The 115343-nt window shown below is 44.5% G+C and carries 84 protein-coding genes and 1 tRNA gene (1 of these 85 running past the window's edge); 43 read left to right on the top strand and 42 right to left on the bottom strand.

The window, feature by feature from the left end; all coding sequences use genetic code 11:
* Positions 1 to 251: 251 nt before the first annotated feature.
* Positions 252 to 722, bottom strand: coding sequence for a PDDEXK nuclease domain-containing protein (locus tag ABDW33_RS22500; RefSeq protein ID WP_343692353.1), 471 nt, complete (start codon positions 720 to 722; stop codon positions 252 to 254).
* A gap of 315 nt (positions 723 to 1037) precedes the next feature.
* Positions 1038 to 1715: a PDDEXK nuclease domain-containing protein gene (locus ABDW33_RS22505; protein WP_343692354.1), complete on the bottom strand. Its 678-nt coding sequence runs from the start codon at positions 1713 to 1715 to the stop codon at positions 1038 to 1040.
* 159 nt (positions 1716 to 1874) lie between these two features.
* Between ABDW33_RS22505 and ABDW33_RS22510 the strand changes: the two genes are divergently transcribed.
* From ABDW33_RS22510 to ABDW33_RS22525, 4 genes are all read left to right on the top strand, one after another.
* The gene (locus ABDW33_RS22510) at positions 1875 to 2627 is read left to right on the top strand and encodes a hypothetical protein (RefSeq protein WP_343692355.1); all 753 of its coding nucleotides are present in this window, start codon (positions 1875 to 1877) and stop codon (positions 2625 to 2627) included.
* Positions 2628 to 2635: 8 nt separating this feature from the next.
* Positions 2636 to 4081 (top strand): family 43 glycosylhydrolase, encoded by a 1446-nt coding sequence (locus ABDW33_RS22515; RefSeq protein ID WP_343692356.1) that lies wholly within the window; start codon positions 2636 to 2638, stop codon positions 4079 to 4081.
* 488 nt (positions 4082 to 4569) lie between these two features.
* Positions 4570 to 5130: a Crp/Fnr family transcriptional regulator gene (locus ABDW33_RS22520; RefSeq protein ID WP_343692357.1), complete on the top strand. Its 561-nt coding sequence runs from the start codon at positions 4570 to 4572 to the stop codon at positions 5128 to 5130.
* A 304-nt stretch (positions 5131 to 5434) separates the two neighbouring features.
* Complete coding sequence (locus ABDW33_RS22525) at positions 5435 to 5746, top strand: antibiotic biosynthesis monooxygenase (protein ID WP_343692358.1); 312 nt, start codon at positions 5435 to 5437, stop codon at positions 5744 to 5746.
* A 164-nt stretch (positions 5747 to 5910) separates the two neighbouring features.
* On the opposite strand, the gene ABDW33_RS22530 is transcribed toward ABDW33_RS22525, so the two are convergent.
* Entirely contained in the window at positions 5911 to 8337 is a 2427-nt protein-coding gene (locus tag ABDW33_RS22530) for a M4 family metallopeptidase (RefSeq protein ID WP_343692359.1), read from the bottom strand.
* A 685-nt stretch (positions 8338 to 9022) separates the two neighbouring features.
* Entirely contained in the window at positions 9023 to 9331 is a 309-nt protein-coding gene (locus tag ABDW33_RS22535) for an RNA-binding protein (RefSeq protein ID WP_149695632.1), read from the bottom strand.
* A 654-nt stretch (positions 9332 to 9985) separates the two neighbouring features.
* Between ABDW33_RS22535 and ABDW33_RS22540 the strand changes: the two genes are divergently transcribed.
* The 5 genes from ABDW33_RS22540 (at position 9986) to ABDW33_RS22560 (ending at position 14274) form a co-directional block, all read left to right on the top strand.
* On the top strand, positions 9986 to 10624 hold the full coding sequence (locus tag ABDW33_RS22540) for a DUF2652 domain-containing protein (protein ID WP_343692360.1): 639 nt from the start codon (positions 9986 to 9988) through the stop codon (positions 10622 to 10624).
* Between the two features lie 236 nt (positions 10625 to 10860).
* Positions 10861 to 11670, top strand: a complete 810-nt coding sequence (locus tag ABDW33_RS22545) for a helix-turn-helix domain-containing protein (protein ID WP_343692361.1) — start codon at positions 10861 to 10863, stop codon at positions 11668 to 11670.
* 709 nt (positions 11671 to 12379) lie between these two features.
* Positions 12380 to 13252, top strand: coding sequence for an SDR family oxidoreductase (locus tag ABDW33_RS22550; protein ID WP_343692362.1), 873 nt, complete (start codon positions 12380 to 12382; stop codon positions 13250 to 13252).
* A gap of 38 nt (positions 13253 to 13290) precedes the next feature.
* Positions 13291 to 13815 carry an SRPBCC family protein gene (locus ABDW33_RS22555; protein ID WP_343692363.1) on the top strand — a complete coding sequence of 175 codons (525 nt, stop codon included), beginning with the start codon at positions 13291 to 13293 and terminating at the stop codon, positions 13813 to 13815.
* A gap of 3 nt (positions 13816 to 13818) precedes the next feature.
* On the top strand, positions 13819 to 14274 hold the full coding sequence (locus tag ABDW33_RS22560; RefSeq protein WP_343692364.1) for a hypothetical protein: 456 nt from the start codon (positions 13819 to 13821) through the stop codon (positions 14272 to 14274).
* Positions 14275 to 14326: 52 nt separating this feature from the next.
* Here ABDW33_RS22560 and ABDW33_RS22565 read toward each other — a convergent pair whose 3' ends face one another.
* The 4 genes from ABDW33_RS22565 to ABDW33_RS22580 all read right to left on the bottom strand — a co-directional run bounded on the left by ABDW33_RS22565 (position 14327) and on the right by ABDW33_RS22580 (position 16607).
* Complete coding sequence (locus ABDW33_RS22565) at positions 14327 to 15250, bottom strand: HipA domain-containing protein (protein ID WP_343692365.1); 924 nt, start codon at positions 15248 to 15250, stop codon at positions 14327 to 14329.
* Between the two features lies 1 nt (position 15251).
* Positions 15252 to 15581 (bottom strand): HipA N-terminal domain-containing protein, encoded by a 330-nt coding sequence (locus ABDW33_RS22570; protein WP_343692366.1) that lies wholly within the window; start codon positions 15579 to 15581, stop codon positions 15252 to 15254.
* Positions 15574 to 15783, bottom strand: coding sequence for a helix-turn-helix transcriptional regulator (locus ABDW33_RS22575; RefSeq protein WP_343692367.1), 210 nt, complete (start codon positions 15781 to 15783; stop codon positions 15574 to 15576). Before ABDW33_RS22575 ends, ABDW33_RS22570 begins: the two co-directional genes overlap by 8 nt.
* Positions 15784 to 16127: 344 nt before the next feature.
* Positions 16128 to 16607, bottom strand: a complete 480-nt coding sequence (locus ABDW33_RS22580) for a hypothetical protein (RefSeq protein ID WP_343692368.1) — start codon at positions 16605 to 16607, stop codon at positions 16128 to 16130.
* Positions 16608 to 17019: 412 nt separating this feature from the next.
* Here ABDW33_RS22580 and ABDW33_RS22585 point away from each other — a divergent pair, with 412 nt between their 5' ends.
* Positions 17020 to 17799 carry a transglutaminase family protein gene (locus ABDW33_RS22585; protein WP_343692369.1) on the top strand — a complete coding sequence of 260 codons (780 nt, stop codon included), beginning with the start codon at positions 17020 to 17022 and terminating at the stop codon, positions 17797 to 17799.
* A 462-nt stretch (positions 17800 to 18261) separates the two neighbouring features.
* Here ABDW33_RS22585 and ABDW33_RS22590 read toward each other — a convergent pair whose 3' ends face one another.
* From ABDW33_RS22590 to ABDW33_RS22600, 3 genes are all read right to left on the bottom strand, one after another.
* Positions 18262 to 19122 carry an NAD-dependent epimerase/dehydratase family protein gene (locus ABDW33_RS22590; RefSeq protein WP_343692370.1) on the bottom strand — a complete coding sequence of 287 codons (861 nt, stop codon included), beginning with the start codon at positions 19120 to 19122 and terminating at the stop codon, positions 18262 to 18264.
* Positions 19123 to 19205: 83 nt separating this feature from the next.
* Positions 19206 to 20072 carry a helix-turn-helix domain-containing protein gene (locus ABDW33_RS22595; protein WP_343692371.1) on the bottom strand — a complete coding sequence of 289 codons (867 nt, stop codon included), beginning with the start codon at positions 20070 to 20072 and terminating at the stop codon, positions 19206 to 19208.
* A gap of 230 nt (positions 20073 to 20302) precedes the next feature.
* Complete coding sequence (locus tag ABDW33_RS22600) at positions 20303 to 21556, bottom strand: S41 family peptidase (RefSeq protein ID WP_343692372.1); 1254 nt, start codon at positions 21554 to 21556, stop codon at positions 20303 to 20305.
* A gap of 72 nt (positions 21557 to 21628) precedes the next feature.
* On the opposite strand from ABDW33_RS22600, the gene ABDW33_RS22605 reads away from it, so the two are divergent.
* The 3 genes from ABDW33_RS22605 to ABDW33_RS22615 all read left to right on the top strand — a co-directional run bounded on the left by ABDW33_RS22605 (position 21629) and on the right by ABDW33_RS22615 (position 25255).
* Complete coding sequence (locus tag ABDW33_RS22605; protein WP_343692373.1) at positions 21629 to 22441, top strand: helix-turn-helix transcriptional regulator; 813 nt, start codon at positions 21629 to 21631, stop codon at positions 22439 to 22441.
* A 345-nt stretch (positions 22442 to 22786) separates the two neighbouring features.
* On the top strand, positions 22787 to 24790 hold the full coding sequence (locus ABDW33_RS22610; protein WP_343692374.1) for a T9SS type A sorting domain-containing protein: 2004 nt from the start codon (positions 22787 to 22789) through the stop codon (positions 24788 to 24790).
* A 393-nt stretch (positions 24791 to 25183) separates the two neighbouring features.
* Positions 25184 to 25255 (top strand) — tRNA-Met (locus ABDW33_RS22615).
* A 164-nt stretch (positions 25256 to 25419) separates the two neighbouring features.
* On the opposite strand, the gene ABDW33_RS22620 is transcribed toward ABDW33_RS22615, so the two are convergent.
* The 11 genes from ABDW33_RS22620 to ABDW33_RS22670 form a co-directional block, all read right to left on the bottom strand.
* The gene (locus ABDW33_RS22620) at positions 25420 to 26196 is read right to left on the bottom strand and encodes a DUF475 domain-containing protein (protein ID WP_343692375.1); all 777 of its coding nucleotides are present in this window, start codon (positions 26194 to 26196) and stop codon (positions 25420 to 25422) included.
* Between the two features lie 17 nt (positions 26197 to 26213).
* Positions 26214 to 26801 (bottom strand): OmpA family protein, encoded by a 588-nt coding sequence (locus ABDW33_RS22625; RefSeq protein WP_343692376.1) that lies wholly within the window; start codon positions 26799 to 26801, stop codon positions 26214 to 26216.
* Positions 26802 to 26811: 10 nt separating this feature from the next.
* Positions 26812 to 27465 carry a TerD family protein gene (locus ABDW33_RS22630; protein ID WP_343692377.1) on the bottom strand — a complete coding sequence of 218 codons (654 nt, stop codon included), beginning with the start codon at positions 27463 to 27465 and terminating at the stop codon, positions 26812 to 26814.
* A gap of 12 nt (positions 27466 to 27477) precedes the next feature.
* The gene (locus ABDW33_RS22635) at positions 27478 to 28044 is read right to left on the bottom strand and encodes a TerD family protein (RefSeq protein WP_343692378.1); all 567 of its coding nucleotides are present in this window, start codon (positions 28042 to 28044) and stop codon (positions 27478 to 27480) included.
* A 3-nt stretch (positions 28045 to 28047) separates the two neighbouring features.
* Complete coding sequence (locus ABDW33_RS22640; protein WP_343692379.1) at positions 28048 to 29337, bottom strand: hypothetical protein; 1290 nt, start codon at positions 29335 to 29337, stop codon at positions 28048 to 28050.
* Positions 29338 to 29339: 2 nt separating this feature from the next.
* A complete protein-coding gene (locus ABDW33_RS22645) occupies positions 29340 to 33161 on the bottom strand; it encodes a hypothetical protein (RefSeq protein ID WP_343692380.1) in 3822 nt (1273 codons plus the stop codon).
* A 7-nt stretch (positions 33162 to 33168) separates the two neighbouring features.
* Positions 33169 to 34791 (bottom strand): hypothetical protein, encoded by a 1623-nt coding sequence (locus ABDW33_RS22650; RefSeq protein ID WP_343692381.1) that lies wholly within the window; start codon positions 34789 to 34791, stop codon positions 33169 to 33171.
* A gap of 12 nt (positions 34792 to 34803) precedes the next feature.
* Positions 34804 to 35142, bottom strand: a complete 339-nt coding sequence (locus ABDW33_RS22655; RefSeq protein WP_343692382.1) for a hypothetical protein — start codon at positions 35140 to 35142, stop codon at positions 34804 to 34806.
* Between the two features lie 7 nt (positions 35143 to 35149).
* A complete protein-coding gene (locus ABDW33_RS22660; RefSeq protein ID WP_343692383.1) occupies positions 35150 to 36580 on the bottom strand; it encodes a hypothetical protein in 1431 nt (476 codons plus the stop codon).
* Between the two features lie 207 nt (positions 36581 to 36787).
* Positions 36788 to 37651, bottom strand: coding sequence for an SDR family oxidoreductase (locus ABDW33_RS22665; RefSeq protein WP_343692384.1), 864 nt, complete (start codon positions 37649 to 37651; stop codon positions 36788 to 36790).
* Between the two features lie 77 nt (positions 37652 to 37728).
* A complete protein-coding gene (locus tag ABDW33_RS22670) occupies positions 37729 to 38307 on the bottom strand; it encodes a cyclic nucleotide-binding domain-containing protein (protein WP_343692385.1) in 579 nt (192 codons plus the stop codon).
* 282 nt (positions 38308 to 38589) lie between these two features.
* Between ABDW33_RS22670 and ABDW33_RS22675 the strand changes: the two genes are divergently transcribed.
* The 11 genes from ABDW33_RS22675 (at position 38590) to ABDW33_RS22725 (ending at position 49822) form a co-directional block, all read left to right on the top strand.
* A complete protein-coding gene (locus tag ABDW33_RS22675; protein ID WP_343692386.1) occupies positions 38590 to 39489 on the top strand; it encodes an NAD(P)H-binding protein in 900 nt (299 codons plus the stop codon).
* 38 nt (positions 39490 to 39527) lie between these two features.
* Positions 39528 to 40445 (top strand): helix-turn-helix domain-containing protein, encoded by a 918-nt coding sequence (locus ABDW33_RS22680; protein ID WP_343692387.1) that lies wholly within the window; start codon positions 39528 to 39530, stop codon positions 40443 to 40445.
* Position 40446: 1 nt separating this feature from the next.
* On the top strand, positions 40447 to 41010 hold the full coding sequence (locus ABDW33_RS22685) for a Crp/Fnr family transcriptional regulator (protein ID WP_343692388.1): 564 nt from the start codon (positions 40447 to 40449) through the stop codon (positions 41008 to 41010).
* A 63-nt stretch (positions 41011 to 41073) separates the two neighbouring features.
* The gene (locus ABDW33_RS22690) at positions 41074 to 41580 is read left to right on the top strand and encodes a YceI family protein (RefSeq protein ID WP_343692389.1); all 507 of its coding nucleotides are present in this window, start codon (positions 41074 to 41076) and stop codon (positions 41578 to 41580) included.
* Between the two features lie 24 nt (positions 41581 to 41604).
* Positions 41605 to 41922 carry a hypothetical protein gene (locus ABDW33_RS22695; protein ID WP_343692390.1) on the top strand — a complete coding sequence of 106 codons (318 nt, stop codon included), beginning with the start codon at positions 41605 to 41607 and terminating at the stop codon, positions 41920 to 41922.
* The gene (locus ABDW33_RS22700) at positions 41915 to 42850 is read left to right on the top strand and encodes a retropepsin-like aspartic protease (protein WP_343692391.1); all 936 of its coding nucleotides are present in this window, start codon (positions 41915 to 41917) and stop codon (positions 42848 to 42850) included. Before ABDW33_RS22695 ends, ABDW33_RS22700 begins: the two co-directional genes overlap by 8 nt.
* A gap of 84 nt (positions 42851 to 42934) precedes the next feature.
* Positions 42935 to 43384, top strand: coding sequence for a DUF4268 domain-containing protein (locus ABDW33_RS22705; protein ID WP_343692392.1), 450 nt, complete (start codon positions 42935 to 42937; stop codon positions 43382 to 43384).
* Between the two features lie 114 nt (positions 43385 to 43498).
* Complete coding sequence (locus ABDW33_RS22710; RefSeq protein ID WP_343692393.1) at positions 43499 to 46291, top strand: outer membrane beta-barrel family protein; 2793 nt, start codon at positions 43499 to 43501, stop codon at positions 46289 to 46291.
* A complete protein-coding gene (locus ABDW33_RS22715; RefSeq protein ID WP_343692394.1) occupies positions 46288 to 47049 on the top strand; it encodes a GLPGLI family protein in 762 nt (253 codons plus the stop codon). Before ABDW33_RS22710 ends, ABDW33_RS22715 begins: the two co-directional genes overlap by 4 nt.
* A gap of 198 nt (positions 47050 to 47247) precedes the next feature.
* Entirely contained in the window at positions 47248 to 47739 is a 492-nt protein-coding gene (locus ABDW33_RS22720; RefSeq protein ID WP_343692395.1) for a hypothetical protein, read from the top strand.
* A 304-nt stretch (positions 47740 to 48043) separates the two neighbouring features.
* Complete coding sequence (locus ABDW33_RS22725) at positions 48044 to 49822, top strand: hypothetical protein (RefSeq protein ID WP_343692396.1); 1779 nt, start codon at positions 48044 to 48046, stop codon at positions 49820 to 49822.
* A gap of 108 nt (positions 49823 to 49930) precedes the next feature.
* Here the strand turns inward: ABDW33_RS22725 and ABDW33_RS22730 are convergent, their stop codons facing one another.
* On the bottom strand, positions 49931 to 50455 hold the full coding sequence (locus ABDW33_RS22730) for a hypothetical protein (protein ID WP_343692397.1): 525 nt from the start codon (positions 50453 to 50455) through the stop codon (positions 49931 to 49933).
* Between the two features lie 465 nt (positions 50456 to 50920).
* On the opposite strand from ABDW33_RS22730, the gene ABDW33_RS22735 reads away from it, so the two are divergent.
* From ABDW33_RS22735 to ABDW33_RS22745, 3 genes are all read left to right on the top strand, one after another.
* Positions 50921 to 52834, top strand: a complete 1914-nt coding sequence (locus ABDW33_RS22735) for an SPFH domain-containing protein (protein WP_343692398.1) — start codon at positions 50921 to 50923, stop codon at positions 52832 to 52834.
* Positions 52835 to 53024: 190 nt separating this feature from the next.
* Positions 53025 to 54458 carry a serine hydrolase gene (locus tag ABDW33_RS22740; RefSeq protein WP_343692399.1) on the top strand — a complete coding sequence of 478 codons (1434 nt, stop codon included), beginning with the start codon at positions 53025 to 53027 and terminating at the stop codon, positions 54456 to 54458.
* Between the two features lie 171 nt (positions 54459 to 54629).
* Complete coding sequence (locus tag ABDW33_RS22745) at positions 54630 to 56975, top strand: glycoside hydrolase family 3 N-terminal domain-containing protein (RefSeq protein WP_343692400.1); 2346 nt, start codon at positions 54630 to 54632, stop codon at positions 56973 to 56975.
* Positions 56976 to 57046: 71 nt separating this feature from the next.
* Here ABDW33_RS22745 and ABDW33_RS22750 read toward each other — a convergent pair whose 3' ends face one another.
* Positions 57047 to 58297 (bottom strand): response regulator, encoded by a 1251-nt coding sequence (locus ABDW33_RS22750; RefSeq protein ID WP_343692401.1) that lies wholly within the window; start codon positions 58295 to 58297, stop codon positions 57047 to 57049.
* Between the two features lie 61 nt (positions 58298 to 58358).
* Positions 58359 to 64451 carry a HAMP domain-containing protein gene (locus tag ABDW33_RS22755; protein ID WP_343692402.1) on the bottom strand — a complete coding sequence of 2031 codons (6093 nt, stop codon included), beginning with the start codon at positions 64449 to 64451 and terminating at the stop codon, positions 58359 to 58361.
* Positions 64452 to 64617: 166 nt separating this feature from the next.
* Between ABDW33_RS22755 and ABDW33_RS22760 the strand changes: the two genes are divergently transcribed.
* From ABDW33_RS22760 to ABDW33_RS22780, 5 genes are read left to right on the top strand one after another with little or no spacing between them, the layout of a single operon-like run.
* The gene (locus tag ABDW33_RS22760) at positions 64618 to 65034 is read left to right on the top strand and encodes a response regulator (RefSeq protein ID WP_343692403.1); all 417 of its coding nucleotides are present in this window, start codon (positions 64618 to 64620) and stop codon (positions 65032 to 65034) included.
* A 54-nt stretch (positions 65035 to 65088) separates the two neighbouring features.
* Positions 65089 to 70305, top strand: a complete 5217-nt coding sequence (locus ABDW33_RS22765) for a CHAT domain-containing protein (RefSeq protein ID WP_343692404.1) — start codon at positions 65089 to 65091, stop codon at positions 70303 to 70305.
* Between the two features lie 21 nt (positions 70306 to 70326).
* Positions 70327 to 74313 carry a DEAD/DEAH box helicase gene (locus ABDW33_RS22770; protein ID WP_343692405.1) on the top strand — a complete coding sequence of 1329 codons (3987 nt, stop codon included), beginning with the start codon at positions 70327 to 70329 and terminating at the stop codon, positions 74311 to 74313.
* Between the two features lie 31 nt (positions 74314 to 74344).
* Positions 74345 to 77149, top strand: a complete 2805-nt coding sequence (locus tag ABDW33_RS22775; protein WP_343692406.1) for a PAS domain S-box protein — start codon at positions 74345 to 74347, stop codon at positions 77147 to 77149.
* Positions 77150 to 77173: 24 nt separating this feature from the next.
* Entirely contained in the window at positions 77174 to 77920 is a 747-nt protein-coding gene (locus tag ABDW33_RS22780; RefSeq protein WP_343692407.1) for a tetratricopeptide repeat protein, read from the top strand.
* 79 nt (positions 77921 to 77999) lie between these two features.
* Here ABDW33_RS22780 and ABDW33_RS22785 read toward each other — a convergent pair whose 3' ends face one another.
* The 5 genes from ABDW33_RS22785 to ABDW33_RS22805 form a co-directional block, all read right to left on the bottom strand.
* Complete coding sequence (locus tag ABDW33_RS22785) at positions 78000 to 78866, bottom strand: polysaccharide lyase (protein ID WP_343692408.1); 867 nt, start codon at positions 78864 to 78866, stop codon at positions 78000 to 78002.
* A 117-nt stretch (positions 78867 to 78983) separates the two neighbouring features.
* Positions 78984 to 81572 (bottom strand): T9SS type A sorting domain-containing protein, encoded by a 2589-nt coding sequence (locus tag ABDW33_RS22790; protein ID WP_343692409.1) that lies wholly within the window; start codon positions 81570 to 81572, stop codon positions 78984 to 78986.
* 144 nt (positions 81573 to 81716) lie between these two features.
* Positions 81717 to 83147 (bottom strand): NAD(P)/FAD-dependent oxidoreductase, encoded by a 1431-nt coding sequence (locus ABDW33_RS22795; RefSeq protein WP_343692410.1) that lies wholly within the window; start codon positions 83145 to 83147, stop codon positions 81717 to 81719.
* Between the two features lie 373 nt (positions 83148 to 83520).
* Positions 83521 to 83772: a hypothetical protein gene (locus tag ABDW33_RS22800; RefSeq protein ID WP_343692411.1), complete on the bottom strand. Its 252-nt coding sequence runs from the start codon at positions 83770 to 83772 to the stop codon at positions 83521 to 83523.
* Between the two features lie 106 nt (positions 83773 to 83878).
* Positions 83879 to 84022, bottom strand: a complete 144-nt coding sequence (locus tag ABDW33_RS22805) for a hypothetical protein (RefSeq protein WP_343692412.1) — start codon at positions 84020 to 84022, stop codon at positions 83879 to 83881.
* Positions 84023 to 84116: 94 nt separating this feature from the next.
* Here ABDW33_RS22805 and ABDW33_RS22810 point away from each other — a divergent pair, with 94 nt between their 5' ends.
* The 3 genes from ABDW33_RS22810 to ABDW33_RS22820 all read left to right on the top strand — a co-directional run bounded on the left by ABDW33_RS22810 (position 84117) and on the right by ABDW33_RS22820 (position 86755).
* Complete coding sequence (locus ABDW33_RS22810; protein ID WP_343692413.1) at positions 84117 to 84260, top strand: hypothetical protein; 144 nt, start codon at positions 84117 to 84119, stop codon at positions 84258 to 84260.
* Between the two features lie 280 nt (positions 84261 to 84540).
* Positions 84541 to 86040, top strand: a complete 1500-nt coding sequence (locus tag ABDW33_RS22815) for a HAMP domain-containing sensor histidine kinase (protein ID WP_343692414.1) — start codon at positions 84541 to 84543, stop codon at positions 86038 to 86040.
* Positions 86041 to 86053: 13 nt separating this feature from the next.
* Positions 86054 to 86755, top strand: coding sequence for a response regulator transcription factor (locus ABDW33_RS22820; protein ID WP_343692415.1), 702 nt, complete (start codon positions 86054 to 86056; stop codon positions 86753 to 86755).
* On the opposite strand, the gene ABDW33_RS22825 is transcribed toward ABDW33_RS22820, so the two are convergent.
* The 8 genes from ABDW33_RS22825 to ABDW33_RS22860 all read right to left on the bottom strand — a co-directional run bounded on the left by ABDW33_RS22825 (position 86742) and on the right by ABDW33_RS22860 (position 97640).
* Entirely contained in the window at positions 86742 to 87608 is an 867-nt protein-coding gene (locus ABDW33_RS22825) for a cupin-like domain-containing protein (RefSeq protein ID WP_343692416.1), read from the bottom strand. The genes ABDW33_RS22820 and ABDW33_RS22825 overlap by 14 nt on opposite strands.
* Positions 87609 to 87626: 18 nt before the next feature.
* Entirely contained in the window at positions 87627 to 87824 is a 198-nt protein-coding gene (locus ABDW33_RS22830) for a hypothetical protein (RefSeq protein WP_343692417.1), read from the bottom strand.
* A gap of 708 nt (positions 87825 to 88532) precedes the next feature.
* On the bottom strand, positions 88533 to 89555 hold the full coding sequence (locus ABDW33_RS22835) for a glycoside hydrolase family 43 protein (RefSeq protein WP_343692418.1): 1023 nt from the start codon (positions 89553 to 89555) through the stop codon (positions 88533 to 88535).
* 66 nt (positions 89556 to 89621) lie between these two features.
* A complete protein-coding gene (locus tag ABDW33_RS22840; RefSeq protein ID WP_343692419.1) occupies positions 89622 to 90338 on the bottom strand; it encodes a DUF3823 domain-containing protein in 717 nt (238 codons plus the stop codon).
* 10 nt (positions 90339 to 90348) lie between these two features.
* Positions 90349 to 92241: a RagB/SusD family nutrient uptake outer membrane protein gene (locus ABDW33_RS22845; RefSeq protein WP_343692420.1), complete on the bottom strand. Its 1893-nt coding sequence runs from the start codon at positions 92239 to 92241 to the stop codon at positions 90349 to 90351.
* A 20-nt stretch (positions 92242 to 92261) separates the two neighbouring features.
* Positions 92262 to 95660, bottom strand: coding sequence for a TonB-dependent receptor (locus ABDW33_RS22850; RefSeq protein ID WP_343692421.1), 3399 nt, complete (start codon positions 95658 to 95660; stop codon positions 92262 to 92264).
* Between the two features lie 292 nt (positions 95661 to 95952).
* Positions 95953 to 97017 carry a FecR family protein gene (locus ABDW33_RS22855; protein ID WP_343692422.1) on the bottom strand — a complete coding sequence of 355 codons (1065 nt, stop codon included), beginning with the start codon at positions 97015 to 97017 and terminating at the stop codon, positions 95953 to 95955.
* Positions 97018 to 97091: 74 nt separating this feature from the next.
* Entirely contained in the window at positions 97092 to 97640 is a 549-nt protein-coding gene (locus tag ABDW33_RS22860; RefSeq protein ID WP_343692423.1) for a sigma-70 family RNA polymerase sigma factor, read from the bottom strand.
* Between the two features lie 592 nt (positions 97641 to 98232).
* Between ABDW33_RS22860 and ABDW33_RS22865 the strand changes: the two genes are divergently transcribed.
* Positions 98233 to 99204, top strand: coding sequence for a YafY family protein (locus ABDW33_RS22865; protein WP_343692424.1), 972 nt, complete (start codon positions 98233 to 98235; stop codon positions 99202 to 99204).
* A 69-nt stretch (positions 99205 to 99273) separates the two neighbouring features.
* The gene (locus ABDW33_RS22870; RefSeq protein WP_343692425.1) at positions 99274 to 99891 is read left to right on the top strand and encodes a GyrI-like domain-containing protein; all 618 of its coding nucleotides are present in this window, start codon (positions 99274 to 99276) and stop codon (positions 99889 to 99891) included.
* Positions 99892 to 99903: 12 nt separating this feature from the next.
* Here the strand turns inward: ABDW33_RS22870 and rnc are convergent, their stop codons facing one another.
* The 3 genes from rnc to ABDW33_RS22885 are packed head-to-tail and all read right to left on the bottom strand — an operon-like array spanning position 99904 to position 102145.
* The gene (gene rnc, locus ABDW33_RS22875; RefSeq protein WP_343692426.1) at positions 99904 to 100626 is read right to left on the bottom strand and encodes a ribonuclease III; all 723 of its coding nucleotides are present in this window, start codon (positions 100624 to 100626) and stop codon (positions 99904 to 99906) included.
* A 4-nt stretch (positions 100627 to 100630) separates the two neighbouring features.
* Complete coding sequence (gene fabF / locus ABDW33_RS22880) at positions 100631 to 101884, bottom strand: beta-ketoacyl-ACP synthase II (RefSeq protein ID WP_183289665.1); 1254 nt, start codon at positions 101882 to 101884, stop codon at positions 100631 to 100633.
* A gap of 24 nt (positions 101885 to 101908) precedes the next feature.
* The gene (locus tag ABDW33_RS22885) at positions 101909 to 102145 is read right to left on the bottom strand and encodes an acyl carrier protein (RefSeq protein ID WP_012788038.1); all 237 of its coding nucleotides are present in this window, start codon (positions 102143 to 102145) and stop codon (positions 101909 to 101911) included.
* A 363-nt stretch (positions 102146 to 102508) separates the two neighbouring features.
* Here ABDW33_RS22885 and ABDW33_RS22890 point away from each other — a divergent pair, with 363 nt between their 5' ends.
* Genes ABDW33_RS22890 through ABDW33_RS22900 form a run of 3 tightly spaced genes read left to right on the top strand, consistent with a single transcriptional unit; the run spans position 102509 to position 108085 of the window.
* Positions 102509 to 103591, top strand: a complete 1083-nt coding sequence (locus ABDW33_RS22890; RefSeq protein ID WP_343692427.1) for an efflux RND transporter periplasmic adaptor subunit — start codon at positions 102509 to 102511, stop codon at positions 103589 to 103591.
* A 12-nt stretch (positions 103592 to 103603) separates the two neighbouring features.
* The gene (locus ABDW33_RS22895; protein ID WP_343692428.1) at positions 103604 to 106732 is read left to right on the top strand and encodes an efflux RND transporter permease subunit; all 3129 of its coding nucleotides are present in this window, start codon (positions 103604 to 103606) and stop codon (positions 106730 to 106732) included.
* Between the two features lie 39 nt (positions 106733 to 106771).
* Complete coding sequence (locus tag ABDW33_RS22900) at positions 106772 to 108085, top strand: TolC family protein (protein ID WP_343692429.1); 1314 nt, start codon at positions 106772 to 106774, stop codon at positions 108083 to 108085.
* Between the two features lie 114 nt (positions 108086 to 108199).
* Here ABDW33_RS22900 and ABDW33_RS22905 read toward each other — a convergent pair whose 3' ends face one another.
* Positions 108200 to 108967 carry a hypothetical protein gene (locus ABDW33_RS22905; RefSeq protein WP_343692430.1) on the bottom strand — a complete coding sequence of 256 codons (768 nt, stop codon included), beginning with the start codon at positions 108965 to 108967 and terminating at the stop codon, positions 108200 to 108202.
* Positions 108968 to 109103: 136 nt separating this feature from the next.
* Here ABDW33_RS22905 and prs point away from each other — a divergent pair, with 136 nt between their 5' ends.
* The 3 genes from prs to ABDW33_RS22920 form a co-directional block, all read left to right on the top strand.
* Positions 109104 to 110030 (top strand): ribose-phosphate diphosphokinase, encoded by a 927-nt coding sequence (gene prs / locus ABDW33_RS22910; protein WP_343692431.1) that lies wholly within the window; start codon positions 109104 to 109106, stop codon positions 110028 to 110030.
* 396 nt (positions 110031 to 110426) lie between these two features.
* Positions 110427 to 114188, top strand: a complete 3762-nt coding sequence (locus ABDW33_RS22915) for a SusC/RagA family TonB-linked outer membrane protein (RefSeq protein WP_343692432.1) — start codon at positions 110427 to 110429, stop codon at positions 114186 to 114188.
* Between the two features lie 13 nt (positions 114189 to 114201).
* Positions 114202 to 115343: the 5' portion of a SusD/RagB family nutrient-binding outer membrane lipoprotein gene (locus tag ABDW33_RS22920; protein WP_343692433.1), read on the top strand. The gene runs 319 nt beyond the window's last position; the window shows 1142 of its 1461 coding nt (coding positions 1-1142); the start codon lies at positions 114202 to 114204; the stop codon falls past the right edge of the window.

Here is a 115343-nt window from a genome sequence, read left to right on the forward strand (position 1 = left end):
AAAATCGGGAGCTATTTGAAAAACTTTCCTTCTCAAAACGATTACCCAAAAATCAATATAGGGCGACCCTTAAAATGCTATATAACTCAAAAAAATGAGAGGGTGCCTCATTTACTTATGAGACACCCTCTTGCACAATTTGATCTTTTTGCCCCAGAATCTTAATATTCTATCTGGGAAAAGGTTTTGTTGGTTTGAAACTACCAAGATAATCTCGTTAAACAACCATCAACCAAAACATCAATATCTGGTTAACTTAGTTTTCTTTGTTCATCTTCAATAATCATTTTCAGTTCATCTTCACTAGGTAGATTAATTAGATATTTAGATACAAACATCTGCTGTGGTAAACCAGAAGTAGCATATTTCACCAGATTCTCATTTTTATTTGCGCAGAGAATAATCCCTACAGGCGGATTATCATCCTCCTGCATTTCATTATCTTTATAATAGTTTAGATATACGTTCATCTGACCAGCATCTGCATGTGTAAATTCACCAATCTTTAAATCAAGCAGAACATGGCACTTTAATATGCGATGGTAGAATACCAAGTCTATTCGATAATGAGTATTATCAAATGTTATCCGTCTTTGTCTGGCTTCAAAACAAAATCCTCTACCTAATTCTAAAAGAAAACTCTGTAAATGATTAATGATAGCTTGCTCAAGGTCTGTCTCCGTGTATATTGCTTTTTCCTCTAATCCCAAGAACTCAAGCATATAAGCATTACGAAATACTTACTATCAAGCTCATATCTTATCCTTTCTTCTTCAATCAATTGCTTTAGCTCATTTTCGTCAGGAAGATATAATCGATACTTACTAGCAAACAACTTTTGATTTTCTGCCAATACAGAATATTTTATGATAGTCTCGTCCTTTTCTGTACACAAAATAATACCAATCGTAGGGCTATCATCATCGCTCTTTTTCAAATCATCATACATTCTTACGTACATATCCATCTGATCAATGGCTTCATGAGTAAGTTTATGTGTTTTTAATTCGAGTAATACGAAACACTTCAAATAATAATTATAAAAACCAGATCAATGTAAAAATCAGAAGTATCAGTAACGATATGCTGTTGGCGGCCACAAATGCAAAGCCCTTTCCTAACTCCATTAAAAATTGCTGCAGATGATTTATTAGTGCTGATTCTATTTTAGTTTCCGATTGTTCTTTATCCAGCGGTAAACCTAAAAACTCAAAAAGGTATGGGTCTTTAATAAAATGCGCAGCCTCCTTTGATTCATCTTCAGGAAGTTTAAGCATTCGTCCTAAATATTGACTATCAACGTTACGTTGTAATGTACGGCTATTCCAATTTCCGTCAATAGCGTGACCAACCAGCAGCACCCTAAGAGACTGATTATCAACCCGGCTTATAATCCGATAATGAGTCCAACTCAATTCAGGACGCACCGCGTCCCAAATCTGAAATGCCAGAAAAAAATTCCGCATATTCCTTAAGTTACTCTCATCAAAACCTTTTCCAAACTCTAAGGTAAGTTTAGTAGCAAGGCTTTTCAGAACTGCTCGCCCATATGCCGCCCTATTCTTACCATTTTGCTCATCCTCAATAATGAGCTTACCTATTTCCCAATACGTTTTTAACAATATCGTATTGGTACTCCTATAAACTGTTTTCCTTGCATGGGCTATTACCTTAGCAATACGCCTTTCCAGAAATTCAAATTTACCGGAAAGCAAACAGACTCAGGATCAAAGATTCCAAACACTGGTTGACGCAAAAAAAGAAAGAAAACACTTCTTTTACCTGGCATTAGGAGGTTTACAAAGCAATCTTTTTTTAAGGATCTGTAATGATAATAATTGTATTTTAGACATTAGTTATACCCTGTTTGACATATGATAAGATTTAACCCTAAATTATGCTTGACGGCGATCGGCATGATCATACTGCTGGTATCCGGCGCACATGCGCAAACTGCCCCTCCTACCTGGCCTCCACGTGGCCTGAGAAGAGACTCCATCACAGAGCATGATAGCATACGCAGTATCACGCCATTCTTTAAACCTGCAACGACGGCCCAAAAAACACCCGATGTCGACGGCTTTATCCAGCGTTGGTTGCTACTGGAGCCGATCAATAAGTCAATACAAAGCAATATTGTATTTACGGTTGACTACCTGAAGAAAGCATTTGACACCAGTTATTTCCCGGACCAGTTCACCGTTATTCCTAAAGATGGGGAAAAGGTAAAGGTGGGCGAGCAGGAACTGGCATGGCACGCCCTGGAAAGCCCGACGTTCAATGTGAAATTATTCCGTTTCGCCTATGGTCTTCACAAGCAAAGCTACTCGGTTCTGTTTTGGGCGGTAACCATAGTGAACAGTCCGAGCGAAATGAAAAATGTAAGGTTAGCCGTAGGGTCCAACGGCGGGTCAATGTGGTGGCTGAACGGAAAACAGGCAGTGATACTTGATGGCGACAGGCGTATGGTAATGGATGATGGCGCTTCTGCGCGCCTGACACTTAATAAGGGGAAAAATATACTACGCGCGGCGGTGATCAACGGCCCGGGATTAAGCGACTTTTGCGTTCGCTTTCTGGATGAGAACGGAGCGCCGATAAAGAACCTTACCATCACCACAAATTAATAGTAAATATGAAGACCAAAATAGTAAGCGTTATAGCTGCGCTTTCGATATATACCGGCGGGTCAGCCGTTGCGCAAATTGGCAAGCCATTTATACATGATCCGTCTACCATCGCACAATCGGATGGGAAATATTACACCTTTGGTACGGGTGGTGGCGGCCTGATATCCGATGATGGCTGGACATGGAACGACGGCGCCGTGCGCCCGGGGGGCGGCGCCGCACCTGATATATTAAAAATTGGCGACCGTTATCTTGTTGTGTATGGTGCGACCGGGGGTGGACTGTTCGGGGGGCACAATGGAAAGATATTGACCATGTGGAATAAAACACTTGACCCAAAGTCACCCGATTTCAAATATTCGGACCCTATAGTCGTTGCTTCATCCAATGGCATCGAAGATAATGATGCGATCGATCCCAGCCTTCTTCTCGATCCGGCCACTGGAAAGCTATGGTTAACTTACGGTACTTATTTTGGATACATCCGCCTGGTAGAACTTGATCCCAAAACAGGTAAGCGGGTAGAGGGCAATAAGGCCTTGGATATCGCCATTGATTGTGAAGCCACAGACCTGATCTACCGCGATGGATGGTACTACCTGTTAGGAACACATGGTACTTGTTGTGACGGGCCAAACTCCACGTATAATATTGTTGTCGGGCGCTCCAAAAAAGTGACCGGCCCTTATATTGATAATATCGGCAGGGAGATGTTAAAGGGCGGTGGTAAACTGGTGGTGGCGGCCGGCGAGAGGCTTATCGGCCCCGGTCATTTCGGGCGTACGGTTTTGGGAGATGGAATTGAAAAAATGTCCTGCCATTATGAAGCCGACCTGGACCAGGGTGGCCGAAGTGTGCTTGGCATCCGCCCCTTGCTGTGGAAAAACGGATGGCCGGTTGCGGGTGATAACCTCAAAGAAGGAACGTACGAAATAGCATCTGAAAGACGGGGATATGCCCTACAAATAGACGTTGATTTTACCCGGATGGCAGGTGTAGCGCGCGGCTTTAACCGCAACAACAATGAGCCGGTAAAACCTATTCCCTCTCAGGAGCTGGCGGACGTAATAAAGAATTGGCCAACCGGGAACATTGGTGTAACAATAGGCGACTATATGTTTCGCCCGCATCAGAAATGGACCATTACAGCCGTTCCCGGCGTGGGCGGCTACCTCGGGGGACCTTATTATAAAATAACGATAGCAGGAACAGGTAGAGCATTAGCGGCTACCGCAGACGCAGAAGTGATAACAGTACCTGAATTTACCGGCGCGCCCGAGCAATTATGGATGATAGATCAATTGACCGATGGAACATACCGTATTATGCCTAAAGTAGTTCCCAACTCGAAAGAGCAGTTAGCACTGGTATCCTTTGGGGACAGTTCACCGACATTAGCTAAGTTTGATATGAAGAGCGATAACTGTAAATGGGATCTCAGGACGCATTAATAGTGTTCACTTAAAATGATTACAGCCATCCACACATCGCATGCGGCATTGGTTAAATTTAACAAACCTGATTAGAAATCCACTGTGGGCGTCTGCAAGTGTTGGGGCTGGGGAGATTAGCGCTATTTCATCTAAATCTTTTTAGAAGCCTTAGCCGTTCTTAGGATTTGTTCTCCTGCAGGATGCCACATATTGATATATTTTGTTTTGGAATGAAGTGATCCTAGTCTCGAGTTAGGCTTTCCGTACTCGTGTCAGTACTGCCATAATCCGATTGGAGAATAAGCATCCCCTTTCAATAGCATTTCACCTTTCCAATGAACTTGACCTTTTTCATAACTATTCATACGAAACGGCTGAATAGTACTTCTCCGAAAAGCAATGGTTGTTCGTCTCGTTTGATCGAAGTAACTATAGCTTTTAGATGCGTAACTACGCTTTTTACCAAATGGTAAATTTTGCACTATGGAGTATTATAACTTTGCACTATGGAGCGATTTATTGAATACATATTGCAGTTTGGCAATTTAAATAAACAGCAAATTGATTTGATTAAGAGCAAAGCGACTGAAAAAGAACTGCGAAAGGACGAATATTTTGTTGAAGCAGGTAAGCAGTTCAATAGTGCTGTTTTTATTTTAGAAGGCATCTTGCGTATTTGCTATTATGACAAGAAAGGCGATGAAATTACTAAGTATTTTATTGAAGAAAATCGCTTGTTTTCAAATCCGTACAAAGGCGAACCAATGACGGAATATATTCACGCTGCTACAGATTGTAAACTTATAATCTTTTCACAGCAGGATTGGGCCGAGTTGGCCAATACAATCGTAGGCTGGAATGATATTAAAAATATGATATTTCAAAAAGTCTTAGTTGAAAAATTAGACCGGCGAAGTTCATTGGTTTCAGAAGATGCAACAACTCGTTACCTGACCTTTTTGGAAAAATTCCCAACAGTTGTTAATCGTGTTCCGCTGTCCTATATCGCGTCTTACCTGGGGATTACACAACAATCATTAAGCCGGATTAGAAAAAATATCCGTTAAAATTACTTTTTACCAAATGGTAAACGATTCCATTTGATACAAGGCTACTTTGCAATATTAATTTTTTAAACAGCACAAAATGAAATCCGTATTAATCACAGGATCCAATAAAGGTATTGGATTTGAAGTTGCGTGGCAATCCGCGAAAAAAGGAGTGTACGTTTACTTAGCCGCTCGAAACTTAGAAAGAGGTTGACAAGGATAGAACCTGCCTGTGAATACCCTTGCGTTATAATTAAGCTGATCAATAATAGCTTCTAATAACGCATTACTTATACAATGATCATTTATTAAAAACACAAAAATGAATAATTATGTTACTGTGCTTTGGGAAGCACAAGCAAAAGTAGGAATGGAAGCTGAAATGAAATCTTTTATAACAGGTGTAATCACTTCATCTCGTTACGATGCTGGATGTATAGACTATGAAGCGCACGAAGTGGAGGGACAGGCGGGGAAATTTATTATCATCGAACGATGGGAAAGTATGGATGCGCTGCAAGGACATTTAAATAGCACCCGTTCGCAAGAAAAAGGCCCTCAATTATTAAAAATGATGGAAGGGTCTATAGAAAATGGCATTCGCTTTTTGAAACCTTTCCGGCCTGTCAATTAACATGGAAAGAACTGCATCATCAAACGTATCAGGAATTAGGTATCGTTAAATTGTAGGCTCCAGGTAGCTTCTCATAAGGGTGCGCATTTCTCCTTCTCCGTACCGAAACGCAGTTAAAATATCAAAGCCTCCAGATATGTAATCTGAAGGCTTTTTTTACAGTATTATTGCTGACCAATAACCAGTGGTTGTCTTTCTTTCGTTTTATCGTATTCTATTTCTAAATAATAGATACCTGTTCTCAATCCACTTACATTAAGCTGTGCATTATTTACGTTCGCGTATTTACGCCTTCTTAAAAGATTTCCGTTCTGATCGTAAATATTTACATTGGTAATTTGCGGTGTTATTTTCTGCACCTGCGCTGTTGAAGGTTGTATATTCACGGTATTTGACGCGGGATTAGGTGATACTACAAAAGCCAGAGAACGCGGGCAACTGCTGTAAACTGTTACACCATCATGTATTGTCTCACCACAGGCATTTGTAGCTGTAATATTGACACCACCACCACCGTATACACTTACATAAGAAGATGAGGAGCCGGAGCTATATATATTGATCTGGCTGTTGGTTGTGGGTGAGCTGGTCCAACTCCAATTGCTAAGCGGCATATTGGGACTGGTATTGACCATCCATCCCTGCCATGCACCGTTACATGGTCCGCTCTGGCTATAAGTAATATTCATCTTAGATATTGTAGTAACAGCCATTGACGCGAAAATACAGTTTGGTAAACTGGCAGTAAGCGTGAAATTACCGGAGCCGGTCTTCGTTAAGATTACAGTATTACCGGAAGCATTGACGGAAACATACCCTGCAGGTGTGACAGTCCAGGTAACTGTTTGGCCGGCTGGTACACCGCTTACTGTATAAGTAGCCGATGAGCAGAAGGCTGAGGTACCGGAAATTACCAGGTTGGCATTAGGTGGTGCAGCACCTACACCTACAGCATACCAGGCGTCGGTAACTGCCTTGACCTGGCAACTACCGGCACCATATAATTCGATCGCGGCATTGATGGTTGCAGTCCGAGCATCGTTATACTGGCTGTTTGGCTGGAGCTTACCGGTAGATTCTGCGTTCCATACAATATCGGCAGCAATGTCTATTCCCTGCGCTGTTACGGAGTAACTATTCCCCAGATCATTGGTTCCACTTCCTCCCTGACTCAGCCGGTAGAACCAGTGACTGAGCACTGTACTGTTCTGATGAGGTTCATTATTATAGTCCCAGTAGGTACCGTGATAGGTATCGGGATAAGATAGTGAATTGGGATCACTCATAGAGCGAAGGCAGGGTTGTCCGTTCTTCATGATTTCGTCTCCTATCAGCCAGGGTTGTTTAAAAGGTGTAGCATAATTCTCTACTACAGCACCCCATATATCGCTGAGGCCCTCATTCAACGCCCCGGTTTCGGTGTAACCTGGGACAAGAGCAGCGGTTGCCTGGCAGATGCCATGCCCTATTTCATGCGCAATTACATCGAGTGAGGTCACTGCTTTAAACTGGGTTGTACCATCTCCGTATGTCATACTATGCATGGTGGGATCCCAGAATGCATTATCATTATTGGGATAATACAGGGGGTTAATCCCATGAAGATCGGCATGTACGTAACCAAATAATGTTGCACCCAGATTATCATAACTATTCCGGCCTCTCACAGCCGCCCAGTAGTCAAACACTTTCTCCGTACCCCAGTGCACATCATGACCTGCATTGCCGGTCGTCCAGCCAGTACCTGAATTACTGAAGTCTACCGCCGCTGAATAGTTACTCCCGTTTTGCATGTCCAGTGTCTGTATCTGTGCACTGAGTCCGTTGGTTGTTCTGGATTCCCGGAGTCGGTAACCTCCGGAGTAGGAGTCCATAGTCACACTTTGCCAGCCATTGTACAACGTCGTGACGAATCCGGGAGTATTGGTATCCATAATGAGCTGCTCTTTTCCGATTACATTTCCGGTGATAGCATCGACATATACGTTGTAATCACCCAACGGTGCTACAGCATAAATATGAAATTTGTAAGTCAGCCGGAATGAGTGAGTGATACTGTCATCCCTGGTGATCACCAGTTCTCCTTTAGGATAAAGGGTTGCTTTGGGATTATTGGTTGCTTCCTGATATCTCTTTTGTGTGAATTCATCCTCCCATCCGTAAGTTCGCGCATGAATGAAACTTAGCCCATTTTTCAGGGCTGTTTGCTCGTCTACTTTCAACGCTACTGACGGTTTGCCAATGTCCTGAAAAAAGCCATTAGCCGATTCAATGATGCCATTATGTGAATGCACAGCATAAGTACCCGAGGGTACTTTGTATCCCTTATAATACTGCTGATAAAGAAGATGATTACGGTCATTTTGTGTAATCACTTTATCCAGTCGCAGACTATCATCTGCTGACATTCTCAGGTTCTTTCTCATAAAACCCTGAGCGTCGGCAGTTGATTGAGGGCCTTGTTTGGTGTCGAGGCGCATGAATTTCACCTTACCGTTACTGGCGGTATCGGTTTCCAGGATAACCTGTTGTGCCCATGAAGTTGTCTGTAATAGCAGGAGGCATGCGAAGAGTAAAAGTTTGTTCTTCATAAGTGTAAGTATTCATTAAGGGTTAAAATGTATGTGGGAATAGGTCCTAAGGCGGTATTAACAACAATCGGTATGTGGAATAACATAACTAATGTAACCGAATAATTTTGAATTACAATTTATTTTAGCAGAGAGATAGATTCATAAAGATATGGGCATATGGATATTCTTATATATCTATATGCCCATATCCTCATCAACGATTATTTATGCTGATTATCTTTTTTAGGTGTAAGTCTTTTTATCAGATCATCTACAGTGAGGCTTTGTCTCTCGTAGCCCGCAAAACAACAAAAGCCTTGCTAAGCATGGGTTTTGTCGTTTTACTTGATTTGCTCTTTTTATCCGGGAATACTAATATTCAAGCTGGTAAAGTGTTTTATTGGTTCGAAACTACCAAATTTCCTGGCGCATTCTTTAAACCAGGAATAAGAAATAATTGAGTTGGTAAAAAAACAAGAGCAATATAAAAGTCAGAGGTATCAGTTTCTGTTAATATATCCCATCCTTGATGGTATATTGAGGGTATAATTAGAAAATTAAGCAGGAAGCTCAGCTTGGGGTGCTACTATTTGGTACATAGAAAAATAAGAGCAAAGCCACAAATTACTTAACGTATTCTGCGGCTTTGCTCTTCTGCTTTCTTAACAGATAAAGGTAATCGACGTTTTAAAACATCCAACTATTAGTATCTGGGTCTAAATCCAGGTCTTGGGCCGGATCTGGAGAAACGATTATTTTCTGGTCTTTCAGGTTTTGGACGAGCCTCATACACTACTATTGTCTGGCCAGCAACTACTGAATTATTCAATTCCTTAATTGCCTGTACTGCATTGGAATCGTCTGGCATTTCAACGAATGCAAAGCCTTTAGAACGGCCACTGTACTTATCATAAGCCACATTAATACTATATACAACTCCAAATGGGTCAAATAAAGACCATATTTCATCTTCAGTTGTTCTGTCACTTATATTACCTACAAAAATATTCACAGTTATAATTTTAATTAAACACACATACTGCTAAAAAACAGAAACTTAGGAAGAAAAAGAAACCCAAAATCAATCAGAAGGGACCAAATGCAACCTTGTTAAAGGTAGAGCAATAAATTGGGTAATACAGGATTAATTTATAGGGATATTACATTATTATTAAATTCTCTAATAAGTATTGCTGTATTAGTCCTAACAGATCACGAGCAGATTTAAAATTACTACATCCATAGACAAATAACAAATGTCGTCAAGTGATTTACAAATCAATAAAAATTTGAATTTCAGTCAAACCGATGGATTGTCAGCTGGGGTAATATCAGCATCTCAGTAGCATTTAGCGACTACTGCCCGATCGACCCGACTTTAAGAAGGAAATCCTTAAAGACCGTTCGCTGTAGGAGAGGCCCTACAGGGACATGCCAATATTCGCTTTGCATACCTACCAACCACTATGTATACCTGCCAACCATTATGCATACCCTCCAGCTGGCCGCAGGCTTCACTGAATACTGGCATGGAATGATGATCATTCAGAACAAAAAGATTGTGTAGATGCTGAAGGGGGCTTAAGCTGTAATTACCACTGCCTTCGTTTTCTTACAATTCCAGCGAAAAGGCTGTTGCTACATTTGATCCAGCAAATAGCAAATGATGGAACAACTATATAAACGATACCTAAAAGAAAGCAAAGCCATTCGGATGGAGAATGGGATCGTGATGATACCGGACATCAGTGGTTATACAAATTTTGTCAACAGCATTTGTATTGAAGCCGGCCGCTACATTACCCGGGAGTTATTGTCAGTGATTTTAGAGGCCAATAGTACCGGGCTGGAAGTCAGCGAAATTGAAGGTGATGCTATACTGTTTTACAAATTCGGTCCCAAGCCGCCGGTGAAAGCGATTGTAAGACAATATGAGGAGATGCTATCGTCTTTCAATACCAAACTCAGGGAAATAGAGGATATCGTCGGCCATAGACTGGACCTGTCTTTAAAACTGATTGCCCACTACGGATCATTTTCGGAATATAAGATCGGGGCCTTTAAAAAGTTATACGGTGAACCAGTCGTCAGGGCGCACGCACTGCTTAAAAACAACGTCGAAAGTAATGCTTATATACTGCTTACCGATTCGTTAGCAACCGTGCAGGCGGATGGACAATCCAGGGATTTTTTTTTAATCGAATATGACCAGCAAAACATTAACAATCACCATAAAAAAACAAAACATGGAACAGATTACCAAACCAGCATTCGACAAGTCAGCCTTCAACCCAATCTTGTTTAAAGGTTACAAGGTTGCCAAGAAGCTCGTTAAATACGGGTTCTACTTAGCCCTCTTTTATTTAGTTTATAAGGAATTTATGGATTGGAAATAACATCTTTGCTTCGCCTTTCGCCATTGACGGTATCATCGTCAATGGCTTTTATGATTGTAAGTGTCCCTACATTTGTGATCGCAGGCATTTAACGTAAAAAGCCATAAATTGCATGAGGAGCGAAAAAAGTGATTTTGTTTAAAATATGGATGGTTATATTAGTCACCGCATAGCAGTTCCTCCTACTTTCGAGGAGGTCTTTTCCCATTTTTATTATGCTGAGAATAAAACAGGCGAAACGGTTGTAAAAACCCTTATGCCTTCCTACCAAACGATTATGATTTTCAGCTTTGGGACACCGGCATCTTTTATCGCAAAAAACGGAGAGGAGATTACGGTAGAAAAGTGCATTGTTCTGGGGCCTATCAAGCATTCCTTTACTTATTCACTAGCGCCAGGCGCAGAGATATTTGTCTGCAATTTCAAAGATGATGCCTTCTTCCGATTCTTCATTCATGCAGATTTGAGCCAGGAGCTTGCACTGCATCCGGATGATCTGCTGCATCAGAACTGTTTTACCCTTCTTTGGTCAGAATTAAGGCAACTCAGCTGCAACGAAAAAAGGTCGGAAATGATCCTCAACTTTGCAAGGCCCTATTTGAGGAACCGCGATCGCATAGCTGAACAGATTGCCGGCTTTGACTCCACCACCTCCAGTGCTATCAAGGAAATTTCCCACAAAAACAAATTATCGGAACGGTCCATTCAACTGAACCACAAAAAACATTTCGGTTACACTGCAAAGGAATTTCATCGATATAAGCGGTTTTTGAAGGCGATTCAGTTATTACAGACGATCGCCAGCGAGTCTAAAAAAGTGGACTGGTTTGAAATTATTGCAGCATGTGAATTTTATGACCAGAGCCAGCTCATAAAAGACTTTAACCACTACCTCCAGCTTAGTCCGGCAAAATACCTGAAATTCCAGGAGGCCATCTGCAATCCCAAACTCTGATAACGCCAGTAGTTCCTTTACCTTACCTTTTACTAACCGATTGCCTGCAACAGTCATCTACCCAGGTTACGAGGAGGCATATGGTCGGGCACTTTTGCCTTGTTATAATTTTTAGCTTTGGGATAGGCGCAATTTTACTGCGTGATCACAAGCAAACGTATAACATCGAAATATACGCCCGCCTTCTTTGCACGCTTACTGCTAGCTTCCATAGCCAACGCACAGTCGTATAAACTGGAGGTTTACATCCAGGAAGCGTTCACAACGCAACGAAAAATTCAACCAACGTTCCTTCGATCCCAGACAAGTCTATCAACCTTCCGTTGGGAAACCTGATGAATTCCGTCTGTACACCCTTGAACAGTCTCACCCAAAGTGAGCATTTCAAATCCTTGTCTAACACCGCGCAAAATTTTAACCTGACAATTTCTATGACCTCGGTTGCTTACGGCAGTATGCATGTACAATAAACAAAAATAATTATGACAAACGTATTAAAGAAGAGCAGATTAATGTGTAGAAAACAATGTAGCGTCCTGTAAAAGGCAGCTGGTCAGTGAGATCAAAACGGCCTGGTATCAATACCGGCCACTGGTGTAGGAAAAAAGAAAGTTACCCAATTACCCAAGAACAATAATCGCAATCCCCATTTCGCTTTCTTACAATTCTTCCTGAGGAATTCGGTCGAATTTTGAAGTATAAAATAACAATGATGAAACAAACCAATATTTTAATTACAGGAGCCACCGGGAGCGTTGGAACGCAACTGGTAAAGAAGCTCGTTAGTAGCGATGTATCTTTCAGGGCGCTTGTGCGCACCAGGGAGCAGGGTGATTTGATGAGCGACCTGCCACAGGTTGAACTGACCGTAGGCGATCTTTCGGACCCATGCAGCCTGGCTCGCGCCCTGGAAGGTATTGATAAAGTGTTTTTGCTCACCAATTCTTCCGAACATGCAGCGCAACTGCAGCTCAATTTTGTCAATGCGGCCTATAAAGCAGGCGTCTCTCATATCGTAAAACTATCGCAGCTGGCGGCCTGTGTTACTTCTCCGGTTCGCTTCCTTCGTTACCATGCCGTAGTAGAAAACAGGATACAAGAGCTTGGAATGGACTATACTTTCCTACGCCCCAACCTGTTCATGCAGGGTCTCACTGCCTTTGAGCCATATATCAAATACGAAGGCAAATTTTATGGGTCGCTGGGCGACGCTCACGTAAGTGCAGTTGATACCAGGGACATTGCTGCGGTGGCTGCAGCGACACTGACAGAACCTGGCCACCGGAATAAGGTCTATAATATCACCGGACCACAGGCGATTACCCATGCAGAGATGGCCGACACTCTTTCCCGCGTGCTGGAAAAACAGATAGCTTATATCGACCTGAGCCCGGAGCAGATGCAGGGCGCTTTGACAGTAGCGGGGTTTCCGGCATGGCAGGTAGGCGGCCTCATTGAGGATTATGCCCATTATTCCAAGGGGGAGGCTGCCGGGGTCTTTAGCACTGTTAAAGACATTACCGGCCATGATCCCATCTGTTTTGAACAATTCGTCCAGGACTATCGCACATTTTTCTCTTAAATACAATTCACTCCATCATACATTAAAATCTAAAAGACATGAAAAAATTTATCTATAGCGCATTATCTATTATCGGGTTGATTATCCTTATAGTTGCAGGCCTGGAGATGTTTAGCTCCTATACTGCATCTGAGTCTATTAACCAAAATGCGCCGGTGAAGACTTACCAGCAAATTACTATCCATGCCACGCCGCAAAAGGTTTACCAGATCATGAGCGATATCAATCACTGGGCACAGTGGCATAGCGATGTTAGCGATCCCAGGTTAAATGGTCCTTTTGAAAAAGGCAGCAGCTTTGACTGGAAGAGCGGCGGGTTGACCATCCATTCAACGCTGCATACCGCCATCCCTGGCCAAAGGATAGGCTGGTCCGGTAAGGCGTTTGGCGCATTTGCCATCCATAACTGGTCCTTTATTGAGGAAAATGGCTACACGACCGTCAAAGTGGAAGAAAGCATGGAAGGGTGGCTGGTAAACATCATGCGGGGCAAATTCCAGAAAGGACTGGAAATGTCTCTGCAGGTATGGTTAAAGAACCTGAAGGCAAAAGCGGAACAATAAAACTTGTTCCTGGCTTTACCTTCTTTACCCAATGATCAGCCAACAACTTTAAAAACTCAGCTTTCGATATTGAAGCAACCCCGCTTTATTTCGGGGACTCTTTCAAATCTATTATTAATTACAGCATGGTTTTGTTCATATGGATATTTTGCAGATTATCTGACAAAAGAAAAGCATATGGGTGAGAAAGAGATTATGTATGACCCGTGTTTTTTGATAGGTGTGGGTTACATGGTTTCTGCGGCACCCAATGCAAAAGAATTTGCCAACAGTCTTCAAACCTCGTTCGGAAATTTAGGGGTGTCTTCAGGAACAGCAATCGGAGGATTTTTTATTAGCCAGTATGGAATATCAATAGCACCCTGGGGCGGAATTATATTCGGTGTTTTAGCAATTTTTGTCATCATCTGGCGTGCTTACTTAGATAGGTTTTATGAAAAAGAAAATAAGCATTTGTAAACCAGCAGCACTAGTAGAGTTAATTAACGTAACCGAATTTTGATCCGAATAATTATTCAAAAATCCGTTGCTTCTTATTCCATATTTCCCAATACTTCTCCTTTTTCTCGTCACTTAAAAAGGAGCTATTAATTAGTGTAAGTACTTCTGTATTGAAAGCCTGGAATTTCTTGTAAGTATTATATCTCACTTTTTCAGGAATATTTAATACTATACCCAATGCTTCAAAATCTCTCAATTTAATATTCTTCTTCTTCCCGTTAAGTAATAATGCCATTTCTTCCTGATCCTTGGGAAAAACCAGATTAACATTCAGCAGGTCATACGCGGGACTTAATGCAATTCTATTCTCAAGATGAAGTAAGGAAAAGTTTTTAAGGTGCATGTCATTATTCCCTGTGAGATAACAGAAAAGCAGTAATTCGAAATATTTCAGGACATCAAGCCCTGAATTAGTACAATATTGAAGTATTAGCTTTCCGGCTTTCTCATAAGATCCTTTATACTTATTCTCTGTCAGAAAACCAGATAGCTGACAAAAGTCCTCAACATGAATCTTTTTCCCTTTTTCCCGATCAAAGCGTCTGGCAAGGTAAACAAGGCTTCCATCGGTGGCTCTGAGCAACGTATGATTACAAATGAGGATATCAAATACTTCTGCAAGGTGCATCGTAAGGTCTTCTGTTTCTGGCATGGAGTTGAGCTGTTCATGTTGAGGTTTCAATATGTATTCGCCCCATAACCCTACTATTGTAAGTCTGCCATCATTTTTAACTCTTTGCAGTGTAACTGATAACTTAGGCTGTACACCTGTTATTGCTATATGCTGGCTAATAGTCTTTTCTGCCAGATCTTTTAAAAGCTGTTTGTCCAGGGTCAGCTCTGGCATGGTATCAGTACCAAAAAAACGTTTCGCACATTTACTGTGATATTCGTTGTCCCCAGAATTCTTATAGCAGAATAAACAATTAGGCATATTATTCAATTTCTTTTTCGGGTTCAATACTTACTGCACCGATAGTATCACTGCAAGTAAGTAATAATAATTCAAAGCGATCATTGCCTTTAACTTTCCAATGATCTTTTGCAATATCTAATAGCCACCCTTCAGGAATAAGTCCATCAAAAAAAGCGAACAAGGTAAAACTGTGATAAGGCTCTTTTTTTAAGGGCATGGTTAGACTAATTGGTTTTGCTGATGCATCATCCAAATAGCTTTCATGGTATAAAAACCTATAACCACCGTCGTATTCTGTAAGCGAACCAGCAAGAATGCTGTTATAATATACTTTTGCTGTTTTACTCATTAGATTTTGATTTAGTTGCAGGTATAAGTTCCATCCCAAATAAGTTAAGTAACTGATTCACCTTGTCCATACGCATGGTTGTCTTTCCCTGTTCAATTTCCCGGATTAGCCGTAATCCCACTCCTGATTTTAGGGATAGGTCTTCTTGTGTTAACCCGTTTTCTTTTCGCTTAGCTTTAATAGTTTTAGACAGCAAGTTCATTCTATACCTTTTAGGGTATAAAGATACGAAAGTGTTTAATATTATACCTTTTAGGGTATAATATTAAAAAATTGGTACGTTTAAAGCAGTTGTAAATCAACACACTATATTGAAAATCAGATTACAACGTCCGTTTATGAACGATTGCATGTTCACTTTTACTACACATGATTAGTAATTTACCCCCGGTCTCAACAATACGCAGGCAATATCATTGAGGTGCGCTTTAACTGTCGAAAAAAATCAGCCTGGTCTAAACTGGTGCGAAAGTTGGATCATATTTTTGTAAAACAGCTACCAGAAAATAAAGAGATTATTATTTATTCGGGTCTGAACAAATCAGGCTAAGCGCTAGTTTTTTTCATAAGTCTGTAATAAGTGTATGTGAAAACCAGGCCTCCTGCGAAAGCTCCTATTAAATAAAAAATAATTACCCGTTCATCAAATCGGGTACCTGTCAGACCTATTCCAAATCCTCTTGAGTATTCTGCTGGCAAGAAAGCAAGTACCAGGAAAACTGAAACTATTGCAAAGAGTACGCTAATGATAGATGCGAATATGAAATTACTATTTGCTAAAAACTTTCTGCAGCTAAAAATGCCAATAGCAAATAAGAGTATAATAGCAATCTTAACCGCTGGGCCCATTTCGTCAGCTACCTCCCAGATTTGAATAAGGAAATTGATGAGTTTATTGGAAGAATGAGTTTTCTGTTGGATTGGTGCAAAAGCGACAATTAACATACTTGTTCCGAACACTATTGTTACCCAAGATGCTAATAACGCCTTTAAAATTTGGCCGGTATGACCTGTGGCTTGTTTCATTTTATTTATTTTAAGCCAAAAATAAAAAAGGAACTGGAGTATTATACATTGTATTGAAAGTCACAGGATACTTATTAAACAGGGGTGTATTCCACTTCCTATTGGTGCTAAAAGAACACAAGCTGTTTCCCTTTTTCATGGCAATCAACTGCTAACTTCCATTGATACGCGCAAATGGATGTATAGGTCAAAGATACTACTGACAGAAGTAGTGAGTCTCATTCAGCGTTATAAATTGTCCGTCTAATGTTATGTTAGGTCAGAACATGTACTATTTGTCTCCACCCCCTCTCAAGAAGGCTGAAAAACAGTTGTTCTTGCCCCACAAGTTTTAAAAAACCTTCAGGTGGAAAGATTTGGATGCTTTTTTGTTATTGCTTAGGCGTTATTTTATATTAAATACCCCTGTTATATGCGCTTACAAGCTTCTACATTCTTTGAATTCTATGCCGAGTACCCCGTTACCAGTATTTTCATGCTACGTTCCAAAAGCGAACCTACCCAGATCATCAGGCAGGAGGCATTTTTGACAACACCGTTGCTACCAGTGGCTGAATACATAGATGGGTATGGCAATATTTGCCAACGGACCATTTTGCCAGCAGGAATTTCTACCATCGAAAGCAGTGTGATCGCTGAGTGCGACATGGATATTGATGTAGATACAGCCGCTGCATATGTAGCAATAGAAGATTTGCCGGATCATGTATTGCAATATCTGCTCCCCAGCAGGTACTGTGAAGCGGACAAGGTTGCAGCGCAGGCATTGGAGATTGTAAAGGATATACAATCCGCGTATGCACAGGTAGAAGCTATCCGGCAATGGTGTTATAATAACTTATTACGCCAGTATGGTACCACGAACAGTTCTACATCAGCTATAGACGTGTTGGGGAGCAGAACGGGGGTATGCAGGGACTTTACCCATGTAGCGATGGCGCTGTGCAGAAGTATAAACATACCAGCGAGGATGGTGGTGGGATACCTGCATGGACTAAAGCCGATGGATTTGCACGCATGGTTTGAAGCTTATGTGGGGAATCGATGGTATACTTTTGACGCGTTGATGAAGCGGCCGGTGGGAGGGCGGATTATTATGGCTTATGGGAGAGATGCGGCAGATGTGGCATTTGCGAGTCATTTTGGGAACGTGGTGTTGGTAAAGATGGAGGTAAAAGTAGAAGAGATCTAAATAGAAAAGCAACGGTTGTAGAATAAGCGTTATTTCCATACCGGAATTTTTATAAAACTGCCAGTTTAAAGCTGAAACTTATGTTTGTTACAAAAGCAGTATAGCCCCAATACAATGAAGCGATCGTCCAGCCGATGAACTGGTATTTCCAGTAGGGAGATATAGTTATTCTGGGCTTCAAAGACTGTCATCTTATTTAATCAAAGCAAGGTATTTATTGCCAGTACTGGAAAAGTGGGTACATGAGTGAAGTTTTTTGGGGGATAAGCGCCTGCTTTATGTTGTTTTATAAAGGAGGGGAGGCTACGGAAAGAGGCATTGCGGGGATTTTAAATATTATTACGTTCCTCAACAAACTGGTTCGACGTTCGAGAAACCTGGCAGCATATAACGGCCAGGTTTCTCTATTTCGTTATTTTATCTCTTTGAACTGTTATATTAAAATCCGGCAGTCCGTTTGTCTTACAGTATATCCAGGTCACGCGCGGTATAGTAACTCGGCACCAGTGGCCGGAAACCGGTTTTGTTTCGCAGCTTCGAAATATCCTGGACTCCCTGAAAAGGATCGTTGAGTGGTTCTGTTGTGGTATCAAATGTCTCAGCTGCTTTTCCGAAAGAATCGGCCAGTTCATACAAAGTGATCGGCGCATCGTCTGCAACGTTGAAGATCTCTCCATCCAATCCTTCGGTATTGAGCAGCAGGATCAGGGCCTGGGCGACATCCAGGTGATGCACCATATGCATGCGCGAGCCGGGGTGTCTTTTTAGCTTTTTCAGCAATGGGATGCTTTCTTCGATATGTGGGTCCTTATCTCCATAGACAAAGCCCAAACGCAGGATACGTACATCAAAACCCTTGTTTTGTTGCAAAGAGATCAGTTCCTGTTCAGCTGCGATCTTGCTGGAAGAGTAAGCACGGGGATCATTGATATCGACGTTTTCATCTTCCCTGGCCGGGCGACCATAACCGGCTCCATACACGTTAGAGGTGCTGGTAAAAACGAACCGTTTAACGCCAGCTTCCAGCGCTGCCTGTGCCAATGCGATGCTGCCCTCCCGGTTAGTCCTGATAATACCTTCGTTGTCGGTGAATGTACGGAATAGTGCCGCCAGGTGAATCACGGCGTCCATACCGGCAACTGCCGGCGGTAAAGTTGATGGTACATACAGATCGCCGGTAATAGCTTTTGCACCCATTTCGATCAGGTCGGTTGCTTTGGCAGCGTCTCTAACAAGGATAGATATGTCATACCCTTTTGCCAACAAGCGAGGCACCAGCCGGCGGCCCACTTTTCCTGTTGCCCCTGTTACTAAAATTTTCATAGTTAAATGATTTGATGTTAAGGGCAAAGTTCCTCCGAAAATGCAGGGACAGCCAATCACGATCAAACCAATTATTATGATTTTCAAACCTTCCGGAAAGCGTTTGGTGTGCTGCCGGTAAGCCGCTTGAAGTAATTGTTGAAATAGGCCGGATATTCAAAACCGAGCGCATAGGCGATCTCAGCTACACTCCAGTCGCTGTGATGCAACAACGCTTTTGCTTCGGCAATGACCCGCGCGGTAATATGAGCGGAGGTGGGTTTGCCGGTTACTTCTTTGACGGCCCGGTTCAGGTAGTTTACATGTATGGAGAGGTGGCTGGCGTAATCCTGCGCCGTACGTAAGGCGAGCGGATCGTTGTTGCGTTCTATGGGAAACTGCCTTTCAAGCAGGTCGGTAAATAAATGGGCGATACGTCCAACGCCGTTTTTTAAAGGTTGTACCTGCTGGGCAGGTTGTATGCGCAATGCTTCATGTATGATGAGTGTGATGCAGCTTTTGATTAGTTCGCCTTTATGAAGATAGTCTCCATTGTATACTGTCAATATCTTCTCAAATAAGCCGGTCATAAAGCCCGCCTGTTCGGTATTAAGGGGTATAACCGGGTTATCGCCGACACGGAAAAGCGGGGAATACTGTAAGTCCCGGCCGCTGATAAAGGTTTCTGTGAAGATGCAGGAGTAACCGCCGGTGCGGTTTACGCGACCGACAAGGGAATGCGGTATTCTTGGGTTGATGAAAAGAAGAGCCGTGCCTTTGATATCCAATAGCTGTCCGCCATAGTTGATCGTCATGTCGCCATTTACCAGGCCCATTTTATAGAAGTCGCGGCGGCCGGCCCTGACAGGCGACACCTCTGTGGATGAAGGAAGTGCATACACTTTAAACCCATTCAATCGCAGGTCTGCCAGATTCAATCCGGGAATATCCGTGGTCTCATGGAATGTCATATTACAAAGCTAATAAAAATCAAACTTTTGTTATAGGTGGATGAGCTTGGGTAAACCGGGGGTAAAATGGATGGGAAGAACATTTTATTATTGAGCGATGACCATGCCAGCATATGGCCTTATGGAGTTCCATTTAATATGCTGTATACCTGCTAAAATATGCTAAAGAAAAGGGCCTGTATCAAACGATACAGACCCTATTACCTGGTTTCTGGAAAACAGGTAGCATTTTACAATACATCTTTCAAACTCGTTTCTGCCGCCCCATCCTCAAATAACCTTGTGAACCCTGTTATTTCTCCATTCTTTCTTACAAACCTGATCCGGAGATAATCCTTATCCTCCATGGAGAACAAATCATTCTCCATCGGAATCAAGCGGGTTTTAGGGCCTCCTACCTTAGAATAATATAGCTGTCCATTCTCCAAAGAAATCATCCTTCCTCCATAAGTTCCTGTGTAACTTTTCAGGCTATCCGGCGCTATTGTAACTGGATTCAGTTTAGCTTTTATTGCCATCAGAGCCCATTGTGCGGGCATATTATCTGCTGGTGCCTTGCTCAGCACTTTTAACTGGGCGGTGAGTAATGCATCCTTTGCAGCTACCAGTACATCAGGTTTTACCCCTGTACCTTCCCAGTCAGTTTTGGTAATCGTGCTGATAGACCTGCCCTCCGGAATTGTAATAAAAAAATGATCACTTGCTTCCGCCTGCTCTATGGGGTGAGCGCCGCCACCGGTAGTTTCACCAACGATGGTAACGCGCTTCAGGTTCTGCAGACTATAACTGAAGTCTTCTGCGGCAGAAAAGGTCTGCTGACTGGTGAGCAGGTACACTTCTACCCTGGGCATTTTCTTTCCCGGCACATAGGGTAGTGTTTTATATTGTGTAAGATGATTGGTAGGACGCCAATAGATATCCGTCAGTGGTTGGGGCTCTCCTTCAAAGAAATAACTCGCCAACAGTTGTACCATATCTGTAGAGCCTCCTCCATTGTTACGGAGATCTATGATCACAGCATCAGCATTGCTGAGAAAGTTCATGGCCGTTGCAGCGGTGGCCCCACCTATAGCCGGGTCTTCAAAGTAGCTGAGGTTCAGATAGCCGGTGTTCCCGTCCAGGATCTTCACCTCTTTAAAACCGAAATTTTTCGCCCGGGCTATATCAGGATTATTCTCCATCACCGGGTGTTTTTCAATAGGACGGGGATCGAAATATACACGCAGGTGTTTGTCATGGCTAACCGCCAGTAAGTCTGTCGTGAGACGATCTGCAAATGCAACGGGGTCTTTGATATTCGCATATTGTCCATTCCCGGCGTTTGTATATAACTGCTTAGACATCTTTTCTGCCACTTCCGGGTATACATACAATGTCTTTAATTTTTGGGAGATAGAATCGATGATCCTGGATTTTTCATTTTTACCAAAATCCTGTGCCAATGCGGGTGTTGCTAATAATAACAGGTATACTAATGCCTTCATATTGATTGTTTATCGGGCACAATGTTAGATGTAAATGCCATATCTTTGTTTGTACAAATCGGCCAATCTTTTATGGGTATCATTAAAACCAGTCCCCTCTTCCTGGCGAAGTATGTCCAATGTTTTTACTCTGTTATTGAGAATGACAGTAGCCATACTGTTCATCGCCGCCTGCCCGATGGTACCTTAGACCTGGTTTTTAATTTAAGCGACGCTGTTAGTTTGTCACGCGATGGGGAGCAATTTAATCCTATGCCGGCGGCATCCCTGACCGGACTTTATCCTGACAGAAGTTTTATTTGTTATGCCAACAAGGTACATCTTGTAGGAGTTGTATTCCAACCTGGTACCGCGCATCTTTTTATAAATGACAGTCTTGAGCATATCAAAGCCTCTACAATAGATGCTGCCGATATCTTTGGAAAAGATATCTATATGTTGCCCGAACGGTTAGCAGCATTGCCTGACGAAGTAGCCAAACATTACTTTCTTGAAAAACTGCTCATGAAGTTTGTAGCCCATCGCAAGCAGGAGTATCATTTCAATAACATATTGCATGCAGTAAAAGGTATTCATGCTGCGGAAGGTAACCTTGACATCGGCGGGTTGCATGATACACACCTGATGAGCGAACGGAATTTTAGAAGAAAGTTTGTTGATTTTGTCGGCATGAGTCCCAAGCAATATGCGGGCATTATCAGGATCAAATCATTTAGTAAGCGATATAAGGCGTCCCGGCTGAATTGTAATAATATCCTCTATGACCTGGGATATAACGACCAGGCACATTTTAATAAAGATTTCAGGAAGATTGTGGGGGCTTCTCCTGGTGTGTATTTTAACGAAATGAACTCCCTGGCTGAAAATTTCATAGATCTGATATAATTAATTTTAAGCTATGCTCATCGTCTGCCATATTCCCTACCCGGAAATATAAAGTATCTCGTCGATATAAACATGCTATCCTGTCTGAGCTCCATATTAAATTACTGATTTTCAGCTTCCAGACAGGATCGTGTTCCGTGTTTTTGAGTAAGCATTCCTTTCTTAGTGGCTACCTTGAATTCTACATTAAAAAAATCAGCCACTTTAAAATTTTAAAAACATAATTTAGCGTCGTTAAGATTCCACTCAACCATATCTACTATAAATGGGTTCCCTCAGGTCTGTTATGTCAACAAAGACTGTCGTCTACGCTGTATATAACCATTATTAGTAAATCAACACCCTATGAGAAAAACCCGGTATTTAAAATTGATCATTCTTACAATTTGCTGCTTTTCAGAACTGTTTGCCCAGGCGCAATGTAGCCTGATAGGCTGGGCCAGTCAAAATGGAGGCGTAACAGGCGGAGGATCTGCTACCCCTACTGTAGTAAGCACCTATGATGCACTTAAAACCGCTATTACTTCTTCCAGCGTAAAAGTCGTGCATATATCAGGCACGATTACCATCCCTTCCGGCGGAAGGATTAATTTTCAGGATCAGTCAGCAAAGACAATTTATGGACTACCAGGTTCCAAACTGGTATCTAACGATCTGACCAAAGACGGTTCAGGAATTATCTATGTAAAGCGTGTATCGAATGTCATTTTCAGAAACATCACCTTCGAAGGCCCTGCCGCCTATGATACGGATGGATGGGATAATATGACCATCGACAACAGCACGAATGTATGGGTAGACCATTGTGATTTCCAGGATGGGATGGATGGCAACCTGGATATAAAGTCTGCCGCCGATTATATCTCAGTGACCTGGTGTAAGTTCTCTTACAATAAAGCGCCTGTTGCCGGTGGCCCGGGAGGATCTAACGATCATCGGTTCTCTAACCTGTTTGGCTCCAGTGATGGAGCTACAGGTGACAGGGGGAAACTGCGTATCACATTGGCCAACTGCTGGTGGGCGCAGGGTTGTAAAGAGCGGATGCCAAGGGTAAGATTTGGCAAAGTGCACCTGGTCAACAACTACTTCAATTCTACTGTTGCCGCTAAATGCATCATGGCAGGTTATGAAGCAGACCTGCTGGTGGAAGGCAACGTATTTGAAAACGTGAAAAATCCGATCGATCTGATGGACAATACATTCACAGCGATCACGCAAAGGAATAATATTTTCACCAATACTTCCGGCAACACATCAGGCAGTGGCACGTCATTCACACCACCCTACACACTGACAGTTGCTCCTGCCAGTACGGTGAAATCACTGGTTACTAATGGTGCGGGTGCTACTTTAACCAGCCCTGATTGTGGTAGTACAGGCACTGTACAATACACGCTAACCACTACTGCTGTTCCTGCAGCAGGAGGTACTATCACCGGAGCGGGCACCTATACTGGCGGTACGGTAGTGACACTAACTGCGACAGCTGCTGCGGGTTACACATTCACCGGGTGGACCGGCGACGCCTCCGGTACTTCCGGCACTACTACAACAACAATGAATGCCACAAAATCAGTGACGGGAAACTTCCAGGCAACCAGCTCTTCGGGCACTTCCACCATTAGGATAGAAGACAATGCCACTACTGGTCTGTGTAGCTATGATGGAGCCATCAGCAGCAATTCCGGGGCGGATAACGGCGCTGTCATCAATCTCTCCAATGCGTCAGGAAAAGGAGTGACGTGGCGTATCAATGCTCCAACTGCAGGTATCTACACGCTCAACTGGCGGTATGTAAACAGTGGTAGCAGTAACGCATATATCCTGGCATTACTCGTGAATGGCAGTACGATTAACAGTGCGCTATCATTTCCGAAAACCAGTAATAGTACAACTTTCTCAAACGCAACCACCTCTGTATCGCTGAAAGCGGGCGTGAATATGATCCGCCTGGAATCTACTGTAGCCAATGCAACTGCGGATATTGACTGGATGGAAGTGACAGGGGACTCACCTGCTGCTGCAAGCTGTGCTACATCAAATAAAACAGGCAGCCAACTTGCTATCAGTGATGAAGTAGTTGAAAGTAAGCTGAGTAGTATTTATCCGAACCCGACACGTGGCAATACTGCGATCAACCTGGTGCTTGCGAAAAATGAGCAGGGTATGATCCGCTTATTTAATGCACAGGGGAGGCTGGTAAAAGATCTGGCGGTGGTACAGTCAACTGCAGCTGGTACACAACAAGTATATTACAATTTCAGTGGACAGACGCCAGGACTCTATTTTGTGACCTTTATTAATAGCAAGGGTACAAAATCGACCAGTAAACTGGTGATAGAACAGTAAACATTGCATATAAAATCAGCGCAGGCGCGGTATCGGGAGTAATCAAACTGATTATTCCCGTTTTTTTTATGGATATGGACTGCTACCTGCATTCCAGGTGCATTCATACTGGTTGACCGGGTTTGTGCAGCTGGTAAAGCAGGCGGGTGTGTTGCGAAACGAAAGAACTGGTAAATAACGAGCTTTTCAGCAGGGTGACTATGAATGATAAATGAAGGAATATGGGTTATTGTGGGGCTAAAATGGGAATCGGATTGGCTTACTGATGGTAATAAAGTATTCAAAAATTTACGGCTGCTGCAAGCAGCATTAATCAGGTTAAGAAAATATTTTTGATTTAATGCAAAACAAATTTGGTAGTGTATAATCATTTATGCATCTTTGCACCCTCATTGTGAGGTAGAGCAGAGGTAGCTCGTCGGGCTCATAACCCGAAGGTCAGAGGTTCGAATCCTCTCCTCGCTACAAATAAAAGCCTTCAGATCTTTCGATTTGAAGGCTTTTTTCATTTCCATCATTCTCTGGTCCTATAGCTTCCTGCCGTTGAAATTGTAATCATTGCAATTCCTTTATTTCATTCATGGCAGCTGGTGATACTACATGGTGCATTCTGGCTATCTGATCTGCCTTTAAGCTATACTCTTCTTTGGGATGTTCCACAATGAAGATGTGATAACGGGCACAAAAAACACCAATACGGTTACTACAGATATTGTTACATCCGCCGTATGGCTTGCCAGCAATTGACTAAACACATGATTGGGAAAGAAGTGTTCAAAGAGTGACAGCAACAGCTTCAAACCTAATATACCAATTACAATGAACGCGGCCGTTTCCAGAAAGGCATACTTTTCCATGAGCTTAACAAACCACTGTGCGATAAAGCGCATCGCAAAAATACCAATGAAGACACCGGTGCAAACAAGGATGATATTTGGAGAAAAGGCGACTGCCGCAAACACATTGTCAATAGAGAATGCCATATCCATGATTTCAACTATACAGACAGTGGCCCAGAAGTTGCCCATAGCACCTACAGTCATCTTGTACAGCCAGTTGTTAGACTTGTCAATTGCCTCTTCTTCCTCGTTGCTACCACGGTACCAATCGTATACCAGGTACAATAGATATAATCCGCCCAATGGCTTCAGCCACCAGATCTTTACCAGCACAGCAGCAAAGATCATGGCTAATCCGCGAAATATATAGGCGCCCCAGATACCGAACTTAAGGGCTTTCCCTCTTTCATGTACGGGGAGGTCCATTACGATTGTTGCCAGTACAGCCGCGTTATCCACAGACAACAAGCTTTCTATGATAATGAGATTACAAATGACAGCGATACTCGTTCCTGGATGAGCGATAATATCGTTCCAGAGTAAGGATAAATCCTGTGATATATTCATTTATGGGAATTTATTAACTATTCAATACTTACTTCTACACGACGATTCCGGATGCGACCTGTTTCAGTGTCATTAGAGGCAATGGGATTGTCTATTCCTTTTCCTACAGCTGTGATCATACTTGCATCTATGCCTTTGGAGACGAGGTACTGTTTAAATGACTCTGCCCTTTCCTGTGCCAGCTTCAGGTTTACAGAAAGTTCTCCTTCACTGCTGGCGTAGCCATAGATAATGATCTTTTGAGATTGCCTGATTCTGCTTACTACTTCGTCTGATATAGACAGCGGAGCGGATGTGCCTTTATTAAATGAGGCTGCTACCAGCGCAGAAGCGGGAGCAGCTTGTATTGCAGTAGCTGCAGCCGTATCACGGGAAGTGCCCGGAGCAGGTGAAGATGTTATCTCAGTGGCAACAACCGTATCGCGAACGGGAGTGGGAACAGGTGTGGCTAAAGGGGTTGCAGCTTCAATACGTACTTCTTCTTTTTTGGGTATAAAATACCAGATAGCGCCACCTAGCACTATTACTGCTAATAATATGAAGACCCAGCCATTCTTGTTATGTGCCGGAACCGGATCATTATTCTTGCTAAGATTAAATGCCATAAAATATAATTTAAGTATACATATCAACTAATGTCTGTAAACTACCTGTATGAGCTCTTCCCATTGCCTCAAACTCCCACGAATTTCCTACACGAAACAAGCGTCCGAATTCCACAGCATCTTCTCTCGTGTATTTATCTTTTAAATCAAACCGGAGGATCTCATCGCCAGAACTTTCATTGATGATCCTGATATAACAATCATCCACCTGACCAAAATTCAGATTCAGTGTACGCCTGTCTTTCTTGTTGTCATGCGGATACTTACAGATTGTACAACAGATGATGATCTGCTCTACTTCGGGTGTAACTTTGGAAAGATCAATAAACATATCCTCGTCATCATCACCATCACTTCTCCTGCCGTCAGGGTCATCTATTGCCCCCATGATAGCACCGTCCCGGGTAATAGGTCGCATTAATCCTTTTTCTACGGGATCTTCTATGCAGTTCCCCATTCTCACCTGTCCATAAAAAACAAAGTAAGAATCAGATGGAATCTTAAATCCCGCATTCAATGCAAATGCAGATACGTCCAGATCGAAGTCCGGTCCTCCAGGTTGTTCATTGGGATCCCATCCCATGCCGATCCTTAAAAGCGTAAGGCCGGGGGCTGCCTTGTTTAAAATAAATCGCTCCCCTTTTGATAAATTAAAACTTGCCATAGCAGATGATTTTTATTGGTACATTTCAACCAGTGTATTCAGTCCCCCTGAAAATGCCTGTCCCACAGCTTCCAGATCCCATTGTCCATTATTCCTTGAGATCGTTGCAATAATCAGGGAATCTTCATTTTTGAATGCTTCATTCAACCTGTATTGACATAAAAGGCTATTATCAGCACCATTACGAATATTGATATAGGCGTTTTGTACATAGCCGAAGTGATGACCACGCACCTCTGCCTGATCGATGGTAACAGCAAAGTATAGGTATTCAATTCGCTGATCGATCTTACCCAGGTCTATCGAAATGATCTCATCGTCTCCATCTCCCGACCCGTCCCTGCTATCTCCTGGATAATAAGCGGCACCGTCAGGACTGGTATTGTTATTATAGAATACGAAAAACTCATCCTGTGGCAATTTGCCATCGGCGCCCATCATAAAGACAGAGAGGTCCAGGTCTACATTGTGACCATTTACATTTGCTGCATCCCATCCCAAACCCGCTATGATCTTCCGTAGTCCGGGTGTTGTTTTTTCAAGGGAAACGGGCTTCTTTTTTTCTAAATGAATTGCCATAATTTACTTTTTTGAAGGTGGTAAAGGTGGAGGTGATGGTGGTTTTCTGGGGGTTGCAACCGGCGGTAATGGCGGCTTTGCTACCGGTAAGGGCGGAGGTGGTGCCGAGGTGGCTGCAGGAACCGGCGGTGATTCCGGCGCAGGACGGGATACCGGGGGAGCTGGCGGTGATACCGGGGGAGCAGGCTGCGACACCGGCATTACCGGTTTAGGTGGTGGGGCTACCTTCCGGGACAATCCCTCAAATACAATCTCCATCGTATCCTTCAACCAAACAGGCTCCACTATTTTCACATGTGGATATCTCTTCAATAATTTATGTTGGAAATAAGATGTGCTGATTTCTTCCCCGACTAACAGGATGATTGTGTTATCTACATTCAACTTATTTTCCTCCAGCAAGTCATCGATATTTGTATACACTGCCTGGTCATTGGAATAATACTGCAATCGTTCATTCAGGCTACGTTCGCTCACCCTGAACCAATACTTGTTTCCATCTGTCAGCTCAACCTCTCCCTGTATCACCGGGGTCAAATGATTGACCTTATCTGTACAGAAGGGTAAGATCCCATTCACTTCCAGTTCCGTATCGATCGACAAAAATGATTGTTGTGCAATGATATATTCTATGATCATTTCTGCGAGTAACTTCACTCTTGGATCAGCGCCCTGTCCTTCCATCGAAAACATATTCACCGGTTGCCGGAGGTAGTTATCAAACAACTTAAAATACAGGGTTCCATTGAGCCCGTTCAACAACAATACATGTTTACCTGATGAGATTACCCTGTGCCTGGCCAATACCTCAAACAAGGCAGCATCATAATTCACCCTACCTGTGCTGATGTATCCCGCATCGTTGAACAAGCTTTCTACCAGCGCCTTCTCTTTTTCCTCAATGTCTACATCGTATAAAAAATGGAGGGAAAAATGCTGTCGATAAGATTCTATTGCATCACTTTTATATAAAACTGTATTGATAAAGAATGACAGACATTGTTCTACGCCATAGTAGAATAATTGTTTTACAGGTTTTTTATTACCATAAATAGTAAAATGCTTCGCAGGATCTTTGATGATTTCAAAATAATTACCATACGCATTAGGATGATGCTGGTTGTACAAATCTCTCGCTGCATTCCCAAATATGAAATCGTTTCCATTCACATAGAAATACAACAATACCTCATTGCCATCCTTCATACTCAAAGGAGCATATCCCTGGCTATTAGTCTGATACCAGAATGATACCAAGCGTCTGGAAACCTTCACAAGCATGCGATACATCATGGCTACTGGATTTTAATTCCTTTCAACAGGTGTTTTTCGAAGAATTTCATCCCTTCAAGGATAATGATAGGCGCCACATAGTCGAACTTTTTCTGTTCATCCTGTTTTCGCTTCCTGGCTTCGATAAACTCTGGGATACCTTTGACGTAATTTTCGATATTCATATCATGGAATCCCGCCATAAAATCTGCGGAGCTCATTTTCAATCCAAACATGGTAGAAGCGACCTTATAAAAAAGATCTGCAAAGTCCATAAATCTCGGGCAGGGATGGCTCCCCTGTGGAGGATAATTAATGAAGTGATCACCTATATGTTCCAGCATTTCCGGGGTGATGGAATTGGTAGACTCAAGGTATTTGAATTCACCATTTGGCATTACGATACAGAAATGTTCTTCTCCTAGAATTTCAATGGCCTGCTTATTAGTAGGTACGAGGATCTTAGTGATGTCTGTAGGAATCGCCAATCCTTTAGACACCTCATACTTCACATCTGCGTAGCTGTCGCTTTTATGAGAATTGATGTCTATTATTTTCAGGGGGTGCTGGTTCACAGGCATGATGGTCTTTCTTGCGACCGCTTCGCCGCCAATACCCCGGATGAACATTTGTGTGTAATATGTATTGGCTGCAGCGGGATCTACGGCACTGAACCAGTCGAAGATGCGTGCGCCCTTACCAGCAAAGGCAATCCTTATTTTAGGAGGAGTATTCTTTACTGCGGGCGGCGCATCTTCTGAACGTATGATCTCCGTTCTTAGTTTATGTACCAGTTGACCAGCATAGAACATAATCAACCCGGTAATATAGAGGTTCACACTCATCATTTCCTGGCATTCAGCGGCAACCAGTCGATAAAATGCACTAAAATCTGTATGCTCCAGCCTGTCCAATACCTGTTCGAAATAATAGGGTGCGGTATTCTCTGAAAATTTGTTCTCTCCTTTATTCAGCCCCTGTATAAATATTCCTTTTCTTTCACACATCTTCAACAACACCGTTCTGAAATTGGGAGAATACCGGGTGGCCTGGGCCATGCGTTCGGCAGCAAACCTGATAGAGTTTTGCTTGATCATCGCCTTGCCGCCTGACATCTGGCAAAGGGCGGTTATATCTGTCGTACTACCTCCGATATCAAAGCATAGCACTAGTTCACCGGGGTTCAGAGAATAACCACCATTGGGTCGTACGAGATAATTTGCTACGGCGCAGGCTTCTGATAATGATTCATTATTCCCTAATGGTTTGAAATCAAAACGGATTGGAGCAGTATCGACCGGTATTTCCACAATTTCTTTCTTTTGTGCTTCTACTTCACTTCCCCAGCCGATTTCCTGGCTCGCTCCCCAGCCACCGACAACAGATGTATCGTTGCCCATATTCCACGTAGTACTTCCCTGCACATCATCAATATTGCCCAGATCAGATGGTGGATAGGTTTTTAGCGTGACGCCACTGTTAATCGGGCTAATGTCTGCCAGAGAATCCCATAATGCTCTGTATTCATTTAACAGTGCTTTGCCCATAGAAGAAGGATAGGACCATTTCAGGGTATGCGGTTCATGGTTTTCTACGAAAAGTTGTGCATATACATGCAACATTAACGAGCTCAGGTAAGCAGTCTTATAGCTCTTGTCGATGCTCTGCGTTGACCACTTCATATTGTATACCAACTCAGCTTTCCCCACTCTGTTATAGGTCAGGAAATACCGGTTATCCAGTGCGGTATCGATAGGCAAGTTCTTTTCAAAACAAGGGAATCCTCCCTTCACAGCCTGTGCCAGCAGGAAATCAGACTGGCTACCTTTTTCATTGACAATTCTCCTGGGATCGTGAATGGTGAGTACAGACTTAATAGCATTAGACAAGATCTCATCATTCTGGAAGAAGAAGATTTCATCTTCTACCGCAGGCCTCTCATCATTGTTCTTAAGATCGGTGGATAGTAATGAGACTCTTTTATTTGTTAGTTTCAGGTCTTCCCTGATCATCTTATCACTATCAGAGTAGTAAGCTATGGAAGAATTGGTACTACCAAAATCCACTCCCAGGAAAGCGGGATACAAAGTTTTCGTTGTATTCAGCATATTCCAGGGGAAGGCAGGATCATCGCCAAAAGACTTGTACCTGATGATACCAAAACCACAGTCTATGCCGGCATGCGCAAACTTAATCCCCTTAAAGGGTTGGTTGCTTTCATAAATTTCGTACTTGTACTTATTGTCCGCCACTGCATTGTTCGATGCTACATGCAGCTGGATCTTCATGCCAGGTATAGACGACGCCCGTCCTTTCTCTGCCAGGTAGAATGGTATTCCTTTATCATTCAACGCGATCCGGAAAAAATCATCGTTCACATTGCCGATGAAAGGAGTTGCCTGAAACTTTGCATCGTTATGCGGGATCTCAGAATATAAGAAATACCTGTTCCACTGTTTGGATATAAAGTTGGGCCACATCAGGATATCTTTGCCCATAATAGCTTCCTGTGTAACCTTGTATACAACCTGTTTGATAATTTCATTGCCGGTATCGGTGAATAGTTTCAGGTGTACGATCAATTTTTCCCCATCCCTGTCATTAGGATCATATATAGCTGAGATGCGTGATTTGACATTAGAATTAGGAGACAACCCTGTTAGTGCATCGAGGTTAGCGCCGAATACATTCAGGGCAAGGGGTGTCAGGGGCAGTGCGAAGTAGGCGAAACTATTTGCCTGTCCTTTTGTATCTGCGGCTAATAAAAGGATTGGCTTGTTAGCTAAAAAATTCCTTTTTTCAGCACCTTCTTTTCCAAAGTCAATCTGCGCAATTTCTGTAGCATCGGGTAGTAACAGGTCTTTAGGGTCAAATGGTATACTGAGTTCGGAACCGGAGACCTGTGTGATGATCCCTTCAGATCCAAATAATAAAGTGGAGTAATTAAATAGTTTGCTGAACGGCTGTGCAAATAGTGTCCCTACTTCAGGAGGCGTTTGATTATTCAATCTTGGGAAGCTCCTTTGCTCCTGGTATTTCTCCATATCCTTTATCCAGTCCTGCAGACACGCGCTGATATTCTCGTAGGAAGGTCTGATATCAGCAGAGAGGTTGCTAAAGTGCTGCCTGAACTGCTGGATATTGTCAAGGATATGTTTAGCGTATCCATATATTTTATTCAGTTCTTCCGGTCGTAGATCTGATTTTAAAGGATCAACAAAGCGGCCACTCTGTACATTGACAAAGGGGTATCTGCCTTTGATATGATAAGAGACGGAGGTAAACAAAAAGCAATCTGGAGAGGTACCACCAACTACACTGCCCTGAAAAGAGATGACATCAATAAATGGGACTTTCTCTGCATTGTCTGACAGTGATTGATCGCACCACAGCGGTTGTCTTTCAAACAGTGAATTACCGAATGCGCCGGTAGGTTCATAGATATTTTCTGTATCGCCGATCTTTTTACCATCTGAATAAACCAGTGGTACCCTGTTTACTTCAATGTCCTTATAGTTAAGTGCGATACAGCTGATAAAGCCTTTCCACTCACTTATCAGTGATCTATAAAATAACATGAGTCCTGAAGCGGCTGCTTCCTGATCGATGATGTTGTTCAGCGCATGCCCGAATAGCTCTGCTCTTGCGAACACAGTAGGGATGCCAGATACGAGTGTACCAATATTGACTGCGGCGCCACCATCCTGTTCTACAGCGATTTCAGGGATGATGATATTCCTGGTAAAAACTTCGAGCTGAGGGATCTTATCCCAGGCAAATTGTACTCCCTGTAATTCTGTTTTAGGGTGTACCTTGATAGTTAAGGCCTTTATTTTGTTGCTCATGGTAATTTCAGATTAAATGGAAGCCCTGTGATTGTGTGATCGCGTTGTAGATATGAGCGAGGAATTTCTCTTTTGTTGTATGCACCTGCTGCTCGTCCCCGGGTCCCAGATTGATCAGTTTTTTAACAAAAGTGTCATACCTGTTAGCTAGTATACCACCCTTGGGCCAGTGATTCTTTTCATCCAGGAAAATGGTACCTACGTCCAGTTTTTTCAATTCAGAGAGGCTATCCGGGAAGGCTTTGCTATCGAAAATGAAGGTACCGGGAGCTACCGTACTCCTGACCTGGTAGAGCCAGCCTGGCATAAACCGGGCATTTTCGAAGGTATATGCGAAGGCTTTGAAGTAATCATTGATCTCGGCACATTCCGCATCCGTGATGGTATTGTACTGGGTAATCTTTTGTTCCTGACAACGCGTAATGAAGCCTTTGATACCCGTATCACCATTCGCTGCATTATTGACTGTAAGCGAAATGTGAGCGAGAGAAAAGAAGGCGCCGATTTTATTGGCGAACCTTTCTCCTGCCTTATTTCCATTCCCGACAAAGTCGTGGATAGAGAAACTGAATGCATTATTACTAAAGTCAACTGCCTTGTATACGTATTCTGTTTTATCCACATCCAGGCCAGTTGTTCTGGTAAAGAAATCGTAGGCAGCGCAGGCAGCGAGGAGCTCAGTGATGTGAGCAGCATTTTCCTGGGTAGCACCGCCTGTGATGGTTTGGGTACTACCGGTATCCACAGGTTTACTTTCTATTGGCCAACCGATGTGATATAACATTTTGTAACAGCGCTGTACTGTAGGATCGCTTTGGTAGAATTGCAAAGCAGCCTGGCTATTCAAGGGAAAATAAGAGGCATCCGCAATGACGCTATTTTCTTTACTGGCCTTTTGTTTATCGTTTGGTTTTTTGAAAGTAAAATATTCCGTGAGTAGGGTAGATCCGAACTTTGCTTTAGAAAAATCTATGCTGGCGGCACCTTTGGAGCGTATTTTAATAAAATCCTGTAAGGCTTTTGGAATAATAGGGATAGAAGATGCACCTGTACCACCAAAGATAGAACCAAAGATAAATACTCTTGCATCCTGGCCTGCCAGTTCCAGTTTAGTAACGAATTCATCCAGTTCCTTTTCCTGCACTTTGATATCCGTACCTCTTACAATATTCCTGGCGGCTTCGATCATGCCGTGATACATCAGCATGGAACCCAGATGCGTTTGCGCACGGTAACCGTGAGATAAGTCGAACTCCTGTACAGAATCATTGTCCAGGAAAAGATCTGAGATGAGTTTATTCCCTTTTTGTTGTTCCGGTGTGCCTGTATTTAATTTCGAAATATTTTTATAGTTTTCTCTGCCCTGACCTGAGTAATTGGTGTAAAACCGATAGAGGTTCAATTTGGAAGAGAAGAACGTATTAGCGTTTGGCGTACCACCGGTTTTAATCCGGTTGTAAAGTTGAATCAGCTTTTCCACACGGCCTTTGTTGCCATTGGCCTGATCGGTGTCGAGGGTAAGGACTTCAATTTCCTTGCTATCGAACATGCCGATTGCACAGAGGTGTGTAAACGCTTCGAGACAGCGCATGCCTGTACCGCCTACGGCGATAACAAATAATTTATCCATAATGAGAACAGATTAAAACCAGTGACCTAGTTTACCATTTATGAAGAGGCGACTAAGGAGGAAGCCTAACAGAATGTATAAGAAGAAGCCGGCAACAGTACCGATGCTGAGGGCAGTGATATAGTTTTTCACGACTCTCACATTACCATCAGGCATGAAGACAAAGAAACCCAGGAGGAAGATGAGAACCGGGTTCAACAGGCATAAGATCCAGAACCAGCGTTTCCTGATTTTAGGATCTTTAGGTTTGCTGCCACCTTCGAATTTGATAAGGTTAGCGATGATAGCGGCAATGAATAGGAAGACAAGGGTAATAATAATGGATACGATGTAGGCAGTGATTGATTCCATGACTTAGTTAATTTTGATTCGTTTTGATGTAATAGGTGTAGATAGTTTTATTTGCTGGCGTGAGCTCTTGCAGAGTATTGATTACAGATTGATATAGCGCGGTATTTTCTGTCCCCTTTGCATTGACCCATTTGAATTTTTGTAGTGTAGGATTGTCTACATTAGGCGTGGCGCCGGTCAACACAATATTTACTCTTAACAAAGTATCGGCGTCCGACGGAGAGAAATGCGGATCGAAAATAATTCCCAGTTCCACATGCTTATTATTGCTTTTACTTGTATTTTCAAATAAAGGCTGGTTGAGCCGGAAATAGTTAGGGAGCGGATTTAAGGTCTGAGGTTGGTATTTGCAGTTAGGTTTCAATGTTCCATCATCATTGTAGCATTCGAGAATGACCTGATCTTTTTCATCGTCTGATATTCTTGTTTCCCCATTCTTTCCTTTTGTTGTTGCGGGAGGATGATGAAGCGCATAATCTGTCTTTGCAAAGTTCTCAAAGTCTGCCGTTACATTGAATGTTTGTACATCAAATGCCTTGAAAGAATAGCTATCCTGATTACTGAGGTCTATGAAGAGATTGCGGAAGATATCAGTGAAGTTGGGATCGTCTTTACGAACATCTGCGATATCTTTCCAGCCAAGACCTAATGGATAATATTCAAAAGATTCATTTTTTATGTACTGATCTTTCCTGAAATCGAGTATATTCTTATCATTAACAATTCCGCCAGTTGCAGGATCAGCATAATTTGTGGACACACTGAAGGAACTTGTAGACAAGTCGAATCGTGTGCTATAGGGGGTCAATTTAGGCGCGAGTTTAGCAAGTAAATTGTTACTGCTATTAAAAATAGTGAAATAGATATGCTTATTCACATTACCTTCTTTATAATCTACTATAAAGAAATTGATAGTGTAGCCTTTAGCCAGCCATTTCTTAAATGGTAGTTTCAGATAGGCCGTGTTGGTGACTTCTACTTTATCCATCCATTCTTCGAAGTCAGTAATCAGCAGGGCATCATTATCTGCGTCTGTAATATGATCTACAGCTTTCTGAATGGGGGCCCAGATGTCTTTGTAGTTTGACTGGTTGCTGATTTCCTGTCCCAACTGGGTGGTATTCGTGACAGGTAGTGGTGTAACCTCATTAGATCCCAGTTTATATACTTCAAACTTGTCGGTCAGGATCGTGTTAAAGCATTCTGACAGCAGGCTGCTGACGGTAGAAGTTTTGAATGCATTGTTGATACCAGCCGAGAAATCGATAAATAATCCGGGTGTTTCTTTTTTAACTGCAGTATGTACATTGTTATATGCGTTGAGTCGCTCATTCAGTCCCGGGCCATAAGGATCGAAGGGTTTATTCTGATCGCTTCTACATGCTACGAAGCACGTAGCCAGCAGCAAGCCATACAAAAAACGGAAATTAGTCATCATATCATTAGGAGTTAATAGCTGAGTGTCCTGGCAATAGTTTTCCACCTGCCCTGATCATGCATCAGCGCCAGAAAATACTATTCAAAAAAATTCATGAATCGGAGGTGTAAAACCAGGTGAAAATTAGAACTAATTTCCAATGCGGCAAGTGTAGAAACGCAAAAAGGGGATTAATCCCCTTTTTGAAAATGATATTGAATATTTGCTTTATTTTAAATATCCTCCTTTCACCATATCTTCCAAGAGTCCTCTCTCTTTAGGTACCCAGCCTAAAACCCGCCTGGTCTCCTCTGCTGAAGACACCACGCCCATTTGAGCAAAATGCGTAAACCATCCAAAGTGTGCTGCCGCATCTGCACCGGTTTTACTTACAGTCGGTATATTTAGTCCATTGCCAATGGTTGTTGCAATATCTTTAAAAGGTACCCCTACTTCATCAATCGGATGAAATACTTTTTGGGTCGGCATTTTCTCTAAAATGAGTCGATATAATACGGCTGCATCAAAACGATGTACTGCGGCCCAGGTATTACTCCCGTCACCGATATAAACAGATTCACCTTTTGCTTTTGCCATATTAATAATTATAGGCACAAAACCATGATCGCCTTCACCGTGTGTGGTGGGTGGAAGTCGTACAATATAGGCATTCGTGCTCCTCGCTGCCTCTTCGGTAGCGGCACGGGGCACCTGATCGGATGGTGGAGGTACATCGTGTTCCGTCACTGTACGCCCGTTATTGAGCAGCCCCAGCGCAGAGGTAACAATCATTGGACGCCTGGCTTCACCCAATGCCAGTATCAGCTGCCCGTCTTCCATGCAACTTTCTTTGTACCTGGAAAAGTCATGATTAAAAGCTGTATGGATAATTGCCTCACATTTTTCAGCACCGGCTATCACACTTGCAATGTCATTGATATCTCCCCTGTGCACGCCGGCACCTGTTTGCGCTAATGTTGCTGCCGCGGTGTCGGAGCGAACCATTCCCAGCACCTGATGTCCTGCCTGCAATAATTCTTTTACGATAGCGGAGCCTACGAATCCTGAAGCTCCTGTAACAAATACCCGCATAAATGAATGATTTAATTTGTTGGTACAAATTTCATTCAATGCAGTAGGGAAAATGTGGTCATTTGACCATAATTTAATTAGCGATGTAACTGTGCATGCCGGATGCGGGTCAATGTCTTTAATGACATACCCAGGTAAGCTGCTATCATGTGGAGGGGAAGCCGTGGCAGTAATCCCGGGTTGTTCCGTACGAAATCGTCGTACTTTTCTTCCGGTGTGCTACTCAGGGTAGTAAACAACCGATGTCTGCCGATATAATTGGATTTTGAGACCATTAGCTGGGAGTATCTATCCAATGCCGGAATCTCCCGCAATAAGCGATCAAACGCCTCTTTGTTCCATTGCAATACATCTGTACGCTCTATGGCGGTGATATTAAACCTAGTGGCAGTGAGGAGGTGGTAGCTCTCCGGATCCAGGGTCCAGCTACGCTCGGGTGAGAAGTGCAGAATGTATTCAGTGCCATCGGCCGCAGTGCCATAACTGCGCAATAACCCTTTTATTATGAATGTCTTATGCCGGCATATTTGTCCCTGCTTTAACAGATCTTCATTTTTCTGGAGAGTTCTGGGTGTAGCCAGTGTACAAACCTGATCTATCTCCTCAGGGGTGAGATGGGTCATTGTGCGGCAATATGTCTGAAATTCAGCGATCATACACACGCTAAATTTACTTCTGAAAAGAAAAACTACCAAATACTTTCATTACAGGGAGAATAAACTTAATGAGTGGAATACCTGTGATCCGGCGGCGCCCCCCTGTGCCTGCTCAGGAACTGAGGATGTGCTACATCCTTACAGATATATCGTCTATCTGTAGCGGCAACTGAGTATTCCCGCATATGAAACCTATGGGAGTGATTTGAACACAACAACCTTAGATTTGGTTAAATCAGAGTGGCTGGTTATCGACAGCTTTGTGGTACAAAATCAAACCACATGAAAATCGTATTAACAGGCTCTTTAGGTCATATTGGATTTCCCCTCACACAATTACTAGGGCAACAGGGACATGAGTTAACTGTTATATCCAGTAAGGACGATAAGAAAGACGCGATCAAGGCATTAGGCGCTACACCGGCAGTGGGTTCTGTCGAAGATGTTGCTTTTCTTACCCAAACATTTACAGGGGCAGACCTGGTATATACCATGATCCCACCCATTGTAAATTACTTTGATCCCCATGCAGATCTGTTTGCTGCTGTGGAAAAAGTGGCCGGCCACTTCAGACAGGCCATAAGGGATGCCGGTGTGAAAAGATTGATCCACTTAAGTAGTATCGGCGCACATCTGGAGCACGGCTCGGGATTAATTAAACTACACTACATTACTGAGCAGACGTTGAATACGCTTACAGATGTTGACATCACTTACATGCGGCCGGTGGGGTTCTACTATAATTTGTATCCTTATATCCAACTGATCAAACAGCAGGGTGTAATTGCTTCTAACACCGGTGGGGATGATATTGCCACGCTGGTAGCGCCGGCAGATATTGCGGCAGCTATTGCAGATGAAATAGCACTGCCCCCTGTTCATCGGAAAGCCAGGTATGTGGTGAGCGATGAAATGACTTGCAATGAAGTGGCGGCCATTTTAGGAGAGGCCATTGGCAAACCAGATCTGCAGTGGATCACGCTGACCAATGAACAGTACCTGCAAGCATTATTAGCGGCGGGTATGCAACCTGCGATTGCGGAAGGCATGGTGGAAATGTATGCGAGTATGCATGAAGGCGTGCTGTCTGCAGATTATTTTAAAAACAGGCCAGCGGAATTTGGGAAGGTGAAGGTGAGGGACTTTGCAAAAGATTTTGCGGCCGCTTTTTTAGCGAGATAATATCAGGAGGTTCGGATTATTTTTTACTACCTTGTATCATGGCCGGAAAACGAATTTTCACTTTTAATACCATTTCTGACTTTCACGATTTCAGGGGGTTCGCTAAACCGGAACATCCCCTCATCAGTGTGATCGACGTAACTACGGTCAAAGATTTCACTGATGTTGAGCCAGCCAATATTGTCTTTAACTTCTACCTCATCAGTATGAAGGAAGGATATAATGTAAAAATGAAATACGGACAGCAGGAATATGATTTCAATGAAGGCGTGATGAGCTTTTTGGCTCCCGGACAGGTATTCAGTATAGAACCGCTGGCAGATGAAATTCATCAATCGGGATGGGTACTACTCATCCATCCCGATTTTTTATGGAATACCCCGCTGGCAAAGAAGATCAGGCAATACCAGTATTTTGATTATTCCGTCAATGAAGCGCTGTTTCTTTCGGAAAAAGAGAAACTGACCGTTTCCGCTATCGTTGAAAATATCAAAAGAGAATACCATACTAACATTGACCAGTTCAGCCAGGAAATTATCATTGCGCAATTGGAATCTCTGCTCGCTTATGCAGAACGGTTCTATCAACGGCAATTCATTACCAGGAAGATCAGCCATCACCGGATTTTAGAAAAGCTGGAAGTATTGCTGACAGATTATTTTAACAGTGACGAACTGGTAAAAAAGGGGCTTCCAAGTGTAACGTATATTTCTACTGCACTGAATGTATCTGCTAACTACCTCAGTAATCTATTGAAGGTATTAACGGGTAAAAGCACCCAGCAACATATACAGGACAAAGTAATTGAAAAAGCCAAAGAACGGTTATCCACGACCGACCTGTCTGTCAGTGAAATCGCCTATAGCTTAGGGTTTGATTATCCACAGTCATTCAGCAAATTGTTCAAGGCGAAAACTCAATTATCACCGTTGGAATTCAGGCAATCATTTAATTAGCATGACAGATTTTCTTCTCTTTTGTAAACAGTTTTCGCCACTGGATGAGCATATTCTGCAAATATTGCAGCAACAAACCACTACTAAAACATATAGTAAGGGAGAATTCCTGCTCCATAGTGGAGAGACCTGCAAGTACCTGTATTTTATCAACGAAGGATTGATTAAATCTTATTCAGAGAAAAATGATAAAGAGTTCATCATGCGATTCTTTGCTGAGAATGTACTCTTTTCTGTATTCGACAGTTATATTACCCAAACGCCTTCGAAATTTAATTTAGTGACGTTAGAAGATACCACTGTCACCCTGATCCGTTATGAAACCATGCAAGACTTATGTAAACAATTTCATGCCGTGGAGACCTTTTTTCGCAAGCTGGTGAGCATAGCTGCTATCAAGATGATGAAAAGGATCAGTGAGATGCTGGAAGAGAGTGCGGCAGATCTGTATAAGCTGTTTATAGAAGAGAACAACGGTATTCACCAAAGGATCAGTTTGGGTGATATGGCAAAATACCTTGGCATTACCCAACAATCCTTAAGCAGGATCAGAACTATCCGATAATTATTTACCCTATGGTAAAATATTCCACTCATCAGCGTTATAGCTTTGACAAAAAATCAAACTATGACGCAATGGAGCATTGATCCCGGGCATTCGCAAATCGGTTTTAAAGTTAAACACCTCGGCATTGCCAACGTATCGGGGTATTTCAGAAAATTCAGCGGCACTGTATATTCGGACGACGATGACTTTAAAAACGCCACGGTTAACTTCAACCTGGATGTACAAAGTATAGACACGAACAATACAGAACGCGATAGCCATCTTATCTCCCCGATTTTCTTTGATGCTGTACAATTTCCAACCATTTCTTTCCATGGTGTATTAGTGAATGATACTTTAACAGGGGAGCTGACTATCCTGAATACTACCCGTGCAGTTACTTTACAGGTCGATCATACAGGTACCGGTATTGGCCGGTTCAATGACCATAGAGCTGGATTTGAACTAAGTGGTACAGTTAACAGGAAAGATTTCGGACTGCACTTCCACCTCCTCAATGAAGCCGGGAACATGGTTGTAGGGGATAATGTGAAGTTATCAGGTGAAATAGAACTGATCCGGCTTTAGCAAGGTTTTTGTATATTCAGTCACATGAAATATACAATTTACTTCATTTGTTTGCTAACGAGCATCGCCTGTGCTGGCCAAACCAATAACCCGACTTTCAACCAGATCTATACGCTCATCATGCAGAAGAATTTCTTCCATGCAAAAGCCATGTATGACAGCAGCCAAACCGCCCTCTCCGGCGCTCAGCAAAATTACTTAGCGGCATTGCTCGACAATGCATTTAATAAAGTAGACCTTTCGGAACGGCGTATTGCCAATCTGAAGGGAGATTTCTCTGATAGCCTGTGGTTTGAGCTCTACAAAGTGAAGGAAGATAATGCCGTGAAAACGTATGACTAAAACGGCTAAAGTGACAGCCCAGACGATGCTACAGCAGTATAAATACCTGCTATCTCCTGACGCACAAAATGATTTAAAGAATAGCCTGCACATGTGGACCTCTCTTGAGCATACTCCTCCACAGCGGGTAATCATCAATGGCACCAGCAGGTTAAAAATGAAAAAAGATAAAGCTGGCCTGAACAACCTGCATGCTGTAGTTGGGAAAGACACAGCAGATTTCATTTTTGATACGGGTGCAAATATGTCGACTATATCACTCTCTACCGCCAAACGCCTGCACATGCAGATCATACCTGCGGATGTAGAAGTAGGTGCGATTACCGGTGCCTCTGTGAAAGCACAACTGGGTGTATGCAAGCAATTTAAACTTGGTAATATTGAAGTCAATAATGCTGTATTCCTGGTACTGGCTGATTCGGCGCTGGCATTTCCGCAGATCAGTTATACAATTGAAGGCATTTTAGGTTATCCGGTGATCTGTGCGCTGAAAGAAGTGCAGATTACCCAGGACGGGTATCTGATCGTACCGGAAAAAGAAACGGCTATTCACAGTGCTCCCAATATGGCAATTGACCGCTTATCTCCCCTGATCTTTATCGATGGTAAACATTTTACTTTCGATACCGGCGCCGATGAGACCTTTCTCTATAATAATTTTTATGAGGAAAATAAAGCGGAAATCACCTCCCGGTATCAACCCACACATATTCGTTTTGGTGGTGCAGGCGGCAAAACAGAACAGGAAGTATACAAGATCAAACATCATTTCAATATCATGGAAAAGGAGGTGGCCCTGGATAGTGTACCAGTGCTCAAAGACAAAATCAGCCATGAAATGGTATATGGAAATATAGGGCAGGATATCATCAGGCAATTCAAAACTATGACCATCAATTTTGATAAAATGTTTATTAAATTCGACTAGTAATCCCAATCCTGGTCGCTATGAAAAACCAGCTGAACACCACGAAAATTTTGTACTGGTGCCTGCAGTGAGTATTTTCGCATCATGTATTCCAAACAGGAAGTTTCCAAACTAAAAGAGCATTTCTGGACCGCCTTCGGCAAGTATATGAAACCTGTACTCTCTGCAGATGGCGAACCTATCAGCTGGTTGAACTATAAAACCGGCATCCCGGGTATATTTTTTAAAATGGATGCCGATAGCCAGCAAGCCAGTGTGTCTATTGTTATTACCCAATCCGATTCCCGGTTCTACAACCAATTTGTAGATAACAAAACCTTTCTGGAAACTACCCTTGGAGAAAGCTGGCTGTGGCAACCTAATAGGATGGATGAGTATGGCAAAACTATGAGTACTATCAGTACCCGCATACAGCATGTGAACATATTGCAAAGCGAAGACTGGCCTACGATTATTTCCTTTTTCAAACCCCGTATCATTGCGCTTGATGAATTCTGGAGTATGGCTAAATACGGCTTTGAAGCGTTGTTATAAAATATTGTTAAAACAGGCTGTTATATTGCACAACTAAAAATTTAGTTTATTTTTGATTTGATAACCTAGCGGGACAAGTGTAGACGGATTAACCCATGCATCAAAAAATTACTGATGAAAGCAGGACCTATACTCCTCTTTTTATTTCTGTGCTCAAGTTACCTATATGCCCAGCAGCCTTATGCCGTGAAAGGAAGTTTAACCGATTCCGCTGCTGGAATAAAGATTACTGATGCCACGATCAGCGTACTCAGAGCAAAGGATTCCACCCTTTGTAAGTTCATCTGGAATAATTCCAGTAACCATTTTACTGTGCCCCTCAAAGAAGGTGGCCACTTTATACTGCTTGTTTCGTACCCGGGATATGCAGATTACACAGCGGAATTTAGCCTGGACTCCTCAAAGCCGGTATATGACCTTCACGGCATTAATATGCTCCTGAAGTCGCGACTCCTGACGGAAGTACTTATCCAGGGTAAGAAAGCGGAGATGAAAATCAAGGGAGATACTACAGAGTATGACGCCACCGCCTTTCATGTTGAACCCAATGCCAAAGTAGAAGACCTTATCAGGCAGTTTCCCGGCATTGAAGTGGACAAAGACGGTAAGATCACCGCACAGGGTAAAACTGTCAACAAGGTGCTCGTAGACGGCGAGGAATTCTTTGGGGACGATCCTACGCTCGTGACCAAAAATATCCGTGCCGATATGGTGGATAAAGTGCAGGTATATGACCGAACCAGCGACCGGGCCACCTTCACAGGTATTGATGATGGAAAGAAAGAGAAAACCATCAATATCAAACTGAAAGAAGACAAGAAAAACGGTTACTTCGGCAAGGTCGATGCTGCTGGCGGTACAGATAATTTTTATACCGGCAAACTCATGTTCAATACCTTCAAAGGGAAAGAGAGATTTTCTGCCTATGGTATTCTTGACAATACCGGCCACTTTGGTATGGACTGGGGCGAAAACAGCAAGTATGGCATGAGCAATTACAACTTCAATTTTGGCGATGATGGTAGTATCAACATCACCGGCGGCAACAACGATGAACTGGAAAGCTATAATGGGGAATACTATGGAGAAGGTGTGCCGACAGCCAGAAACGGCGGCCTGCACTATGACAACAAGTTCAACAACGACAAAGCCACTGTCAATGTTAATTACAGAATAGGCTCACTGGCTGTAGATGGGACTAAAAATGTAATTACACAAAACACGCTGCCTTCTTCATTTATTAATACCAATTCAGATCAGAAGTTCCACAACTTCCTCTTCCGTCATAAAGGAAATGGGCGCTTTGAGTTCAAAATCGATACCACCAGTACACTGATCGTAAATGCTGCAGGCGGCTCCAGACATAGTTCGGTAGACAACGAATACAATACTACCAATCTTCGCCAGGATAGCTCCCTGCTCAATAGCAATAGCAGAGCTGTGCATGCTAAAACAGATGAAACCACTTTCAATGCAGGTGTCTTATTCAATAAACAACTGAAAAAGAAAGGTCGGAAATTTTCCCTGGGTATCAGCGAAAGTCATTCCAGTACCAATGGCAATGAAATGCTGAAATCTGCTATCAATTACTACAATGATAAGGAAGTACTGGACAGTAGCGTAATCAATGACCAGAACAGGGTACAGCATAGTGACAACAATACGCTGAACGCCAATGCGACCTACAACGAGCCACTGTCTGACAAACTACAAATTGCCTTTTCTTACGATTTTGTAATGACCAATGCCAACAGCAACCTGAACACATTCAAAAAATCTGCCGATGAGAAGTATGATGTGCTGGATAGCCTGTATAGTAATGACTTCAAGATTGACAATTTCTCGCACCAGGGAGGTGCAATGTTCCTGTACAAAGCTACCAGGTTCCGTTTCAGTGGTGGTACCAAAGTATCTACTGTCTCTTTTGAACAACTGAACCGTTACGACAATAGCACCTTTAAACGGAACTTTGTCAACTGGAACCCCCAATTCAACTTTACGTATACATTCAATCAAACGAAATCTATCAACATCAATGCTGTAAGAAAAACGCAGTTGCCAACCGTGTCCCAGTTACAACCTGTGAGAATCAACACTGACCCACTGAACGTGCGCCTGGGTAACCCGGACCTGAATCCTTCTTATAGTGAGGAGATCTATTTGAATTACAATTCTTATAAAGCGATTACGCAGCAATACACTTACTTAAATGCAAACCTTTCGCTCAGGCACAATGCAATCGTTTCGAACGTGACCACAGATTCAGCGGGTGCCAGCAAATACCAATATGCCAATATTGACAAAGACGGGCATAACGTAGGCATTTGGGCGATGCATGATTTTAAAACCAGTTTATGGGATATGCACCTGGCAGCCAATTTATCTGCCAACACCAACGTGTCTTACAACATGGTGAATAGTATTCTGAACAAGTCCACTTCCTACGACATTTCACCTGAATTATCGCTTAGAAAAAATGCCGATAAAAAGGGATACCTGGAACTTAGCTTCAGCCCCAACTATACTATTCAGAAATCATCTTTATTGCCTAACCTGAATAGTAACGGGCTTGGCTTCACCGCTGGTGCCGATTTCCGGATCTTTCTTCCGGCCAGCTTCGAGTTCTGGAACAGAACGACCTTTACCTATACGCCCAAAACCAAATCGTTCAATACAGACCTGAAGAGAACGATCTGGAATATGGAAATAAGCAGAAAGTTCCTGAAAGAAAAACAACTTCGGGTAGCAGCTTCTGTGAATGACCTGCTGAATCAGAATTCCGGTTTTAACAGAAATGTATCAGGTAGCCAGATCACACAGAACACTTATACTACTATCAGGAGATATTTTATGTTCACCATCACCTGGGATTTCAATAAGATGGGTGGTGCAAAACCTAAATCATGAGAACGCACCATATACTGATTGCCATCTGCTTATCAGGCATACAGTCTTTAACTGCCCAGCAGCGCTTTCCATCCAGCGGCACGATCACGTTTGAGAAAACGATCAATATGCATGCGTATATCAACAAGCGTATTAAGGACAGACCTGATGACGGGTTATCAAAAGAGTTTTTTGAATCCTATAAGAGCTCCAATTCCCAGTTTAAAAGGCTTCAGTCCAAACTAACTTTTTCCGGGGCTCATACCTTGTTTACGCCATTACCAGATCCGGCTGCACAGGATTTTATTTCAAATTCACCGGGAATTTATCAGTCAAATACTATTTATACTGATCTGACTACCGGTTTGTATACCTGTCAAAAACAAATTTATGGCGATAACCTGCTGATCAACGATACCACCAGGACTATACAATGGAAGATCACGAGCGAGACCAGGGAGATAGCCGGCTATCAATGCCGGAAAGCAAATGCCATTATCATGGATTCGGTGTATGTGGTGGCATTTTATACGGATCAGATCCATGTATCCGGAGGCCCGGAATCTTTTACAGGATTACCGGGAATGATACTGGGCATTGCTCTGCCACATGATAACGTCACCTGGTTTGCCACGGGTATAGATCTCACCAGTGTGCCAGCCACCAGTATTGTACCACCTAAAAAAGGAAAAGTGTTAACGGTAGCCGGCATGAAGGAAAAGATCAAATCGATCTGGGGTAATAACGCTGGCAGCATTATGTGGTGGCTTGAATTGTAGTTATATGGTAAATAGCTGAAATCGTAAAAGAGCTATTTCCCCGGGCGGGGAATGGTTCTTTTACGATTTGGAGGACTGCTATAGGGAAGCGATCACCTCCCTTGGTACGCCATGGTTTATTACCTGTTGATTTTAACCCGGGTTAAAATTTTCCTTCCGGCTTCTCCAGAGATTTGTGTTACTAAAACAACAAGCAATATGATCTCTTTATCAGTACTCGGTACCATCCACACTATTATCGCAATTGTCGCGATTATCTTTGCAATTGCAGCCTTTATTCAATCGGGCAAGATCGTTCCCGGCACCACGACCGGTAATTATTACGCCATTCTTACTGCGATTGCCTGCTTCACAGCATTCGGTCTATCAAAAGCGGGCGGTTTCAATCCCGGTCATGCGCTGGCTATCCTGATCCTGCTCTTCCTGGCAATTGCCTATTTATTGCGTGGCTCCAAACGTTCATGGGCGCCATATGTACAGGCATTCCTCATGACCACCACTTTATTATTATCACTGGTTCCTGCTGTGAATGAAACGCTCACCCGGGTTCCACTGGGTCACCCGCTCGCTACAGATATCACCTCCCCGGCTATTACTAAGACCCTCATGGGGCTACTTATACTGTATGTACTTGCGCTGATCTTACAGGCCGTGTTCATCCGTAAAATGCAGACGGCTACCTATAAATGATAACCGTACTCAGGCGCTGACATGGTGCTCTTTTACCTGTATCAAAGATGTCGATTCCAATTTATTCAACCTTCCGGGTAATTTATTGAATAAAGTACTCGGGAGGGTTGAACTGTGAGGAGGGATTTGGCATTTTTTGTACGTGGAACGCGTATTTCCCATTTCAAATGGGGTAATAGTAAGTAAGTTTAAGCTATAACAATGGAAACATGCCATGCCAATCAGTGAGAAAATCTGAGCGACATCAGTGGAAGGACTGCTCACCGTCAGTTATCTGGAAAAAATATCTGGTGAACTTTACCTTATGAACACTACGACGTTGCACCACTTCCATATCCCAGTTCTCGGCCTGGGGTATACCATCGACACACCAGCCAAAGTGGCGAGATTCGGGATCTCGTCCGTCATATCGATTACCGACGATGTTGTGATAGAGAGCATGCGGGCACATTATTCAAAACTCTTAGATCATCCTTACCAACCTATCAGCGAGCGCGCAGAAGATTACCGGGCCAGAAGAATCACAGGTTACCTTGACCTGATCCACGAAATGGTGGAACGACAGATGACCACATTACGCGCATTACCTTTCTTTGAAGATAACGAACTGAGTAAATACTTCGAACTGCTACCTGATGATGTTCCTTTAAAAAAATTGTACCTGAAAATGCTGGAGGGTGAACCTGTAGACCAGGATTACCTGCGTAGCCAGTTGGTACCAGGGGCCATTGATGTGAACATTATGTGTAAGGTAGATAACCTGCGTACGGATGCGAACGGGGACCTGCTTCCTGAAAAGTATTCCGATGCCATTGCAGCGCTGAGAGGCTTTGCTGCCAGTAAACTGAGCAGCTCTGTGGTACTGTCTGCCGGATACAATCCCCGCTTGTATAATTATGTTGAGCAACTGGCAGATTTTCTTCCGGACGAACAGGGCCAGCTGAAGAAAAAGATTATTTTGAAAGTGAGCGATTACCGCTCTGCATTGATACAAGGTAAACTTTTTGCCAAAAAAGGGATCTGGATCTCTGAATTCAGGATCGAATCCGGGCTGAATTGTGGCGGACATGCCTTTGCCACCGACGGTTTACTACTTGGACCTATCCTGGAAGAATTCAGAACCAGGAGAGCGGATCTGGCCGCTGAATTATTTGCGCTGTGCAGTGCAGTAAGAAACTATCCCGTACAACCACCACAACTGATCACCGTACAGGGTGGTATCGGTACCGCGCATGAACAGGAATTCCTTTTAGAATATTATGCGATGGATGCTACAGGCTGGGGTAGCCCATTCCTGTTGGTACCCGAAGCTACTAACGTGGATGCTGAAACACTTCAGCAACTGGCTACTGCCAAACAGGAGGATTATTATGTAAGTGATGCGTCTCCACTGGGCGTACCTTTTAATAATCTACGCAATACTTCATCCGAAAGACAGCGGGAAAACAGAATTGCGAAAAACAGGCCGGGTAGCCCTTGTTACAAAAAGTTCCTGGTAACAGATACACAGTTTACACAAACACCTATTTGTACTGCATCAAGGGAGTATCAAAATCTGAAGATTAAAGAACTGGATGCACAAAACCTGAGTGACGAAGCATATAAAGAGGCGTTTGAAAAAATAGTGGTAAAAGATTGTCTCTGTGAGGGATTGACCAGTTCTGTACTGATCAATAATCACCTGCCATTAAATCACAACCTGTCAGCAGTCACTATTTGTCCGGGGCCAAACCTGGCATACTTTTCAGGTACGTTCTCGCTGACTGAAATGGTGAATCATATTTATGGCAGGGTAAATATTCTGAATAAACTGTACCGTCCGAACATGTTTATCAATGAGCTGCATCTCTATATAGATTACTTTAAAAAGAAACTGGCGACCAGCAGCTCATTGACAGCACAGCAGGCAAAATCTTTACAAACATTCAAGAAGAACCTGCTGAGTGGTATTGAATACTATAAACAATTGGCAGAGCAACTGAAGAAGGAAAGCAATGAATACATTGCACAGATGCGGGCAGAACTGGATAACGCGGTGATGATGCTGAACATGCCCAGTCTTAATCCCTGCCCGACAGTATAATACACAGGCAGGCAAAATATGTGCGCCGCCGTTCATGCAGCGAGACATCTGTATGCTTTAAGGAGGCATGTACAGGTATACAAGGTATTCATGATACTGGTTAGCTTACTATTCAATACGCATTGCCAGCAGGGCATTTCTGGAACTTTCTATAAAGGAAGTGTCTGCATCGGGGGAACGTTTTTCAAATAAGAGTGTTAGCGTCCGTCCTTTTCTAAGCGTTGAGGCCTCCACCGTTTGCAGATAGAAAGAGTCCTGCTGGTATTTACTTCCGTAGATGTAAAATTGATTCCCATTGATATTCATCATGGTATCAATAAGTAGTTGTTCATGTTTTGAAAATAGCTGGTGAATTGAAGCCGCCGTATCATAGCTTTTATCGACAGACAAATAAACTGTGAGTCTGTCGCTGTTATTCAGAGACATTGTCCTGGGCTGGTATCGATACAACAGATAGTCTTTTCCCATTTCATAATGGACAAAGGAGAATGCTGTATCATACTGCGGCGGCAAATTAATAGTGATAACACCTATACTATCTCCTAAGGGGATTTTTCTGCCTTCCGGCAGGAAAGAAGATTGTTTGCATGCAAGGGCTATGCAAAAAGGCATCACGAACATGTAAGTTTTCATAGGTTAGGATGTAAATTATACCATTGCGCAAAAATATTTTTGTGCAGTGTCTACCTTAAAAATAACGTATTTTTTGCAGGTCCTGGTATGTTTTTAAGGCCAGCGATTGTCAAAAAATACATATTTTTCTATACCATCCATGCGTTTTCAGACGTTCCTTTCTTAAAAACTTATTTTCCAACAAATTGCAATTCTATACATTTTGTTAAAACTTTTTTGGAATTCAAAAAATAGTTATAACCTTTGTATGGTAATAATATTTACAATGTACAAGCAACCCGCAAATTGCAACTTTCGTAATCTGCACGACCTAATCAACACGATCTTTAATACTTCCCCACCAGTATTTTAATCCAACTTTCAACGACAATTACGATCGCGTTCGCGCACTCATTCACAGGTATCGGGACATACCTGATATGGATTCCTTTTTCTTATACTTAAATACATAAACCAACAACTTTTATGCAAACAACTGATGTAATCAGGTGGCTGATGCTGCTTGGCATCCCCGTACTATGCCTTGTATTGTACCGTTTCATTCTCCGCGTATTCTTTGGCCTTGTGATTGTACCCGAAGATAAGATAGGTCTCGTCACCAAGAAGTTCGTACTAATGGGTAAACAGGAACTCCCTGAAGGCCGTATTATGGCCACTGACGGAGAAGCTGGTTTTCAGGCCCAGACACTTGCCCCGGGTGTTTATTTCTGGAAATGGTTCTGGCAGTATGACGTTACTTTCCAATCGTTCACTGTGATCCCTACAGGTAAGATCGGACTGGTATTAGCAAAAGATGGAGCTGAGCTGCAACCCGGTGCTATCCTGGCACGGCGCGTAGATTGCGATGCATTCCAGAATGCAGAAGCATTCCTGAAAAATGGTGGTCAGAAAGGTCGTCAGACTGCGATCATGACTCCTGGTTCTTATCGTATCAACACTTATATCTTTGAAATCGAAATCACTGATATGGTGAATGTGCCTGACAATGCGGTGGGTATTGTCACTACACTCGAAGGTAAAGCCATTGAATACGGACAGATCGCAGGTAAGATCATCGAAGGTCACCGAAACTTCCAGGATGCAGATGCATTCCTTGAAAAAGGTGGCTACAAAGGTTTACAGGAACAGGTGATCCTCTCCGGTTCGTACTTTATGAACCCCTGGTTTGCCAAAGTAGAGATGCGAACCATGACTGAAATTCCTATCAGCCATGTAGGTGTGGTCATCTCTTATGTTGGTAATGAAGGTGAAGACCTGAGTGGTACTGACTTCAAGCACGGTAATATTGTAGGCAAGAACTACAAAGGTGTATGGGCAGAACCGTTGGGCCCTGGTAAGTATCCTATCAATACTTACATCATGAAGGTGGAATATGTGCCTACTACCAACCTGGTACTGAACTGGGCAAGTGCCCGCAGCGAGGCACACCAGCTGGATAAAAATCTTTCTACGATCACGGTACGTAGTAAGGATGGTTTTACCTTCAACCTGGACGTGGCACAGATCATTCACATCCCGGCTTCCGAAGCACCTAAAGTAATTGCCCGCTTTGGTAACATGAGCAACCTGGTGACCCAGGTACTTGAACCTACCATTGGTAACTACTTCCGCAACTCAGCGCAGGATGCTGATGTAATCGACTTCCTGAAGAGCCGTAAAGAAAGGCAGGAATCTGCGAAACTACACATCGGCCGTGTACTGGAACAATACAATGTATTCGGTGTAGATACACTGATCGGTGACATTGTTCCTCCGGAAAGCCTGATGAAAACACTGACCGATCGTAAGATCGCAGAAGAACAAAAGGTTACCTATGATACGCAGATGCGTGCACAGGAAACCAGGCAGGCACTGGAAAAGGAGACAGCTATCGCAGAGATCCAGAAAGATATCGTAAAAGCAGACCAGGGTGTACTTATTGCTGAAAGAATCGCCGATGCGGCTGTTAAGAAAGCGACTGGTGATGCGAACAGTGTACGCCTGCAGGCCAATGCAGAAGCAGATCGTATGAAACTGCTGGCAAGTGGCGAGGCCGAAAAAGTAAGAGTGCTGGCAAAAGCGGAAGCAGAGAGAACAGAGTTAACAGCAAGAGCAGAAGCTGAAAAAATATCCTTAACAGGTAATGCGGAAGCTGAGAAGATCCTCGCCATTGGTAAATCAAGTGCTGAATCTTATAAGCTGGCGGTGGAAGCGATGGGTGGTAACAACTTCACTCAATTAAAAGTGATGGAAGCGATCGGTGAGCAGCATATCAAGATTATGCCTGACATCCTGATCGGTGGTGGCGGCGATGGCAATAACGGTCCAATCAGTGGGCTGCTGGGTCTGAAGCTGCTGGAGCAATTAGGTGAAAAGAATAATCCACAACCTAAAGCATAAACCGGCCTGCATCCTGTGTTATCCCTATCCTTTACCACGAGGCTGTCTCAAGTATATTGAGCAGCCTCTTTTCTTTGAGGATACCAGGTGTGTTGTGTAGGTTTTTATCCCACAATCAAATGGTTTAATCACATTTAAAATTTGGTGCAATCCGGCTAACCTAATATTGCCTTATCAAAATTGCACCGACATGAAGTCCTTCTTAATATCCGCCCTTGTTTTCTGCGGCCTGTCATTGTCTGCACAGGATTTCCAGCTATTGAACGGTAATATCCTGATGGCAAAGAATGGTAAAGTTGTGAACAGTCTTTCTTATGGCTATGCCGATTTTCCTTCACGCACACCTAATACAACAAAGACACCATTTAACCTTGCTTCTATATCAAAAGTATTTACAGCGACCGCCATTCTACAGCTGATGGAAAAGGGGAAGTTGCAATTGGATGAACCTTTCCAGACCTACTTCCCTGATTTTCCATATCCTGACATTACGATCAGGCACTTACTCTCACATACTTCCGGACTGCCGGACCTGGAGTTGTTTGAGCCACTTATTAAAGAATACCCGGATACAATTATATCCAGTCATATTCTGATTGACCAGTTGAAAACATCTCACCGGGTGCTGGCCTTTAAGCCAGGTGATGAATTTCGCTATTGTAATAATGGGTATGTATTATTAAGTCTGCTGGTGGAAAAGATAGGGGAGGAGCCATTTGAAGACTATCTGAAAAAAAACATTTTCAGGCCGGCGCGCATGTATGAAACATTTCTTTACGATCCCACACAAAAAAAATTACCAACACAGGTCAGCAAGCATGTCTATGAAAGCTTTGCGATAGATACCTTGTCAAGAGTATGCGATTCAAAAAGATACAGGTATACCGATTATAACAACGATGCCGCTACAGGTGCATCTAATATCATCACGACAGTCAATGACATGTTGTTATTTGATAGGGCCATCTTTGGGTTCAAACTACTTAAACCGGCTACCTTACAATTGGCCATTACACCGGTTAAGTTGAATAATGGTACATTCTTCTCCGAAAAAAGAATGGATACTATGGAGGGAACAGGAGAGGGTTCTTATGGGTTAGGTTGGGAATTATTTGACCAACCCGGCTATGGCAAGGGCGTGGGACACGGTGGATTTCAATTTGGGTTAGCCACCTTCTACTATCACAACCTCGATAAAAACCAAACCATTGTTGGCTTTGACAATACCGCGGGACCTTCTTTTGGTACTGTAGTCACCAATGCATTGCATGTACTGAACAATGAGCCACCCCTGCAATATGAGCATAAAAAATCACTGGTCAGAATCTATGTAACCACATTAATTAAAGAAGGTGCGGATGCTGCTGCTACTCAACTCACCTTGCTGAAATCAGATACTGCGCATTACTACCTGAGTGAGTGGGAAATGAATAAGGCAGGGTATGAGCAGCTGTATGATTACTACCGCATAGATGCAGCCCTGGAGATCTTCAAACTCAACTGCCTGCTTTTTCCACTTAGCTACAATACCTACGATAGCTATGGGGAGGCGTTGAATAGAGCTGGTAAAAAAAAAAGAGGCAATCGCACTCTACGAACATTCCATTCTGATCAATCCGAATAATAAAGGTGGCATTAAAGCCCTCAGTAAAATTAAATCCCGTTAATAATTTATCACTCTGGGAGAAGATTAAATCACTTTAAAAATTATTATAAAACTAACCCCTTTACTTGTTATTTTTAGGATCCACAATTCAGATAAATGAATGATTGTCAATAAATTTAACAGGTAACGATGAAGATCAGACAACGAATTATCATGCTTGGGGTACTGGTGCTGGCCATTGGTCAGGCTGGCGCACAGACCTACAAAAATGCCAAAGCACCAGTTGAAGCCAGGGTAAAGGATCTACTGCAAAGGATGACACTGGAAGAAAAAGTTGGGCAGCTGAACACACTGCTCGGCTGGCCAATGTATGAGAAGAAGGGGGATGCTGTTGGTATCAGTGCAACATTTAAGGAAGAAATTTCAAAAAGACATATCGGTAGTTTTTGGGCTACACTCAGAGCCGATCCATGGACACAGAAGACCCTGGAAACAGGTCTGAGTCCACGCCAGAGTGCAGAAGTCACCAATGCGATGCAGAAATATATGATGGAAAATACCCGCCTGGGTATTCCATTGATCCTGGCAGAAGAATGTCCTCATGGACATATGGCAATTGGTACAACCGTATTCTCTACCAGCATTGGGCAGGCAAGCACCTGGGACCCTGCGCTGATCCAGGAAATGGCCAGTGCTATTGCGGCTGAAGCACGTGTACAGGGTGCGCATATTGGTTATGGGCCTGTACTGGACCTGGTGCGTGAACCAAGATGGTCCAGGCTGGAAGAAACTTATGGTGAGGACCCTTACCTGATCGGGCAGATGGGCATTGCGATGGTAAAAGGTTTCCAGGGTAGTAGTCTTACCAGTGGTAAAAATATCATTTCTACCCTGAAGCACTTTACAGCCTATGGTTCACCTGAGGGTGGACATAATGGCGGCATTGCGCTGACGGGCCCCCGTGATTTGTATATGTCTTACCTGCCTCCGTTCAAAGAAGCGATTAAGGCAGGTGCTTTATCTATCATGGCTTCTTACAACTCCATCGATGGCATTCCCTGCAGTGCCAACGCTTTCCTGCTGAAAGATGTACTGGTGAAAGAGTGGGGTTTCAAAGGATATACTGTATCTGATCTGCATGGTATTCCAAGCATGAATACCAATCATCGCGTAGCGGCTGATATGGAACAGGCAGCCACTATGAGTATCAATGCCGGTCTGGATAATGATCTGGGCGGAGCCGCTTATGGTGATGCACTCATAAAAGCAGTAAAAGATAAACTGGTGACGATGGCCACAATTGATTCCGCCGTCGCACATGTACTGCGTGTAAAATTCAAAATGGGGCTATTTGAAAATCCATATGTAGATCCGGCAGCTGTGGAGAAAGTGGTAGCGACTCCTGCGCACATTGCGTTGTCTAAAAAAGTAGCGCTGGAATCTATTGTATTACTGAAGAATGAAAACAACCTGCTGCCACTGAGTAAGAATATTAAGCATCTCGCTGTAATAGGGCCGAATGCAGACAATATCTACAACCAGCTGGGGGATTATACCGCTCCGCAGCCAGAAGAGAAAATTGTGACGGTTTTAGAGGGTATTAAAGCGAAGCTAGGTGCAGGCACCCATGTCAGCTATGTAAAAGGCTGTGCAATTCGTGATACTGCCAACGATAATATTGCGGCTGCGGTAGCTGCTGCAAAAGATGCTGATGCGGTAGTACTGGTACTGGGAGGTTCCAGTGCCCGGGATTTCAAGACGTCTTATCAGGCAACCGGAGCGGCTGAAGTAAAGTCAGGCGAGAGCGCTGTGAGTGATATGGAAAGTGGTGAGGGCTATGACAGGGTAAGCCTGGATCTGATGGGATTACAGAGTAAACTCATGAAAAGCCTGGCCGCTACAGGCAAACCGGTTGTACTCGTGTTGATCGAAGGCCGCCCATTGAATATTACATGGGCCGCTGATAATATTCCTGCGATCGTAAATGCGTGGTATCCTGGTCAGGAAGGGGGCCATGCGGTGGCAGATGTATTGTTTGGCGATTATAACCCTGCTGGTCGTTTGCCGGTATCAATTCCTAAGTCTGTAGGTCAGCTGCCGGTGTACTATAACTATAAGAATGCAAGCCGTCATGACTATGTGGAAATGACGGCTAAGCCACAATATAGCTTTGGTTATGGCCTGAGTTATACCACTTTTGGTTATGATCATCTGCAGGTACAGGTGAATGGGAAGAAGGTAGCGGTGAAATTTACGGTGAAGAATACCGGCACAGTGGAGGGAGACGAAGTTGCGCAGCTGTACGTACGGGATGACTACAGTTCTGTAGTGACGGCTAATGAGCAGCTGAAGCGTTTCCAGCGTGTGCATCTGAAAGCTGGTGAATCAAAGGAAATCAGTTTTGAATTGAATCCGGAAGATCTACAGTTGCTGAACGTGCAGAATAAGTGGGTGGTAGAGCCGGGAACATTTAGTGTGATGGTGGGAGGAAGCAGTGATGATGTGAAGCTGACTGATAGTTTTACTATTAAATAACACATCCAACATCTTTAGCCTTTGGTAAAAGATGTTGGATGTAGAAAGGGTCGCTGGCGCTGAGTCATCAATTATAGCACCGGTGTCAGCGGCTCTTTATGTTTAACGGGTATTCCGATTATAAATGTAGCCCCTTGCTCCAATTGGCCGGAAGCCGTAATAAATCCATTGTGTTGTTCCATGATCTTCTTACAGATCGACAGCCCGATTCCCGTGCCCTCTATCTCATGGTAGCTATGCAGCCGTTTGAATACAATGAAGATATCCTCTGCATACTGACTCTCAAATCCAATCCCATTATCAGTAATAAAGATCTTATACAACTGCCTGTTCTCATCTTCCGGCGCTTCCTTTTGTGCATAAATATGTACAGAAGGCGCCACATCCTTTTTCCTGAATTTGAGTGCATTGCTGATCAGATTATAAAACAACTGGCGCATCAGCGTAGGGATCACTTGTATAGAGGGTAACGGATCAATCTTAATCACCGCATTGTTCTGCTGGATTTTTATCTCCAGTTCATTCAGTGCGTCTTTAACAATTTCATTCAGGTCGGAGTCAACAAAGTCTCCTCCCTGTATAGAATGACGGGAGAAACGGAGTAAGTCGCTCACAAGTTGCTGCATGCGAATAGTGGCATTCGTAATTTTCATTACATACCTGTTCACTTCTTCGTTACTGCTTTTCTTTTGAATGATCATATCACTAAACACCCTGATCTTGCGGAGTGGTTCCTGCAAATCGTGTGATGCGATATAGGCGAACCTGTCCAGCTCAGCATTCACCGCTTTCAGGTGAATATTGTTTTGCATCAGTTGCTTGTTAAGCTCTAATACTCTTCGCTCTGAGGCTTCTCTTTCTTCTATTTCCTTCTGAAGGGAAGCGTTTGTATTCAGTAGTTTTTGTTCCTGTGCGATGAGTGATTGTGTCTTCCTGTACAATTCAACGAACAGTCCTACCTTGATACGCAACAGCTCCGGGTTAATTGGCTTATAGATAAAGTCGACAGCACCTGCCTTATAGCCTTTAAAGATCACTTCTTCTTCGTGGCTATGTGCGGTGATGAATATGATCGGAATATCCTTTAGCTTCTCGCGCTGATAGATGAATGCGGCTGTTTCAAAGCCATTCATATCAGGCATTTGTACGTCCATCAGGATAAGGGAGAAATCGAATTCCCTGAGCAGGATCTTCAATGCAGCCCGCCCCGAATTTGCCTTGACGATAGTGTAGCTTTCCCTTTCCAGTATGGATTCTATTGACAAAAGATTATCCGCCCGGTCGTCAACTACTAATATTTTTATGACATCGTGGTGCTGCACCTATTCAATTTTTTCAGGTTGAATATACATTAATAATTTTAGCGATATAGAAGGTTTTATATTAACGGTATAACCATACTCTCATCAAAGATAACAGCTGATCTATTTTCAATGGTTTCGTGATATAATCAGATGCGCCGGCTTCCAGGCACTTCTCTCTATCTCCCTTCATTGCCTTTGCAGTCACCGCTATAATCGGCAATGCACTGTTCTTATGTTCCCTACGTATCTTCTGCATTGTTTCATATCCATCCATCTCCGGCATCATAATATCCATCAGTACAATATCGATCTGATTATTTTCACTCAGAATGCTCATTGCTTCTTTTCCACTCTCTGCCGTAATGGTATTAATATGAAAACGCTCAAAAGCTGTAGTCAGTGCAAACAGGTTACGCACATCATCATCCACCACCAGTACATTTTTATGGATCAGCACATCTTTCTGAGAACGGAGATCTTCTATCAGCTTTTTCTTTTCAGGCAGTAAGGACTGATGGTTCAGGTGCAATTGCATGATCGTTTCTTCCAGCAACAGATCCAGCGAGTTAACCCCCTTCAGCAATATTTTATTGGCATACTGCTTCAGTTTGGATTTTTCAGTATTGCTAAAATCACGTGCAGAATAAACAATTACCGGTGTTGCATTGTACCGGTTCACGGTATTCAATCCTGCCACAAAATCGGCACCATCTATATCCGGCAACATGTAATCTGCTATGATACAATCATAGGTATTTTGATTAATCGCGTCAAGAGCCGATTTACCGTTGTCTACGAACTCCATTTCTATGAGGTCTCCATTATCAAGAATGCGAGCTATCTGGGATGCATCCGGCTCATTATCTTCTACGACCAGTACCTTCTTGGTCTTGCGCTCATGCTGATCGATGATATTACTGAAGAGGACATGCAAGGCCTCTGACTTCAATGGTTTCAGACTGAAGCTACGTGCTCCCCGGTGCATAGCCAGTAACCTGTTTTCCTCACCTGAGATGAGGTGAATAGGGATATGCCGGAGATTGATATCGTTCTTGAAAAGGTCCAGTACCCTCCATCCGCTGGCATCCGGCAGCTTCACATCCAGTGTTACGGCGATCGGATTGAACTTATTTGTAAGATCAAATACTTCTCCGAAGCTGGTCGCCACGACTACTTTCAGTCGCATTTCATGGGCTTTTTCCTGCATGATTTTCGCAAAGCGCACATCGTCTTCCACAATCAATACCACCCTGTCCGTATCCATGATATGAGTTCTGTCGTCACCAATTTCGTTGATGATCTCGTTCAATCCTTCCAGGTCTTTGGTTTCACTTACCGTACGGCTTGGTATCATCGGCGGTTCATATGGCTGTGGCATGGTGTATTCGCCTACAGTCAGACTGCTTTGTTTCTCTTTCCGGATCACCGATGGGTTATAATCCAACGGCAGGAAGAGGGTGAAGGTGCTACCCTGACCGGCTTCACTCATCAATTCAATAGAACCGCCTAACAGGTCTGCCAGACCACGGCTGATGCTCAGTCCCAGACCGGTACCGCCATACTTACGGCTGGTGGAACCTTCTGCCTGCTGGAAGGCTTCAAAGATGATGTTCTGCTTATCTTTGGAAATACCGATACCTGTATCCCTGATTTCAAACGCCACTACTTTGGAGGCACTATCCAGGCTGTCATTCTGTTGTTTCCAGTTATGACGTGCTTCGTAAATACGGAGCCTTACCTCACCTTTTTCAGTAAACTTAAATGCATTGGAAAGGAGGTTCTTCAGGATCTGGTTCAGGCGTTGTACGTCAGTTTCCAGTGTTTGTGGCAACTGATCGTCCATTTCAATTCTGAAACGCAGGTTTTTGCTTTCAGAGATATGTTTGAAGGTAGTTTCCACGAATCCGATCACTTCGTTGAAGCGAACCTTTATAAAGTCTGTAGAGATATAACCAGATTCAATCTTAGACAGATCGAGGATATCGTTGATCAATTGAATCAGGTCATCTCCACAACTATGGATGGTCTTCGCATAGCGAACCTGTTTTTCATTCAGGTTACCGTCATGGTTTTCGTATAACTGCTGTGCCAGGATGAGCAATGAGTTCAGCGGGGTACGCAGCTCATGCGACATATTGGCCAGGAATTCTGATTTGTATTTAGAAGTCAGCTGCAGCTGTTCTGCTTTTTCTTCCAGAGAACGACGGGCTTCTTCCACCTCTTTGTTTTTGTCTTCCACTTCGTCCTTTTGTTTCACCAGCAGGTGGGCTTTATCCTGCAGCTCTTCATTGGTTCGTCTCAGCTCATCTGCCAGGGATTGTGACTGTGCCAGCAGGTCTTCTGTACGGGAGTTGGCTTCGATGGTGTTCAATACGATACCAATTGATTCCGTGAGCTGGCTCAGGAAGTCAAGGTGTGTTTCCCCGAAGGCATCGAAGCTGGCCAGTTCAATGACCGCCTTGATCTCTTTTTCAAAGAGCACGGGTAGTACGATCAGGTTCATCGGTGCTGCCTCTCCTAAACCGGAGCTGATCTTAATATAATTAGAAGGCACATTGGTGAGCAGGATACGTTCTTTGTCAAGTGCTACCTGTCCAACCAAGCCCTGTCCCAGTGAGAATTCGCGGCTGATGCTTTCTTCTTCGCCGTAGGCATAGGAAGCGAACAATTTCAGTTTAGGGTTCTCCAGGTTCTCTTCCTGTTCAAGTATGTAGAACATACCTTTTTGTGCGCGTACCACGCGGGCAAGTTCTGAGAGAATGCGGCGGGTTACCGTATTGAGGTCTTTCTGACCTTGCAGCATCTGCGTGAATTGCGCCAGGTTAGATTTCAGCCAGTCCTGTTCCTGGTTACGCAGGGTCGTTTGTTTCAGGTTGGCGATCATCTGGTTGATGGTATCTTTCAATTCTTCCACCTCACCTTTTGCTTCCACCCGGATCATCTGGGTCAGGTCACCTTTCGTTACCGCGGAGGCCACCGCGCTGATAGCACGTACCTGTGTGGTCAGGTTTTCTGCCAGCTGGTTTACGTTTTCAGTCAGGTTCTTCCAGATACCAGATGCGCCTGGTACACTTGCCTGCCCACCCAGTCGCCCTTCTACCCCTACTTCGCGGGCCACGGTAGTTACCTGGTCAGCAAAGAGAGCGAGGGTATCGATCATTTCATTGATGGTATCAGTCAGCTGAGCCACCTCGCCGCGCGATACGATAGAGAGTTTCTGCTTCAGGTTACCGGTTGCTACGGCGGTTACTACTTTCGCGATACCACGTACCTGGTTTGTCAGGTTAGAGGCCATCATGTTTACAGAGTCGGTAAGGTCTTTCCAGGTACCCCCCACGCCCTGTACTTCGGCCTGACCGCCGAGCTTACCTTCGGTACCTACTTCACGTGCCACACGGGTTACCTCTACAGAGAAGGAGTTCAGCTGGTCCACCATCGTGTTGATGGTATTTTTCAGATCAAGGATTTCTCCTTTTACGTCGATCGTTACTTTTTTGGTAAGGTCACCTGAAGCAACGGCTTTCGTTACTTCGGCGATGTTACGCACCTGCGAGGTCAGGTTACCGGTCATCTGGTTTACGGAGTCTGTCAGATCTTTCCAGGTACCGGCTACACCCGGTACGAATGCCTGACCACCCAGTTTACCATCAGTACCCACTTCGCGGGCCACACGGGTTACCTCAGAAGCAAAGGCGCGGAGCTGATCCACCATTGTGTTGAGGGTTTCTTTCAGCTGAAGAATTTCTCCGCGTACATCCACCGTGATCTTGCGGCTCATATCTCCGTTTGCCACGGCGATGGCCACATCAGCGATATTACGTACCTGAGCAGTCAGGTTACCGGCCATCTGGTTTACGGAGTCGGTCAAATCCTTCCAGGTACCGCCTACACCAGGTACGTTTGCCTGACCACCCAGTTTACCTTCCGTACCTACCTCGCGGGCCACACGGGTTACCTCAGAGGCAAAGGCACGGAGCTGTTCCACCATCGTATTGATGGTATTTTTCAGTTCAAGGATCTCTCCTTTTACATCTACTTCAATTTTACGGGAAAGGTCTCCATTCGCTACTGCAGTTGTTACTTCTGCGATGTTACGTACCTGAGAGGTCAGGTTGGAGGCCATGATATTTACAGAGTCAGTTAAGTCTTTCCACAAACCTTCTACGCCTGGTACATCTGCCTGACCACCCAGTTTACCTTCGGAACCTACTTCACGGGCAACCCTGAATACTTCGCTACCAAATGCGTTCAGCTGATCCACCATCGTGTTGATAGTATTTTTCAGCTCCAGGATCTCTCCTTTTACGTCCACGGTAATCTTGCGGGAGAGGTCACCTTTTGCCACGGCAGTGGTTACTTCGGCGATGTTACGTACCTGTGCTGTCAGGTTAGATCCCATTTGGTTCACCGATTCTGTGAGGTCTTTCCAGGTACCACCCACGCCCTGTACTTTTGCCTGGCCACCGAGTTTACCTTCAGTACCTACTTCCAGTGCCACACGGGTTACCTCGGAGGCGAAGGAGTTCAGCTGATCCACCATTGTATTGATGGTCTTTTTCAGTTCAAGGATTTCTCCTGCCACATCCACGGTGATCTTTTTCGAAAGGTCTCCATTAGCCACAGCCGTGGTTACTTCGGCGATGTTACGTACCTGCCCTGTCAGGTTAGAAGCCATCTGGTTTACAGAGTCGGTGAGATCTTTCCAGGTACCACCCACACCCTGTACTTTTGCCTGGCCACCGAGTTTACCTTCAGTACCTACTTCCAGTGCCACACGGGTTACTTCGGAGGCGAAGGAGTTCAGCTGGTCCACCATCGTGTTGATAGTGTTTTTCAGTTCAAGGATCTCTCCTTTTACGTCTACGGTGATTTTACGGGAAAGGTCACCTTTTGCCACGGCAGTGGTTACTTCGGCGATATTACGTACCTGTGCTGTCAGGTTAGAACCCATCTGGTTCACAGATTCCGTGAGGTCTTTCCACACACCATCTACCCCTTTTACAGTTGCCAGACCTCCCAGCTTTCCTTCGGAACCTACTTCACGCGCCACGCGCGTTACCTCGGCAGAGAAGGAGTTCAGCTGGTCCACCATCGTATTGATGGTATTTTTCAGTTCAAGGATTTCGCCTTTTACATCTACTGTGATTTTGCGGGAGAGGTCTCCTCTCGCAACGGCGGTAGTTACTTCGGCGATGTTTCTCACCTGGCCGGTAAGGTTAGAAGCCATCTGGTTTACAGAGTCGGTAAGGTCTTTCCAGGTACCGGCTACTCCTTTTACTTCGGCCTGACCACCCAGTTTACCATCTGTACCTACCTCACGTGCCACACGGGTCACCTCGGAGGAGAAGGAGTTCAGCTGGTCCACCATGGTGTTGATGGTATCTTTTAGTTCAAGGATTTCCCCCTGAACGTCTACAGTGATTTTTTTAGAGAGGTCGCCTTTCGCCACGGCAGTGGTTACTTCAGCGATGTTACGCACCTGGTCTGTCAGGTTACCTGCCATCTGGTTTACAGAGTCTGTAAGATCTTTCCACACCCCGGCTACATCTTTCACCTTGGCCTGACCACCCAGTTTACCTTCAGAGCCTACTTCACGGGCAACGCGCGTTACCTCGAGGGTAAAGAGGTTCAATTGTTTTACCATGCCATTTACCTCTGTGGCAATACGGGCAAATTCCCCCTGCAGCACATGATCCTCAATTTGTAAGGGCATTTCCTGTGAGAGATTACCTTTTGCCACAGAGCTGATTACATGGGCGATTTCGATGGTAGGATGCACCAGATCAGAGATCAGGTTGTTGATGGAGACTTCTGCCATATTCCACGAGCCTCTGGCTGTGCGGGGCATTTGTACCCTGTGATTCAGCTTCCCCATTTTCCCGATAGTATTCCGGGCCAGCATGAGCTCTTCCACCAATGTTTCGTTGAGGGCAATAATATCGTTGACAGTGTCACAGATCTTTCCGCTTAACCCAATATTATCTGCCGGCATCCGTACAGTGAAATTACCATTCTTCACTTCGGAAAGGACCTGCAATAACTGGCGCATATCCAGTTCATCTACGACACTATCGGCCGCATGATTGTACATTTTCGGGGAAGACTGTGGAGTGTTTTCCACATCAGTAGAAGGCAAGGGTGTGGCGTCAGAATTATTCTTCCGGGTGTTCATGCTGCAAGTATTAGCGACTTTATGCTTATATATTCTGAAAAATCTATCTTTAATGCGTGACCAGTCAATGATTTAAAAAGAAAACAAGGTTTGTTCTAGGTAATCATACATTGTATGCTTTGAAATGGTAATTTAGCGTTACATAAACATTAAACATTACGAAAAGATGCAATTTTCAGGCCATTCGAACCGGCTTATCCTGCTAGCTGAAGATGATATTGATGATCAGGAATTACTAGAAAATGCATTCAGTGAAATAGATCCTACCTGGCAACTGGTATGTATCCCTAACGGCAGAAAATTCGTTAAATACCTGGAAAGTATTGAAGACAAAGCACTTCCTGCTTTAATGATCCTGGACTATAACATTCCGGAACTGACAGGAGTAGAGATTGTAGAGGAACTCAATGACCAGTCGCGCTATCTCGGCATTCCTAAGATCATCTGGAGTACATCCAGCTCTCCGGTTTTTAAAGCTCGTAGTATTGAGCTGGGTGTAGTTGATTATATCACGAAACCCAGTGACCTGGCTTCTTTTTTAACTATTGCTAAATATATGTTGTCCTTTGTGAAAGAATCATAAGATCGTATTGTAACTCCAAATTATTTACCCCAAAAAATACACACCACATTCGGTATGCAACCAACACTCATTGCTATCGGAGGCGAGAAACAGCTCCCTCCAATAGAGCCACCCACCGACGCTGCGGGACTTTGGCTCCAGGCAACCTATCGCGTAGATTCCACTACCAGAGGCATTAACACAGAAAAACACCAGGTCACGCTGGGCAATGATGACCTGCTGGAACTTGAATTTTCTGATGGCTCCACCTGGATGGTAGACAGGAATACGATGGACGATGTATTCCCCACCGCCAATACCAGGTCTGACAATCAGGTATTTGAACTTCCGCCCGTAATCATCACTTCCGACAGAGACAGAGGCATTCTCAGCACCATTGCGCTCTCTGTAGTACGGCATTTTGTAAAGAATAGCCTGGACAAAAAAGTAGCAGAAATTGCCATTGCCTTTGAAGATAAAGCACTGGGGAATAAACCGGGCTTATACAAGCTGGATACGGGTTTCAATTTCCTGCCACTGAATGCCATGGATAAGGATAAACCTTATCTTCTATTCCTGCATGGCACAGGCTCCTCTACCACCGGCAGCTTTGGGGAACTAAAAGGAAGCAAATTATGGTCGTACATCTGCCAGACGTATGGCAATAATATACTTGCACTCCAACACCGTACGTTAACAGTAAGTCCGTTACAGAATGTGCTGGAGCTTGTACAGCAATTGCCGGATATGATTTCCCTCCATCTCATTACTCATTCCAGAGGTGGATTGCTGGGCGAGATCATATCCCGCTTCTGTATTACAGACGAGGGTACCAACGGATTTTCGGCAGATGAAATTGCATTACTGACCAAACTGGATCGTGATGAAGATGTGAAAAACATCCTGGCGATCCGGGATGCCATGAAGACCAAGAAGATTACGGTCCGCAAATTTATAAGAGTAGCCTGCCCTGCCGCAGGTACGACGCTGGCTTCTAACAGGATGGATCGTTTCTTTAATGTATTGGGCAACCTGCTGCCAGCTTCCATCGATGTATTAAAAGAACTGATCGCCGCTATTCTCGCTACCAAGAATGACAATCATGTATTACCAGGATTGGAAGCAATGGATCCTGCTTCTCCGTTCATAAAAGTATTGAACAATGCTTCGTTCACAGGTACGGTGAGTGCTCCGCTTATGGTGATATCGGGCAACTGCCAGCTGTCACTGAGCCTGAAAGCATTTGTGGTCATTATGAGCAAACTGTTTTACCTGAGGGACAATGATCTGATCGTCAATACCGGATCTATGTACCAGGGTACTAAACGACCTGCTATCCAATATTTCTTTGACCAGGGCGCCAATGTAAATCACTTCCATTATTTCCAGAACGAGTCTACCCAGCAAATGATCCAGCAGGCGCTGGCATATACCGGAGACGGGCTGGCACCTGGATTCCAGTATATGAGTGCGACGGAAGCTGCTGCTTCAAGAGGCCTGGAAGGTGGTCCATTATTTATGGATACAGTGACCGGCAAACGCCCTATTGCCGTGTTACTCCCTGGCATCATGGGCTCCAACCTGGCTATTGACAATGATGTACAGTGGATCAACTACCTCCGCTTTATAAAAGGAAAACTCACACAGTTGAAAATGGATACGCCAGCTGTAACGGCGCCATCTATTGTAGCCACCTCTTATCGCAAGCTGGCAGAGTACCTGGAAGATACATACGATGTAGTTACTTTCCCTTTTGACTGGCGGCAACAACTCAATGATTCTGCTGCATTATTCAACGACAAGATTATTAAACTCCTCGAATACAACCAGCCCATTAAGATCATTGGTCACTCTATGGGTGGGGTATTGGTGAGAGACTTTATACTCATGCACCCTGACACCTGGCAAAAGCTCAACGCCAGCAAAGGTTTCAGGCTACTCTTCTTAGGATCACCACTAGGTGGTTCTTTCCGTATTCCTTATGTATTGTTCGGACAGGATGCGATCATCAGTAAGCTGGCTATGATCGACATTTTCCATACTAAAAAGGAATTACTACAAGTTTTCTCTCAAATGCCGGGTATTTTAAGCTTATTGCCGGTCACTACGGACAAAGACAATGACATGGCAGACCTGGGTGTGTGGCAGAAAATGCGCACGGCTTTTGGAAGTCCAGACTGGCCACTACCTTCACAGGCATTGCTGGATGCTTTTAAAAAATACCGTGACTTCATCAATCAGGAAAGCTGCAATATTGATTTTAGCAATGCCGTATATATAGCAGGTAAAGACAAGCAAACTACCTGTGGTTATGAGATCCGGGATGGGGAACTTTACTTCCTGAGCACCGGCGAAGGTGATCAGAGTGTAACCTGGGCGACAGGTATTCCCTCTCAACTAACAGCAAAAGATGCTGTATATTATGTGAATGTTACCCATGGGGCACTGGCCAATGAACGCTCCATCTTCAATGGCATTGCTGATATTCTGGCTAATGGTTCCACCAGGTTGCTAAGCAAGGTGCGGCCAGCTGTGAGAGGCGATGAAAAAGTGTTCCCGACTATGCCGGGGGCAGATTTCGACATGACAGCCGTAGGTGTGGAAAACACGATCCTGGGATTGGATAGCACCACTACTTTCGAACAAAGTGAAGTACCACTTAATGTCTCCATAAGCCAGGGAGATCTGAGCTATGCCGCATTCCCGATCTTGATCGGACACTTCAACGGAGATGGCATTCTCTACGCTGAGAAAGCAGTGGATCACCATATGGAGAACAGGCTATCCAGAAGACATAAATTAGGCTTATATCCGGGCCTCATTGGTACCAGCGAGATCCTGCTGCCACATTCCCCTGATACAACCGGTGCTGTAGTAGTAGGCCTGGGTGCTGCAGGCGAACTGACAGCGTACCAGTTGGCAAGAACTGTAGAACAGGGCGTGGCCAATTATCTGTTACGCATGGATAGCCAGGCAGGTTCCTCCGGGGAAATTGGTTTATCTCCGCTCATTATCGGTTGCGGTTATGGCGGTTTGACCATAGAAAACTCGGTGAGGGCAATTCTGCAAGGTATTCAACATGCCAATGCCAAGATCCGGAAGCTGCAGGATAATAAGATCCGGCCTGTGGCACATGTTGAGTTCATTGAGAAATATGAGCATCGTGCACTGGCCGCTTATTATGCACTTAATACATTGGAAAATGAAAACTCTAAATCTTTTAACATCCGCATATCCAACAGGAAAATAAAAACGCTGTTTGGGCTGGAAAGACGTTCTGTGCTCAAAGAAACGGACGAATGGTGGAACCGGATCAATGTGCAGCTGGTAAAGAAAGATGACGACAAACCGACTATTAAATGCCTGCAGTTTAGCTCTTCTACAGGTGCAGCAAGAGAAGAACAAAGAAAACTTTACAGCAGTATCAATATCATTTCATCTATAGTTGCCGAGATCTCTAACAGTGATCAATGGACCGCTGCAACTGCAAAGACAGTTTTTGAGTTACTGATACCCAATGACTTCAAAGAGCAACTGAAAAAGCAATGTAACATCAACTGGATTCTGGATAAAGATACTGCAGGCTATCCGTGGGAACTGCTGCACGATGGTACGGAAGACAACTATCCACTATCAGTGAGTGCAGGTATGATCCGGCAACTGGCGACACAGAATTACCGGCTGACCATCAATGCAGTCACTAAGAAAAATGCACTGGTAATAGGAGATCCTGTCACAAACGGTTTTCTACATCCATTGCCGGCTGCTGAAAAAGAAGGTATTGAGGTCACAAATATCCTGCAGGCAAATGGCTTTGCCCCAGCGTCTATGATCAAATCTTCTTCGTTTGAGATCATCAAAGCGTTGTTCGCATCTGGCTATAGAATCATACACATTGCAGGACATGGTATCTTCGACGAAGCAAACCCGGAGAACTGTGGCATCGTGATTGGGAAAGGTGTATTCCTCTCTACCCGGGAGATTGCCCAGATGAGCAATATACCAGAACTTGTATTTGTAAACTGCTGTTCACTGGGTGCAGTCGATGCAGCAGCAGAAGAGTTTTCTCAGAACCGTTATAAACTGGCTGCCAATATTGGCGTGCAGCTGATTGAAAACGGTGCTAAAGTTGTTGTAGCCGCTGGCTGGCCGGTGAATGACGATGCCGCCATGGACTTTACTACGACCTTCTATCAACTCATGTTTGCCGGATACAATTTTGGTGAATCTATCAGGAGAGCGCGTAAATTCATTTTCGAAAAATATCCACGATCCAATACCTGGGGCGCTTATCAATGCTATGGTGATCCATTCTTCAAACTGGTAGAACATGAACATCAGCAGGAAAAGAATACGACCAGTTATGTCATAGCACAGGAGGCAGAAGATGATCTGTTCAATCTGTTCAACAGGTTGCAAACAGGTAATACGCCATTGGAATCGTACCTGGATGAACTATCACATATTTCCCTGGCTATTGATGTTGCTGACATCCGCACCGCTTCTATCACTGAAAAAGAAGCGATGATCTATACCGAACTGGCTGTGTATGATAAAGCTGCTGCAAAATTTGAAGAATTGTTCGCGCTGGAAAAAGCAGAATATTCTGTCTGTGCAGTGGAGACTTACATCCAGGTTCGTTGCCAGAAATGTATGGCAGATTACTTCCTGTATCCGGGAGATCAGAAAAGGCAGGAGCTACAGAAGAATATGCAGGAGGTGCTCACTTACCTCGAAAAACTGAATGCCCTGACTGAAACAGCAGTCAGATTCAATCTGCTGGGACTGGCTTATAAAACGCAGGCCTTCATCAGTGATGATCATATTCCGGACATGCGGATTGCAGCTGGCAAATACCGGTTAGGATACCTGAAAAAACCGAACGGTAATATGCTCAATAGCTGGATAAGACTCGAAATACTCCTCAAACTGGCGGGTAACAAACCTTCTGTAGCAGATGGATACGAGGTAGACTTTGATGCACTGGAGAAGATGTTGCACGAACAGGTACAGACCTTCAGAGAATCGGCCGTCACTATGGACTTCTGGGACAGTGTGATGTTATTGAACTATAGAGTCACCTTACTCATGCTACATCCACCTGCACAGGCCAACGATCCGTTGTTACAGCAGGTTGCTGCCAGTATGCATAGTCTGCGTGGGGGGTCGATTGGTAAGAAAGCAACAGAAAAAGAACACCTGCGGTTTGTAGTCACCGCGTTGAGTTGGTTCAAAGATCCGTCAATGACCTGCCTGAGCAATATGCTGGAAAGTGTATTGAAGGAATGGTAGCCTTTCGCTACATTTGTACCAATGGTTGACAGCGCGCATTATCTGGATTTATATCACTCCCGGAACGAGGAAACACAACTGGTAATAGACATACTGGCGGTCTACATCTACCCGGTAGATAAATACATGCTCACAGATGCGGTGCTGAAGATCCTTGATATAACACAGGATGTAATTACTGACATATTACAAGAGCTCATAGCAGCGGGTGTTGTGGTCAGGCATGTGACCGGCAATTATTCACTCGATCCTGCTATGAGCTTTTTTTTATTCCCAGAAAAAGTAAGGCAGCCACAATATCTGCAATTAATTCAGCAGGTAAAACCGTATTCTTTTTATAGCACCAGCGCGCGTATCCAGGAGCTACAGCAGTTACTCATCGCTTTTTTTACGGGAGAGAAGTCTTTGCTGAGAGCACCTGTTATGCGGATAAGTGGTGAACTCAATGAATACCTGCCGCATCTCTGTTATATTTTATATTTCCCCGAATACAAGCCGTTATTGCAGTTGTTCGACGCAGAAAGCATCTCCAGGCTCTATCAGGCGGCTATTCACCTGCAACTTCAAAGTATGTCGGCGGTGTCTATGCTGGCAACTGAAGCACCTGTTACTAACTGGTCGGTATTATCCGGAATGAACCAGCCGACGGATGATCCTTTTGCACAAGCCGTTCATGCGCTCTATGACCAGCAGCCGGATGCCGCATTTCTCCTGTTTGAGCAAGGCATTAAACAGCAACCGAAAACAGACCGTAAACATATGGTACCGTTATCGCCGGTATTATCGTTTATATACGCTTTTAATCTGACCTTGTTACCTGATTCCAGGTCGTATCCAATGATCACAAAAGTGGTCGCTTTCTACGAAAAAAAACTGAAAGCAGAGATCACACCAGCTATCAGTCTGCTTCATTTTCATCAGGGGAGAAAGGAAAAGGCAGAAAATACGCTGCTGATCTTACTACAGGGCAATCACGGGGACCTGATCAGTTATCTGGCAATCATTTGCCTGCAGATCTATTTGCCCACCAGTAAATTGCTGAAGACATACAAGGATCTCAGCACACAATTACTGTATAAGGGCATTCAAAATAATTACCGCTTTCTTACCTACGAATATCTTTACCTCTTCAAGGATGAAGGGTTTCGCAAAAAGGAAGGCGCTTATCAGGAAGCAGCTTCCGTGATCGGCAGGAAACCGCTGCTTTCTCAGCTAAAAAGGACGGCGGAATGGGAGCGGCTTTTACAACTTCTTTCGGTGCCGGAAGCGCCAGTGTCAGAAAAGCCACAGCAGACCACACGGATTGCTTACCTTGTAGAACCCACCAACAAAGAGATCCAGGTCATTCTCCAATCGTTCAGCAATACCGGAGGATGGAGCAGAGGCCGTCCTGTAGATATGAAGCGATTCAGGGAAGGTGTGACTCCCGGTATGACACCGCAGGATGTGCGAATAGGGGAGTGTCTCATCAAGCAAAGCTTTTATAGTTACGGCGCCGACGATTATGTATTTGAAGACAGGGTATGGCCGGAAATGGCCGGGCATCCTTATCTCTTCATGGCCTATGACCAGGATATTTCTTTGGACATTGTCAAAGGAGAGCCGGAATTGCTTGTCAATAAAACCGGCAAGGGATTTACTTTCGACAGCAATCTTCCAACTACAGATCTGTCAAAAGAGATCATCTTTATCAGGGAATCTGAAACCAGGCTAAAAGTGATCAGGTTAACGCCCAAACAACGTTCCCTGTTACAAACAGTACAACAGATCCCGATAGTACCAGCTGACGGAAAAGAGCAATTGCTGAACGCCCTGCAACAAATGGGCGCACACATTACCGTGCATGCCAATCTGGAAGGCACCGCTCTCAATATTCAGCAGCGCAATGGCGATGCCCGCATCACCATACAATTACAACCGACTGCCGATGCACTGAAAGCTGCTTTCTATGTAAAACCATTCGGTGCAGATCCTCCTTATTGCAAACCTGGTGAAGGTGCTGCCCACATCATAGGCATCATGAACGGAGAACGCTGCCAGGCTACCAGGGATCTGGATAAAGAGAAAGCCAACTACACCCGCTTACTGGAACTTATTCAACAGGCCGTGTCACAGGAAATAGACGATGACCACATCATCTTTTCCGATCCATTGGATTGCCTGCAACTACTGGAAGTGATTCACGAACATCCTGATATTGCTGTTTCAGAATGGCCGGAGGGCGAAAAATTACGTATCCGGAAAGTGGTCACAACACGTAGAATGGCACTGACAGTGAAATCGAACCGGAAGTGGCTGGAATGTCAGGGTGAACTGAAAGTAGATGAAGACATGGTACTTTCACTGAAAGAGCTATTGGATAATACGGTGCAACACAGAAGCCGTTTCATTCCATTAAAGAATGGCAGCTACCTGGCACTCACCAAAAAGCTGTACCGGCAATTGCAGGAAATGAACAGCTTTTCCATAGCCGATCATGAGTCTGTGAAGATACAGCACATGGCCGCACACATGCTTGATGAAATGCTGGAAGAAGCAGGTAGTGTGGAAACAGACAATGCTTTCAAAGCTCAAAAACAGCGCTGGAAAGAGATCATTTCAGTAACACCGGCTATCCCCCTGGCATTGCAGGCCACACTGCGTCCGTACCAGGAGGAAGGTTTCCGCTGGATGGTGCGGTTAGCAAATCTTGGCGCAGGAGCTTGTCTGGCGGATGATATGGGCCTGGGAAAAACTATTCAGGCGATTACCCTATTGCTCCACAGAGCAGCGGAAGGACCTGCATTGGTGGTTTGCCCGGCTTCTGTATTACCCAACTGGATCAATGAGATCAATCGTTTTGCACCTTCGTTAAGGGTAGTGATGCTGCATGCTGGTGGAGATCGGAAAGAACTGCTGGCATCAGTAGGCGGCTATGCTGTCGTGGTCACGACGTATGGTCTGCTGCTGTCTGAGAGAGCGTTACTTACAACTATTGAATGGGATAGTGTGATCCTTGACGAGGCACATGCCATCAAAAACCATCAGACCAGGACTGCAAAAGCGGCTATGGCACTTCAGTCGCACTTCAGGCTAATCCTTACAGGTACGCCTGTTCAGAATAACCTGAACGAGATCTGGAGTCTCTTCCATTTCATCAACCCGGGGTTATTGGGGACACTCAAACATTTTACCAGGCAGTACACTACACCAGTGGTATATAATCCTGATAGCACTGTCAAGGTGCACCTGAAAAAGCTGATAGCGCCCTACATGTTGCGCAGAACAAAAGGAGCGGTGCTGGATGAACTACCGGAGAAAACGGAGATTGTCAAACTCATTCCTTTGTCGCACGATGAAAGGGCATTTTATGAAGCGATCCGCCTCAAAGCAATAGAAAATATCCGCAAATACCGGGTGAGCGATAGCAAACAGCACCTGAATACCCTCACAGAAATAGGCAAACTGCGGATGGCAGCCTGTCATCCACAGATGCTGCATACAGAAGTGAATATTCCTTCTTCCAAACTTTCCACATTCCTGGAGATTGTAGAGGAGCTGATCTCCAATAAACACAGGGCACTGGTATTTAGCCAGTTTGTAAGACACCTGGACCTGGTAAAACGTGCGCTGGATGACAAAGGCATTTCCTACCTTTATCTCGATGGAGCAACATCTATTCCAGACAGAGAGGAACGTGTCAAACAATTTCAGGGAGGCACTGCAGATCTCTTTCTGATCAGCCTTAAGGCTGGTGGCCTGGGCTTAAACCTCACCGCAGCAGATTACGTCATACACCTGGATCCATGGTGGAATCCGGCAATAGAAGAGCAAGCCTCTGATCGTGCTTACAGAATGGGACAGACAAAACCCGTGACCATTTACCGGCTCGTGATGCAGGATACGATTGAAGAAAAAATTATTTCCCTGCACCGGAATAAGCGGGATCTGGCCGATCAACTGCTGGCAGGCAGCGATATTACCGGTAAGCTTTCCACAGAAGAACTGATTGCTCTCATCATGAAATAATTTGAGCTATATTGTATTCGAATATCTAGTTATGCACGAGAATCCCCCCTCTGATCAGACCGCTCAGGCAGATCAGGAGATACAACAAATCAAAGCCGCCCTACATGCAGTAGGCATCGGTATCTGGGATATTGACATTCTTCAGGGTAGAGTTACGCTGGACACCACTTGTAAAGAGCTATTTGGCTTACCGCCGGTGGCCAATATCACCTATGATATGTTGTTGGGAAGCCTGCATCCGGCAGACAGGCAGCTGGTACGGGAGACTGTACGGAAACTCATGAAAAAAAAATCTGACAACAACATTAACCTGCGATTCAGAACAGCAGATCTGGACAATCGTTCCCTACGCTGGTTGCAGGTAAAAGGTCAGGTATACTTTACTTCCGAAGCTACCGCTACCAGGCTCTCTGGTATGGCCATGGATATCACCGGAGAAGTGGCCGCCAATGAAAAAGCGGAAGCAGCAGAAAGACTTGCTGCCATCGCTATGGAAGGTTCCGGTGCAGGTTCATTCACCATCGATTTTGCCAGTGACACGATTACCTATTCCCCTTCGCTGGCACATATGATCATGGGCGAACGGATAGGTGGTAGCAACTTCAGAGATATATTTCTACCATACGTTCACCCTGAAGATCGCCGGATCAGAGAACAGGCTTATGAAGAAGCCATGGACACCGGCATCCTCAACTACGAATGCCGTTTCATCTGGAAAGATGGCACTGTGCATTGGGTAAAGATCAAGGGTAAATATTACTATGACATCAACGGCCAGCCTGTATCCTTTTCAGGCATCGGACTGGATGTGACAGAATCCAGGGAACGAACCCGTCTCTTAAAAGAAGTAGAACAACGCTTCCTGCTGGCATTTAATAATTCCAGTATCAACATGGCATTTCTGGATAAGAACGGCGTCATACAAGAGGTGAATAAAGCCTTTGCGGGGCTGTTGGGATATACACAGCAGGAGCTGTCCGGCACGCGCTACAGAAACATTGTGCAGGCAGATTACCGGAAAGAGAGTGATCAGCTGTTTACCAGCCTCGCAAATGGGGAAAAGGAGTTTTACAATCAGATCAAACAATACTATCATAAAGACGGTGGTGTACGCTGGGTACAGGTAAATATTGCCAGGGTAGCGATGGAAGAAGCCAACACCACGCATATACTCGCCATTGCATTTGATATCGGCAACGAAGTGGCTGTGCGCAAGGAACAGCAACAGCTACTTTCATTGGTAGAAAATAGTAATGACCTGATCATGGTAACCAACCTCGAAGGTAATATTACCTACATCAATGAATCAGGTGTTCGCTTGCTGGGCCTTTCCAATAAGTCCGCGGCTATTACTAAATCAATGAAAGACTTTTTTGAGCCCTCCTTTTTCAATGAGGTTAAAAACGTTATCATACCTGAACTACTCAGAGAAGGTAAATGGACTGGCAGACAAACCTACCAGCACCAGGAGACGGGAGAACACCTGCCTTTCATGACGAACGCTTTCAGACTGGACAGTCCTATGAGCGGAAAACCCATTGCCATAGCGGGTGTAGCCAGAGATCTGCGTACAGAACTCGAAACACAGAAAGCCCTCAGGGAAAGTGAAAACAGGTTCCGGTCGCTGGTAGAAGAAGCCCCGGTACCTACCGCGCTCTTTGTGGGTAGAGAATTGATCATAGAAGTGGCCAATGATGCCATGCTTACCCTGTGGGACAGGGGCCGTTCGGTAATCGGTCGGCCACTCGCCCAGGCAGTACCTGAACTACATGGACACCAGTTCCTGGATATCATAGATGAGATCTTCAATTCGGGAGAAGTGTATCATGGCCGTGAAATACCTGTCGAAATGCTGATTGATGGCAGCATGACGCTCCTGTACCTGAACATCACTTTCAAACCATTACAAGATCCACAGGGAGAAGTATATGGTATTCTGAATATGGCTACCGACAGCACTCAACAGGTACTGGCCAGAAATAAAATCCTGGAAAACCAGAGTTTCCTGGAATCAGAAGTATTAGAACGTACCGAAGAACTGGCGGCTTCCAACGAGGAGCTGGCAGCGATGAACGAAGAATTGCAGGAGGCGAATATGCACCTTGTACGATCCAATCAGGAACTGGAGCAATATGCCTATGTGGCTAGTCATGACCTGCAGGAACCCCTTCGCAAGATCAGGATCTATGCAGACCTGCTGTCAAAAAAGGATGATCTGGGTGTGGAACATAAACGCCTGGTAGATAAAATCAATCAGTCGTCCGAGCGGATGTCTATGTTGATCAAAGACCTGCTGGAATTTTCCCGCCTGCTGGAGGTAGGAAATATGACGCGGGATGTGGACCTGACAGAATTGTTGTTGACGGTGAGCAAAGATTTTGAACTGATCATTGAAGAAAAGAAAGCCCGTATTAATATCGGCAAGCTCCCTGTAATTCAGGGTGTGCCCCTGCAAATGAACCAGTTGTTCTACAACCTGATGAGTAATGCATTGAAATTCACACAGGAAGGGGTAACGCCGGTAGTAGAGATACAGGCACGTGTCATCTCACTGGCAGAAGCAGCGACTTATCTCCGCATGCCGGAACCGGGTAAGCAGTATTACGATATTTCATTCAGAGATAATGGGATAGGCTTTGATAATAAATATGCAGAGCAGATCTTTGAAGTGTTTAAACGCCTGCATAACAGGAATCAATATCCCGGATCGGGCATTGGATTATCACTGTGCAGGAGAATAGTAGTTAACCACGGTGGACATATGTATGTGCTGTCAGCACCACAAGAAGGGACAATCTTTCACATCATCTTACCCGGAAAACAGGGAGCGGTATAATATCAAATTTTTTATTTTTACAACATGAACTTGTTTGGCCTTTGGAATGATTCCTATTACCTGATAATTGGTCTACAGATCTTTTGTATTATCCATTGCCTCAAAACTGGTAAGGGGGATTACATCTGGTTACTGCTTTTCCTGCCTTTTATAGGTATGATCATCTATTTTATCCGTGAAATAATGCCGGAAATTAACAGGGGAGAATTCCTGCCTAATATACGCAGGGTGTTCTTTCCCAAAGCTGCTATCAGAGATTGGGAGCACCGCGTAAAAATATCTGACACCGTTGCTAATAAAATGGGACTGGCAGCAGCTTATGCAGATCAGCAACAATATGACAAAGCTATTGCGCTGGCGGAAGAATGTCGCCAGAGTTTTCCCAGAGACTTAGGTATCCTGCAACAGCTGGCGCGTTTTTATTTCTATGCCGGGCGGTATGCAGATAGTGTTGCCGGTATGGAAAAAGCATTTGCACAAACGAATGCAAACCTGATCAAACAGGAAGATGAATTGATGTATGCCCGTGCACTGGAAGCTACTGGTATGCTGCCTCCGGCAGAAGAGGTATACAAAAAGGTAGTACGCGTACACCACTCTATAGAAGCCATGTATCACTATGGCGTATTTCTCAAAAAACAACATAGAAACGAGGAAGCCCTGCGACAGTTTCAGACGATTAAAAATGAGTTTCACCTACACCCAAGATATGTACGCAGGATGAATAGTAAGTGGTTGCTCCTTGCCAAGAGAGAGATGGCTGGCCTGTAAACCAACAACTCCCGGCGCCACAGTCATTGAATGACTGCTTTGCCAGGAGTGTTTGTGACTATACTTACCGAACTGCTTGTCAACTGCTGATCTTGTGAACTACAAGATTATCATAATAGATATACCCATCTGTTGAAGCTTCCCAATAATCCTGGCTACCGCCACGGAAGGTATGGAAGGTCAATCCTTTGATCAGCCGCTTGCTGTCATTGGTTGTCCAGCGGATATCCGTGTCTAATACGATTGTATTATCGATCACGTATTGTACGTGACCATCTGTATTACTACCTGTATTACTTTTTACATACAGGTGTACGTGGTACCATTGCCCTTTATTCAGACTACCTGAAGAAGGGTATGATTTCCCGAAAGTTTCTCCATAGTTGCCAGACTGGTCTTTGAAGTAGAGGTACGGCTGAAAGAACACACGACCGGCATCAGTCTGATACCACATAAGCCGTGCGCTACCTCCATTCCCATCCCATCCCGGGTCGCCACCGGTATTGCCATCACCGATTGAGAAGCCAAAGCCTAACTTCCCTCCTTTGGACCATTCGAACTGGCTATGAAAACGGATATCATAGTCCACTTCGTAGGCCGAGCCGTCGGAGATGTCGACATTGCCGACTACGCCGCCGGCACCGGAGAGAGCGTTGGCAAGGAGCTTAATCCGGCAGGAGCCGTTCGAAATCCAGCAGCGGCTATCTATCCAGCCGGTAATGTTGCCAAAGTCAGAGGCAGCAGCTGTGCTGGAATAGGTACCATCGGCATAATTGTTCCAATTGATTGACCAGCTGCTGTTTATTGCTGAACCTACAGCGGTGGTCTGAAGAGCGGCGGCGGCAGCAAGTGGGGAAGGTGAAGCGGCCTCCTTCCTGCATGCGCCGATTAAGGTGAGAGCGCAAAGAGCATATACGCCTACCTTGACGGTTAATTTTGATGTCATTGATTTTGGTTTTAAGAGGGAAAAATGGTTTTTCAGGAGGGATGTCGTATAGCGAAGAAAGAAGTACTATCTATATAAGAAAAAAGCTTCTGCCGGATGACAGAAGCTTTAGAGAATTTAGTGTTTTGTGTTATTGACAATGATCTTTTGCCGGCTCACTATCCGCTGCCGCTCATCTGCGACCGTTACAACGTAAAAACCAGCTGGCAGGTTGCTTACATTCAATGTAATGCTATTTCCCTGCGCTATGCGTGAAATCAGCTTCACGCCATTCAGGTTATATAATGATACGATGTAGCGAGATGCCTTCCGGGGCAATGATACATTCACAATGCCTGATGCCGGATTAGGCCATACATGACAGGTGGGTACTTTCACGGTATCCACTGTGGTATCTGGTACTTCCGGTGCATCCGGGTAAGTAAAAGGAAAATCTATTCTTGCCTGTTTAAACTGCATCTCCAGTTCATCATCCCACTTGAATGCAGTATCAGCCTGATTCTTCAGACTATACTTCACTGCACCACTCCAGAAGTGCACAAACTCACCCAGGTTCAGATCTCTTGTATATTCGCCGTTGTGTTGAGGAAAATATGCCGCCAGCAATGTAAAGAACCGGTTCAGTGCTGCGCTGGAATCTGAACGTGTATAGATAGGATAGAACCAGTCTCTGAACCAGTGTGTACCCGGCTTAGGATAGTTCTCTACACCACCGATAACGTCATTATAGGTACCCTGTGCATCAGCATTCCAGCCTAGTCTCTTCTCAACATCGTAAATAAAGATCTCCATCCATTTACTGTCATGCCAGATGGAAAAGGCAGGAGAGTTCTTGACGCCTTTACTACCACCTTCCACAATATGTCCTATTTCATGAATAGAGGCACCCAGGTTCCAGTCACTTCTTGTAGCCCAGTCACCACCCAGGTCAGCAACATTACGATAGTCGTGCGTATCATCAAACACAGTGGCAGGATGGCCGCCAGAGAAACCAGCCACACTATGATACACCATATTTACTTTGGGATCACTAAAGCTGCCGTAATTTGATTTTACATACTCCCATACCTTTGTCATATCATCATTCATCCAGGTGATATTACGTGGTACAGCACTATCATAGTACATATTGATACTGCTATTGCTATATACCAGTGACAGCAGCTCTCTGTGTTCAAACCAATGCTCCTTCCAGGTAGCTGGTGGCGTATTTGTCAACGTTGTATTACCGGCATATACCCATTCAGAATTTCCTTGACTATTTTCTGCTCTTACGCGATAATAATATGGAGTAAGCGGGGATAACTCAAGGGAATTGAAATGTGTGGAATTTGCATTCAGCACTTTTGAGAAATTCCAGTTACTACTGTCAGCAGAACGTTCCAACCGGTAGCTTGTTTCGGTGGTGGCATTATCAGACCAGTCTAACTGAATCTGGTTGCCGGATACGCTGGTAGCTGTCAGGCCACCAGGTGCTGCAGGAGCGCCTGTAGGCAAGGTACCACTGCCGGTACCATAGATCTCCAGTTCTGAAAACTGGATCAGGTTATCCCCATTATTTGCAGTAATATTTAAACGGTAGTATTTATAAGCAGTCGTGTTAGGGAACACAAAAGTTCTCTTTTTCTGCCTGCCTGTAAATACCTGGTTCGTTTGTGTATTCAGTGTTACCCAGGTAGTACTGTCATTAGAGCCTTCAAATACCCAGTCCTTCGGGTCTCTGCCCTCCGCATCATTACCGGATGTTATGGCATATTGTGTAGCAGTGCCCGGGTGTGCTAATTTGTATACTACCCAGGTAGCAGGATTGTAGGCCAGGTATTTGGTGTAAATACTGTTGTCCGTTGCTTTGGCAATACCTTCTGCCCCTGTTGTATTGAATTGATCTGATACTACTCCGTTTACATAATCCGTGAGGTCTGTTGCATAAGGCGCGTTCGCCGTTTTTACAACAGGCGATTTGGCAATAGCAGATACACCGGTTGCATTCACTGCCCTTACATGATAAATGTAGGCGGTTCCTACACTCAGGCCACTGTCAGCATAGTGCTGCACATTGGCGGCCACGGTATCCAGCGTATGAAAATTTACACCATCAACAGAACTGGAGATAATGTATCCTGTTTCATTTGTGGCATTATCAGTCCAGCTCAGGTAGGCATTATATCCTGCAATGCTGGCGTTCAACTGGGAGGGTGCAGCAGGACCTGCAACAGATCCGGACAGTTTCCATTCTGAAAACTGGATAGCTCCTGCGCCGTTGGCGGCGGTGATGTGAAGTCGAAAATACAGGTATGCGGTGGCACCGGATACTGTGTATGTGTTGGTCTGAAAACGGGCTGAAAAAGTCTGTGCGGTCTGACTATTGAGCGTTACCCAGGTACTGCCATCATTGGAACCCAGGAGCTCCCAATTTGCGGGATCTCTTTCAGGTGCATCATTGGCAGCAGAAATGGAATATTGACTTAAAATAGCGGAACAGGCAGACTGGTACTGTACCCAGATGTCTGTGTGGGCAGTGTAGTACTTGGAGTTAACATCATTGTCGGTGATGTTTTGATAGTTTTCCTTCGCGTTGTCGTCGTTGTTATACTGTACAGTGACGGTACCGCCATTTCTGGTAAGGTCTGTCTGGGCAAAGGTGCCCAGACTACTGCATAGGCATACAGCGTACAAAGATAGCTTTGTAAAAGTACGGGTGATCATGATTGGCGTTATGCGTTTTGATTAATAAAGTGCACACTTAAAGGTGGATGTCGATTTTGGTCTACAGTGTCCTGGTCACAACGATGTTTTATAAAAATAAGCACAGGGGGGTTATCAACCTGTCAACGGATTTCAAATGGATTGTTAATGGATTTTAAAGATATCTTTCAGGGTTTTACGGGCGGCGTGATAGCCGCACATACCATGCACACCGCCACCGGGTGGGGTTGCAGAAGAACAAACATAAATACCTTTTGCGGGTGTGCTGTAAGGAGATAAACGGATAGCTGGGCGGGTATACAGTTGTGTAATGTCTAAAATACCACCATTGATATCGCCGCCTATATAATTAGGATTATAGTCTTCCATCTGTCGGGTGTTCATCGTATGCCTGCCAATGATCAGGTCACGGAAACCAGGCGCAAAGCGTTCAACCTGGTTTTCGATCTGTGTGGTCATATCCACGGTAGAACCATGAGGAACGTGACAATATGCCCAGGCGGTCTGCTTACCTTCAGGTGCACGGGTAGGGTCAAAGATGCTTTGCTGGGCCAGCAGTACAAAAGGTTTTTCCGGATGATGTCCTTTAGAGGTGAGGTGTTCATTGGTGGTGATCTCTTCCAATGTATTTCCTAAATGCAGGGTACCAGCTTTACGGCAATGTTCATTGGTAAAGGGGATAGGGCCATCCAACGCCCAATCTATTTTGAACACACCCATCCCATAACGATAACGTTGCAATTGGTATTTGTAGCAGCCTTTTATTTTTTCTCCGGCAATATCCAGTAATTGCCTGGGTGTGACGTCCAGCAGGATAGCGCGGGCAGGAGGGAGTTCATTGAGTGAATGTACATAAGTATTCGTTTGTATTTCTCCGCCGATAGATTCAAAATAAGCTGCCAGCGCATTGGCAATGGCTTGTGAGCCTCCTTGAGGTGCAGGCCAGCCTTCCAGATGTCCGTTGGCTAATAACACCATGCCGATTGCAGCAGTCGTGAGGTTAGTCAATGGTTGTATAGCATGGGCTGCCATACCGGCAAATAGGCCACGGGCTGCCTTTCCCCGGAACTTTGCGGCCAGTGTTTTGGCTGGTAATAATGCTTTTATGCCAAACCGCGCCATCGCACCGGGATGCTTTGGAAACTGTAACGGGCCAAGTAAAGCAGGCGCCAGTATTGGCCAGTCGTTTACGACCGGGTCCATGAGCTGGTGATAGGTATTTTCGTCTACACCAAGTCCTTTGGCTGTCTCAGCCAGAGAGCGATGTAATACGGCAGCTGTGCCATCGTCGAAGGGGTGTGCAGCTGCAACGGCGGGTTGCAAAAACTTCAACCCAAAGTCCGCCAGTGGAAGTGTACGAAAAAAAGGAGATCCTGCTGCTAATGGATGTATGGCAGAACAAACGTCATGAACAAAACCGGGCAGGGTGAGTGCTTTGGAACGGAGTCCGCCACCAATCGTATCCCGGCCTTCCAGCAGCAGGACCTGTATACCCTGCTGTTGCAGCGTAATAGCTGCCGCCAGGCCGTTTGGACCTGCACCTACAACGATTGCATCGTACGCTGATTTGTTCATACAGTTGTTAATATTGTCCTGCTTCGATGGTACTTTCAGACAATGTATATCTTTTATCAGGCTTATCCAAAATTACGTAAGTTATCATGCAGACCTTAGAGAATGATGACCTGCAATACCTATAACGCGGAAAATTGTGCACAGCGTGGCGATCTTTGCACTCAGGCAGGCTCCTATGGATTGAAAGGAAATTCAAATACGGGAAGGCATCAATTGTTCAAGGTGTTCTATAAATGAAATGTGGGTGCATTTTAGACGCAAATCCTGCTGGTTTATGTGGGGGAAATTGCCTTCGCTCGCGAGGTATCAAAATACAAAGAGCCTGTACCATTTCTCGATACAGGCTCTTTCCAATCCATTACCTGGGGTCACATCAACGTTCCATCATATCAAGAATATCAGTCCAGATAATTCGCGCGATCTGCTCACTCTCCACCATTCTGATTCTTTCTGCCGGCAGCACCATACTATCTTCCTGCCAATCAATCTGGTCCGGCGAGAAATCTTTCAGAATATTACCACTTGTAATTACTTCATAGGTGGTTTCATGACGTGCTTCATTCACACTGATCACAATCTGATAGGACCGACCCTCTATATATACCGTAATTGTATTCTTTTCCATAACAAACAAAAATTAGTTGTGCTATCGCGACAATATGTCGCAACAGTAGGGGTACAAATGCTGTAAGATCAGATATAGAAAGCTAACCATGATTGGCCGCGCGATGTCATGCTTTTTTCGCCACGCCGGTAGGATGGGGTCCCCTGGTTTTTTCCTTGTTGATGGTCAGGCCAATGGCTTCGGCCTGACTGGGATGCTTCACTTTCTTTCCACTTTCATGCTTTGTTCCTGTTTCCTGGTTTTTTGCCATGTCGACGCGCATTTTAATGGGTGAGTAATAGAAGAACACTGATGATAAATCAAAAGGTTTGCCAGCTTGTTCACCATACCGTTAAATAATGTTAATGAATTGTAAATCAGCCGATAACAGATTCCATTTCCTGGATCTGTCAGGTAGTGGAGGGATTGGAGAAGTGTCTACAAAGGGTTCCAATGAGCACCCTATCGGAATAGGAAAGGCTGTGGAGAACCCGGCAGATGAAGGGTAGCGCCCGGAGCAGGGATAACACAAAAAGGCACGCTGCCCACCAGGGGGTTAGCAGATGAAAAACCTGTTGAGACCTGTATCTCGGCCTGGCTGGCAGCATGCAGTTTACAATTCAGCGTACTTGTATCGTGGTAACTTTAGCACAAAGGAGAGGACTCGGCCCCTATCAATAACGTTTATCTATGTATTCGTTATCGCTAAATTACCAATACCATCGTTTAAAAGTTGTCAATGAATTTTAAACGAATTGTAAATGAAATTTAAATTTCCGATATTTAAATATGAACAGAAAAACGCGGATGGGGCTCAACCTGGCGATTGAAAGAATATATTTGTCTTTCAGGAATTATTTCATGAGGCATCCGGTTAAGGTTTATATCACTTCTTCTGTTATCTGTTTTATCGTATTGGCAATTGTTCAGGTCATGTTAGTATACAATACCTATGATCTGCTGAACAGAAGATTCTACTATGAGAAGAAAGGACGTATCAATGAACGTTATACCAAAGCTATCATCAATGACCACGTCTTCCCTGGTGGAAAAGATATCATAGAAAACCTGCTATCACCTCATTACCACGAACTGGAAAGACTTTACAAGGAGGGTGATACCACCCGGTTTAATCAGGCATCTCAACAATTACTACAGACTATTTTCAATACACTTATCAGCAAACAAAATGCGGATGCGTTACTAAGAGATATCAAGGACAAAGAAGGTATCCGTGATTCACTCAAATACCTGCTCGTGATATCCCGCATCGACCTGCAATTTGCGGATCTGAAATATGTGAATATTTATGACAAGCGAAAAAAGTATCCGCTCATAGATGGTCATATTCAGACGACTAAAGGGATCAGGATCTTTGGTGATCTGAGTGATCCCGATGAGCAAAGCCAGATCATCGGCCTCTTTGTATCTGATCCTAAACCTTATACTTATGCGATTAGTTTTTCGCTCTACGCGGATCCTTACAACCGCCGGCAGTTAGTGTTCAAACAAATGCAGGGCATCCTCACCATGAGTCTGCTCTCCGTGCTTGCGATCGTCATCCTGTTCTTTATCACGCTACGCAACTGGATCAAACAGAAGCATATTGCTGATGTAAAAACAGATTTTATCAACAACATCACCCATGAGTTCCATACCCCGCTCTCTGCGATTATGGTAGCCAATAAGAACATACAGAACGAAAGGGTACTTGAAAACAAAACGGCCATCCGATCACTTTCCGATATCATTGAGCGGCAATCACAGCGATTAAAGCTATTAATCGGGCAGGTCCTCGATATTGCGGCAGTAGATCAGTTGTATGTAAAGAAAGGTCCTGAGGACCTGCATGTGCTGATCAGTGAGATCCTCACTGATTTCAGCATCAAATTCCCTTCAGAAAACCTGCAATTGTCTTTTTTACCCGCACCGTCCAGTATTGTAATCAATACAGACAGCTTTCACTTTACTACCCTGTTACTCAATCTCCTTGATAATGCGGTGAAGTACAACCTGCAGGAGGTGAAGCTCATCCAGGTAGCCGTTGTGGAAACAGACACTGATATACAAATCTCTATCAGTGACAATGGAATTGGTATGGATAAAGAAACAATCCGTTATATCTTTGATAAATTCTACCGGAACCAAAAAGACCTGACGCAAAATGCCAAAGGTTTAGGACTTGGCCTGCATTATGTAAAACAATGCATAGATGCTCACCAATGGAGTGTAAAAGTGGAAAGTGAACCTGGCATGGGAAGTACATTTGTAATCATTATACCTAAGTGAAAATTGTAAGGGGATGAAACACAAAATTCTGTTAGTAGAGGATGAAGCAGACCTCGGAAACGTTGTAAAACAATACCTGGAATTAATGGATTTTGATGTGGACTGGCAGCAAAATGGCCGGACCGCCCTGGACGTGTTTGAAAAATCGCCCAATGCGTATCATATTCTACTCATAGATGTAAACCTGCCGGGACTGAATGGATTTGAACTGGCTGAGCATGTCATCAAACTTAACCCGGACGTACCATTCCTCTTCCTTACTGCGAGAGGAGATAAAAATGACCGTCTGAGCGGGCTTAAAATTGGAGCAGACGACTATGTGGTAAAACCATTCGATGTAGACGAACTGGTATTACGCATCCGTAATATCATCAAGCGGAAACAGCCTGTAGTCAGCGCAGAACCTGCACAGCAGAAAGTGATCAATATAGGTACCACCCAGCTCTTTGTAGATTCGCTGAAGCTGATAACAGAACAGGGTGAAGAGATCATTCTCACCCCAAGAGAGTGCGATTTGCTGGTATTGTTCTTTAACAATGTGAACCGTGTTCTGAAGCGGGAAGAAATTCTCACGAAGGTCTGGGGTTCTAATGATTACTTCGTAGGCCGCAGCTTAGACGTATTCATTTCACGTTTCAGAAAGTATTTCCAACATAATATTAATATCAGTATCAAGAATGTATATGGTATTGGTTTTGTATTTAATGTGAAATAGCGATCGCCCTGTTAGCGCGGTTATAAGCTGTTTGCTGCTTGTATTCGAACCATTTTTTACCCAGCAACTTCCGCATCGCATCGTCAAAACGGCGGGTGATAAAGATGTTCCTTACACCAATGGCCCGCTTGGTCAGCGATACCGGCAGTGCCCTGTAAGCCACGGAATAACCGGCCGTTTCATATTGTATATAATGCCAGTATCCTGACGGGATAAAAATCGTATCTCCTACATCCAATGTACACTCGTACCCATTTAACAGGCGTAAGCCGGGATACCTGTCATAATCAGGTTGCCGCAGATCTGCAAGACCATGGAAGTTCCAGGGTAAGCGATACAGCAAACTTGCCTGATCATTTGGGAATAGCCATACTCTTTTTTTGCCATGCAACTGGGTGAGAAATACATGCGACATATCAATATCATAGTGGTACCGCACAGAAGATCCTTCTCCACCAAAGAAAAGGAATGGTAACCAGGTCAGCAGGTTATCCGCCAGCTTTTTTACCTGCAGCTCCTTCCTGATATGCGGTTTTTCACGCAACAGATTGAAAAGAAATAAGCGGCTTTCCGTAGGCCCGGAAGCGATCAAATCGAGATAATCTCCAAAAAGCATTTTATTTCCGGCCTGACTGGTGGCCTTGTCTAAGTGCGCATTTTCCTTTTCATGCACTGCTACCAATGTATTACCGGCTTCTTTTTTAAAATATTCATAGTTCCACCTGGTTAATATATCCTGGCTTTCCGGTAAGATAAAATCCTTAATCAACGCTGGTTTTCCGGGCTTTACAAATGCTGCTGTAAATTGCTCCCGGCTATAGCCGCTGACTATGTCTACGGGTTTCAGATGCATATATATACTTGTCTTTTATTAGTGCCTGGTATCTATACAGACGATCTTCGATGTGGAATCGACGCTGGCAATCGCAATGCTTACGGCAGGTGCATCCTGCTGGTTATTTAACTGATGTTGTTCTACACTCACCGATATGGTAAATGCGGTGATCACCGCGATGACACCTAAGGAGGCAAATGAAGCCGCATACTGTCTGCATAAATTCAGTTTCATGACTTTTCGTTTTTTAGATGGACTGCAAGGCTGCTTACACAGCCCTACAGATCCAACAACAGAGAACAGAAGGTTGATTTTTGGACCCATTCCCGACGGTATATGCATAGCAATGCCCCATCCGGTGAAGGATCAATTATCTTTCAGGGTGAATAATAAAACTGAATCTTTTGAACAGTGGTGGGCTGTTTCAGGTGGTGGTAACAACAAATTTAATAGGAGTGGATCTAATTTCCAAAAAATAGTTCATCAATTTTGTAGACTAAACGAAAGGGAATGATTCTCAATACAAAGCAAAAGAGATTGATTGCGAAAATTCCCTTTCGCAGTAATTACATCTTGTTTCTTAGTGTGGGTTATCAGTGCGTAGCCTTTCTGCTGCTGTAGTGATATACTGTTGTTCGCTGTCTTTCTTTGCTCTCTTTGCCTTTGTGACCGTAGATTTTGTTTACAATAATAAATACAACTGTAATGCTCGCAATGATAACATAATGCAATACGATTGAAGGCATAATGTCAGTGGAATAAAATTGTTGATAGTGCTGTTTAGTGCTGTTAATAGTGCGCCCTTAAACTTACCCGCTTTCTCATGAAAAGATACTGCACTGAAACGAAATTTACATCACACTTTCCTGTTATTAACAAATATTAACATCGCTTCCTGAGTCCGCATTTATTTATCACTGCGAAACATATTAAAATTATTATTTAAGGCACACGTAATACCGTCTTTACAGACACTGGTTTGCCCAAAACAGGCATCCCTTCCTTGTCCCAGGTGAAAGGCTGCATACGGGGAGAACGCTTATTACCACATCCATCACCCGGATTATCATTGGCATGATACAGGATCCAGTCTTGCCTTCCATTAGGTGTTGTAAAGAAGGAATTGTGCCCGGGTGCATATACCCCGGTTTCCGGTGATTGCAGGAATACGGGCCTGGGACTTTTTCTCCAGCTGGCAGTATCCAGCAGATCGCTGTTAGCATCAGCTACCAGCATCCCCAGGGCATAGAAATCAGTCCAGCAAGCACTGGCACTGTAAAACAGGAATATTCTATTGCCATGCTTCAGGATCTCCGGCCCCTCATTCACGTTGACATGAGGCAGGTTCGGATCATTCAGGTCGCCATGTGTTTCCCATTCCAGTACCGGCCGGGATAGTCTTACACGTGAGCCCTTAATAGTGAGCGGATCGTTCATTTCTGCTATATAAATGTCCTGCTCCCCATTCTTATCGCCTTCCCAGCCAGACCAGATCATATACAACTTTTGTTTGTGCTCGAATACAGAGGCATCAATCGCCCACTTGTCAGCAGGGTCTGCAACCTTGCCCTTCATTTCCCAGTTGCCTTTCATAGGATCGGGAGAACTGTTCTCCAACACATAAATGCGGTGATGCTGGTTATCGCCGTCGTCAGCGCAGAAGTAGATATACCATTTCCCCTGCAGGAAGTGGATCTCCGGTGCCCAGATCTCTTTGGAGAAAGGCCCTGTGGCGGGAGGTGTCCAGACGTTCTTGTGAGGCGCATCCGATAGCCTGGCCATATCAGGGGTTTTCCACAACTCCAGGTGATTCCCTACTGTATGCATATAATAGTAGTATCCGTCCTTATAAGTCACCCAGGGATCAGGCCCTGAGGATAACAGCGGGTTACGAAAGGTGTTTTTTTGTTGTGCATTGCAGGCGAATGCACAAAGCAGCAGAAAAAGCGGGAGCATCGGTTTCATATACAAGAATTAAAAAAACCGCTGCCTGCAATTTCATTGCACGCAGCGGTCCACTGACTATAAATATTAAAGTTCAACTTTTACTATTGGTGAATAGAGCAGATCTTCCACGCCGGCAATCTTTACACCGACTCTTGCATATGCATAGTTCTGCACACCGGTGGTACCTACTGATGACATAGAAGCAGGGATAGCTACGGACATAGACACGTTGTTCAGATCCGTGATACTCCCACCGGCTACCGCAGTCCTTGCTACATAGTTGCTCTGGTCTACGATGGCTGTCTGGTTCAGATAAAGATACACGTTTTCAACACTTCTTGCATTGGCATCTGTAATGATCTGTTCCAATTTGAAAGTAGCAGTAGCATTAGTACCACTCCGGGCAATCTGCTGGTTACGGATCATATAGTATGGCATTACCTCGATGTTCATGGTGGTATTGCCAGACAGATTCAATGGAATCGTATCGGTATTGGTAGCATTGTTAATCACTGATCTGAATGGTCCCTGGCCGGCAGGAATGATCAGCTTGTAATGGCCGTTGAAGAGGAGGGAAGAGAAAGAACCATCTTCTTTTACCTGCACGGCAATTGCGCCGCTCTTACCCCAGCCGGGTTCCCACAGTTCAAAATAGACTGCCAGCGAAGCTACATTGATGGCTTCACCCTGGTAAGTAATGCTACCCTGGAAAGTAGTTTTTGGTTCGTCATAATTATCCTTCCTGCAAGCGAATGCAGTCATGGCAATCAATAGCCCGGTGATATATTTTCTACGAAACATAATTTTCATTTTACTGATTAGGATTCTTTACCAGCTTAGGATTGTTACTCAATATATCCGCAGAGATAGAAGAGTAATAGTTACCCAGGTTGAAGCGATGTGCAGCTGTTACGTTAGCGGATTTTACTACTTTGAACACATACTTGCCATTATTCGCACTACCGGGATTGTAAATCTTATATGGCCACAGACCGTAAATCTGCGTATTCACTTTATCAGCTTTGCCGATGTTGGCTACAACTTCCGCTGCACTGATACTTTCGCCATTCCATACTTTGTGTGCCAGGCGCCAGCGTTTGTTGTCAAACAATTCGTGGCCTTCAAATGCCAGTTCTACCTTTCTCTCATGCACGATCCTGTCGAAGGTGATATCGGCAGCAGCCAGCGGAGTTGTCAGGCCAGCTCTTGCGCGAACAGTGTTCATATAACCGGCAGCTACAGCTGGCTGCCCCAGTTCAAATGCTGCTTCTGCTGCATTCAGCAATACCTCGGCATAACGGTAGCGTACCCACCATACTTCACTTTGTGTACCCAGCTGACCGGAACCTGTTGCAGGATCCATGAACTTACGTACCAGGAAACCAGTCTGTGCGGAATATTCTTTACCATCGATCGGGCCATCAGTACCTACTACCTGTACGCCTGTCGGCCCGCCTGGGATATTACCAATCTCACCATAAGTATCACCGCTGATTATGCTGTAAGCACCATTATTCCAGTACATGATACCGGCCCATATGTCAAGGTCTTTGCCTTTGAATTTAGAACCAGGCAACATGATCGTACCCCCTAATCTCGCATCCCTGCCGGCGAAAATATCGCCCGGATGATCGTAGTAAATGTAGTCACTGCCGGCATTCGTGGCAAATGGTGCGTACGTATTGTCCAGCTTTTCAAACTGCTCAGCGAGGTTAAGGGAAGGATTTACACGACCCCCCTGTTGTTCTTCGGCTGAAGACCATGGTTGGTTCGTGATCGTCCATCCCTGTACCTTTCCGCTTTTCAATTTGAAATCCTGTGCGAAGATGACTTCCGGGTTGTTTGATTTATCATAAAAAGTTGCTGCAAAGTTGTCCTGCAGATCTTCTGCTTTCTTCTGGTACAACGCATATTTACCACCGTTGATAATTTCCTGTGCAGCAGCCAGTGCCTTCTGGTAATAACCAATTGCTTTATCAGCAGGGATGCCTACTTCGCCACCTGCAGTAGCTACGGATGGTGTACCGGCTCCATATTTTGCAATAGACGCTGCATATAAGGCAGCTCTTGCCTGCAAGGCCAATGCTACACCTTTGGTCGCTCTTGACTGTATACCTGCGTTATCAGGTAACATCGTTTTGATCGTATCCATTTCTGCAATCACAAAGTCATACACTTCAGATTCCTTTGCTCTTGCATGTTGCAGGTAGGTAGGATCGCCACTAAAGTCGTAAGTCATCGGCTCCGTGATCAGCGGAACTCCACCCATGCGTTTTACTTCTTCAAAGTATAGTGCCGCACGCAGGAAGCGGGCTTCCCCGAGGAAACGGGTACGTGCTTCTTCACCTAATGCAGTGGCAGCGGAACACTTCTGAATAAACAGGTTCAGATCACGCATCTGCCCATAATCCCACAGAGACCACCATTCATAAGGATAGTTAATCTGCTGTACACGCCAGTATTCGCTGGCCTGAGAGGGGAATGCTTCGTCAAAATTCGTATACTCCACCCAATTGGTAATGGTCTGCTGATCTACATAACGGTTATAGAGGTCAGCCAGTACTGACAATACCAGGCTTTCACTTTTCCACACGGCTTCGTCTGTCAGCACATTGGAAGGATCAGTTTGCAGGAAGTCAGCATCCTTTTTACAACCCAATACAAACACAAGGGCTGCTGATATGATTAACAGATATTTTCTCATCTAATTGCTGTATTAAAGGATCAAAAGGAAAGGTCAAAACCAATATTCACATACTTACTTTGTGGATAAGTCAGACCGTTATCATCAGCGACTTCAGCGTCTATACCTGTTTTACGCAGATTGTCGATAGAGAACAGGTTATAAGCGTTGATATAGGCACGGAAACGTTCAATTTTGGCTTTTGCGAGGATGTGTTTGGGAATAGTGTAGCCCAGTTCCAGTGTGCGCGCCCTGATGTAGTGAACGTTCTTCAGCCAGAAGTCGGAGTCTACATTGTAATTGCTGTGGCTTCCATTGTTGAAACGTAGTGCAGGATACTTACCCGGAATCCACTTGCTGTTTACATCATATGGATCTTCTCTGTGCCAGCGATCATTGTAGAACTCGGCCAACAGGTTGCCCTGGTTGGTATAGGGAATACGCATTTCCCATTTGCGGTTGAAAGAGTAACCGGTACCTGCGGAGAAATCAGCTCTGAAGTCGAAATTGCTATATGCCAGGGTAAAGTTGAAACCACCGTTCATAATTGGGTTCTTGCCTGTACCCCATCCTATAGGACGTGCATCCAGGTCGTTGATCACACCATCTCCATTCCAATCTTTATAAATGAGATCACCTGGTAATAATGTTTTGTTTCCCGCCCCGTCGATGTTTACGTTATAGTTGTTGATCTGATCCTGTGACTGGAATTGCCCAATTACGTTATATCCCCAAAAGGTATTGCTGTAGCGGTTCTCCTGAGAATTACGATAGTGATCGATGGAGTTCAGGAATACCGGTTTATAGCTTTTCAGGTTTTTTGCGCGGGCATAAGAGAAGTTAGCCCCTACTGTGAAACGTACTTTCTTAATCTGGCCCTGGTAGTTGACAGAGAATTCAGCACCAGATACCAGGTCGCTCTTTACATTTTCGTAAGGTAGCGTATAACCCAGTTCGCTCGGTACAAGGATATCATATTTTGTACCCAGTAAACCTGTCCTTTTCCTCTTGAAATAGTCTACAGCGCCACTGATCTTATTATCAAGAAAACCATAATCAGCACCGAAGTCCAATGTTTTACTTACATACCAGGAGATATTATTAATAGGTACCCCTTTATAAGCAGAACCTATTACCGATTTGCCATCCAGGATTACGGTAGAAGAGTTATAATTATAACCGGAGAGATAATCATATGCGGTCAACGGAATTGCATCATCACCCAGTTTACCATAAGAACCTCTCAGTTTCAGTTCACTTAGTATTCTCTTACCTCCTACCAGGTGCTGGAAGAATTGCTCTTCGCTGATACGCCAGCCAGCCTGCATAGCGGGAAATGTTCCCCAGCGTTTGTTAGGTGCAAACTTCCAGGAGGCATCTCTTCTTGCAGAAACTTCGAGGTAATACCTGTTATCATAGTTATAAGTAAAACGGCCGATATACCCCAGGCGTGCAGTAGTAGAGTCGTAATCATTATATGTATCCATTGTACTGAAGTAGATCAGTGGCAGATCGTTGGTAGTCGGAACAGCATGCAGCCAGTTGTCGATCTCCCTTCTTTTGATCCTTTCTGCTACTACCGTACCGCCTATGTTATGCTTACCAAAAGCATGTGCATAGTTCAGTTGTAACTGAATGGTAGGAGACAGGTTGGTGTGGTTATCTCTTTCTCTCCACGGGTTAGAGCTGCCACCAGATACATTATAAGAGTCGGTATTAGGATCATAAGTATACACATTATAGGTGTACTCGTGACCATTCATAATCCTGTTTGCGTAGTAATAGGAGAACAGCCCTTTTGCACTCAGACCATCGATCGGGAATTTGTATTCTGCGGTCAGGTTAGTCTGTAACACCCGCCAGTCTTCATGCCAGTAGCCGGACAACTTCTTATTCTGCAATGCCCAGTTTTCTGTATTATGACCGATGTTGTTAGGATAATTGGGATTATCGTTGGCATAAGGGCGTTCTATGGGGGTGTTCCGCAGGATAGCGAAACGTGCTTCCCAGTAGTCATCAGTACCTGGTACTCCTGGCTGGTCCCTGGTTTCCACGCGACCATTGATCTGAGCTCCGATCTTGAAGTTGTCAGATACTTTCGCTTCGATATTACTCTGAATGTTGGTACGTTCAAAAGTAAATTCTCTGCCCAATACAGAATATTGTTTGAGGTGAGTAGCTGATACGTAGTAGTTGATCCTGTCAGAACCACCACTGAAGTTCAGGTTCAGGTTGGTCAGGGGAGCATTGTCTTTTACGATGAATTTGTACCAGTCAAAGCTCTTGTAACCAGGTTCAGTACCGGCTTTCCATTTCTCCAGTTCTGCGGGGGTAATGGTGGTAGAGCCGTACTGGTTCATTTCAGCATCTGCTTTACCAGCCATCCATTGGTAAGCGTTTACACCTTTAGGGAAGCGGGTCCAGTTTTGCCAGCCGGTATAAGCAGCCAGGTTGATCGTATTGCGGCTGTTCAGTTTACCTCTCTTGGTGGTTACTACTACTACACCGTTCGCAGCACGCATACCATAAATAGCAGCAGAAGCGTCTTTCAGTACAGTGATAGTTTCGATATCGTTTGGGGCGATATTGTTAAACTGGGTAGCATCCTGCTGGATACCATCAATTACATACAACGGATCGCCCATGTTGCGGATCTGAATAGAAGCACTCGCACCCGGACGAGAGTCGGACATGCGGAAGGTAACACCAGGCAGTTTACCTGCCAGTACGGTACTTACAGTGGAGCCTGCGTGCACATCGCCCAGATCCTTGGCGCTGATAGCGGCGATTGCACCTGTGAGGGATTCTTTCTTTTGCGTACCATAACCTACGATCACCACATCGCTCAGTGAAGTGGAAGAAGGCTCCAGTGTTACATTGATTACGCTGTTCCCGTTGATCTCTACTTCCCGGGAAGTATATCCTACATAAGAGAATACAAGGGTGCCTGAGAGTTCAGGTACATTGAAAGCGAAGTTACCACCCGCATCTGTAACACTGCCGGCATTGCCTACTTTGAGTTTTACATTTACACCGGGTAGTGGTGTGCCTTTCTCGTCTACCACTTTACCTGTAATACGCACCACTGCATCGGCAGCATAGGTAAAATCTTCTACCTTGCGTAATCGATTGAGTACAATTTGCCGGCCATCGACGTGATAGGAGAGTTGCAATGGAGCGAGTAATTTGTCCAGTACCTTTCCCAGGGGCTCCTGTTTAGCTTCCAGGTTGACTTTCCGGGAAGCGCTGATGAGCGTGGAAGAATAGAGAAATTTCACATCTGCAGCCTTTTCAATTTTAGACAACACCTGGTCAACTGACTGTTGACGGACGTCGATAGATACGGGCTTGGTGAGAATTTCCTGGGCCTCGGTGGACTTTGCAAAAGCGAGACCGGTACATAACGTGGCAATTAGCAGCTGGTAAAAGCATGTACGCATAACCATAAAGATTAAATCATGGATTCGTAGTCTTTTTTTCATAACTTGAATTGTGTTCCTGTTAGTAATGGGAAATAGAAAGGGCGTCTTATCCCAGTGGAGCGGGTATAAGGCGGTGCCGCAAGAGTATTATTTTTTCAGCCAGTGGTACGGCCATACCGCTGGCTTTTTCATTACGTGATGTAAAGCATAAGTATCAGTGTAATTTTTTTGTTCTCAATAACGTATTTCGTGGAATAGTGTATCAACGGGGGAATCTCTACATTCCTTATTAGCTACGCGTACGTGAACACTATTGATGACATCCTTTGGTTGTTACAGTAATTTTGTCTCCTTCGATCGTACAGGTAGCTTCCAGTGCCTGGCAGATAAGTTTCAATTTTTCCTTGAGTGGTTCGTCATCCAGGGACGCTGTCAATCTACAGCCGGCCATCAGGGTCTTGTCATAGTTGATTTGTACACCATAGGCTTTTTCCAGCAGGTTAAACACACTATCTGCAGGGGCATCTGCAAATACAAACGAATACAATGCCGTAACAGTTGGCAGGGCAGGAGCTGCAATATTCATTGGCAATACATCCAACGCATGATTGGAACGTGTAAGTACCGCCTGCTGATGTGCAGATAAATTTACCCGGGCATCGTTCTCTTTTGGTTGTATGGCAATGGCTATCTTTCCTGTTTTTACAGCCACACTTACCAGGGTATCTTCGTCATAAGCACTCACCATAAATGAGGTACCCAGTACGTTGATCACCATTTCGTTGGCATATACTACAAAAGGTTCAATGTTTCTTTTTACTTCAAAAAACGCAGCGCCGGAAAGGTACACTTGTCTAGGGCACTTGCCGGCGAGGCAGGTGGAATAACTGATTCTTGCACCGGGTTGCAGCACTACAGAACTACCATCGGGCAGGCTGACCGTTTCAGGTTTCTTTCCTTCGTTAATGCACTCAGCGAAGGCATTCTTCCTGGTAGCAGCTTTTGCCACCAATTCATGATAGACACTATGATCCGTTTTGTTCATAGTGAACCACATGATAGCAGAGGCAACCAATAAAACGAGTACTGCCGCCGCCATATACCAGGGACGTAAATTCCTGACTTGCCTTTGCGGCTCGTCCATTTTTTCACGGATATTCTGCCAGATGGCAGCATCGACCTCGCCCTTCAGCCCAAATGCAGGAAGCTGTGAAGCGGCCTGTATAATGGTGCGTGCCTGCAATATGGCCGTACGCTGTTCAGGATAATTCCGCACAACAGATTCCCAATGGCCCGCATTTTCGCCATTCTTTACCCAGGCAACAAAGTTGTCGTCGGCAATGAAATCGGCAATATCGAATTTTGAGTAATCCATGTATAGTAATAAAGAGGGGGAAGAGGCGTTTTAACTCACTTAAGCGAAAGTTTTTTTAAAATAATTTTCCGGCACTACAACAACTCGCGCAATTTGACCACTGCACGCTGTACCAGGTTACGAACAGATTGTTCATTTACACCCATAATACCGGCAATCTCCTCCCAACTAAAATTATCGTAGAAGCGGAGACGGATGGCCTCCTGTTGCCTGACTGGCAATTGGTGCATGGCTTTCTGCAACCGAAGTTGTTTCAACAGGTCTTCTTCATCCATAATACGCAGATCTTCTGCCGACGCCTCTTCCTGCAATGACCAATCCAGCACCTGAGCCGCCTTTGCATCGGATAAACGGTGCAAACGCCTTCTCAATGACCTGAAAAGATAATATTTCACGGAAGTCGTTGCGGAGAGATTATGCCTCGTACGCCAGAGATCGGCAAACAGATCCTGCATAGCATCCTGCACCTGTGCAGCATCGCCCGCAAGGTGGTAACCATAGTTGTATAATACAGCAACAAAACGCCTGTACATCTCACTAAAGGCCTGTTCATCGTCCTGTCTGAAGGCATTCCACAGTACCTCTTCTGCTATGAATGACTGATGGCTGTTTCCGGACCCCAATTTACCTGATTTAAAAAAGTATCACCTGTAGTAATAGTATTATTCACCAGTCCATTCTCACTGGCTGCGGGGACTAAACTACGAACTATAAAAATCATTTACGAATCATTGCTTATCCTGGTATGAGTCAGACCCAAAAAAATGGGGCCTGATAAATATCAGGCCCTCCCCAAATTAACCATTAAAAAAACTCATTTGAATTTTGCTTGGCATCAAAATTAGAATGAATCTCCTTCAAATCTGTTAATCATAAGTTAATGATTATAAATAATATGGAGGGGCAAATGCGTTGGTTATAAACAAGCTAAGCACAGTATCAGATGGGTGAATCAATTGGTTTTTGCGGCAAGATCTACTGTAAAAAAAAGGTCCCCGCAAAAAATTGCAGGGACTTACCATTTAACCTATATTCTGTACTGTAGCATCAAAATTTTAAATATTTTTCAGAGGCTTAGACTTTATTGCTATCTATACTTCAATTCGTTTCTCTAAAGTGTCGCTCTCAAATATTTTCTGTATATAAGACGGTGATTAATATCCGAAGTTTAACGGGTTTCAAATTTTTTTTCAATTTATTTCTAAATTACCTGCTATGAACAGGATAGACCGCCTTTCTGCCATACTTATTCAATTGCAGGGAAAAAAAATTGTAAAAGCTGCTGAGATAGCTGAACGCTTTCAAATCAGCCTCAGGACTGTATATCGTGATGTACGAGCACTGCAGGAAGCCGGGGTACCCGTAGGTGCGGAAGCCGGTACGGGCTATTACCTGGTAGAAGGATATCACCTGCCACCGGTGATGTTCAACAGGGAGGAGGCCGCAGCCCTCCTCACAGGGGAGAAGCTGATGGCTCAGCTCAGCGATCACTCTAACCGCAAACAATTCGGCAATGCTATGCAGAAGATCAGGGCAGTACTGCGAAGTAGTGAGAAAGATTTTCTGGAATCGCTGGAAGAGAATATTGCGGTTGTTTCACGGAGACCACCAGCGGATAGTGAGTTTCCTAACCGTTTCCTCTCAGATATCCAATATGCACTGGGCAAACACCTGATGCTCAGGCTGGATTACTTTGCCCTGCACAGCGAAACCCTGACTCAAAGAGAGATAGAGCCGATCGGGATAATCTATATGATGGGGTACTGGTACCTCATTGCCTGGTGCAGGTTACGGCATGCTTACCGGAACTTCAGGATGGACCGCATCAGGAATCTCACCGTCACTGAGGTATCTTACGACAGAGACAGGCACATTTCGTTGAAAGAATACATGGAGAAATATGCGGAGCCGGCTGCTTACCCACATGTAGTTAAGTTGCGGTTTACGGCCGGAATGGCAAAAAAGTTGGGCAATCTGCGGTTTTATTACGGATTGATGGAGGAACAGGTAGTAGGGGAGTGGGTAGAGATGACTTTCCTGACTTCTCACCTCGAATGGTTTGGAAGATGGGTACTGACAGTAGGAAAAGAAGTGGAGATTATTGGTCCGGAAGAGTTGAAGGGGACGATGCGGGTACTTGCCAAAGAATTGCACGACCATTATCTGTCAGATCAGGGAGCGATCTGATAAATATAATGCTACTGACATAAGGTTGTCACAAGGCGCGCTTTCCTTTGCATTATTAACATAATGCTCATGTCCAAACTCGACCTTACCAAAGCCTATAAAGAACTCTATACTGCTACCGGCAAACCGGCGCTGCTTTTCGTACCTCCGGGCCATTACCTCTCTATCGAAGGGCATGGTGACCCTAACGGCGAACACTTTGCTGCCTGTACCCAGGCCCTGTATACTGCCGCCTATGGCATCAAAATGCACTACAAGAAAATGGAACTGGACTTCGTTGTCTGCAAACTCGAAGGTCTGTGGTGGGTAGCCGATGTGGAAAACTATAAAGATTTTAGTGAAGTCATGCAGGTACCCCGCGACCAATGGCATTGGCAGCTCCTCATCCGCATGCCCGACTTTATCAACAAGAATGACGTCAAGGCCATCCTTAAAAAGACCTACCAGAAAAAACCTGTGCCACACTTCAACCAGGTCTATCTTCAAACCCTGGCCGAAGGGCAGAGTGTACAAATATTGCACACAGGTCCTTATGCTACCGAACCGGTATCACTACAGATCTTACATGACTTTATGGAGGAAAAAGGCCTGACCTGGAATGGCCGGCACCATGAGATATACCTCAGTGACCCACGCAAAACTGCGCCGGAAAAACTAAGAACGATATTAAGACAACCGGTAAAATGATACGGAAACGGGTTATTTTTCTCCCAGCCCCAGCAGCTCTATCGCCTGCTGTGCAGCAATCTGGCTGGCATCTTTCTTATTGAAAGCCTTACCACTGCAAATGAGCTCCCCATCTACTACTGCGCCCACAGTAAAGATGCGGCGGCCATTGTCCATCTGTTCTTCCAGCAGGTCGAACTCCAGGGTTTTGCCGTGCTTATTCGCCCATCCATACAGCTTGTTTTTGTGGTTCATTTCCACACTTTCAAGCAATTCAAGATCGATATAAGGCATGATGATGCGTTGATGCACAAACTGTTTGGTGCGGTTATAACCTTTGTCGAGGTATACAGCGCCGACCAATGCTTCGAGGGTATTACCAAAGATCTGGGAAATCTTCAGAAAGCTATTGTACTTATCATAAATGGTCAGCTTACGCAGGCCCATTTTGATAGCAATATCATTAAGCTGCTGGCGGTTCACAATCTTGGACCGCATTTCGGTGAGATAGCCTTCTGTCTTATAAGGATATTTCTTGAAGAGGTAATCGCCGATAATAGCCCCAAGGATGGCATCACCCAGGTACTCCAGCCGCTCATTGCTCTCAAGAAACTTCTCCTTGCTCGAGCGATGGCTCAGGGCTACCTCATACAATGAGAAATTGCCCGGGGCAAAGCCCAGCAGGTTATACAGATCCTTGTAGAGAGTTCTCTTACCGGATACAAATCGATATAAAAATCCTGGCAGTAATTTCACACAATCAAGCAACAAATTTTTTGAAAATCACGGATGCATTATGCCCTCCAAAACCGAAGGTATTACTTAATGCAGCGTTTACTTCTCTATGTTGTGCGACGTTAAAGGTAAAATTTAATTTGGAGTCCAGTTCAGGATCGTCCGTAAAATGATTAATGGTAGGAGGAATAATACCATGTATGACAGACATGATAGCAGCAATCGACTCAATTGCACCGGCAGCACCGAGTAAATGTCCGGTCATAGATTTGGTGGAGCTGATATTCAATCGATATGCATCTTCACCAAACACCTGTTGGATCGCTTTTACTTCGGCAATGTCTCCGAGAGGAGTAGAAGTACCGTGTACGTTAATGTAGTCAATTGCATTGGGTTGCATTCCAGCGTCTAACAGGGCCATTCGCATTACGTTCATAGCGCCTAATCCCTCTGGATGGGGTGCTGTGATATGATAGGCATCTGCTGTAGCGCCACCTCCTGCCAGTTCAGCATAAATTTTGGCACCTCTAGCAATCGCATGTTCATAGGATTCTAGCACCAGTGCTCCTGCACCTTCTCCCATTACGAAACCATCACGGTTCAGGTCAAAGGGTCTGGAGGCTGTGGCCGGGTCATCATTTCGCTCGGATAGGGCCTTCATAGCGTTAAAACCGCCTACACAGGCATCGTTAATAACGTTCTCGGATCCTCCGGTGATCATTACATCCGCTCTGCCATACCTGATGTATTGCATCGCCTCTATAATGGCATTGGTAGCGGAAGCACAAGCTGACACCACGGAGAAGTTAGGTCCCCGGAAACCATGTCGTATAGAAATGTGTCCTGCAGCAATGTCGATAATTAACCGGGCTATAAGGAAAGGACTGAAACGGGGCGTCCCGTCGCCCTGACCAAAATCTTTCATTTCCTGACAGAAATTGATCATACCACCAATACCAGATCCCCAGATCACCCCAACCCTGTCCATATCGACAGAATTACGGTCTATCCCGGCATCTTGCACAGCCTGGTCAGCAGCTATTACAGCTGTCTGCGTGAAAGGGTCCATCTTACGGGCCTCCTTCTTGTCCAGGTAATTGGTCGCGTCAAAGTTCTTCAGTTCGCAAGCAAAACGGGTTTTGAACTTGGAAGCATCAAATTGTGTAATAGGCCCGGCACCGGATACACCGTCCGTCAATCCCTTCCAGTATTCGGATACGGAATTGCCGAGCGGTGTAAGTGCGCCTAAACCTGTAACGACTACTCGTCTTGGTTGCATTAAAACAAATCTGATTAAGTAGGATTATTTTACATGTTCTTCCAGGTAAGCAACTGCCTGGCCAACAGTAGTAATAGTTTCAGCTTGTTCGTCAGGAATGGAGATGTTGAATTCTTTTTCGAATTCCATGATCAGTTCTACCGTATCCAAAGAGTCAGCGCCCAGGTCGTTGGTGAAGGAGGCTTCAGGAGTTACCTCAGCTTCGTCAACGCCCAATTTGTCAATAATGATCTTTTTAACTCTTGATGCAATGTCTGACATAATTTTAAGTGTTTTTGGTTTAAAACTTGAGTGCAAAAATATAATTTTTATTGAATTGACAAGAACAGAGCCGAATTTTACCCAATTTACTTTAGTGTTATTGCCCCTAAACCCATCTCCATAAAGGATTAGCCAGATATTTCGATTTCCCCCATTCCCAGGCAAACACCCCCTTTTGCCATAGTATATGCTTCAAAGTATACATATAATATTGCCCTTATTTGCCATTCAACCACCTATTATGCCTCCTATATACGGTTAAATGACAATTAACTTTAATTAACACATGAACCACCCTATCCGCAAGGGCTTTTATTAAATTTGCCCCGGGCAATATCCCCTACAACATAAATATGCGAACAAATGGCTGGTAACAAAAAGTACCTGAAAACAGTCGTTTACCTGATCCTGGCTGTAGTTATTATTGGTATCATCTATACCAGGTTTGCTGCTCCTAAAAAAGAAGCAGCACCCAACAAAGAAACTGTACGTGGTAGCAAAGGAAACAAACCCTTGCTGGTAGACGCCTTTATTGTACATTCCTCTTCCCTGAACGAAGTCATCTATGCCAGCGGTACCCTCCAGAGCAACGAAGAAGTACAGATCCAGCCCGAAATCACGGGCAAGGTCACTGGCCTCTTCTTCAAAGAAGGTACCCAGGTAAATAAAGGTGCCCTCCTCGTCAAGATCTACGATGAAGACCTTAAAGCTCAGCTGGCCAAACTGGAACTACAGCAACAACTGGCGAAAACTACCCTCGAAAGACAGGAAAACCTCCTGAAGATCAATGGTATCAGCCGCCAGGATGTAGACGTTACCCGCAACCAGGTGAGCGCCTATGGTGCTGACATGGAGTATACCCGCACCCAATTGCAGAAAACAGAACTCAGAGCCCCCTTCAATGGCCGCCTCGGCTTGCGCAATATCAGCCTCGGCGCTATCGTCAACAATACCACTATTATTACTACCCTGCAACAGATCGACCCATTGAAGGTAGATTTCACTGTTCCGGAAAAGTACCGCAACGTCGTTAGACAAGGCGATGCCGTCACCTTCAAAGTAGCGGGCGATTCCCTGCCCTACAAAGGACAGATCTATGCTATCGATCCAAAAATCGACCTCGCTACCCGCACTATTAAATTAAGAGCCATCGTACCTAACCCCGGTCAGTTACTGCCCGGTGCCTTTGCTAACGTACAGATCGCTCTCCGTAATATGCCCAATGCCCTTATGATCCCATCGCAGGCCGTTATTCCAGGTACCCGCGATAAAAAAGTGATCATCGCGGAACAAGGCAAAGCAAAATTCGTTGTCGTTGAAACCGGTCTACGCGACGCAGATAACGTAGAGATCACCGGCGGCCTCCACCAGGGAGATACCGTGATCACCAGCGGTATGCTGCAACTCAAACCTGGTATGGTACTGAAGTATAACAAGATCAATTAAACAAAGTAGACCATGAGCCTTCCCTCTCTATCGCTCAAACGTCCTGTATTTGCCATTGTGATGAACATTATCATTGTCATCTTTGGCTTTGTAGGCTTCAACTTTCTGGGGGTAAGGGACTTCCCTGCCATAGATCCACCCATCGTTAACGTACGCACTTCCTATGCAGGTGCTAACTCTGATATCATTGAAACACAGATCACCGAGCCACTCGAGAAATCTATCAACGGGATCGCCGGTATCAAAAATATATCGTCCAGCAGTAGCCAGGGTACCTCCAATATCACCGTGGAATTTGAACTTGGTATCGACCTGGAGGCCGCTACCAACGACGTTCGGGACAAAGTATCGCAGGCACTCCGTAACCTGCCTCCCGATATCGATGCCCCACCTGTAGTGTCCAAAGAAGATGCGAACTCTGACTACATCCTCTCCATGACTTTGCAGAGTAGCACCCGCAATCAGCTGGAGATCACGGAATATGCCAACAACGTACTGCTGGAAAGACTGCAAACCATTCCAGGTGTCAGCTCTATCCGCATCCTCGGTGAAAAGAAATACGCTATGCGCCTCTGGATGGATCCTGCCAGGCTCTCAGCTTATAGTCTCACACCGTCCGATGTACAACAGGCCCTTGCAAAAGAAAACGTTGAACTGCCATCCGGTAAGATTGCCGGCAATGCCACCGAACTAACGGTACGTACCTTTGGCCGCCTCAATACCGAAGAAGATTTCAATAACCTGATCATTAAGAATGTAAATAGCAGTGTCATTCACTTCAGGGATATCGGTCAGGCTGTATTAGGCCCTGAAAATGAGGAGACCATTCTGAAAGAATCCGGTGTACCTATGGTGGCCCTGGCGCTCACCCCGCAACCTGGTTCCAACTATGTAGCCATCACCGATGAATTCTATAAAAGGTATGAACAACTGAAAAAAGACCTGCCACCGGATCTGAGTACGAATATCGCCATCGATAATACCCGCTTTATCCGCAAGTCTATCGAAGAAGTAGAAGAAACACTCGTCATCGCACTGGTACTGGTTATCCTTATCATCTACCTTTTCTTCCGCGACTGGCTCATGGCCTTTCGTCCGCTGGTGGATATTCCCGTGTCCCTCATTGCGGCATTCTTTATCATGTATATATGTGGCTTCACCATTAATATATTGACCCTCCTGGCTATTGTATTGGCAACAGGATTAGTAGTAGATGATGGTATCGTGGTCACTGAAAATATCTATAAGAAAATTGAAGCAGGTATGCCGCGTATGCAGGCTGCGAAAGAAGGCTCTGAAGAGATCTTCTTTGCCGTTATTGCAACCAGCATCACCCTCGCTTTCGTATTCCTTCCGATCGTATTCCTGCAGGGATTCGTAGGCCGCCTGTTCAGGGAATTTGGGATCGTGGTAGCAGGCGCTGTACTCATCTCCGCATTTGTATCCCTTACCCTCACCCCCGTATTGAATGTAAAACTGGGTCGTAAAAAACACACCCATTCCTGGTTCTATACCAAAACAGAACCCTTCTTCACCTGGATGGAAGATGGTTACAACCGCGCACTGGAACGATTCATGAAAGTGAACCGGATCGCTATCCTGATAGTGCTGGGTTGTGTGGTGATGATTATCCTCCTCTTCCGCAACCTGCAGGCAGAACTCGCACCGATCGAAGACCGCAGCCAGTTCCGTCTTTCCATTACCGCACCGGAAGGCACCTCTTTCGACTACATGGAAAGATACATGGATGGCCTCACCCAATTCATGATCGATTCCATTCCTGAAAAGAATATCATCCTTACCGTAACGGCACCCGGCTTTAGTGGCGGAGGAGCGGTAAACAGCGGCTTTGCCAATATTGTACTCACGGAGCCACACGACAGGACCCGTTCACAGAAGGAGATTGTGAACATGGTGAACCGCAATATGTTTAAGTTCTCCGAAGGCAAGGTATTCGCAATAGAACAGCAAACCATACAGGTGGGCCGTCGTGGAGGATTGCCGGTGTCTTTTGTATTACAGCATATCAACTTTGATAGTTTGTCGAAAGTGTTGCCCATCTTCCTCGATGAAGCGAACAATGATCCTACTTTCTCTGGTGTGGATGTAGACCTTAAGTTCAACAAACCGGAGCTGCGTATTCAGATCAACCGTGCAAAAGCGAGCGAACTGGGCGTATCTGTTGACGATATCTCTCAAACTTTACAGCTGGCACTGAGCAATGTGCGGTATGGTTATTTCATCCGCAATGGTAAGCAGTACCAGGTAATGGGACAGGTATTCAGAGGCAGTCGTGATAAACCCACTGACCTGCAAAACTTCTATGTACGCAACAGCAGGGGAGAGGCAATCCAGTTAGATAACGTCGTATCTATAAAGGAAGAAACGAGTCCGCCTATCATCTATCACTTCAACCGTTACAAATCAGCCACTATCTCTGCGGGTCTTGCGCCGGGCAAGACTATCGGAGATGGTATTGATGCCATGTACCGTATTTATAATGACCTGCAAAAGCAGGGTGTGATCGATGATTCTTACAATGCAGCATTGTCAGGTTCATCCAGGGACTACGCAGAGAGTGGCTCCAATACCATGTTCGCATTGTTGCTGGCGTTGGTGTTGATTTACCTGGTATTGGCCGCACAGTTTGAGAGCTGGGTCGATCCATTCATCATTATGCTCACGGTGCCGCTGGCATTTGCAGGCGCCCTGCTATCGTTATGGATCTTTGGCCAGACATGGAATATCTTCTCACAGATCGGGGTCATTATGCTGATTGGTTTGGTGACGAAGAATGGTATCCTCATCGTGGAATTTGCGAATCATAAAAGAGATGAAGGATTAGAAAAAGGCCCGGCTGCAATCATAGCGGCGACAATGCGTTTACGCCCGATATTGATGACGAGTCTTGCAATGGCACTGGGTGCATTGCCGATTGCCATGTCGCTGGGGGCAGCCGCTACAAGCCGCATTCCGCTGGGTATTGTAATCGTGGGTGGGATTGTGTTTTCACTGATCCTGACATTATTTGTAATCCCTGCGATGTATACACTCCTGAGCAGAAGAAAACAGGCAACTGAACCAGTAGATGACGGAGAAGGAACTTTGCATATTGCTGAGCAGAAGAAAACAAGTCACTAACTGGTAGCAACTTTTGACGCGACTGAATAAATGCATGACATGAAACGTATCCTCATATTCTGCCTGTTGCTATCTGCCCTCCACGTATCTGCACAACAGGTGCTGACAGTAGAGCAGGCGATAGATCTGGCATTAAAGAACAACTATGATATACGGCTGGCAAAGAATGACGCCGCCATTGCTGCGAATGATTATGCTTATGCCAACTGGGCATTTGCACCAAAATTAAACGGAACTGCATCAAGAGTGTGGAATACAACCCGTACCAGGCAGGAGTTTGTAAATGGTTCCAAGCGGGATACGAGCGGGATTCATAGTAAGAACCTCACCGGGAATGTGACCTTATCCTGGACACTGTTCGATGGCTTAAAAATGTTTGCTACCAGGCAAAAACTGGAGGCAATAAGAGACCTGGGAGATGCGTCATTGAAAGATGCGCTGATTACCACTGTGGCCAATGTAATAGCCAGTTACTATGCAGTGGTACAGGGGAAGCAGCAACTGCACAACTTATCAGAACAGTTATCGATTGCAGATGAAAGAGTGAAACTATCAGATGCGAAGTTCCAGACAGGATTAGGACCGAAAACGGATTGGCTGCAATCAAAAGTAGATTACAATGCATTGAAAGCCGCTTACCTTCGTCAGCAAACCGTGATTGATCAGGGCAAAGTGATCCTGAATCAGTACATGGCTATAGAAGGAGGGAATACACAATATGATGTGCAGGATAGTATCCCGCTAAACACAGACCTCGACTATGGTAAGATGCGGGAGGAAATGTTGCAGCGGAATACCAGTTTGCTGGTAGCCAGGCAAAACCTGCATGTATCACAGCTGGAATTGAAGGAAAGTAAAGGAGATTACTTCCCTATTATCAATTTCAATTCAGCATACAATTTTACAAAAGTGAATTCCAATGCAGCAACGAATTCATTCAGTCCTGTATTCAATCAGAATGGCGTGTTTAATTATGGTTTCTCAGCTACCGTTCCCATTTTCAATGGACTGAATGTACGCAGGCAGGTAAAGAATGCGGCGCTTAATGTAAGCTATCAGCAGCTCTCATTAGAAAACACCCGGACCAAGGTAGATATGGCACTTAGCAATGCATTCAAAGATTACGGGTACTACAAGACAGCGGTCGACCTGGAAGAGGAAAATCTGGGCCTTGCACGCGAGAATGCGATGGTGGCATTAGAGCGGTTTAAACAAGGGGTATCTACAACCATCGAAGTAAAGGAAGCACAGCAAAGTTTAGAAGATGCCTACAACCGGTTGATTAACGCCCGCTATAATATCAAACTGGCAGAAACACAGTTACTCCGCTTAAACGGTGATCTGATAAAATAATACAGCATTTCCTCATCCAGACATCCCTAAAACTAAAACAGCTTTGCCTTTGGCAAAGCTGTTTTAGTTTGTATGCTATTCAATGAATAAAGTGCAAAATCATATTTCATCCCCCTACTGCTCATCCTCTTTCTTCACCGGTGGCAATGTTCCGGCCGCTTTATCTTTCTGATACTGACTATAACTATTCTTTATATACAACATCAGATCGTATTCTGTCGCATCCTGCATAAACTGGTATCCTGGCCTGTACCGCATCATAAAACTGTCCAATTCATTTCCGTTCAAATGCGTCATCTTCTCCACCAGCTCCGGACTATACCTGTTATCAATATACTTCTCCTTTTCCCAATAAACCAGCTGCTCTTTAAAATGCTCATTTCTCTTCCGCTGCTTACTTGGTACCAGGTACGTCAGTGCCGTAATCGGATGTGATGGTAACGTCTTCAACACATCCATCGCCCCGGGCTTCTTATACCCGAAATATTTCGCATATTCCTGTCTCGTTGCAGCGGAATCCCTTACATAATTCCTGCCTCTTACATCCACTCCCTGTATGGTGATTACCCTTTTCGTCATATACACATTAATGAACATAGACGAAGCCGGAACTGCTATAAATTTCCTTTCATATGTCAACATCGTGAATTCAAGGGTATCTCCCGGCATTGCATCAATTTCAAAACGACCACTTTCACTCCCTAATACCCCTGATCGCGTCTTTTTATTAATAATACTAACGTTTGGAATTGCCTGTCTGTTATCAATATCAGTAATAAGACCCGACACTCTCACCTGCGCACTGACGTGCTGCAGACAGAAAAACAGGCAAAAAAATAGTGCTCCAAGCCAGATGGAAAGCGTTTTAATTCGTCTAGGCATCGCTCAAAAATAAATTTCCCCTCGCAAATGAAACGTTAAAAATATAGATTAATGTTCAATAATCGGGGTTAATGGCTGTTAAACATACCATTAATTTATAAATAATTACTTTTAACCCTCATATATTCCAAACACTATGCCTCAGAAGATCATTTTTGCAACACAGCGCTACCAGTATCTCAAAAACCGCATACTGGCGCTGGCCCCCCATTGGGAGGAAGGGAAACTGGAAATTCGTGACTTTCCGGACGGGGAACATTATCACCGTATCCGGAGCCAGGTACATGGCAAAGAGGTCATAGTGCTGGGAGGTACCATTGACGATAAGGAGACACTGGAACTATTCGACATTGCCCACGGCTGTATCCAGCTCGATGCGCATGCTCTGAACCTCGTGATCCCGTTCTTCGGTTATTCCACCATGGAAAGAGCGGTAAAATCCGGCGAAATTGTAAAAGCCAAAACCCGGGCATTATTGTTTTCGGCCCTGCCCGCTACTAACAGTGGTAACAAAGTCGTATTGATGGACCTCCATGTAGATGGTATCACTTACTACTTTGAAAGTGGCGTGAGGCCTGTTCATCTATATGGAAAAGACCTCGTCAAAGAGGCTGCAATGGAATTAGGTGAAGGAGAACCCTTCGTTCTGGCCAGCACAGATGCCGGGAGAGCTAAGTGGGTGGAATCACTTGCCAATGATCTGAATGTAGAAGCTGCTTTTGTATTCAAGAAACGTATTTCAGGAGAGACGACACAGATCACAGGTATCAATGCAGAAGTAGAAAATAAAAACGTGATCATATATGATGATATGATCCGTACTGGTGGCTCACTTATACATGCTGCACAATCTTACCTCGATGCCGGCGCAAAAAATATCTCTGTCATTACAACGCATGGAATATTCGCTGGTGGAGGATTTGAGAAGATTAAAAAAAGCGGCATCATCAAAAAAGTGATCTGTGCAGATACACACCCCAATGCATTGAGCATACAAGATGAATTACTCACCGTAAAGTCAGTAGATAAGATTATTGTAGATTACTTCCAACAACACGGGTAATCACACCCGGCATGAGTACTACTGCACAAATACTACCCCCTCCGTTGGCAAGGTGTTTGATATACAGCGTCCTAGACTTGGATGAGCTGTAGAGTAGTGCTGCGCAACAAACACACACAGAAATAAAAATACTGATTTGATTGAAGGGTGCTTCACCGCTGGTGAGGGGCAGGGAAATACTATACGCGGATGTTGCATTCTCACACCTATAGACCAACACTGTAGATGCCACTGGTTATGGTATTTTACAGGCATCCCCGAGAAATAATCCTGAGCCGGTTCATTGTACCGGAGATTTCGATTGTATTATAATTGAGCGAGGGGCTCAGGTATTGAAAACAGGAATAACGGAAACCTGTTACGTAAAAATTTTAAACCAAATCTTGCAATATAACAATGAGAAGCCATGTACTTACCTGGTTATGGCTGTGCTTTGCTATTTACTGTAGTATAGGACCCAACAGAGCAAGCGCAAACGTTAACCGGCCATTTCCAACGTTGTCTGCTGTAACAGCAGTAAAGCAACAACCCAAAGACACTACCGTGAAGCCTTCCGCTTCCCCTGTAGTGATTACACCTTCTGCCAGCAAACCGGCCACAGACACAAGTAAGCCAGCAACGGCCACGCCTGTGACGATTACGCCAAACAAAAATAATCAGACCAATAAAGCAGATACTACCAAACCTGCTGCGGCTGTGATTACTCCTAACAATCAGGCAAAGGATAGTACGAAAACAGATACTACCAAACCTGCTGCGGCTGTGATTACTCCTAACAATCAGGCAAAGGATAGTACGAAAACAGATACTACCAAACCCGCTGCGGCCGTGATTACTCCTAACAATCAGGCGACTGACAGTACCCGTAAGGATACCACCAGACCCGCTACTGCTGCCAGTGACAGCTCGAAGAAAAAAGCAGCTGATACATCTGCACTGATACTACCTTCAGATAGTAACACACTGAAGAAAGAGATCGGTCAGTTCACCCTGAGTGGTGTGGTAAAACAACCGGGTGGCCAGCCTATTCCGGGCGCACAGGTGGTGAACCTGTCCACTAAACAAGGTGTAGCAGCGAATGTAGATGGTACCTATTCGATCAAGGCTTCTCTGAAAGATACCATAAAATTCTCGGCACCTACTTTTGGCGATCAGTCAATACCCTTGACCAGCAAGGATTCTCTGCCAGTCACATTGACGACAGCCTCTACCGGGAAAAAACAATTGCAGGAAGTAGTAGTGACAGCACTCGGTATTCAGCGTAATACCAGAGCGGTAGGTTATGCTATCGAAGATGTAGGTGGCAGCGCCGTACAGGAAGCCAAAGAAGTGAACTTTGTGAATGCACTCCAGGGTAAAGTACCTGGTCTGCAGATCTCCTCCAATACAGGCTCCATGGGCGGTTCCAATAAGATCACTATTCGTGGTACGAAATCAATATTAGGCGATAACAATGCCTTTATTGTAGTCGATGGAACACCATTCGTAAACAGCAACAGCAACCAGGCAGGTCAGCTGAATGGCGGTGGTGGTTACGACTATGGCTCTTCTTTACAGGACATCAACCCCGAAGATATCGATAACATCTCCATACTGAAAGGTGCTGCTGCAACTGCCTTGTATGGTAGCCGTGGCGCAAATGGTGTGATGCTCATCACAACCAAAAAGCGCCCGGATGTAAGTGGTGGCATTGGTGTTACATATAGCCTCAATGCACAGGCAGACCAGGTATCTATTCTGCCTCATTATCAAAATGAATATGGCGGCGGTAGCGGCGGTAAATTTGAAAAGTTGTATTACAACGAACATCCCGAAGCATTCCTGAGCCAATCTGCAGCTACCTATGATGATAATGATGGATTAGGACGATATGACCTGATGCCTATCTATAAAGCAGATGAATCATGGGGACCCAAATTGCAGGGCCAGCTGGTTCGTCCATACTACTCCTTTGACAAGGATAAAGGCAATCCTTACTTTGGCCAGACTACGCCATGGGTAGCACAGCCAAACAATGTGAAGGATTTCTACAGAACGGGGTATACCATCACCAACAATATTGCCATGGCTGGTAACAGCGATAAAGGTTACTTCCGTCTCTCTTACGGCAATATGAATCAGGTATTCGTACTGCCTAATGCCAGTATGAACAGAAACAACGTATCATTCAATGGTGGATATGAAATAGCAAAAGGCCTGAAAGCAGTAGCCTCTGTAAACTATACAGCGTTTGCCGCGAAAGGCAGGCCAGGTACCGGCTTCACGGGCCCGAACCCCACCTTACAGTTTACCATGTATGGTCAGCGCCAGCTGAACCTCGATATGGAAAAGAGATATAAATATGAGGATGGCTCACAAATAACCTGGAACCGTACAGCATGGGATAATCCCGCTCCTGCATCCAGCAATGGACCATACTGGAACCGCTACATGGATTATGAAACAGATAGCCGCAACCGCATCTTTGGTAATGCAGGTCTGGATTATGAAGCCAACAAATGGTTAACCATCAGTGGCCGTGTATTCATGGACAGCTACAATGCATTACAGGAAGAACGCACTGCAAAAGATTATTTCATTGGCGGCTACATCAAGAGATTACCTACTGCAAGAGAACTGAACTATCAGCTGACGGCTAACATGAAGTTCGACCTGGGCAAAGACTTCAAATTGAATGGCCTTGTAGGTGGTAACATTATGCATCGTAAATGGACAATGACGGGTGGTAGTACCAATGGCGGTCTCATTCTGCCACTGGTGTATAACCTGAACAACTCTGTGACAACGGCTACGCCATATGATGAGTACTATGAGAAACAGATCAACTCAGGGTTTGCTACCGCATCACTCTCTTACAAGAACTTCCTGTTCATGGACCTGACCGGCCGTGCGGACTGGAGCTCTGCACTGATGAGTAAGAACAATCCTTATGTGTATCCATCTGCATCAGCATCCTTTGTATTCTCAGATTTATTGAAAAGCTGGAAATGGTTGTCCTTCGGTAAATTACGTGCAAGTATCTCAGCTGTGGGTAGCGATACAGATCCATACCAGATCTACGATATCTACCAGTTTGTAGCTGGTTTTGGCAGTAACCCGATTACACAGGCTTACCCTACCAAATACAATATGGACCTGAAACCTGAGCGCACACAGGAATATGAGACAGGTATCGCCCTGAAATTCCTCGATGAACGTGTAGGTCTGGACTTCACTTACTATCAGCGCACAACCAAAGACCAGATTATGCCGCTGACGGTATCTCCGGCTACTGGTTATACCACTACTTATGTAAACGGTGGTAGCGTGCAGAATAAAGGTATTGAAGCATCTCTGTCACTGAATCCAATTCGCCTGAAGAGTGGATTCCGCTGGGACATCGTAGCGAATATTGCACGCAATAAGAACAAGGTGCTGAATATGAATATTGACCAGTATGGCACTTCCCTCACGCAGCTTACAATTGGTACCGACCGTCGCACGACCAGGGTATCGGTAGTAGGTCTGGTAGGTCAGCCACTGGGTACACTGATGGGTACAGACTACGTGTACAATGATAAAGGAGAACGTATTGTAGGTGCCGATGGCAACTACCTGATCTCCGACATCAAGCCTATCGGTTACGCCTATCCTGATTTCACTGGTGGTGTGAATAATACCTTCTCTTACAAAGGTATTTACCTGTCTGCACTGATCGACTTCCAGCATGGAGGTAACTTCTTCTCTTACACTAATATGTATGGTAAGATCTCCGGTCTGCTTGATGTAACTGCAGCTAACAATGTACGTGAAACAGGTATCATTGCAAAAGGTGTGAAAGAAGATGGAACGCCTAACGACGTTGTACTGGATGCGAATACATACTTTGTCAACAATGAGAATAAAACCCTCAGCAAAGCAAACCTGTATGATGCAAGTTATATCTACCTCCGTGAAGTAAAACTGGGGTATAATATTCCGGAATCATGGTACAAACGCTTCCACGCACAGAGTGCAAGACTCTCTTTATATGGACGTAACTTATGGTTGATGCATAGCAATGCGCCGAACGTAGATCCGTCCAATATCCTCAACTCAAGTTCCAACATTGTGGGTATAGAAGGTGGTGCGTTGCCATCCATCCGCTCTTTTGGTGTTAACCTCAATGTTTCATTCTAAAAAGTGAATCAAAATGCTTAACCGTATCATAAAATATAGCTGCCTGTTGGCTTTCGTGGGGCTGGTGATGGCTGGATGTAGAAAGCTGGACAGCATCAATCACGATCCGACTAAATCAACTACGACAGAACCTCCCTACCTGCTGACAGGTGCGGAAAAAAGTACAATGGACATACTGTATAGCTCATTGCAGAATGGTTATATCGGCATGCACTACGCACAGTTCTGGTCTGGCAATACAAGGGTAGCAGACAGCCAGTATTCGCTGGACGAAAACAACAATGGTGCACTATGGACTACACTGTATGCAGCAGCGCATAACCTGGATCTGATCCGTACCCTGAACGCTGATGGCGCCAATCCCGCTGCACAAAATCAAAATGCGATAGCTGGTATTCTGAAAGTATGGATCATGCAGATCCTTACAGATGCTTATGTAAATGTGCCTTACACACAAGCGCTGGATGTAACTAAATATGTAACACCGGCGTATGATGACGCAAAGACTATTTACAACCAGCTCACTGATTCCCTGACAGCAAATATCAATGCACTGGATGCTTCTAAACCTACTTTTGGTGATGCAGATGTGATCTATAAAGGTGATGTGAATAAATGGAAGACTTTAGGTCACAGCCTTATGCTACGCCTCGCTATCCGCATGGCAGATGCAGATAATGCAAAAGCAAAAAGCCTCATAGAAGCAAACTATCAGGGAGCAATGACCAGTAACAGTGATAATGCGGAATTTGCATACCTGGGCGCAGATCCCAACAGGTATCCAATGGATGAAACCAACAGACCCATTATTGACTTTTATGTATCAACCACGCTGACTGATTATATGAGAGAGACCAGCGATCCAAGGTTGACCATCTATGCAAGACCCGTGGAAGGGTTGACGACAGATACCATATATGGAATGCCTTATGGGATGAGCACGACAGATCCTAACAGACCTACAACGGCTTCCTATCCCGGCACTAAAATTTATGGGGCAGACATGAAAGGAATCTTAATGACTTATTCTGAAGTGGCCTTTACACTTGCAGAGGCAGCGGCGAGAGGCTATACAGTAGGTGGTGACGCTGCTACTTATTATGCATCAGGTGTACGCGCATCGATGAACTACTGGGGTGTGGCAGACAGTACTGC

The organism is Chitinophaga sp. (assembly GCF_039596155.1).
Taxonomy (GTDB): domain Bacteria; phylum Bacteroidota; class Bacteroidia; order Chitinophagales; family Chitinophagaceae; genus Chitinophaga.

Excerpts from the sequence above, each read along its gene's own strand:
- ABDW33_RS22500 (WP_343692353.1), bottom strand. The coding sequence starts at position 722 with ATGCTTGAGTTCTTGGGATTAGAGGAAAAAGCAATATACACGGAGACA.
- ABDW33_RS22510 (WP_343692355.1), top strand. The coding sequence starts at position 1,875 with ATGATAAGATTTAACCCTAAATTATGCTTGACGGCGATCGGCATGATC.
- ABDW33_RS22515 (WP_343692356.1), top strand. The coding sequence starts at position 2,636 with ATGAAGACCAAAATAGTAAGCGTTATAGCTGCGCTTTCGATATATACC.
- ABDW33_RS22520 (WP_343692357.1), top strand. The coding sequence starts at position 4,570 with ATGGAGCGATTTATTGAATACATATTGCAGTTTGGCAATTTAAATAAA.
- ABDW33_RS22525 (WP_343692358.1), top strand. The coding sequence starts at position 5,435 with ATGAATAATTATGTTACTGTGCTTTGGGAAGCACAAGCAAAAGTAGGA.
- ABDW33_RS22530 (WP_343692359.1), bottom strand. The coding sequence starts at position 8,337 with ATGAAGAACAAACTTTTACTCTTCGCATGCCTCCTGCTATTACAGACA.
- ABDW33_RS22540 (WP_343692360.1), top strand. The coding sequence starts at position 9,986 with ATGGAACAACTATATAAACGATACCTAAAAGAAAGCAAAGCCATTCGG.
- ABDW33_RS22545 (WP_343692361.1), top strand. The coding sequence starts at position 10,861 with ATGGATGGTTATATTAGTCACCGCATAGCAGTTCCTCCTACTTTCGAG.
- ABDW33_RS22550 (WP_343692362.1), top strand. The coding sequence starts at position 12,380 with ATGATGAAACAAACCAATATTTTAATTACAGGAGCCACCGGGAGCGTT.
- ABDW33_RS22555 (WP_343692363.1), top strand. The coding sequence starts at position 13,291 with ATGAAAAAATTTATCTATAGCGCATTATCTATTATCGGGTTGATTATC.
- ABDW33_RS22565 (WP_343692365.1), bottom strand. The coding sequence starts at position 15,250 with ATGCCTAATTGTTTATTCTGCTATAAGAATTCTGGGGACAACGAATAT.
- ABDW33_RS22570 (WP_343692366.1), bottom strand. The coding sequence starts at position 15,581 with ATGAGTAAAACAGCAAAAGTATATTATAACAGCATTCTTGCTGGTTCG.
- ABDW33_RS22575 (WP_343692367.1), bottom strand. The coding sequence starts at position 15,783 with ATGAACTTGCTGTCTAAAACTATTAAAGCTAAGCGAAAAGAAAACGGG.
- ABDW33_RS22580 (WP_343692368.1), bottom strand. The coding sequence starts at position 16,607 with ATGAAACAAGCCACAGGTCATACCGGCCAAATTTTAAAGGCGTTATTA.
- ABDW33_RS22585 (WP_343692369.1), top strand. The coding sequence starts at position 17,020 with ATGCGCTTACAAGCTTCTACATTCTTTGAATTCTATGCCGAGTACCCC.
- ABDW33_RS22590 (WP_343692370.1), bottom strand. The coding sequence starts at position 19,122 with ATGAAAATTTTAGTAACAGGGGCAACAGGAAAAGTGGGCCGCCGGCTG.
- ABDW33_RS22595 (WP_343692371.1), bottom strand. The coding sequence starts at position 20,072 with ATGACATTCCATGAGACCACGGATATTCCCGGATTGAATCTGGCAGAC.
- ABDW33_RS22600 (WP_343692372.1), bottom strand. The coding sequence starts at position 21,556 with ATGAAGGCATTAGTATACCTGTTATTATTAGCAACACCCGCATTGGCA.
- ABDW33_RS22605 (WP_343692373.1), top strand. The coding sequence starts at position 21,629 with ATGGGTATCATTAAAACCAGTCCCCTCTTCCTGGCGAAGTATGTCCAA.
- ABDW33_RS22610 (WP_343692374.1), top strand. The coding sequence starts at position 22,787 with ATGAGAAAAACCCGGTATTTAAAATTGATCATTCTTACAATTTGCTGC.
- ABDW33_RS22620 (WP_343692375.1), bottom strand. The coding sequence starts at position 26,196 with ATGAATATATCACAGGATTTATCCTTACTCTGGAACGATATTATCGCT.
- ABDW33_RS22625 (WP_343692376.1), bottom strand. The coding sequence starts at position 26,801 with ATGGCATTTAATCTTAGCAAGAATAATGATCCGGTTCCGGCACATAAC.
- ABDW33_RS22630 (WP_343692377.1), bottom strand. The coding sequence starts at position 27,465 with ATGGCAAGTTTTAATTTATCAAAAGGGGAGCGATTTATTTTAAACAAG.
- ABDW33_RS22635 (WP_343692378.1), bottom strand. The coding sequence starts at position 28,044 with ATGGCAATTCATTTAGAAAAAAAGAAGCCCGTTTCCCTTGAAAAAACA.
- ABDW33_RS22640 (WP_343692379.1), bottom strand. The coding sequence starts at position 29,337 with ATGATGTATCGCATGCTTGTGAAGGTTTCCAGACGCTTGGTATCATTC.
- ABDW33_RS22645 (WP_343692380.1), bottom strand. The coding sequence starts at position 33,161 with ATGAGCAACAAAATAAAGGCCTTAACTATCAAGGTACACCCTAAAACA.
- ABDW33_RS22650 (WP_343692381.1), bottom strand. The coding sequence starts at position 34,791 with ATGGATAAATTATTTGTTATCGCCGTAGGCGGTACAGGCATGCGCTGT.
- ABDW33_RS22655 (WP_343692382.1), bottom strand. The coding sequence starts at position 35,142 with ATGGAATCAATCACTGCCTACATCGTATCCATTATTATTACCCTTGTC.
- ABDW33_RS22660 (WP_343692383.1), bottom strand. The coding sequence starts at position 36,580 with ATGATGACTAATTTCCGTTTTTTGTATGGCTTGCTGCTGGCTACGTGC.
- ABDW33_RS22665 (WP_343692384.1), bottom strand. The coding sequence starts at position 37,651 with ATGCGGGTATTTGTTACAGGAGCTTCAGGATTCGTAGGCTCCGCTATC.
- ABDW33_RS22670 (WP_343692385.1), bottom strand. The coding sequence starts at position 38,307 with ATGATCGCTGAATTTCAGACATATTGCCGCACAATGACCCATCTCACC.
- ABDW33_RS22675 (WP_343692386.1), top strand. The coding sequence starts at position 38,590 with ATGAAAATCGTATTAACAGGCTCTTTAGGTCATATTGGATTTCCCCTC.
- ABDW33_RS22680 (WP_343692387.1), top strand. The coding sequence starts at position 39,528 with ATGGCCGGAAAACGAATTTTCACTTTTAATACCATTTCTGACTTTCAC.
- ABDW33_RS22685 (WP_343692388.1), top strand. The coding sequence starts at position 40,447 with ATGACAGATTTTCTTCTCTTTTGTAAACAGTTTTCGCCACTGGATGAG.
- ABDW33_RS22690 (WP_343692389.1), top strand. The coding sequence starts at position 41,074 with ATGACGCAATGGAGCATTGATCCCGGGCATTCGCAAATCGGTTTTAAA.
- ABDW33_RS22695 (WP_343692390.1), top strand. The coding sequence starts at position 41,605 with ATGAAATATACAATTTACTTCATTTGTTTGCTAACGAGCATCGCCTGT.
- ABDW33_RS22700 (WP_343692391.1), top strand. The coding sequence starts at position 41,915 with ATGACTAAAACGGCTAAAGTGACAGCCCAGACGATGCTACAGCAGTAT.
- ABDW33_RS22705 (WP_343692392.1), top strand. The coding sequence starts at position 42,935 with ATGTATTCCAAACAGGAAGTTTCCAAACTAAAAGAGCATTTCTGGACC.
- ABDW33_RS22710 (WP_343692393.1), top strand. The coding sequence starts at position 43,499 with ATGAAAGCAGGACCTATACTCCTCTTTTTATTTCTGTGCTCAAGTTAC.
- ABDW33_RS22715 (WP_343692394.1), top strand. The coding sequence starts at position 46,288 with ATGAGAACGCACCATATACTGATTGCCATCTGCTTATCAGGCATACAG.
- ABDW33_RS22720 (WP_343692395.1), top strand. The coding sequence starts at position 47,248 with ATGATCTCTTTATCAGTACTCGGTACCATCCACACTATTATCGCAATT.
- ABDW33_RS22725 (WP_343692396.1), top strand. The coding sequence starts at position 48,044 with ATGAACACTACGACGTTGCACCACTTCCATATCCCAGTTCTCGGCCTG.
- ABDW33_RS22730 (WP_343692397.1), bottom strand. The coding sequence starts at position 50,455 with ATGAAAACTTACATGTTCGTGATGCCTTTTTGCATAGCCCTTGCATGC.
- ABDW33_RS22735 (WP_343692398.1), top strand. The coding sequence starts at position 50,921 with ATGCAAACAACTGATGTAATCAGGTGGCTGATGCTGCTTGGCATCCCC.
- ABDW33_RS22740 (WP_343692399.1), top strand. The coding sequence starts at position 53,025 with ATGAAGTCCTTCTTAATATCCGCCCTTGTTTTCTGCGGCCTGTCATTG.
- ABDW33_RS22745 (WP_343692400.1), top strand. The coding sequence starts at position 54,630 with ATGAAGATCAGACAACGAATTATCATGCTTGGGGTACTGGTGCTGGCC.
- ABDW33_RS22755 (WP_343692402.1), bottom strand. The coding sequence starts at position 64,451 with ATGAACACCCGGAAGAATAATTCTGACGCCACACCCTTGCCTTCTACT.
- ABDW33_RS22760 (WP_343692403.1), top strand. The coding sequence starts at position 64,618 with ATGCAATTTTCAGGCCATTCGAACCGGCTTATCCTGCTAGCTGAAGAT.
- ABDW33_RS22765 (WP_343692404.1), top strand. The coding sequence starts at position 65,089 with ATGCAACCAACACTCATTGCTATCGGAGGCGAGAAACAGCTCCCTCCA.
- ABDW33_RS22770 (WP_343692405.1), top strand. The coding sequence starts at position 70,327 with ATGGTTGACAGCGCGCATTATCTGGATTTATATCACTCCCGGAACGAG.
- ABDW33_RS22775 (WP_343692406.1), top strand. The coding sequence starts at position 74,345 with ATGCACGAGAATCCCCCCTCTGATCAGACCGCTCAGGCAGATCAGGAG.
- ABDW33_RS22780 (WP_343692407.1), top strand. The coding sequence starts at position 77,174 with ATGAACTTGTTTGGCCTTTGGAATGATTCCTATTACCTGATAATTGGT.
- ABDW33_RS22785 (WP_343692408.1), bottom strand. The coding sequence starts at position 78,866 with ATGACATCAAAATTAACCGTCAAGGTAGGCGTATATGCTCTTTGCGCT.
- ABDW33_RS22790 (WP_343692409.1), bottom strand. The coding sequence starts at position 81,572 with ATGATCACCCGTACTTTTACAAAGCTATCTTTGTACGCTGTATGCCTA.
- ABDW33_RS22795 (WP_343692410.1), bottom strand. The coding sequence starts at position 83,147 with ATGAACAAATCAGCGTACGATGCAATCGTTGTAGGTGCAGGTCCAAAC.
- ABDW33_RS22800 (WP_343692411.1), bottom strand. The coding sequence starts at position 83,772 with ATGGAAAAGAATACAATTACGGTATATATAGAGGGTCGGTCCTATCAG.
- ABDW33_RS22805 (WP_343692412.1), bottom strand. The coding sequence starts at position 84,022 with ATGGCAAAAAACCAGGAAACAGGAACAAAGCATGAAAGTGGAAAGAAA.
- ABDW33_RS22810 (WP_343692413.1), top strand. The coding sequence starts at position 84,117 with ATGAATTGTAAATCAGCCGATAACAGATTCCATTTCCTGGATCTGTCA.
- ABDW33_RS22815 (WP_343692414.1), top strand. The coding sequence starts at position 84,541 with ATGAACAGAAAAACGCGGATGGGGCTCAACCTGGCGATTGAAAGAATA.
- ABDW33_RS22820 (WP_343692415.1), top strand. The coding sequence starts at position 86,054 with ATGAAACACAAAATTCTGTTAGTAGAGGATGAAGCAGACCTCGGAAAC.
- ABDW33_RS22825 (WP_343692416.1), bottom strand. The coding sequence starts at position 87,608 with ATGCATCTGAAACCCGTAGACATAGTCAGCGGCTATAGCCGGGAGCAA.
- ABDW33_RS22830 (WP_343692417.1), bottom strand. The coding sequence starts at position 87,824 with ATGAAACTGAATTTATGCAGACAGTATGCGGCTTCATTTGCCTCCTTA.
- ABDW33_RS22835 (WP_343692418.1), bottom strand. The coding sequence starts at position 89,555 with ATGAAACCGATGCTCCCGCTTTTTCTGCTGCTTTGTGCATTCGCCTGC.
- ABDW33_RS22840 (WP_343692419.1), bottom strand. The coding sequence starts at position 90,338 with ATGTTTCGTAGAAAATATATCACCGGGCTATTGATTGCCATGACTGCA.
- ABDW33_RS22845 (WP_343692420.1), bottom strand. The coding sequence starts at position 92,241 with ATGAGAAAATATCTGTTAATCATATCAGCAGCCCTTGTGTTTGTATTG.
- ABDW33_RS22850 (WP_343692421.1), bottom strand. The coding sequence starts at position 95,660 with ATGCGTACATGCTTTTACCAGCTGCTAATTGCCACGTTATGTACCGGT.
- ABDW33_RS22855 (WP_343692422.1), bottom strand. The coding sequence starts at position 97,017 with ATGGATTACTCAAAATTCGATATTGCCGATTTCATTGCCGACGACAAC.
- ABDW33_RS22865 (WP_343692424.1), top strand. The coding sequence starts at position 98,233 with ATGAACAGGATAGACCGCCTTTCTGCCATACTTATTCAATTGCAGGGA.
- ABDW33_RS22870 (WP_343692425.1), top strand. The coding sequence starts at position 99,274 with ATGTCCAAACTCGACCTTACCAAAGCCTATAAAGAACTCTATACTGCT.
- fabF (WP_183289665.1), bottom strand. The coding sequence starts at position 101,884 with ATGCAACCAAGACGAGTAGTCGTTACAGGTTTAGGCGCACTTACACCG.
- ABDW33_RS22885 (WP_012788038.1), bottom strand. The coding sequence starts at position 102,145 with ATGTCAGACATTGCATCAAGAGTTAAAAAGATCATTATTGACAAATTG.
- ABDW33_RS22890 (WP_343692427.1), top strand. The coding sequence starts at position 102,509 with ATGGCTGGTAACAAAAAGTACCTGAAAACAGTCGTTTACCTGATCCTG.
- ABDW33_RS22895 (WP_343692428.1), top strand. The coding sequence starts at position 103,604 with ATGAGCCTTCCCTCTCTATCGCTCAAACGTCCTGTATTTGCCATTGTG.
- ABDW33_RS22900 (WP_343692429.1), top strand. The coding sequence starts at position 106,772 with ATGAAACGTATCCTCATATTCTGCCTGTTGCTATCTGCCCTCCACGTA.
- ABDW33_RS22905 (WP_343692430.1), bottom strand. The coding sequence starts at position 108,967 with ATGCCTAGACGAATTAAAACGCTTTCCATCTGGCTTGGAGCACTATTT.
- prs (WP_343692431.1), top strand. The coding sequence starts at position 109,104 with ATGCCTCAGAAGATCATTTTTGCAACACAGCGCTACCAGTATCTCAAA.
- ABDW33_RS22915 (WP_343692432.1), top strand. The coding sequence starts at position 110,427 with ATGAGAAGCCATGTACTTACCTGGTTATGGCTGTGCTTTGCTATTTAC.